This is a genomic window from Pectobacterium carotovorum, from assembly GCA_016415585.1.
Lineage (GTDB): Bacteria > Pseudomonadota > Gammaproteobacteria > Enterobacterales > Enterobacteriaceae > Pectobacterium > Pectobacterium carotovorum_K.
The window spans coordinates 1,326,441-1,441,783 of sequence record CP066552.1 but is presented as its reverse complement, the minus strand read 5'-3'; the positions used below and the strand labels follow the sequence as shown (position 1 = coordinate 1,441,783).

Here is a 115,343-nt window from a genome sequence, read left to right as displayed (position 1 = left end):
TCAACGATTAAAACCGATCGTACCATTGAACTTGAGGGTACCAGCTACCCTTACGTCACCGTTGACGTTTCTTCGGCATCGCATCCCTATTACACTGGGAAGCAAAAAGAATATTCCAAAGAAGGCAGCACAGCGCGCTTCCAGCAGCGTTTTGGGAACTTCTTCAAGTAATCAGAGAGGCTATTAAATGCAGGTGCTTAGTTCGCTACGTTCAGCAAAGAATCGTCATAAAGATTGTATTGTGGTCCGCCGCCGCGGGCGAGTTTACGTTATATGTAAATCCAATCCGCGCTTTAAGGCTGTACAAGGCGGAAAAAAGAAAAAAGGTTAATCTTTCCCGGCCACATCTCCGTACAGTCTGTGTTATGACGCTAACCAGACTGTACAGAGTGATTCATATAAAAAACTTATGAAACAATAGGATAACGAGCATCAATCTGTCTTATCAACTGAACAATCCCTTCGCATTCCTTCTGCCATTTCTCATATTTTCAGATAGAAATAATTAAATAATATGCAGTCGAGTTTATTCTATGCTCATTGTTACAACAAAAATTTTAAGGATTAATCAAAATAAATAGCGGTGAAAACCTTACCTATTATCCGCGAATTTTATGAGCGCTTTTGCTATAGTCATATATAGAATGACGTAATCCTAACCACCACAGTATAACTATACTTAAGGTTAAGTCATGATATGTTGGCATTTACGCCAATCCTATTTCGCGACATAGTAATAGCAGGAGGTACAAGAATCGCAGTTGCCTCATTCCTTGCTGAACAAATCACAATGGCTCAATGCATTGTTGGTAACAGCATGAATACGAAACAATGCTAACGCTTTTATCTTGCAGGCTTCATCAGTCTACCTGTTTACCAGGTGTTAACCGCAGTAACACTGAATAACGGCTTAACGGAGGGATTGATATGGATGAGTACACACCAAAACATTATGATATTGCCCAACTCAGATTCTTATGTGAGAATCTGTGTGACGAAAGCATAGCTACGTTAGGCGATAGCAGTCACGGCTGGGTCAATGATCCAACATCTGCGATCAATCTCCAATTAAATGAACTTATTGAGCATATCGCTACGTTTATTCTTACATTTAAAATAAAATACCCTAATGAAAGCGAGCTTTCAGAGCAGGTTGAAAAATATTTGGATGATACTTATGTCTTGTTTAGCAACTATGGAATTAATGATGCTGAACTGCGACGCTGGCAGAAGTCCAAAGCAAAATTATTCGGAATGTTCTCAGGGGAGAACACCTGTACGCCTGCTAAAACTTAAGCAATAATTTATTTATATTTTTTAACCACCAGGTACTGTTTGCATAGGCCCTTATGAAAAAAATCGATTATTTGATGCGTTTGCGTAAATGCACAACCATTGACACTCTCGAACGCGTTATTGAAAAAAACAAGTATGAACTCTCCAATGATGAACTGGAGATGTTCTTTTCCGCAGCCGATCATCGTCTGGCCGAACTGACGATGAACAAACTCTACGACAAGGTTCCTACCGCAGTATGGCGATATGTTCGTTAATTCCTAACGAAACGCATACAAAAACTAACATTAAATACACTGCGCCGATAATATTATCGGCCTTTGTTTTTATTATCTTTTTGACGCATGATTTAAACAATAAGTTGTAACAAATTGTATTTTTAATATTAAGTAAAAATGAATTCACCCTCACCTCTCACGCTTATTTCCCCAAAATTCATCGTTTATAACAATCGCATTGATAGCATCCACGAATGGTATATCCCGTGATGAAAATAGAGGATGTAATAATTACCGCAATTATTACTCGCTAAGTAAAGATGCACAGTCATCCTCTCGAAGAAGCAGTGATCGAAAAATGACACCTATCGAGCAAAGAATGGCGGCTCAGCGTTTACGTCTGTCAGGAAATGGGTTTATGGCAGAGAATTTAATTTACGTGCAGAAGATAAAGACTAGTCTGGCGATGAAGCGGCTACCGAGGGCACAAATTGGTGGAGGCCCTGCCAGCTACATCCCGGCACACACGTCTCCTGCTGCGGCTGCTTCCTTCCGGACCTGACCGAATCCACAGGTTAGTGTTGCGGGAGAACCGACAGGGCCTCCATTGAGGACTTTATAACAGCGTGCACATGATAATCGCAACGTGTCACAAAAGCGGTGAGCATTATCGGCGATGGGATAAGCAATTGCAAGCTAACACAGACTAATCGTTGTTTTCTTACCCACCCCCACTGTGCCACTATGATGTTCAATAGGTTTAAGAGCAGAAGGGATATCCGCTGATGTCAGAAGAAAACGATAATTTCCGTCAGCGCGTTTTTCAAATCGTCGCAGCGATTCCTCACGGAAAAATAGCGACCTATGGCGACATCGCACAGCTTGCCGATTCACCCAGAGCATCCCGGCAAGTTGGCGGGGTATTAAAACGCCTACCGAAAGACAGCAAACTCCCCTGGCATCGAGTAGTCAATCGTAAAGGCGAAATATCGCTGGTCGGTGGAGACTATATACGCCAGAAGTCAGCGCTACAGGCGGAGGGCATCGTTTTCAATCGTCAGGGAAAAATTGATCTTGCGAAATATCGCTGGCAATACGCGCCATAACGGCGCGTATCCAGATGAATTACCAGACTGGCTGCGGAGCCACAGATGACGAAGTAGGTTGCCCCTGAAGCATATGAGGAGTCTGATTCGTCGGATTAGACATCATTGATCCCTGATTTTTCGCCGGTAAGGGAACAGAGGCGACAGGGACCAGCACTAAATCGGCGTTATTTACCCCGTTGCTAATAACTGGCAATACGTTCTCCGTCACCATTACGATACGATTATCGATTGCAATCGCAGCACTGAGTAAGATACGCGCGTTGGGCTGGATATCAGCCGGGTTATATGGTAGCTCGAATTGGAAAGGTGCCTGCTTCCCTTCTGTACGCGTCACACGCTGGGTAATCACTTTTGAAGGCGCATCCGCCAGCGATGCATCAGACACCGTAACGGTTAATACTGCGTTGTGAGGGAGTGCAATACGCTGACGAATATTCACAGTACCGGTTACCGCCGGCATCGCAACAGCCAGGCGCGGTGAAGAAACATTGGTGACAGGCGCGCCAGTTTGAGGAGAAACGCCAGAATCACTCCTCTGTGCACATGCAGCCAGAGTCATCGATAACGTGATACCACCTAAGATATGCCATAATTTCATTCAGTCAGTCTCCTTTATTATTGTCAGGTTACCGGTATCGAAAACCGACACTCATGAATAGTATGATTCACCTAACACAATAATTATGGTACAAAATTCTGATATTTTCCCGAAAACCACATATTTATTGCAGTAAAAAGCCATAAAGAAACACTTTACACATTACAAAACAAACAGATAACCCGCTATTCGCATCCATTGAGGCCGATACCATGAGTCAATCACTACAACACCTTCTCGACCTCCTGCATTTAGAGAAGCTCGAAGAAGGGCTATTCCGCGGACAAAGCGATGATTTGGGGCTGCGTCAGGTCTTTGGCGGGCAAGTCGTCGGCCAGGCCATGTCGGCTGCCAAACAGACTGTCCCCCTCGAGCGCAACATTCACTCTTTCCACAGCTACTTTTTGCTACCCGGCGACAGTCAGAAACCCATTATTTATGACGTTGAAAACCTACGTGACGGCAACAGCTTCAGCGCCAGACGCGTTAGGGCTATCCAGAATGGTCGCCCTATTTTTTATATGACGGCCTCATTTCAAAGTCATGAAGAAGGGTTTGAGCACCAGAATGTGATGCCAAACGTCGCACCGCCTGAGGATCTGAAATCCGAGCAGGAAATCGCACAAGACATGCAGCACCTTCTGCCGCCCCGCTTTCGCGATAAATTTATTCAGGCCAGCCCGATTGAGATGCGTCCAGTTAAATTCCATAACCCACTAAAAGGCGAAGTGGATGAGCCAGTGCGACACGTCTGGTGCCGTGCCAGCAGCCCGCTACCGGACGATAAGCGTATTCACCAATATTTGCTCGGCTATACGTCTGACTGCAATTTCCTACTCACTGCTTTGCAGCCTCACGGCGTTGGCTTTTTGGAGCCGGGTATGCAGGTCGCTACCATCGATCACTCGATGTGGTTCCACCGTGATTTCCGGCTGGATGACTGGCTGTTATATACCGTAGAAAGCACGTCTGCATCCGGTGCTCGTGGTTTCGTTCGTGGGCAATTCTATACTCGGGAAGGTGTGCTGGTTGCATCCAGCGTGCAGGAAGGCGTCATACGTCGCCGCCAGCCATAAACCTTGCGGCAGCCTCGTAACGTAAAAGACCACCTCATCCGGGGTGGTTTAAGACTGATAATAAAACAGGCGTGGAGTCTCCTCCACGCCTGTCTACTTGTGTTAAACCATCTCACTGACTAATTTAAGCGTTCTTATTGGTTGTAAGCGCTCTCGCCATGGCTGTTGACGTCCAGACCTTCGCGCTCTTGATCTTCAGGTACACGCAGGCCGACAACCATATCCGCGATCTTGAAGGCGACAAATGCCACCACGCCAGACCACACCAGACAAACAATCACGCTGAACAGCTGCACCCAAATCTGGTGTGCCATCGTCACACCTTCCGCATAGCCAGTACCACCCAGTGATGCAGAGGTGAATACGCCAGTCAGGATACAGCCAACGATACCGCACACGCCGTGAACACCGAACACATCACACGGGTCATCCACACGCAGCCATCTTTTCAGTACTGTTACGCCCCACAGGCCTGCAACACCACCAGCCAGACCGATAATCAGTGCGCCACCCACGCCAACCGTACCCGCTGCTGGCGTGATTGCCACCAGACCGGCGATACAGCCAGAGCATGCGCCCAGCAGAGAAGGCTTACCGCGGACCATCCACTCACCGCCAACCCATGCCAGAATTGCAGCAGCAGTCGCAACAACGGTGTTAAGGAAAGCCAGGGCGGCGATACCGTTCGCAGCACCCGCAGAGCCCGCGTTAAAACCAAACCAGCCGATATACAGGATCGCCGTACCGATAAACACCATCGGCAGGTTATGCGGTTTGAAGGCTTCTTTGCCAAAACCAGCGCGTTTTCCCAGCAGGTAAGCACCAACCAACCCAGCAACCGCGGCGTTGATGTGAACCACTGTACCGCCAGCGAAGTCCAGCGCGCCATCCGCAGCCAGATAGCCACCGCCCCATACCATGTGCGTCATCGGCAAATAGGAGAAAGTCAGCCACAGCGCAACGAAAATCAGCACCGCAGAGAAACGAATACGTTCAGCAATCGCTCCGACGATCAGCGCGACGGTGATACAGGCAAAGGAAGCCTGATAGGCCACATGTACAAATTGATAGTAGGTGCCGCTGATGGACTCAATCCCGATGCCTTTCAGCATAAAGGTGCTGAAGCCACCGAAGAAAGCATTCCCTTCGCTGAAGGCCAGGCTATATCCGTAAACGACCCACAGGATACAAACCATCGCGAACGTTACGCTCACCTGCGTCATCATGGACAAAACGTTCTTAGAACGAATCAGGCCGCCGTAAAACAGTGCAATGCCCGGTATAGTCATAAAGAGTACCAGCGCGGTACAAATCATAATAAAAGCGTTATCCGCTTTATCAATCGTCGGTGTCGCAGCCATTGCCCAGGACGGGAGTAATACCGCCACACCGAGACCTAATGAAGAGAGTAGTTTTTTCATTTTCATCCATCCCTATTTACGTATCTACGCTAGGTGTTGTTAAAGTGCGGCTTCGTCAGTTTCACCCGTACGAATACGGATAACTCTTTGCAACTCGGCGACAAAAATTTTGCCGTCACCAATTTTTCCGGTGTACGCGGCTTTGCTGATGACATCGATCACTTCATCCAGTTGATCGTCTGCAATTGCGATATCAATTTTTACCTTGGGTAAAAAGTTAACGCTGTACTCCGCGCCGCGATATAGCTCCGCGTGCCCTTTCTGACGACCAAATCCTTTCACCTCAGTGACGGTGAGTCCCTGGATGCCGACAGAAGATAACGCTTCACGTACATCTTCCAGCTTGAATGGTTTTATCACCACAGTAACCAGTTTCATTTATCTTCCCCCTAGCCATTACGTTCAGGCTTTCGCCCGTCACTTGTTCGATTACGTGCTCTATGAAGTAGGTCTACGTCATGACTAAAGCAAAGGGTGTGCCATAAATGATTTATCTGGCATAAATCAGGAAAGAGAACGCGATTAACGATAAGAAAGGGCAAAAAGAAAACAGTATGGGAAATAAATGCAGGAAGATTTGGGCAAAAATTGCACCAATGCAGTGCATGAAGAGTGTTTTTAGTGCAACTCGGGGGGGAACCAGAATCACGATGCTTATTGATGGTGCGAAGCCATGAATAGACTGTCAGTCTGCACCACACAAGGCGGTGCAGACCGGGATACTATCTCAGGTAAGTCTCAGTGCGCAGGGCAAGGCTCAGTGCTGGTGGCTGCAAGATCCTCTCCGGCAAGTTGCAACTGATACATTTGATAATAGCGCCCCTGCTGTTGCAGCAGTTGATCATGTGTTCCCCGTTCAACGGTTTGCCCATGATGGAGTACCATAATCGTGTCGGCCTCAACGATAGTGGAAAGCCGATGGGCGATGATAATCAAGGTCGTCTGTTCCCTGATGATACGGAGCGCCTTTTGCACCGCTTGTTCCGTGCCAGAGTCAATATTCGCCGTCGCCTCATCGAGAATCAGGATCTTAGGCGTTTGCACCAGTACCCGTGCGATCGCCAACAGCTGCTTTTGTCCGGTTGACAGATTATTCCCCTGCTCACCAATGCGCGTATGCAATCCTTCAGGGAAAGCCCGAACCAGTTCGGCAAGCTGTACCACTTCCAGCACGCGCCAGACGGCCTCTTCGCTGATATCACGCCCCAGCGTTACATTCACAAACATGGATTCCGCCAGCACAACCGGATCTTGTTGCACCATTGCCACATTTTGGCGCAACACCGCATGAGAGAGCGTCGACAGCGGGCGGCCATCCAGCCGAATCTCGCCCTCATCCGGCGCGTAATACCCCATAAGCAAACTGGCTAGCGTACTTTTCCCACTGCCGGTATGCCCGACCAGCGCGACGAACCCGCGCTCGGGGATCGTCAGAGAAATATTCTGTAGCACGCGTTTTTCTGTGCCATATGAGAAAGAGACATCGTCAATATCGACGCGCCCAGTCGCCAGAGGACGCTCATCATCGCCGTAGCTCTGCTTTTTTCCATCCATCAATTCAAAAATACGTTCACCGGCGACGACTGCCTGCTGCAACATGGACTGCTGGGTTGTCAGTTCAATCAGCGGTTCATTCAGACGGCCCAAATAGTTGATAAACGCGTACAAGACCCCGACGCCAACCGATCCAATTGAGCTGAAACCAAATTGGATTAACAAGCCACACAGCACCATCGCAGCAAACAGGCTCAGCAGCGGCCGCAACAGGAAACCTTCCAGACGCAAAGCCTTCATCCGCGCTTCATAATGCTCATGGCTGGCGGCACCCAGTTTTTTGCCAAAGCGAGCCTGCTGGCGAAACTGCTGAATGACGCCCATGCCATTAATCACTTCATTAAAACCATCATTAATATCGGCCAGATAGCTCCGTACCTTGCGCACAATCGGCGTACTAAAACGATGGTACAGCACCATGACCGTCGCGACCGCAGGGAAAATCATCAGTGCAACCAGCGCCATCTCCCAGTTCAGGCTGAACATCGCCACCAGCATCGCCCCAACCAGCGCCGCACTGCGTAATACCGTTGACACCACCATGACGTACAGGTCTTTTACCACCTCAGTGTCATTGGTGACGCGTGAAATCAGTTGCCCAACAGGTTGCGTATCAAATGTACTCAGTGGCTGGCGCAACGCCGCGTCCATCACATCAATACGCAGTTGCTGAACAACACCGACCGCAACACGATTAAACAGCAGCGTCTGAAAATAGTGCAGCGAGGCCGCCAGAATTTGCAGCAGGATATAGGCCATTGCCAGGCCAGCCGCAATCGCCAGCGGGAACTGGCCTTTTGCTACCAAGTCGTCAATAAAATAGCTCACCAACACAGGGCCTGAAACTTCAGCAATTGCGGCAATCCACAGCATCAGGACGCCCTGTAACAGCGGTTTTCGCCAGGGTGAACCATAGGCCAGCAGACGTTTCAGGGTTGGCCAAAACTGTTGAGGGCTATTCATTTTTCGTTCCTTCCAACTGCGGCACATCATCCAGTGCCGCCTCTAGCTGTTGATAACGGTGCATATCCCGATACCAGCCAGGTTGTGCCGCCAGCGTCCGGTGTGTACCACGCTGCACCGCTTGTCCTTGCTGCAACACCACGATTTCATTCGCTTCGGTTAGCGCTGACAGGCGATGTGCGCTGATGATCAGCGTCCGTTTTTCGCCCCACGTTTTGAGATTCTGCAAAATCTGGTGCTCCGTTCGCCCATCAACCGCAGACAGCGCATCGTCCAGCACCAGAATTTCAGCATCCAGCAGTAATGCACGGGCAATCGCGATCCGCTGTTTTTGACCGCCTGATAACATCACGCCGCGCTCTCCGACTTCAGTCTGGTAACCCTGAGGCAAACGCAGAATGTCGTCATGAACGCTGGCAAGCCGCGCCGCCTGTTCAATTTGTTGTTGGGTAGCATCAGGCCGACCCAGTGCGATGTTTCGTCCCACCGTATCGGAAAACAAAAAGGGCATTTGCCCCACAACGGCAAAACGGCTCCGAAGTTCATCCAACCGAATGGCACTCAATGAGCGATCGTGATAACGAATCTCTCCCGATTGAGTATCGAAATGACGCAAAATCAACGCTAGCAGCGTACTTTTCCCCGATCCTGTCGGCCCACATAGCCCCAACATATTACCCGGCGCCAGCGTAAACTGAATATGTTGTAAAGCATCACGGGTATTACCCGGGTAGCGAAACGCGGAGATATTCACGTCCAGCACGCCCCGCTCGGCAGGCAAGGATTCCTCACCGTCTTTCACCACGAGATCTTCCGCAAGCAGCTGTCGAATACGGCTATATGCCGCGCTACCACGCTCAACAATATTAAACATCCAGGCCAGCGCCAGCATTGGCCAGATCATCAACCCCAGATACATGACGAAGCTGGTCAACAAGCCTAACGTCAGCGAACCGTTAATCACCATCCAACTGCCGCCGCCAATCGCCAGCAAATTCGAAAGCCCGACGGCAATATAAATGGTGGGATCGAAGCGGGCATCAACGCGAGCGACGTGCATATTTTTGGCCCCCGCATCCGCCGCAACCTGCGCAAAACGCGCGGACTGGTAGTTTTCCAGCCCGAAGGCTTTAATCATCCGAATGCTGGTCAAGCTTTCCTGCGCCTGATCGTTAAGCGAAGAGAATGCCGCCTGTGCGGATTTAAAACGGTTATGCAACTGGGTGCCGTAGCGTTTGATGAAAATCGCCATGAACGGCATCGGAAGCAACGCCAGCAGGGTGAGTTCCCAACTGATTTGAGTACACATGACAACCAGCACGGCGCAACCCATTACCATTGAATCGACCAGCGTCAGCACGCCCTCTCCAGCGGCAAAGACCACGCGATCGACATCGTTAGTCGCACGCGCCATCAGATCGCCAGTACGGTGACGTTGGTAAAACGCCGGATGCTGTCGGCTCAGTTGACGGTAAAAACCCTCCCGTAGCTCAACCGCCAACTGGTATGACGCGCCAAACAGGAACACGCGCCACACATAGCGCAGCAGATAGACCATGACGGCAGTCAGCAGCATCACGCCAATCCACTTCATCATTTCGGCCATCGACATGCCGTGCTGCGTCACACCATCGACAATCACGCCGACCAGTTTAGGGGGGAGTAATTGCAGAATGGCAATCGCAATCAATAGCGCAATAGCCCCCAGATAGCGCCGCCATTCGCGGCGAAAATACCAACTCAGTTGAGCAAACAGTCTCACGCGGTTTTCATTCCAATAGCCAGACGGGTCATGACAGACTCAGAAAGGTGATTATACAAAAGACGGATATACACTAAATAATTCAAGTTTCAGGAAGGCGGCAAGAGAAGGAATCCCGATGAGCTTACTCAAGTAAGTGATTCGGGTGACTGAATGCTGCCAACGCACATGCAACTTGAAGTATGACGAGTATGGATGATGAATCACAGGGATAAGGGCAATGCCGTGGTATGTTTGATTCGTTCCATAGCAAAGCTAGATGTTACATCGACCAGCCCAGGAATACCATTCACCAACCGCTTATAGAAATCATCATAGCTTTTCATATCAGCGACCTGTACCTGCATCAGGTAATCGTATTCGCCAGCCATGCGATAGAAAGCCAGTACCTCCGGCATGTCGGATACCACGCGGGTGAAGGTCTGATACCAGTCGCGGTTGTGCTGTTGCGTCTTCAATAAGACAAACGCCGTCAGCCCTAACCCCAGACGTTCATTATCCAACAGCGCCACCTTAGCCCGGATGATCCCTTCCTCTTCCAGACGCTTCAGTCGTTTCCAGCATGGCGTAGATGTCAGATTAACCGCCTCGGCCAGCGTCTGTAGCGAAAGCGTGCAATCCTGTTGCAACATATTCAGCAGTGTGCGATCAATTTTATCCAACATAGTTATACCTAATATGGTTTTACCTAATGTAGTTTTACCTAAGAATAGCGCCGCCGATAGAAAACTCCCCCTACTCTCCCCCATTAAGAGAGAAAAGTAATGTTCTTCCCATCCAGAATCGTGGTGATAGCATTATTGGCAACATCGACATAGCAATGACCTTACCGGCCTTCGTTACACAAACCCCGCCGTTGCCATAATTTTCGAGATAGCGACTCACCATGCACCTCAGTAGAAAAATACCCCACACAGGGAGAGTAAAAGGGTAAATAATTCCCTTAAATTACCCACAAGGAGATAAAAAGGTAATTTTTTTATCCTGAAAACTCGTTACTCTATTCGCATCACTGCCTAACCGAGTTTTCATCATGACCAATGCCTGGGTTAAAAATGCCATCAGCGCTATCGAAGCAGATTTTCAGCGTTCGGCTGATACGCATCTTATCCGACTGACCCTACCGGACTACCCCGGTATCTATTTTTATCTCAAAGATGAAAGCACCCACCCCAGCGGTAGCCTGAAGCATCGCCTGGCTCGTTCCTTATTTCTCTACGGGCTGTGCAACGGTTGGATTAAAGAAGGCACGCCAATTATCGAAGCGTCATCCGGCAGCACTGCCGTGTCAGAAGCCTATTTTGCACGTTTACTTGGCCTGCCGTTTATCGCCGTCATGCCATCCTGCACCGCAAAAAGAAAAATCGAGCAAATCGCTTTCTATGGCGGACGCTGCCATTTTGTCGAACAGGCGGGACAAATCTATGCCGCATCCGAACAGCTCGCACAAGAGATGAACGGCCATTATATGGATCAGTTCACCTACGCGGAACGTGCCACCGACTGGCGCGGCAACAACAATATTGCCGACAGCATTTACCGCCAAATGGCACGTGAACCGCATACCGTGCCGGATTACATAGTGATGAGCGCAGGAACTGGCGGTACGTCAGCCACGCTCGGACGCTACATTCGCTATCAGGGGCTAGATACACAACTGGTCGTCGTCGATCCAGAACACTCCGTCTTCTACGACTGTTACCAACAGCGGGATCGCTCCATCACTGGCCCATGCGGTAGCCGGATAGAAGGTATTGGTCGCCCGCGTGCCGAGCCTTCTTTTATTCCTGACGTCATTGATAGCATGATCAAAGTGCCGGATGCCGCCAGCATCGCAACACTGTACTGGCTGGAAAGCGTGTTAGGCCGCAAAGCGGGAGCCTCTACCGGCACCAACGTCTGGGGTATGCTGCAACTGGCCAAAGAGATGGTAAGCCGGGGTCAAAAAGGCGCGATTGTGACCCTGCTCTGCGACAGCGGCGAACGCTATCTGGACACCTACTACAACAGCAGTTGGGTAGAAAAAAATATCGGCGACATAAGCCCTTACCTTGATGCCCTGAACACCCCAGAAATGTCCCCTCTCATGCCGGAACTCAGCACGGCGTGAGGCTGGTGTATTCAGCGCACAGCCGCAGCGCTGAATACGGGCTATTTTTCAGGTAACATAGCGGCTTTACATCACACCCCGCATTAAGGTGAATGAAGAATGAAGCGTGCTGTTGTCGTTTTTAGCGGTGGACAAGATTCCACAACCTGCCTGATTCAGGCTCTGCAAGATTATGATGACGTCCACTGCATCACCTTCGATTATGGGCAACGTCACCGTGCTGAAATTGATGTCGCTCGGGAACTCAGCCAGAAACTGGGGGCAACGGCGCATAAGGTTCTGGACGTCGGTTTACTGAATGAACTCGCCACCAGCAGCCTGACGCGTGACAGTATTCCAGTCCCCGATTACGACGCCAATGCACAGGACATCCCCAACACCTTTGTTCCAGGAAGAAACATTCTCTTTCTGACGCTCGCCTCTATCTACGCCTATCAAGTTGGTGCAGAGGCAGTCATTACCGGTGTATGTGAGACCGACTTTTCTGGCTACCCAGATTGTCGCGACGAATTCGTCAAGGCACTGAATCAGGCTATTGTTTTAGGCATTGCCCGTGATATTCGTTTTGAAACCCCGCTGATGTGGCTTAATAAGGCTGAAACCTGGGCGCTGGCAGATTATTACCAGCAACTTGATACCGTTCGTTACCACACGCTAACCTGCTATAACGGCATCAAGGGTGATGGATGTGGCCAGTGTGCCGCCTGCCATTTACGAGCAAACGGGCTCGCGCAATATCAAAACGACTCCGCCGCTATTACGGCATCGCTGAAGCAGAAAACAGGGTTACGCTGATACTTCACGTCACCACACAGAAACGCCACACCAAGTAAAAAAACAGGCCACGCCGTGCAGCAATGGCCTGTTGTTTCATGTTAACAACGAATCTCGTTTAGGTGTTCCAGCAGTTCTCCCTCCAACGGCAGTGCTTTTTGCGTCAATAAATCAATGCAGACAAACGTCAGCGTGGCATCGGCCACGTCGCTTTCATCAGGCACTCGGGTTATTTTCTGACTGATCACGCCACTTTTCGTATTCATCTGTAGCAGTTCGCTATCAATACGCAGCACGTCACCAAGAACGGCAGGCTTGCGATAGTTGATATTGATGTTCACCACAACGAAAGCAATCTTGTTGCTATGCATCCAGCCAAAAGCGGGCAACGTTTCCAGCCATTGCCAACGCGCCTCTTCCAGAAACTCCAGATAGCGCGCGTTATTAACGTGCTGATAAACATCAATGTGATAACCACGAACGGTAATGAAAGTCTGCATCTCGGTGATACTCCTGTGACAAAACCAACAACTGGTATGACCTGATAATCAGCCTAGCAGAGGTTCGCAGCCCAGAGGAAGTGCTCGACTGGACTGCGACTAATATCACAGTTTTAAACGAGAGAGATTTCTCTCAACCAACGCTGCCCCAATTCCTGGGACCTCCGTTAATTGATCGATCTGGGTAAAAGGGCCATTTTGCTCACGATAGCTAACGATCGCTTCCGCCTTTTTAAGGCCGACACCATTCATTATTTCAGCCAAATCAGCCGCGCTTGCTGCATTAATGCTTACCTTATCCTCATCACCATCAGGAAGCATTGCTTTTTCCGCTTTCTGATCTGCTGGCGCAGACTTCACCGCTGTCGCCGTACTGTCGGCGGATTTAGGTGCCGCCTGACCCAGCAGTGGCAACCCAGACAAACTCATCCCAATGATTAAGCACAGTGCTTTTATTCCTGATTTTTTCATGCTGTTTCCTCCTTGTGTATGACAGCACGGCTACCTTGCCGCAGACCCATCAACACCGCAAACAGCAGAATTTAAATGTGGAAAAGGCCGCGAAAGCGGCCTTTTGTTGTTGCAACGATTTGCAAATTTTTGCGGAGCTTATTGCTGTTCTTGCGCCGCATTGCCCATCTTGATTTTCGCTTCACTACGCAAGCTGGACAGCAGAGAATCAAACAGCGCGCCCAGAGAACCTTGCTGAACCTGGCTGGCAAACTGTGTTTTCTGCTCATCGTTTAGCTGATGTGGCGTCACGCTATCCAGCGCGACCAGCACGACATTACCGGCCTGATCCTGAGTAATCGCATAAGATGGCTTATCCTTTTCTGGATGCGGCATAGCAAAGATTGCTTCGGCCGTTGCATCACCCTGAGAAATAGAAGACATCGTTTTTGCTTCACCAAAGCTCAGACCTGCCGCTTTAAGCGCATCGTCTTTACCTTGCTTCAGCTCAGCCAGCATTTTTTCAGCGTCTACACGAGTCTGCTGTTCAGCCTTCTGACGTTTCAACACCTCGACGATCTCAGTACGCACCTGATCCAGAGGGCGAGTACTTTCAGGCTTGTGCTCAGTGATACGCAGAACGAAAGCACGATCGCCGTCGACGTTAATCACATCGGAGTTATTGCCCGCAGCACCGTTTTCGCCCAACAGCGCACCGCTAAAGACAGCCTGCGTTACCGGCTGGAAGTTCAGCGCAGCGGGAACTTTCTCACGCGTAAACCAGTCGGTTTGCGTGGCTTTCACACCGGCCGCTTCTTCTGCTGAAGCCAGAGATTCGTTGTCATTGCTAGCCGCTTCGCTGACTTTTTGTTGCAGCGCATAGTAACCATCCTGCGCTTTCTCGTGCTTCACTTTCTCAGCGATCTCAGCACGCACTTCACTCAGCGGTTTAACCTGCTGCGGCTGAACATCATCCAGACGCACAACCAGATAGCCAACAGATGATTTAATCGCTTCGGAAACCTGACCTTTCTCCGTCAGTTTTGCCTGCTTCAGCTCATCAATCATGCTGTTTTCGTCCATCCATCCCAGATCGCCACCGTTGCGGCGCGAGATAACGTCCGTTGATTTTTCTTTCGCCAGCGTAGCGAAATCACCACCTTGCTTCAGCGCATCCAGAACAGACGCTGCATCGGCCCCATTCTTCACCTGAATAACGCTGAATTTTTTGCGCTCAGGTTGGGAATAGTCGCTCTTGTTCTGTTCGTAGAAATCGTTGATGGCAGCATCATCTACTTTTATGCCGTCCATGATGCTTGCTGCATCCAGCGTGATATAGCTGACTTTGAATTCTTCTGGTGCGATGAAATTCCCTTTGTTTTGATCGTAATAACTCTGGACTTCATCGTCAGCAACCGTCTGGGCTTTCGCCTTGGCAGCGATATCAATGGTTGCAACACGGACAACGCGATCTTGTGCAGCCAGTTTCACCAGGTTATCGATCTCCTGCGGCAGCAGGAACGCGGTATTGCCAAAGCCACGAATCAACTGCTGTGAAGTCAGTTGTTTACGCAGCATCTGAGCATACATATCCGGTGTAACGCCAAGACGACGAACCTGCTCCAGATACTTTTCATTATCAAAACGGTTGTTGGTCTGAAACGCGGGAACGTCAAAGATCGCCTGTTTGATTTGCTCATCACTGATGTTCAGTCCCAGCTTGTTGGCATACTGATCCAGCAAGGTTTCATCAATGAGTTGGGAGAGTGCCTGCCTACGCAATTGCTGCATGTAGCCGTCATTACTCGCCAGAAGAGAGAAATTCTCACCCAAGGCTTCCTGCTGACGACTGCGTTCGTTCTGTACCGCCTGCTCAAGCTGTGCGCGGGTAATTTCCTGCCCGTTCACCTTTGCAGCGTAATCTCCTGAACCACCAATAAGATAATCACCAACGCCAGTTAGAACGAATGATGCGATGATCAAAGCAAGAATAATTTTGAGCACGACGTTATTCGCGGCCGTACGTAAATTGTCCATCATAATGTGACAACACTCCGCTGTAGAATGGATAAAACTCCCTGCGCTGGCCGGAGCCATGCATCCTTGCGATTGCTATAGCCCAATACAAGGCTAGGGCGCACTTAAGCTTGTTGCCCGCCACGTTCTGCCATGTGTCGGGTATGTATATCCCCGTCATACTTCAAGTTGCATGTGCGTTGGCTGCGTTCAGTCACCCGAATCACTTACTTAAGTAAACTCATCGGGATTCCCTCTCTTGCCGCCTTCACGCAACTCGAATTATTTAGGGTAAAATCCTATATAAATAAAAGGCACATCATAAAATGATGCGCCTCGTATCTTACCCTACCAATATCATTGCGTCAGGTATTGTTTGGCACCCAAAGTGGTTATCAGCCAAACCTGTGACGTAATAATCAGTTAACGGCGTCTTTCAGCGTTTTACCAGCACGGAATCCTGGTACTTTCGCCGCAGGGATACTGATTTCTTTACCAGTTTGCGGGTTACGGCCGGTACGAGCAGCACGTTCACGCACTGAAAAAGTACCAAAACCAACCAAAGCAACATCATCCCCTTCTTTCAGGGATTCGGTAACGGAACCAATAATTGCATCCAACACACGCCCTGCTGCCGCTTTGGAAATATCAGCATCTGCGGCAATTTTGTCGATCAATTGTGACTTGTTCACTCTGTCATCCCCTCTGGAATTCTCTTATCGCGCTTCAATGTCCCAAGACGCGACACGTAACTTATACCCGTCATACTTCAAGCTACATGTGCGTTGGCTTTCCCCGCTCATCCCAGTCACTTACTGATGTAAGCTCCTGGGACTCTCTGCGTCGTCGCCTTCCTGCAACTCGAATTATTTAGTGTATATTATCAATACTGTCATGCTTAGCCAGTTACGGCTAAAACTAACAGTGCTCTAACTTAGCGGTACAAAAAAAAGCTGGCAAGTACGATTTCACTCACCAGCCCCGATTTTCTCAAGGGTTTTTGCGACAGGTCACTATTTTGCCTTAGCTTTGGCCTTGGTTTTAGGCTCCGTGACCACTTGCATGCCAGAAGGCGAATTCTGCAACGCGAACGCTAACACTTCCTCAATACGTTTCACCGGATGGATTTCCAGATCGGCAATCACGTTCTGTGGGATATCCTCCAGATCGCGCTTGTTGTCATCTGGAATCAATACCGTCTTGATACCACCACGGTGTGCGGCCAGAAGCTTCTCTTTCAGACCACCAATCGGCAGCACCAGACCACGCAGGGTAATTTCCCCTGTCATCGCCACATCGGCACGCACCGGGTTCCCAGTCAAACAAGAAACCAGTGCGGTACACATCGCGATACCCGCACTCGGACCGTCTTTCGGCGTCGCACCTTCTGGAACGTGAACGTGGATATCACGTTTCTCGTAAAAATCAGCATTGATGCCTAATTTTTCCGCTCTGGCACGAACCACGGTAAGCGCAGCCTGAATCGACTCCTGCATGACCTCACCCAGTGAACCGGTATAAGTCAGCTTACCTTTGCCCGGCACGCAGGCAGTTTCAATCGTCAGCAGGTCGCCGCCCACTTCCGTCCAGGCCAGTCCGGTCACCTGCCCTACGCGATTTTCATCGTCCGCACGGCCATAGTCAAAGCGTTGTACCCCAAGGAAATCCTTAAGGTTATCGCCTGAAATCTGGATATGCTTAGTAGATTTATCCATCAACAGCGTTTTTACTGCTTTACGGCACAGCTTGGAGATTTCGCGCTCCAGGCTACGCACGCCAGCTTCACGCGTGTAATAACGGATAATGCCAACAATCGCGCTGTCTTCTACCGACAGCTCGCCATTTTTCAGCGCATTACGTTCGATCTGTTTCGGCAGCAGATGCTGTTTGGCGATATTCAGTTTTTCGTCTTCGGTATAGCCGGAAAGACGAATGACTTCCATACGGTCAAGCAGCGGTGCCGGGATGTTCATGGAGTTAGATGTCGCAACAAACATCACATCGGATAGGTCGTAGTCGACTTCCAGATAGTGATCGTTAAACGCCACGTTCTGCTCAGGATCGAGCACTTCCAGTAAGGCAGAAGCCGGATCGCCACGCATGTCGGAAGACATCTTGTCGATCTCATCCAGGAGGAATAGCGGGTTTTTCACACCGACTTTCGCCATTTTCTGGATCAACTTGCCCGGCATTGAACCGATATAGGTACGGCGATGCCCGCGAATTTCCGCTTCGTCACGCACGCCACCCAACGCCATGCGAACATACTGACGTCCGGTCGCTTTGGCGATAGACTGACCGAGCGAGGTTTTACCCACGCCAGGTGGCCCCACCAGACACAGAATCGGCCCTTTGATCTTACTGACACGGCTTTGTACCGCGAGGTATTCGAGAATACGCTCTTTCACACGATCGAGACCGTAATGGTCGGTATCCAGCATTTCCTGCGCTTTCAGCAAATCTTTCTTCACTTTGCTGCGCGCATTCCACGGCACCTGCACCATCCAGTCGATATAGCTGCGCACCACTGTCGCTTCCGCTGACATCGGTGACATCATTTTCAGCTTTTGTAATTCTGCTTCGGCTTTCTCACGTGCGTCTTTCGGCATTTTTGCCGCTTCAATCTTGCGTTTTAACGCTTCGTGTTCATCCGGTGCGTCATCCATCTCACCCAGCTCTTTCTGAATAGCTTTCATTTGCTCATTCAGATAGTACTCACGCTGGCTTTTTTCCATTTGCTTCTTAACGCGGCCTCGGATCCGTTTCTCTACCTGCAACAAGTCGATTTCGGATTCCATCATCGCCATCAGATACTCCAAACGTTCAGTAATATCGAACATTTCAAGTACAGACTGCTTATCAGCCAATTTCAGCGGCATGTGCGCAGCAATGGTGTCGGCCAAACGCGCAGCATCGTCAATGCTGTTCAGAGATGTCAGCACTTCCGGCGGGATCTTCTTGTTCAGCTTGATGTATCCCTCAAACTGATTGACCGCCGTGCGCATGAGCACTTCTTGCTCGCGCTCATCAATCGCTGGGGAATCAAGATATTCTGCGTGTGCAGCGAAATGTTCACCGCTGTCAGAAAGCGTCGTAATACGCGCACGCTGTAACCCCTCGACCAGCACTTTTACCGTGCCGTCCGGCAGTTTCAGCATTTGAAGAATTGAGGCTACCGTTCCTACCGAGAAAAGATCGTTAATACTTGGCTCATCCGTTGAAGCTTCTTTCTGTGCCACCAGCATGATCTTCTTATCATGATCCATTGCGGCTTCAAGGCACCGAATCGATTTCTCCCGACCAACAAACAACGGAATGACCATGTGCGGATAAACCACCACATCGCGCAATGGCAATACGGGGATTTCTATGCGTTCGGAACGCTCAGGGTTCATAGAGCTCTCTCTTAGTTTCGTTTCCGCCAGGTTATGGGAATCTCGTGAAACGCGGTTTTCACGGGTTTCATCAAATAGGTATTTGAGTATATGGGGATAAATGTCTCACATTCAACGACCAGCATGCGTGTAAAAAACAAATGGGGGATAAAATCCCCCATTTTTATTTTTTGATACAGCCAAATTGATTAATTATTCGCCGGAAGCCTGCTGTGTCTCGGGTTTGCCATAGATCAGCAATGGTTCGGACTGGCCCGCAATAACGGATTCATCAATGACGACTTTATCCACGCTTTCCAGCGATGGCAGGTCATACATGGTATCCAGCAGAGCAGCTTCAACGATAGAACGCAGACCACGCGCACCGGTTTTACGCACCATCGCTTTCTTGGCAATCGCCGTCAGCGCTTCATCGCGGAATTCCAGCTCGACGCCTTCCAGATTGAACAACGCCTGATACTGTTTGGTCAGCGCATTCTTCGGCTCACGCAGAATCTGAATCAGCGCGTCTTCGCTCAGTTCTCTCAGCGTAGCAACGACTGGCAGACGACCAATAAACTCAGGAATCAAACCGAATTTAATCAAATCACCTGGCTCAACCTTGCCCAACAACTCGCCTTCTGTCGCTTTATCTGCGGTGCCTTTAACCGTTGCGTTAAAGCCAATGCCGCGTCCCGTGTCGGTACGCTGCTCGATCACTTTGTCCAGACCCGCGAACGCACCGCCACAGATAAAGAGGATCTTGGAGGTATCAACCTGCAAGAACTCCTGCTGCGGATGCTTACGTCCACCCTGCGGTGGAACCGCTGCGATAGTGCCTTCGATCAGCTTTAGCAGAGCCTGCTGAACGCCTTCACCAGAGACATCGCGGGTGATCGATGGGTTGTCTGACTTACGAGAAATCTTGTCGATTTCATCGATGTAGACAATGCCACGCTGCGCTTTCTGCACATCGTAATCGCACTTCTGCAATAGCTTCTGAATAATGTTCTCAACGTCTTCACCGACGTAGCCCGCTTCAGTCAGCGTAGTCGCATCCGCCATAGTGAACGGAACGTCCAGGAAGCGCGCCAGCGTTTCAGCCAGCAGCGTCTTACCGCTCCCCGTAGGACCGATCAGCAGGATGTTACTTTTACCCAGTTCGATCCCGTTGCTGCTGTCACCATTACGCAAGCGTTTATAGTGGTTATAAACCGCAACGGCCAACACCTTCTTGGCCTGCTCTTGACCGATGACGTAATCGTCAAGGTGGCGGCGAATTTCGTGTGGCGTCGGCAACGCACTGCGCTCACGGTGGGGCGCCATTTCCTTAATTTCTTCGCGAATGATGTCGTTACACAAGTCAACACATTCATCGCAGATATACACCGACGGCCCGGCAATCAGCTTACGCACTTCATGCTGGCTTTTGCCGCAAAAAGAGCAGTACAGTAACTTTCCTGAACCGTCTTTGCGCTTATCTGTCATGAGTTAAACCTCTTTTTCGTCTTTTGCCCGCAGGCCAACCACAGCGATACCGCTACAACGAACGCCGATACTTATAGCTAATACGCGTAAAATAACCTCGCACAACAGACTATCGGTCGAACACTGATTTTTAGCTACACCAGACCGCTAATATGGCGAATTATCACCCACGGTTAGTGAATACGGAGTCTACCAAACCGTAATCTACTGCCTCACTGGCAGAGAGGAAACGATCGCGCTCGGTGTCTCTCTCTATCGCTTCAAGAGGCTGACCCGTATGTTTCGCCATCAGCTCATTCATCTTGGCTTTCACTTTCAGTATTTCTTTGGCATGGATTTCAATATCCGTTGCCTGCCCTTGGAAACCACCCAATGGCTGGTGAATCATGACGCGCGAGTTAGGCAGGCAAATACGTTTGCCTTTGGCTCCCGCCGTCAACAGGAACGCGCCCATGGAACAGGCCTGTCCCATGCAGATCGTGCTAACATCTGGCTTGATAAACTGCATGGTGTCGTAAATGGACATACCAGCAGTAATGACGCCACCTGGAGAGTTAATGTACAGATAAATGTCTTTTTCTGGGTTTTCGGCTTCCAGAAACAGCATCTGTGCCACAACCAGATTCGCCATGTAATCTTCCACCTGACCAGTCAGGAAGATTATCCGTTCTTTTAGCAGACGGGAATAGATATCGTAAGAACGTTCCCCACGCGAGGTCTGTTCAACCACCATCGGCACTAATGCCATATGAGGTGCTTGTCTTTCTTGTTCGCCACTGTATGACATTCACGTCTCCTAGATAAAATGCGTCCGGCACTCTTAGCGTTGTTCAATCATTGCGCGGTTCAATCATAGTAATACTCAATTCTACTAGAGATAGAGAGGGATGACTATGGAACCCTGCCCCACTTCAGTTGAACAACCCATACGACCGAGAATCCTTACCTGCTGTGCCCACTTTTCCTCTTCAGTGAGTGGGGGCACACGCATTGTATTTCAAGCTTACACTATCAATCGTTCTCTATTAAAGAGCCAATTATTTTATTCTTAATACGTTATCGGCACGGCAACACTGCAGTTTAACTCGTTGCCTGACCTAACAAATTCGCAGCCTGAGTTAATTGCCTGACTTAATAGTAGTGCAATTTCAGGCGGTCATTCTTCGTGTATCCCCTGACAGGAAAACCAGATACGACGTAGCCCCCAAACGATCATCATCAGTATTGCACAAAGAACCAAGCAAAAAGCCCGCGCCATAAGGCACGGGCTTTTGATTGGGAAGCATTCCCGCTACGCAATAAACAATGTTGATATCAACAAGGTTTATGCCGTAGTCGTTTGGTTCATCAGTTCGTTGAAGCTTACTGATTTCTCAACAACTTTCGCTTTAGCAAGTACGGTTTCTACCGCTTGCTCTTCCAGAGCAACGTTACGCATGTTGTTCAGCAGCTCTTTGTTTTTGCTGTAGAACTCGATAACTTCCTGCGGATCTTCATAAGCAGAGGCCATCTCTTCGATCAGCGCATTAACGCGTGCTTCGTCAGCTTTCAGCTCATTGGTGCTGATCACTTCGCCCAGCAACAGACCGATAACAACACGGCGTTTAGCTTGCTCTTCGAACAGCTCACGCGGTAATTCCTGCGCTTGCTTCTCGTTGCCGCCAAAACGCTGTGCAGCCTGGCGACGCAGAACGTCGATTTCGCCATCGATCAGTGCAACTGGCACGTCGATTTCGTTTGCGTTGATCAGTCCGTCCAGAACCTGAGTTTTCACACGGTTACGCACCGCGCCTTTCAGCTCACGTTCCATATTTTTACGAACTTCAGCACGCAGACCTTCCTGAGAACCATCAGCCACGCCGAAACGTTTGATGAATTCTTCAGTCAGTTCAGGCAGCTCACGCTCTTCAACTTTCTTCAGGACGATAGCGAACTGAGCCGCTTTTCCTTTCAGGTTTTCAGCGTGGTAATCTTCTGGGAAGTTCACGTTGATAGTGAATTCTTCACCCGCTTTGTGCCCAACGATGCCATCTTCAAAGCCTGGGATCATGCGATTCTGGCCCATTGCCAGAACGAAGTCGGACGCTTTTCCGCCTTCGAAGACTTCACCGTCGATAGAACCGGTGAAATCGATCGTTGCACGATCTTCCGCTGTCGCAGCGCGGTCAGTTTCTTTCCAGGTCGCCTGTTGCTTACGCAGCGTATCCAGCATGGTATCAACGTCAGCATCAGTGACTTCAACAACCGGTTTTTCAACTTCGATTGCATCCAGACCTTTCAGCTCGACTTCTGGGTACACGTCAAATTCAACAGAGTAAGTGAAGTCGCCACCTACAGCATATTCGCCAGGGATGTAGTTAGGCGCGCCAACCGGATTAATTTTTTCTTTGATGATCGCGTCAACAAAGTTGCGCTGCATCAGGTCACCCAATACGTCCTGACGCACAGAGGCACCATAACGCTGAGCAACAACATTCATCGGCACTTTGCCTTTACGAAAACCGTCAATACGTACTTTTTTGGCCGTGTTGACCAGCTCGCTCTTCACCGCACTCTCAATGATGTCAGCAGCAACGGTAATCGTTACGCGACGTCCCAGACCTTGAGTGGTTTCAACTGAAACTTGCATCTTGTTACCTCAAAAAATCACAGTGATCGGTCAACCCCAAAACTATTCTCGCGACGAAAAACTCTCACGACAGCGACACTTATTCAGACTGCTGCCACCGAAGGCGTACAGCTCAAATCAACCTCGCAGAACCGGGAAATTGCCAACCCCGTCCTTGTAGTCAGAAGCGTCCCGAATACATTCAGGAAAAAATTAGACGCGTATTATAGCGATATAGAGAGGATGAGTCGAGAACGGCGGGCGGACTATTACAGCAACGGATTCACACTTTTGTCAGTAACCCGCCCCGATATGCCAGGAACGGGCCATATTAATGACTTAAGAAAGGATGCCAGCGCCACCGCAAGGCGGTGAAGAAGGGACGGCATTTTGCAAACTGGTCCACTCTTTTGCCGTATACGTATGCAGCGCTAACGCATGCACTGACCCTGCCAGCTCCGTAGCCAACACGGCATAGACCGCACGATGTCGCCCAATCACGCGTTCGCCCGTGAATTTATCGCTGACCAGCACAACTTTAAAATGGCTTTCTGCTCCCGCAGGTACGTTGTGACGATAACTCTCATCAGTCACTTCTAAATGAACGGGTTTAAAACCCACACGCAGCTTGTCTTCTATCGTTTCACGCATCATACGGCTACCCTTTCGGCTTGGGGAAAATTTGATATCAACGCGACATTACTGTCATTCACCGATGCCCGAATCATTATAACCTCATCGTTTTTCAACCTGTTATGCGTAAAAACAGCATCGAGAGAAGAAAGCTGTACGCCACGGGTTGATATATCATCGACGGTCTTGATGTGATAAAAACGGTTTTTCCAGGTCAAAAGCGTGAAAAAGATGAATTTCAGGACAATTTACCTGCTATCGGATCTTTTTCCTGCCTGTGGCGATGATATGATATCAACAATATTTGTCAGCTCACCACACTAATCATTACTGAGAAAATACGAATGTTAAAAAAATTATTTTTCCCTCTTCTGGCCGTAATTCTGCTTGCAGGATGTGCAGCAAAAAGCAACACCTTGAACATCACCCCAAAAATTAGCGTGCCTTCTCAGGATCCGACGCTGATGGGCGTAACGATTAGCATCAATGGTGCAGACCAGCGCGCCGATCAAGCTCTGGCGAAAGTGAATCGCGATGGCCAACTGATTACGCTGACACCTTCTCGCGATCTGCGTTTCCTGTTGCAAGAAGCGTTGGAAAAACAAATGACCGCACGCGGTTACATGATCGGAGCCAGTGGCCCAGTCGCCTTGCAGATCGTAGTAAACCACCTGTACGCTGATGTCTCCGAAGGCAACCTGCGCTACAACATCACCACCAAAGCGGATATTTCCATCATTTCTCAGGCGGCGAATGGCAACAAGCAGGTGAAGAACTACCGCTCAACCTATAATGTTCAGGGCGCGTTTACTGCCAATAACGAAAATATTACCAATGCCGTTAACACGGTGTTAGGCGATGTCATCAACGACATGGCGCAAGACACGACTGTAAGTGGCTTTATCAAAGAAAACGCCCGTTAATTTCTGTACGCCGCTTCCCTTGCTCCTGAACACTCATGGAGCAAGGGAAAGGACTCTTCATGTTTAGTCGCATCATTGCTTTATTCAGCCAACGTAATTCGCTTTTTATGCTGTTGCTTGGCTTCGCTTCCGGTTTACCACTGGCATTGACATCAGGCACATTGCAAGCTTGGATGACTGTCGAGAATGTCGATCTGAAAACCATTGGTTTTTTCTCTCTGGTTGGTCAAGCCTACGTATTCAAATTCCTGTGGTCCCCGCTGATGGACCGCTACACCCCACCGTTTCTCGGCAGACGCCGCGGCTGGCTGATTCTCAGTCAACTTCTGCTGATCGCTGCCATTATTGGTATGGGATTTATGAACCCGGCTCGCGATCTCTGGTGGCTGGCTGCGCTGGCGGTTCTGGTCGCGTTCTGCTCCGCGTCTCAGGATATTGTTTTTGATGCCTATAAGACGGATTTACTTCCTCCAGAAGAACGCGGTACGGGCGCAGCCACCTCAGTATTAGGTTATCGTCTGGCGATGCTGGTTTCTGGTGGACTGGCGTTGTGGATGGCCGATCGCTATTTCGGCTGGCAGGCCACCTATTGGTTAATGGCAGGACTCATGCTGATCGGTGTGTTCGCGACCCTGTTAGCACCGGAACCACTGAATAGCCAGCCAGCGCCACGCAGCATGGAACAAGCGATTGTTGCCCCCCTGCGCGACTTCTTTGCACGCAACAATGCTTGGCTCATTCTTCTGCTTATCGTGTTATACAAGCTCGGTGATGCCTTTGCGGTCAGCCTGACGACAACCTTCCTGATACGCGGCGTTGGTTTTAATGCTGGTGATGTCGGGCTGGTGAATAAGACGCTTGGACTCTTCGCCACCATCGTGGGAGCCATTTACGGCGGATTATTGATGCAGCGGCTCTCGTTGTTCAGAGCGCTGATGCTGTTTGGTATTCTTCAGGCCGTGTCCAACGCGGGATACTGGCTGCTGGCTATCACAGCCAAAAGTCTGTTCACCATGGCTACCGCTGTTTTTCTGGAAAACCTCTGCGGCGGTATGGGAACGGCTGCGTTTGTCGCACTATTGATGACGCTGTGTAATAAATCGTTTTCAGCCACACAGTTTGCTCTGCTTTCCGCCCTTGCCGCCGTCGGACGGGTTTACGTTGGCCCTATCGCAGGCTGGTTTGTCGAATCCTATGGCTGGGCATGGTTCTACCTGTTCTCGATTTTTGCCGCGTTACCGGGCCTGGCCATCCTGCTGATCTGCCGTGAGACGTTGGAGTTTACCCAGAAAACCGACACCTTTCAGTTACGCACAAACTTCCAGAACTATTACAAGAAAGCCTTACATATGTTGGGATTGGGTGTGATCGTGCTGGCATTGTGGCTCATGCTGCTGATCAGCAATGCGCTGGAATGGTCCTCATTGCCTCTGTTGGCAGAATACCTGCTCGCCGCAGGCGGTACGCTTGCTCTGCTGGGCATTTTCTTCGGTAGCTTGTTGGATTACCTGTCACTCAGGCGGGCGTCAAAATCGTCAGTACGCTAGCTAATATTCGTTCAGGCAGTGCTCATCTGCTGCCTGAACCTATTACACCGTTCCTTTATTTAATTATTTTTCTCATAATATCTTGCTACAGGGAATTTTATTTCCTCGTAAAATCCCCCAAAACTAATTTCATTTGTCATCAAAAACGCAGGTTGAGCAAAAATTTCACCAAACTAAAAATAGAAAATAAGCGTTACGATGAGTTGTAATTTCTTATTATCCTTCCATACTCTTATCTGGGCAGCCTCTTAATTTGCTGTTTTTCAATACCATTTTTATTTTGGCTATCTTTGTGACATTAAGGGCAAAAAACAGCAACAAACGGCTGACATAACCTTAATCATGTTTACAGTGCAGTAACCTTCCCGTAAAATGCCCGCTCGCGTAAAATGACAATAGAGCCCTTGTTATTGAGGTCGCTAGATGAGACTCAAGAAATACAATACAATTTTTGGGATGCTGTCTTTATTTGCAGCCACTGCTTTGCTGAGCGGTTGCGATATGGCGCTGATGAACCCCAAAGGAGAGATCGGGTTAGAGCAAAGATCGTTAATACTGACTGCCATCGGGCTGATGTTGATCGTTGTGATTCCCGTTATCGTTATGACGATAGCTTTTGCCTGGAAGTTTCGTGCTTCCAATGAAAAGGCAAAATATACCCCGAACTGGTCACACTCCAATAAGATAGAAGCTGTAGTTTGGACTGTACCAATTATCATTATCGTCATTCTTGGCACGATTACCTGGAAGACGACCCACTCGCTTGATCCCTATAAGCCACTGGTGTCAGACGTCAAACCTATCAATGTCGAAGTTGTTTCGCTTGATTGGAAATGGCTGTTTGTTTACCCGGATCTAGGTATCGCGACGGTTAACGAACTGGCTTTCCCTGCCAACGTGCCTGTTGCGTTCAAGATCACATCCGACTCCGTGATGAACTCCTTCTTCATCCCTCGTCTTGGTGGACAAATCTATGCCATGGCCGGAATGCAGACGAAGCTCCACCTGATCGCTAACGAACCGGGCAAATATGACGGTATCTCTGGCGGCTATAGTGGTAAAGGCTTCTCTGGTATGAAGTTCACCGCGATTGCTACGCCAACTCAACAAGAGTTCGACCAGTGGGTTGCGAACGTTCGGTCGTCCCCTAAGACACTGAATACCATGGATGAATTCAACGCTTTGGCTAAACCAAGTGAATTCCATCCTGTCGAATACTTCTCCAGTGTCCAGCCGGATTTGTTTAATAATCTTATTCGCAAATTCACAGGCAGCGGCATGAACATGCAACATCATGGTGAAGGCATGAAGCACGACGAAAACATGCAACACAGTGAGGGTATGAACATGGGCGAGCATGGCTCGCACAAAGGAGCCGAGGGATAATACGATGTTCGGAAAACTTACACTCGATGCGGTTCCATATCACGAACCCATTATTATGGTCACCGTGGCGGCGATCATCGTTGGCGGCCTTGCGCTGCTGGCGGCAATAACCTATTTCGGTAAGTGGAAATGGCTGTGGGCCGAATGGTTCACCTCTGTCGACCACAAGAAAATCGGTATCATGTACATCATCGTCGGTCTGGTGATGATGATTCGTGGTTTTGCCGATGCCATCATGATGCGCGGCCAGCAGGTGCTTGCTTCTGCCGGACAAGAAGGCTTTCTAAACGCTCACCACTACGATCAGATTTTCACCGCGCACGGTGTCATCATGATCTTCTTCGTGGCGACGCCGTTTGTTGTTGGCCTGATGAACCTTGCGGTTCCTTTGCAGATTGGTGCACGTGACGTTGCTTTCCCCTTCCTGAACTCCCTTAGCTTCTGGCTGTTTGTGGCTGGTGTTGTCTTAATCAACCTTTCTCTCGGGGTGGGTGAGTTTGCGCAAACCGGCTGGGTGGCATATCCACCGCTTTCAGGGAAGGAGTACAGTCCCGGCGTCGGGGTCGATTACTGGATATGGAGTCTACAGATATCCGGTGTCGGTACTACGCTGACAGGGGTTAACTTCTTCGCCACCATTCTGAAGATGCGCGCACCTGGTATGACGCTGATGAAAATGCCAGTATTTACCTGGACGGCACTGTGTACCAACGTGCTGATCATCGCCGCATTCCCGATATTGACCGTTACCATTGCGCTGCTGACGCTTGACCGTTACCTCGGCACCCATTTCTTTACCAATGATATGGGTGGCAACATGATGATGTACATCAACCTGATTTGGGCATGGGGTCATCCTGAGGTTTACATTCTGGTGCTACCAATATTCGGTGTTTACTCCGAAGTAGTTGCCACCTTCTGTAAAAAACGTCTGTTTGGCTACACCTCACTGGTATGGGCAACCATTGCGATTACGGTTCTGTCGTTCATTGTTTGGCTGCACCACTTCTTTACCATGGGGTCCGGCGCAAACGTCAACGCCTTCTTTGGCATAGCCACCATGATTATTTCAATCCCGACCGGGGTTAAAATCTTCAACTGGCTGTTCACCATGTATCAAGGCCGTATTCAGTCTCACTCCACGATGCTGTGGACCACGGGCTTCATCATTACCTTCACCATTGGTGGGATGACCGGGGTTCTGCTGGCCGTGCCGGGGGCGAACTTCGTCCTGCATAACAGCCTGTTCCTGATTGCTCACTTCCACAACGTGATCATCGGCGGCGTCGTGTTCGGTTGCTTCGCGGGTATTACTTACTGGTTCCCGAAAGCCTTTGGCTTCACCCTGAACGAAACCTGGGGCAAACGCGCGTTCTGGTTCTGGATTATCGGCTTCTTTGTTGCCTTCATGCCGCTGTACATTCTTGGCTTCATGGGGATGACGCGCCGTCTGAGCCAGCAAATCAACCCTGAGTTCCACGCCTTGCTGGTTGTGGCCTCCATCGGTGCGGTTTTGATCGGTATCGGTGTGCTGTGTCAGGTTATTCAGTTCTACGTCAGTATCCGTGACCGTCACCAGAACCGCGATCTGACGGGCGACCCGTGGGGTGGACGTACGCTGGAGTGGGCAACCTCTTCTCCTGCACCGTTCTATAACTTCGCTATCGTGCCACACATCAACGATCGTGACGCATTCTGGGAAGCGAAAGAGAAAGGTGAAGCTTACAAGCGCCCTGCCAGCTATGAAGATATTCACATGCCGAAGAACACCGGCGCCGGTGTGATTATCTCCGCATTCAGCCTGGTATTCGGTTTTGCCATGATCTGGCATATCTGGTGGCTTGCCATCGCTGGCTTCGCTGGCATGATTGTGACCTGGATTGTGCATAGCTTTAATCAAGACGTGGATTACTACGTGCCGGTTAAAGAAATTGAGCAAATTGAGAATCAGAATTTTGATCAACTCAGTAAGGCAGGCGTGAAACATGTCAACTGAAACTCTGACTAACCACAATACAGCCCATGCAGAGCATGGGCACCACGACACAGGCGCGACCAAGGTATTCGGCTTCTGGGTCTACCTGATGAGCGACCTGATTATTTTCGGGTCACTGTTCGCAACCTATGCGGTACTGGTTAACGGTACTGCGGGTGGCCCAACCGGGAAAGAGCTTTTCCAACTGCCTTTCGTGCTGGTGGAAACGTTCGCCCTGTTGTTCAGTAGTATTACCTACGGCATGGCGATGATCGCCATGAACAAGGGCAACAAATCCCAGGTTAATGCCTGGCTGGGCGTGACCTTCCTGTTCGGTCTCGTGTTTATCGGGATGGAAATCTATGAGTTCCATCATCTGATCGTTGAAGGCTATGGCCCGGATCGCAGCGCGTTCCTGTCTGCCTTCTTCGCACTGGTCGGTACCCACGGGATTCACGTAACAGGCGGTCTGATTTGGTTGGTCATCATGATGATTCAGGTCTCTAAACGTGGCCTGACTGCAACCAACAAAACACGTCTGATGTGCCTTAGCCTGTTCTGGCACTTCCTCGACGTGGTATGGATCTGTGTCTTCACCGTTGTTTATCTGCTGGGGGCGATGTAATGAGTCATTCAACAACCGATCATTCAGGTGCCAGCCACGGCAGCGTTAAGTCATACGTGATAGGTTTTGTTCTGTCTGTAATTTTGACAGTGATTCCTTTCAGTATGGTTATGAGCGGCACTGCCTCGCATAGCGCCATCCTTTTCACGGTGGTGGGATGTGCAGTGGTTCAGATTCTGGTACATCTGGTGTACTTCCTGCACCTGAATACGTCCTCAGAAGAGCGCTGGAACGTGGTGGCTCTTGTGTTTGCCGTCCTGATTATCGCTATTGTCGTCGTGGGCTCCATCTGGATTATGATGAGCGCACACCACAATATGATGATCCAGTAACAGAGCCGTAAAAGATGATTAAGCAATACCTGCAAGTTACTAAACCAGGAATTATTTTCGGAAATCTGATTTCCGTTATCGGTGGATTTCTCCTTGCGGCCCAAGGCCGCATTGATTATCCCCTGTTTTTCGCCACCCTCGTGGGTGTGTCGTTAGTCGTTGCATCTGGCTGCGTGTTTAACAACGTCATTGACCGCGACATCGACAAGAAAATGGAGAGAACCAAAAATCGGGTTCTGGTAAAGGGACTGATTTCGCTGAAGGTAACGCTGGTTTACGCATCACTGTTAGGTATTGCGGGCTTTGCTCTGCTCTACATCGCGGCTAACCCGCTGGCCATGTGGCTGGCGGTGATGGGCTTCGTCGTGTATGTCGGTGTGTATAGCCTGTACATGAAGCGGCATTCTGTTTATGGCACGCTGATTGGCAGCCTGTCCGGCGCAGCACCACCGGTTATCGGTTACTGTGCCGTCAGCAACCAGTTCGATGCTGGCGCGTTGATTCTGCTGCTGATCTTTAGCCTGTGGCAGATGCCGCATTCATACGCGATTGCGATTTTCCGCTTCAAGGATTATCAGGCCGCTAACATCCCGGTACTACCGGTTGTGAAAGGCATCTCCGTTGCGAAACACCACATCACGCTGTACATCGTGGCGTTTGCGGTAGCGACTCTGATGCTGTCTCTCGGCGGCTATGCCGGCTACAAATATCTGATCGTTGCCGCAGCAGTTAGCGTCTGGTGGTTGGGTATGGCGCTGTCAGGCTATAAAAATGCGATTGATGACCGCGTGTGGGCAAGAAAACTGTTTGTTTTCTCCATTGTCGCGATTACCTCGCTGAGCGTCATGATGTCTGTGGATTCAATGGCACCAGCGCATGAAATCATGCTGACCTATCTGCGTTAATCACAAGCAGCGTTACATGCATTAAGAAAAACAGGTGGCTCGTCCACCTGTTTCTTCTTCTGCCCTCCCCCGCCTCTCCTCCGCCAAATCACGTAACAAACCTATCGTTTACTGTTTGGTCAATAACGCACTAAAATAGCGCTAATTGTTTTCCGAGGTACACATGAACGATAATAAAATGACCCCTGGCGAATTACGCGCCACATGGGGCTTGGGAGCCGTTTTTTCACTACGCATGCTTGGCATGTTCATGGTGTTGCCTGTCCTGACGACTTACGGCATGGCCTTCCAGGGTGCCAGTGAAGCACTGATCGGTATTGCGATTGGTATTTATGGCCTGATGCAGGCTATTTTCCAGATTCCCTTCGGTCTGGCCTCAGACCGCATCGGCAGAAAACCCCTGATCGTCGGCGGGCTGTTGATTTTTGCTCTCGGTAGCGTTATCGCCGCACTGAGCGATTCTATCTGGGGCATTATCCTTGGCCGTGCACTGCAAGGCGCGGGGGCAATCTCCGCTGCCGTTATGGCGCTGCTTTCCGACCTGACGCGTGAGCAGAACCGAACGAAAGCCATGGCGTTTATCGGTGTGAGCTTCGGCGTCACCTTTGCTATCGCGATGGTCGTTGGGCCTATCGTTACCCATGCCTTCGGTTTACAGGCGCTCTTCTGGGGCATTGCCCTTCTGTCACTCGCAGGTATTGTCATTACTCTGACGCTGATTCCTTCCGCACCTGAGCACGTTCTGAATCGAGAATCGGCGATGGTGCGCGGCAGTTTCCGCAAAGTACTCAGCAATAGCCGCCTGCTGAAACTGAACATCGGCATTATGTGTCTGCATATTTTATTGATGTCGAGCTTCGTCGCCCTGCCGCGCGTAATGGAATCTGCGGGGCTGGCACCGCAGGAGCATTGGAAAGTCTATCTGACCACGATGCTGATCTCTTTTGCCGGCGTCGTGCCTTTTATCATTTATGCTGAAGTGAAAAGACGAATGAAGCAGGTCTTCATCGGCTGTATCGTGGTGCTGATCGCCGCAGAGGTTGTCTTATGGGCGGCGGGTAACCATCTTTGGCAAATTATCATCGGTGTACAGTTGTTCTTCCTGGCCTTCAACGTTATGGAAGCACTGCTGCCATCGCTGATTAGCAAGGAATCACCTGCGGGATATAAAGGCACCGCGATGGGCGTTTACTCCACCACGCAGTTTATCGGTGTGGCAATTGGCGGGAGCCTCGGCGGCGGGCTGTTTGAGCTTTATGGTGCTTCTGCCGTGTTTATGGCTGGTGCAGCCATTTCAGCCGTCTGGCTACTCGTCAGCTTCACCATGCAAGAACCGCCTTATCTCAGCAGCCTGAGAATTACCCTGCCTGATTTAGCGCTGCGCGATAGTGAATTAGAACAGAAAATACGTACCCAACCCGGCGTTGCAGAAGTTGTGGTCGTGCCGGATGAACAGAGTGCCTATGTGAAGATCGATAATAAGAAAACCAATCGGCAGCAGTTAGAACAGTTGGTAGGACAGAACTAAATAGAAAGGCCAGCTTACGCTGGCCTTTCTGTTCATCGGCGGCTGACTAAAAGTATCAATCGCGGAAGTTGGTAAACTGGAACGGTTGCCCCAGATTCCCGCCGCGAATCAACGCCATCACACCCTGCAAATCATCGCGTGATTTACCGGTGACGCGAACCTGTTCACCCTGAATCTGCGCCTGCACTTTCAGTTTGCTGTCTTTGATCAGCTTGACGATTTTCTTCGCCTGCGTAGTCTCAATGCCCTGCTTCAGCTTCGCTTCCACGCTGTACGTTTTACCGCTATGCTCGAACTCTTCCGGGACTTCTAACGCACCGCCTTCAATCCCGCGTTTCAGCAACTTTTCGCGCATGATATCAATCAGCTGTTGCACCTGAAAATCAGACTCGCTAGCCACTTTGATACTCTGTGATTTCTCATTCAGTTCAAAGCTGGCCGGAACATTACGAAAATCCCAACGGGTGCTCAGATCGCGCGTCGCATTTTCCACCGCGTTACGGACTTCCTGCATATCAATTTCCGAAACAATATCGAAAGATGGCATAATTCGCTCTCCTGACAAATTTGGCTGGCGAGCATAATAACCGCTCTTCTGCGATAAGCAAGATGCCAGATACAATCCCGATTTTTACGCGGCATCCGGCAAACAGGCCGAATAACACAAGATCGCGACATGAATGATAGCCTATGATGGCAGAACGACAGCGCCCGCATCAAATAAGGGAGACGCACATGAAAATCACCGTTCTTGGCTGTGGCGCGCTGGGCCAACTTTGGCTCGCTGCGTTACATCAGCAAGGGCATGATGTCCAGGGATGGCTGCGCATTCCGCAACCGTATTGTCCAGTCAATGTCACTATGCTGGACGGTCAGCACTGTAATCTCAACCTGACGGCGAACGATCCCGATCATCTTGCCCAAAGCGAACTTCTGCTGGTGACGCTAAAAGCCTGGCAGGTTTCCGATGCCGTTACCGTGCTGTTGCCGCAGCTCAACCCGCATTGCACGATTCTGCTTTTACACAATGGGATGGGTACGCGGGAAGAATTACCGTCGCTGCAGCAGCCACTGGTACTCGGTATCACCACCCACGCCGCCCGACGCGACGCAAATAACGTCGTACACGTTGCGGCAGGCACAACGCATATCGGCACGTTTAATGGCGACAGTAGCCAAAGCCATTTAGCTGAAGTGTTGCATCAGGCCTTGCCTGATGTGGCCTGGCGCACCAATATTAGCGCTACCTGCTGGCTGAAGTTGGCAGCTAACTGCGTCATCAATCCGCTCACGGTGAAATATCATTGTACCAATGGCGAGCTTTCTGCGTACCCGGAACTGATTGCATCGCTTTGTCAGGAAGTGACCAGCGTCATGGAACGGGAAGGCTTCCATACATCGCAAGATAGCCTGCTGCTCTACGTGAATCAAATTATTCAGAACACCGCGGCAAACACCTCATCGATGTTGCAGGACATCCTCGCTCAGCGACATACCGAAATTGACTACATTACCGGGTATTTACTGCACCGTGCGCGTCTCCACGGTCTGACACTCCCCGAAAATGCCCGTCTGTTTGACTACATTAAGCAAAAGGAAAATGATTATGACCGCATCGGCACTGGTGTGTCTGGCACCTGGTAGTGAAGAAACTGAAGCCGTCACGACCATAGATTTGCTTGTCCGAGCGGGTATTCAGGTCACACTTGCCAGTGTAGCCAGCGATGGCAATCTGGAAATCGTCTGCTCACGCGGGGTAAGGCTGCTGGCAGATGCCCCACTGGCTACCGTCGCCGATCGGCCTTTCGATGTGCTGGTGTTACCGGGTGGCCTGCAAGGTGCGGAGTGCTTCCGTGATAGCCCAATACTGGTGGAATGCATTCGACAAGCGCATCTGGAAGGGAAAATTGTCGCCGCGATGTGTGCAACGCCTGCGCTGGTGCTGGAATATCATCAGCTGTTCCCCGTCGGAAACATGACGGGCTATCCTGCGTTTAAGGATAAGATTGCGCCAGAAAAATGGATGGAAAAGCGCGTCGTGTACGATCCGCGCGTGAATTTGTTAACCACGCAGGGGCCGGGCACCAGCATGGATTTCGCGCTGAAGATCATTGATTTGCTGCTGGGAAAAGAAAAAGCCGCCGAAGTCGCCGCGCAGCTCATCCTGCCGCCGGGAATTCATAACTATCGCGATTAGCGATTAAGACTGAGGAAAAAGGCGCTTGCGCGCCTTTCTCATTACGGACGGTATATCTTCACATTGGTAAAACCTTGCTCACGCAGATACAGCGCCTGCAAGCGGCTCATCACGCCACGCTCGCAGTAAAGCAGATAGGTTTTGCTCTGATCCAAATCGCCAAACTGCGTACCCAGCTTGTAGAACGGTAACGATTTGATTTCGACCTGATCTAGCTCAAGCGGCTTATCGTCCTGTTCATCCGGCGCACGGATATCCAGCAGCACGTCCGTTGGCGCAAACGACGCGACCGTTTCGACTTCAACCACGTCTTGTTTGGTCTGCTCGGCGATCTCGCGGATATCAATATTCCGGGCTTCACTCACCACGCGATCAAGGATAGCGAAATCAAAGTGGCCTTCTTCGGCCTCGATCTTCGCTTTTACCGCCTTCACCGTCGGGCTTTTGGAGATCACACCACAGTATTCCGGCATCGTTTTGGCGAAATCTTCCGTCCCCAGTTCACGAGCCTGTTTGATAATGTGTTCTTTATCGTGAGAAATCAGCGGACGCAGAATCAGGGTGTCGGAGGCGTTATCGATCAAACGCAGGTTGGTCAGCGTCTGGCTGGACACCTGCCCTAACGCTTCACCAGTCACCAACGCCTGAACACCGTAACGCTCAGCAACTTTGGAGGCCGCTCGCACCATCATGCGCTTCAGCACGACACCCATCTGACCGTCGTCAACCTTCTCCAGAATTTCACCCACGACAGGATCGAAGTCGATAGCAATAAAACGCACCCGATGCGAGCTACCAAAACGGTTCCACAGATAGTGTGCTACCTGTTTCACACCGATCTCATGTGCTGCACCGCCAAGGTTGAAGAAGCAGTAATGCACGCGGCATCCACGACGCATCAACATATAGCTGGATACGCCAGAGTCGAAACCACCGGAAATCAGTGACAGCACATCTTCCTGCGTACCGATCGGGAAGCCGCCGATACCTTCATAGCGCCCTTTAATCAGCAGCAGACGGTCCTGCTCGATTTCCAGATGCACGGTGACCTGCGGTGCAGTGAGATTGACTCGTGCCGTTTCAATGTGCTGGTTCAAACCGCCGCCGACGTAGCGCTCCACGTCCTGAGAGCTAAACTCATGCTTACCGCGGCGTTTCACTCGCACACAAAACGTCTTGCCTTCCAACCGCTCACGATACAACGCCAGCGCCTGTTCAAAGATGTTATGTACATCTGTATAAGAATGATCTTCAACTTCCAGAATATGGTGAATACCCGGAATTCTTGTTAGCGCATCACGAATCGTTCCACGCTGATTTTCATCTTTGGCACGAACTTCGATATGATCCCAGTGACGGACAACCGCCAGCGTTTCATCATAGTGTTTTAATACGTTGCGAATGTTTCCGGTTAGAATCTTGATAAAGCGCAACCGCACAGATTGGCTCTTGATGGTGATTTCCGGGAACAATTTAATGATAAACTTCATGGTGGCTGTCGTTACTTGGTCAGAAAGGCGCAAATAAATTTACCCTGAGCACTAAAATCACGTTATCGGTAAAATCAGCCAGAACAGAGATGATTTTACCAATAGCATCCAAGGCGCGGAGTATATCATTATATGAAGATATACTGTGCGCTTTAACCGTATAATTGTTGCGTATCCACAGATGACCACACGCAACACCACGCTCTGCCGCCACAAGCCAACGGCGTATAACACCAGGATTCTGAAACCACTATGCCTAAGAAGACCGAGCAGCCAGTCAGCTTTGAAAGCTCGCTGAACGAACTGGAAAAAATCGTTACCCGCCTCGAATCAGGCGAACTGCCGCTGGACTATGCACTAAATGAGTTTGAGCATGGCATCCAGCTCGCTCGCCAGGGTCAGCAAAAACTGCAACAGGCGGAACAGCGCGTACAAATCCTGCTGAGCGACGATCCCGATGCGCCGCTGTCACCGTTTACGCCGGATAACGACTCGCTATGACCGATTTCAGCACGCAACTGAATGCACATTACCAACGCACTAACCGGATGTTGGGGCATTTCATCGCCAGCCTCCCCTTTCAGAGTAGTCCACTGGTCAATGCGATGGAGTATGGCTCACTCTTAGGAGGCAAACGCCTGCGTCCGTTTCTGGTTTATACTACTGGTGAACTGTTTGGCATGTCGTTAGAGAGTCTGGATGCCCCTGCTGCGGCAGTCGAATGTATCCATGCTTATTCATTGATTCATGACGATCTGCCAGCAATGGACGACGACGATTTACGCCGTGGACAGCCAACCTGCCACATCAAGTTTGGTGAGGCTAATGCCATTCTTGCGGGGGATGCACTGCAAACGCTGGCATTCTCCATTCTGGCCGACGCGCCAATGCCGCAGGTCTCTGACCGCGATCGACTGGCGATGATTTCAGAATTGGCTCACGCCAGTGGCGTAGCAGGCATGTGCGGTGGTCAGGCTTTCGATCTGGAAGCCGAGGGCCATCAGGTCGATCTGGCCGCGTTAGAGCGGGTTCATCGCCACAAAACCGGTGCATTGATTCGCGCCGCTGTCCGACTAGGCGCACTGGCAGCTGGTGAAACAGGTCGCGCCGCTTTGCCCCATCTGGATCGCTACGCTAACGCGATTGGGCTCGCTTTTCAGGTTCAAGACGATATTCTCGATGTTGTTGGCGACAGCGCGACAACAGGCAAACGTCAGGGTGCAGACCAGCAGTTAGGTAAAAGCACCTATCCCAGCTTACTGGGGTTAGATAACGCACGAAAAAAAGCACAGGAGCTCTATCAGGAATCACTGGCATCGCTGGACGATCTCGTCGCATCCAGCCCGATTCCCCTGAATATTGCCCCACTACAAGCGCTGGCGAATTTCATCGTTGAACGCGATAAGTAATTACCTAATGAGTCTCTAATGAGTTTTGATACCGCGAAATACCCTACATTGGCGTTAGTGGAAACACCGGATGAACTTCGGTTATTACCGAAAGAGAGCCTGCCAAAACTGTGCGATGAGCTGCGCCAATATCTGCTGGACAGCGTCAGCCGTTCAAGCGGCCATTTTGCTTCTGGGTTAGGGACGGTTGAATTAACGGTTGCACTGCATTACGTCTATAACACCCCTTTCGATCATCTGGTGTGGGATGTTGGCCATCAGGCTTATCCGCACAAGATCCTCACAGGCCGTCGCGAACGTATTTCAACGATCCGCCAGAAAGGCGGCTTGCACCCTTTTCCATGGCGTGATGAAAGCGAATATGACGTATTAAGCGTCGGCCATTCATCCACCTCAATCAGTGCCGGACTGGGCATGGCCGTTGCGGCCGAGCGTGAAGGAAAAGGCCGTCGTACCGTTTGTGTGATCGGCGACGGCGCGATTACCGCAGGCATGGCCTTTGAGGCGATGAACCACGCGGGCGACATCAAATCCGATCTGCTGGTGGTGCTGAACGACAATGAAATGTCGATTTCAGAAAACGTCGGCGCATTGAACAACCATCTGGCGCAGCTGCTATCCGGCAAGCTCTACGCCAGCCTGCGCGAAGGCGGTAAAAAGGTCTTATCCGGCCTGCCGCCCATCAAAGAGCTGGTGAAACGCACCGAAGAACACCTTAAAGGCATGGTCGTGCCGGGTACGCTATTTGAGGAACTGGGTTTTAACTATATCGGCCCGGTTGACGGTCATGACGTTCAGGCGCTGGCGCATACGCTAAAGAACATGCGTAATCTGAAAGGCCCGCAGCTTCTGCACATCATGACGAAGAAAGGTAAAGGTTACGCCCCTGCCGAGCAGGATCCGATCAGTTGGCACGCGGTACCGAAATTCGATCCGGCCAGCGGCACGCTACCGAAAAGCAAAGAAGGCGCGCAACCTACCTATTCAAAAATCTTCGGTCAATGGCTACAGGAAACGGCCGCCAAAGACAGCAAGCTCATGGCAATCACGCCTGCCATGCGCGAAGGCTCTGGCATGGTGCAATTCTCCCGCGACTACCCACAGCAATATTTTGACGTAGCGATTGCCGAGCAGCATGCCGTGACGTTTGCTGCCGGTCTGGCTGTCGGTGGTTATCATCCGGTTGTCGCCATTTACTCGACTTTCCTGCAACGTGCCTACGATCAGGTCATCCACGATGTAGCAATCCAGAATCTACCGGTTCTGTTTGCTATCGATCGCGGCGGTATTGTCGGGGCGGATGGGCAGACTCATCAGGGGGCGTTCGATCTCTCTTTCTTACGCTGTATCCCGAACATGATCATCATGACGCCCAGTGATGAAAACGAGTGTCGCCAGATGCTGCACACGGGCTATCACTACCAGAAAGGCCCGACGGCGGTGCGCTATCCGCGGGGAAACGGTACGGGTACGGAACTGACGCCGCTCTCAGAGCTGCCAATCGGCAAAGGCGTGGTGCGTCGTCAGGGCGAAACGATCGCGATTCTGAACTTCGGTACGCTATTGCCGGAAGCCCAGATTGCGGCAGAGAAGTTAAACGCCACCCTCGTCGACATGCGCTTTGTGAAACCGCTGGATGAAGCGTTACTTGAAGAGCTGGCGCAGTCCCACAGCACGTTTGTGACGCTGGAAGAGAATGCGGTCATGGGCGGCGCAGGGAGCGGCGTGAATGAATTCCTGATGGCGAAACGCCTTGCCGTCTCGGTGCTGAACATTGGACTACCGGACGTCTTTATCCCACAAGGCTCGCAGGAAGAAATCCGAGCCGATCTGGGTTTGGATGCCACAGGCATCGAGCGCAGAATCACGCTGTGGATGGAATAAACTACTAACGATAACCGGGGCACAAGGCCCCGGTTCAATAATGTCAGTGGTTCAATAACAGAATGACGTCAAAATATCGGCCAGTGATAGCCGATAAAATAGATAATCCCCGCAGAGATCACTCCCGCGACGATATCGTCGATCATAATGCCCATGCCGCCATGCACGTTGCGATCGAACCAACGAATCGGCCAGGGTTTCCAGATATCCAGACAGCGGAAGACGACAAACCCTGCCGCCACCCATTGCCATTTATCCACCGGAATCGCCATCAGGGTAATCCACATACCGACAAACTCGTCCCAGACGATGCTGCCGTGATCGTGAACGCCCATATCTTTCGCTGTCTGGTGACACAGGTAAACACCGATACAAATGCTCAGCATGACCAACAGCGAATACAATTCAAGCGGCAGGAACGACATGAGGTACCACAGTGGGATCGCCGCCAATGACCCTACCGTACCCGGCATCCAGGGCGACAGACCGCTGCCAAACCCGGTTGCTAGTAGGTGCCACGGGTTGCTCAGCCGTAAGCGGCGTTTTGCCACTTCAGCGCCTTTCGCCTTATTCGCGGAATCAGTTTTGCTCGCTAAAATGGTCATACCCCTTCCAGTTCAGCTCGGTCGCTTTATTATCCCTGAAAAAGCGTAGCCCTTCAGAGGAAGGTCCGATTTGCCCGATACAGGTGTAGTCAGCGCCGAGATGCCCCAAGGCCAGTTCCAGCGCACCACGGTTAATTTCCGGCACGGTAAAGCACAGTTCATAGTCTTCGCCGCCAGATAGTGCCCAACGCAGCGCCTGCTCTTCATCGACGCAACCCCGCAGCCAATCAGATTGTGGGATCGCGTCCAGATTAATACGCGCGCCGCACTCGCTGGCTTTAAGTATATGCTGTAGATCGGAGATGAGGCCGTCGGAAAGATCGATGGCCGAGCTGGCCAGATCGCGCAACGCCTGCCCTTGCAGGATTCTCGGCTGAGGACGGAGGTGACGTTGGATCAATCTCTGACGCGTCTCTTCATCATCAACGTGCAGTGTATTCTGGAGGATAGCCAGACCCGCCGCGCTGTCGCCTAATGAACCGGTAACATAAATCCAGTCACCAATTCTGGCCCCGCGACGCGTCAACGCCCGACCTGCTGGCACCAAACCGTGGATAGTCAGCGTCAGGCTCAGTGGGCCGCGTGTCGTATCGCCACCCACCAACTGCATGCCATAATAATCAAGCAGCTCAAACAAGCTGTCGCTGTACGCCGATAGCCATTGGCTATTGCTTTTAGGTAGGGTAATGGCCAGAGAAAGCCAGGCAGGATCGGCGCCCATCGCAGCCAGATCGCTTAAATTGACCGCCAGAGATTTGTAACCCAGATCGGCGGGATCGATATCAGGTAGGAAATGAACGCCAGATACCAGCGTGTCGGTACTCACCGCCAACATCTGCTTATCTGCTACCGTCAGTAACGCACAGTCATCACCGATGCCTAACTCGACATCGCGACGTGAACTTCGGACCCGATTAAAATAGCGGGCAATAAGGTCAAACTCGCCTTCAACCATAACCTTTCCAGCCAGCCTATCATTCAAAAGCGATCAGGGCCGGATATCCGGCCCTGATTCGATTCATTTTACTTCTTGCCTTTCCGTACACTCGGAGCAGCTTTGTCCAGCACGCCATTCACAAACTTATGGCTATCTTCAGCACCGAAGATTTTAGCCAGTTCAATGGCCTCGTTAATCGCCACCTTGTAAGGAACGTCTTCGCGCTTGCTCAGCTCAAACATCGCCAAACGCAGAATCGCTTTTTCAACCTGTCCCAATTCCTCAATTTGACGAGACAGGAAAGGTGCCATCAGTTGATCAAGCTTCTCAGCCTGAGTGGCAACACCCGCCAGCAATTCGCGGAAATAGGTAATGTCGACATCTTTGACATCCTGCTCGCTCAGGAATTGGTGTTCAACATCGGCAATATCATTTTTAGATAACTGCCAAGAGTAAAGCGCTTGAACCGCACATTCACGAGCGCGGCGACGAGCAGCAGGTTTCACGGAATTCCCCTTACTTAATCAGGCTTACTTAATCGCTTTCAATACATTAATCATTTCTAGCGCGGTCAAGGCAGCTTCAGCACCTTTGTTCCCCGCTTTCGTACCAGCACGCTCAATCGCCTGCTCAATGCTTTCCGTCGTCAGAACGCCGAAAGCAACAGGGATTTCACTGTCCATTGCAACAGAGGACAGGCCTGAGCTACATTCGCCAGCAACAAATTCAAAATGCGCTGTTCCACCACGGATGACCGTTCCCAGAGCAATCACGGCATCATATCCGCCATTTTTCGCGCTTTTGATCAGCGCACGAACCGTCAATGGCAGTTCGTAAGCACCCGGCACCCAGACAACGGTGATGTTTTCGTCTTTAACCTGACCGATGCGTTTCAATGCATCAATCGCACCGTCCAGCAGGCTGTCGTTAATAAAATGGTTAAAACGTGCAATCGCAATAGCCACACGGGCATCAGGAGTAGCAACAACACCTTCAATAACGTTCATAGCATTCCTTGTATCTGGTCTTTATGGCCCGCTAGGGGGGCGGATTCTATCATAATTTTTGTTGGCACGTATCCGGTTTTGTCGGACCTGCACCACGTATTTACATACACATCAGAATTTAGGTTTCAGGCACAATCGCAAATCTGGGCCAATCTGGCGAACGTCTGCGATATCAAATTCCGGTGCCTGAGACAGCTGATCAAGCCCAGGCAAGAAGCACAGCGAACGAGCATTTTCACCCAACAGTTTGGGGGCAAGATAAACGATAAGTTCATCAACAACGCCAGCATTAAGTAGCGCACCAGCCAGACTGGCCCCAGCTTCGACCCAAACGGAGTTAATCTGCCGTCTCCCCAACACCATCATCAGCGCCACCAGATCAACACCGCCATTGTGCTGCGGTAGCATGACTTGTTCAACGCTCTGCGGCCACGCTTGTTCATCCGCCTGCACCCGCGCCAGCCAGGTCTCACCCGGTTGGCTAACAATCCGATGCTGTGGCGTGACGCGCTGCTGGCTGTCCACAATCACCCGCACGGGCTGCCTGAGATCCACTTCTGAATAGCGTTTCTGCACATCAGTACCCAGCTCTGACCAGCGTACCGTAAGCGAGGGATCGTCAGCTAACACCGTCGCACTGCTGCTCAGAATCGCTGCGCTCTCCGCCCGAAAACGCTGCACATCCTGACGCGCCTGCGGTGAAGTGATCCACTGGCTTTCTCCCGACGCCATCGCAGTTCGCCCATCCAAAGACGCCGCCATTTTGAGCTGCACGTAAGGAAAGCCCGTCCGCATGCGTTTCAGGAAACCTACATTCACTTTCTCTGCTTCAGCCATCATCAAACCATGACTTACAACAATCCCCGCTTGTTGTAGGCGATGCAAACCACGACCCGCCACTTGTGGATTCGGATCCTGCATCGCAGCAACCACGCGGGAAACACCAGCAGTAATCAATGCATCAGCGCAAGGCGGCGTTCGGCCATGATGGCTACAGGGTTCCAACGTAACATAGGCCGTCGCACCACGTGCACGTTCCCCCGCCATTCTCAGCGCATGCACCTCTGCATGGGGTTCACCAGCACGAAAATGATAGCCTTCACCCACAATTTCGCCATCACGCACGATCACGCAGCCAACATTGGGGTTGGGTGCTGTCGTGAAACAGCCACGGCGCGCCAGCTCTAACGCGCGCGCCATGTATAATTCATCCTGCGGCAAGTGGCCGTTTTCCTGAAAAGCGCTCATTCCCAAACCTCTTATCCCCGTCGCGTTGACGCGACTTAATCCTGCAAACGCGCAATCTCTTCGCCAAATTCGCGGATATCTTCAAAGCTGCGATATACCGATGCAAAGCGGATATAAGCCACTTTATCCAGCTTTCTCAACGCTTCCATCACCAGATTCCCCACCATCTTGGTGGTAACCTCACGTTCTCCGGTAGCACGAAGATGAGATTTAATGTGATTAATCGCCATTTCGACGTCATCAGAACTGACCGGCCTTTTTTCCAGCGCTTTCAGCATGCCGCTACGCAATTTATCTTCATTAAACGGCTCGCGCACTTCATTGCTTTTGATGACTCGCGGCATCACCAGTTCAGCCACTTCAAACGTGGTGAAGCGTTCATGACAAACCAGACACTGCCGACGACGACGGACTTGCGAACCTTCGCCGACCAGACGGGAATCAATGACTTTGGTATCAACAGCGGAACAAAACGGGCAATGCATGATGTGTCCTGACCAGTAATCCTTAACGTAGCGACAGTTTACCCTGAATTAACGGACTAACCAAAACTCCTGATCCACGTTGCGAAGGGTTTCGCATCTCTCTCGGTAATAGGATGAAAAAAGCTGTCTCACCTATGACTTAGGCTTAATCGCAGCTAAACTCAGCAACAGGGATCAACGGATCAATAAATAAAACATCGAAAGGGGAACCACAGATATGAGAACCCGATATCGCGTACTGACCTTCCTGCCAGCGCTACTTTTGCTCGCAGGGTGCGCTGAACAGCGCCAGATGCCCAAATTGCAGAACCAGGTAGGTCAACTCAATCAGCAATTACAAACGCTGACCGATCAGGCCACGGCATTAGAGCGACAAAATGCGTTGAATTCCCAGTCCACCTCCGGCGTTTATTTACTGCCTGCCGCGCAAACCAGTACCGTATTGGAAAGCAGTATTGGCAGACTCAACGTATCGTTGCGCAATATCGAGACTGAAGCGAACGGAACAAGCGCGTTGCTACACATTCGTACGCTTGATGCGAAGGGACTACCGGCCTTTGGCGCACAGCTTGACTGGGGGCGGCTCGATCCCGTGAGTGGGAAACCTTTAGCTGGCGATACGCAAACACAGTCCTTTGTCGTCTCCCCGACTCTGTTACCAAAAGCCGAAGCGATTATTGAATTGCGCCTGAGCGGCCTGTCGCCGGAAGAACTCGGCTTTGTTCGTTTGCATCAGGTTCAGGAAATACAGAGTCCGCCGCCTGTTGCCGCAACCGAGTCCCCTTGATATATCCGTCATACTTCAAGCTGCATGTACGTTGGCTTTCCTCGCTCACCCCAGTCACTTACTGATGTAAGCTCCTGGGGATTCACTGTGTCGCCGCCTGCATGCAACTCGAATTATTTAGGATATACGCGCATTTCCCAGCACTAAGATGCAAAAACCCCCGCAGCAACACGGGGGTTTTCATTTTCCAGTCAGCAGATTAAGGCAGGATAGACGGTTGGTCCGCCCCTTCTTTTTCCACTTTCTGAACGATCAGGTGTTCACGCTTCATACCCAGTTTCAGTGCCAGAGCGGAAGAAACATAGATAGAAGAGATCGTACCAATGATCACACCGATAAACATCGTCAACGAGAAGCCATGCAGCAACGCACCACCGAAGACCATGAGGATCACAATCATCGCCAGCGTAGTCGCAGATGTGATGATGGTACGATGCAGCGTCTGCGTCAGAGAAATGTTGGTAATCTCGTAAGGTGTGCCACGACGAACCTTGCGGAAATTCTCACGAATACGGTCAGATACCACGATCTTATCGTTAAGTGAATAACCAATTACCGACATCAGTGACGCAATGATCGTGAGGTCAACCTCAATAGAGAACAGAGACAGCAGCCCCATCGTTATGATCGTATCGTGCGCCAAAGCCAGTACGGCCCCCATCGCCAAACGCCATTCAAAACGAAAACCGATGTAAATAAGGATAGCAATCAGCGCAGACATCAGCGCTAATGCGCCCGCCTGTGCCAAATCGCTCCCCACGCTCGGCCCGACAAACTCAATACGTTTCACCGTTGCATGCTGCTGGAAGGTATCATTCACAACCTTCAGCACTTTGTTGCCGAGCGCTTCGTTCTCGCTGCCAGAAACCGGTGGCATACGCACCATCACGTCACGGCTGCTACCGAAATTCTGCACCTGCGGCTCTGAAAACCCAGAGGTCTCCAATGAACTACGCAGGACATCGAGATCGATCGGTTTCTCAAGGCTAATCTCAATAACCGTACCGCCGGTAAAATCGAGCCCCCAGTTGAAACCACGCACCCCCATAACCACGATAGAAGCGATGATCAGCAGACCGGAAATGGCAAATGCCAATGTGTCCCAGCGCATGAAATCATAGACTTTACGCCCATGATTGAGTTGTTCAATGTTGTATTCCTGTTCCTGTGCCACAACGCACTCCTAGATAGACAGCTTGTTGATACGTTTACCGCCGTAAAGCAGGTTAACGATGGCACGAGTACCGACGATCGCCGTAAACATTGAGGTCGCAATCCCAATCGCAGTCGTGATAGCAAACCCTTTGATAGAACCGGTACCAACCGCATACAGGATGATGACTTTAATCAACGTCGTGACGTTCGCATCAACAATCGAACTGAACGCACCTTTATAGCCCTCATGAATGGCCTGTTGCACAGAGCGACCATTACTGAGTTCTTCTTTGATACGTTCGTTAATGAGTACGTTAGCATCGACTGCAACCGCCAGCGTAAGCACGATACCCGCGATACCCGGCATGGTCAGCGTTGCCCCTGGCAGCAGCGACATCACGCCGACAATCAATATCAGGTTAGCAACCAATGCACTGGTCGCGATGACACCAAACTTCTTGTAGAAGAAGACCATAAAGAGGATCGATGCGATCAAGCCCCACAAACAGGCTTCCAGCCCCTGAGTGATGTTTTGCATCCCCAGCGTTGGTCCAATCGTACGTTCTTCAACAATCTGGATCGGTGCAATCAGCGCACCCGCACGCAGCAGCAGAGAAAGCTGACGCGCTTCGTTCGGGTTATCAATGCCGGTAATACGGAAGCTGTTACCTAGTCGCGACTGAATCGTCGCTACGTTGATCACTTCTTCGTGTTTTTCCAATATCGAACGGCCAGTCGCATCTTTCTTGCCGCTGTCTTTGTATTCCACAAAGAGCGTCGCCATCAGCTTACCGATACTGTCTTTGGTGAAGTTGGACATCGTGTTGCCACCCGCGCTGTCCAGAGAAATATTCACCTGAGGCTGGTTATATTCATCCGTACTCGATGTCGAATCGGTAATATGGTCGCCCGTCAGAATCACGCGTTTGAACAACACCACCGGTGAGCCGTCACGCATGTTCTTCACTTCAGAGTCGCCCGGCACGCGGCCGTTCGCCGCTGCGGTCGCATCAGCATTACTGTTGACCAGACGGAATTCCAGCGTAGCGGTTGCACCAAGAATTTCTTTCGCGCGCGCCGTGTCCTGAATACCCGGTAACTCAACGACGATACGGTCAGCACCCTGACGTTGTACCAGTGGTTCAGCAACACCCAGTTGGTTCACACGGTTACGCAGGATATTGATGTTCTGCTGTACAGCGTATTCACGTGCTTCACGCAGACGTTCGTCAGACATCACTGCGCGTAGCAGGTTGCTTCCGCTGCCGCTGAGAACCAGGTTGCGGTGACGAGTCGTCAGATAATTGAGGCCGTCATCACGCGTTTGAGCATCACGGAAACGAATTTCGACGCCGTAATTATCAATCTTGCGCACGGAGGCATAAGGAATGTTCTTCTCACGCAGATCGCTGCGCAAAGAGTCCATGGTTTGTTCTTGCAGTTTACCCAGCGCCGTATCCATATCCACTTCCATCAGGAAGTGAACGCCGCCGCGCAGGTCAAGCCCCAATTTCATCGGTTCAGCGCCCAACAACCGCAGCCAGGTTGGCGTAGCAGGTGCCAGGTTAAGTGCGACGACGAACTTTTCACCCAGCTCATTAACGAGCGCTTCACGCGCACGGAGCTGAATATCAGGGTTAGAGAAGCGAGCCAGAATTGCACCGTTTTCCAATGCAATCGACTTACTGGTAATGTTCTGTTCTTTTAAAACATTCTGGACTTGGATCAGCGTCGTTTCGCTGGCGGCGGTTCCCCGCGCGCCAGTAACTTGTACCGCCGGATCCTCACCATATAGGTTAGGAAGTGCGTAGAGCAGGCCGACGAACAACACCACGACCAGCATCAGGTACTTCCACAAAGGATAACGATTTAACACGGCAGTTCCCTTCGGGAAAATCGGAAATTACAGGGCCTTAATCGTGCCCTTCGGCAGCACGGCAGCCACGAAATCACGTTTGATAACCACTTCATTGGTCTCGTTCAACGCAATCGCAATATAGCCAGTTTCGGACACTTTGGTTACGCGACCAACCAGACCACCGGTCGTTAAGACTTCATCGCCCTTGCCGATAGAATCCATTAACTTTTTGTGTTCCTTGGCGCGTTTTTGCTGAGGACGCAGGATCATAAAGTAGAAAATCAGACCAAAAACGGCCAGCATAATAACCAGAGAGTACGGGCTTCCCTGAGCCGGAGCGCCAGTTGCAGCTACAGCATCGGAGATGAAAAGACTCATGTAAATATCCTCTTTTTTGTCAAACGATAAGCTATCAAAAAGATAAGTTATCAACCTTATAATCGTAAAAACGCTTCAAAACAAAATACAATTCATAACAAAATACAATGCATAACAAACAGGCTATCAGCTGCTTGCGGCAACGTCTTTTTCAGCAAGCGGCGGAATCGGTTTGCCTATGCGTTGGTAAAAATCCACCACAAAGTGCTCTAATTTACCCTCTTCAATGGCCTGACGTAAACCTGCCATTAAACGCTGATAATAACGCAAGTTATGGATGGTATTGAGTCGTGCTCCGAGTATTTCGTTGCAACGGTCAAGATGATGCAAGTAGGCGCGGCTATAATTGCGACACGTGTAGCAATCACAGTGTTCATCCAGCGAGCTGACGTCATCTTTATGCTTCGCATTACGGATTTTCACTACGCCATCCGTCACGAAGAGATGCCCGTTACGTGCGTTGCGCGTTGGCATCACGCAGTCAAACATATCGACACCGCGGCGGACACCTTCAACCAAGTCTTCTGGTTTGCCAACGCCCATCAAATAGCGCGGTTTATCTTCTGGAATCTGCGGGCAAACGTGCTCCAGAATACGGTGCATATCTTCTTTCGGCTCACCGACAGCCAAACCGCCCACAGCGTACCCATCAAAGCCAATGTCTACCAGCCCTTTTACGGATACATCACGTAAATCTTCGTAAACACTTCCCTGAATAATACCGAACAGCGCATTTTTATTCTCCAGCTCATCAAAACGCTGACGGCTGCGTTTCGCCCAGCGCAGTGACATCTCCATCGAGCGCTTGGCGTAATCCCAATCAGCAGGGTACGGCGTACACTCATCAAAGATCATGACAATGTCGGAACCGAGATCGTGCTGAATCTCCATCGATTTTTCCGGGCTCAGGAAAATCGAATCCCCGTTGATCGGGTTACGGAAATGCACGCCCTGTTCGGTAATCTTGCGAATATCGCCGAGGCTGAACACCTGAAAACCGCCGGAGTCCGTCAGAATCGGGCCGTGCCAGTTCATGAAATCGTGCAGATCGCCGTGCAGCTTCATGATTTCCTGACCGGGACGCAGCCACAGATGGAACGTATTGCCGAGCAAAATCTGTGCGCCGGTTTCCTTCACTTCTTCCGGCGTCATGCCTTTCACCGTGCCGTACGTCCCCACAGGCATAAAAGCAGGGGTTTCCACTACGCCACGTTCAAAAACCAATCTACCGCGTCGCGCACGGCCGTCCGTTGTTTGTAATTCGTACTTCACTTAGCCTCCGGCATCAGAAAAACAGTCTGATGGTAATGATGTATTAACGCCTGACAGAGCGTGGTCTGTGACGTTCCTATTATGTGGAAAGCGGGTTTATCCCACTCTTTCCTGTTCGGCCATCGGATTGTGCGTAATGAACATCGCATCACCGTAGCTGAAAAAACGATATTGCTCTGCCACCGCCTGGCGGTAGGCAGACATCGTGTTCTGGTAACCGGCAAAGGCAGACACCAGCATGATTAACGTCGATTCGGGTAAATGGAAATTGGTGACCAGCGCATCAATAATGCGGTAGTGATAGCCCGGATAGATGAAAATTTTGGTATCGCCGAAGAACGGTTCGATCGCCGCATTCTGACTAGCCTGCGCGGCACTTTCCAGTGAGCGTACCGAAGTGGTGCCAACGGCGATCACGCGGTTTCCCCGCGCTTTGCACGCCAGCACAGCATCAACGACGTCCTGCGGCACTTCGGCATATTCGGCGTGCATGATGTGATCTTCAATCGTATCGACGCGTACAGGCTGGAAAGTCCCCGCACCAACGTGCAGCGTCACGAACGCCATGTCGATGCCCTTCTCACGCAGCGCAGCCAACATCGGCTCATCAAAATGCAAGCCCGCTGTCGGGGCCGCTACGGCACCCGGACGCTGGCTATACACCGTCTGATAAAGCTCGCGGTCGGCGTCTTCATCAGGCCTGTCGATATAAGGCGGCAACGGCATGTGGCCGATATCATTCAGAATCGACAGGACATCGCGAGAATCATCGAAATGCAGCTCAAATAGCGCATCGTGGCGAGCGGCCATCGTAGCCTTGACGCTTTCGTCATCGCCCAGCAGCAGTTCCGTACCCGGTTTTGGCGCTTTTGACGCCCGAACGTGCGCCAATACACGATGGTCATCCAGCACGCGCTCGACCAGCACTTCCAGCTTGCCGCCGCTGGCTTTACGGCCAAACAAACGAGCGGGAATCACGCGCGTATTGTTGAACACCAGCAGATCGCCAGGATTCAGTTTATCCAGCAAATCGGTAAACACGCCGTGCGTCAGATTTCCCGTCGGCCCGTCCAGCGATAGCAGGCGGCACCCACTGCGTTCCGCTTGTGGATAATGGGCAATCAATGATTCAGGAAGTTCAAACGAAAAATCGGTAACACGCATGGCAATTCACTTAGCTGTAATACATAAAAATGGGCGGCCTAGTCTAGAGCCGCAAGCGCATGGCTGCAAGAAATAAGCACACGGCAGGCGTAATGCATCACAGTCAAAGTCGGCGGCTTCCCACTTTGCCATGTAAGAGAGCGTGCACAATAAAAGAAGAAACGGATATACTATTCCAATGAATTTTCTCGCTCATCTCCATCTGGCCACGCTGGCCGACAGCTCCCTATTAGGTAATCTGATGGCGGATTTTGTGCGTGGCAACCCGCAGGACAGCTACGCTGACGAGATTGTCGCGGGCATTCGTCTGCATCGTCGCGTTGATTCACTGACCGACAGCCTGCCGGAAGTCAAACAGGCGCGTCAGTATTTCAGCGATGAATTCCGCCGCGTTTCACCCATTACGTTGGATGTGCTGTGGGATCACTATCTTGCGCGTCACTGGCTACAGTTGGTGCCGGATACGCCCCTTCAAGCCTTTATCGACGATGCGCAATCACAAATCGAGCCGCATCTGGCGCACACGCCAGAACGCTTTCAGAACCTGAATCGCTATCTGTGGCCGGAACGCTGGATGACGCGTTACGCAGAGCTGCCGTTTATCGCCGATGTGCTGCACAGAATGTCGGTACGCCGCCCGAAACTGGCTGCGCTGTCCGGCTCTTTTCAGGATATCGAGCAGCACTATCACCAATTTGAAACACTCTTCTGGCAGTTTTATCCACGGATGATGCAATTAGCGAAAGCGCAGCAGCTATAAGATCGCGATTTTTCCGTTTTTCTACGCGACGTATACCCTAAATAATTCGAGTTACGTGACAAAACGTGAGCGTTTTGAACAACGCTCTGCGTTGGTCCTTTAGGACAAGGCCGCATGGCCTTGTAACGCGGCAAGCGTACGAATCCCCAGGAGCTTACTCAAGTAAGTGACTGGGGTGAGTAAGAGTAGCCAACGCACAAGCAGCTTGAAGTATGACGGGTATTGTCCTTTCCATCAAAAGGGTTAATCTAGCCTCTTGAAAGGAAATAGCGATGAGTTCAATAGACAGAAGCTATCTCATTGATTGGTCTCTTTGCCTGTATTCACTCAGGCAGAATCCCTATACTGATCGCTGTTTTTTATATCATCCGATCATTAACCGCTATCTACAGGAGTAATTATGGTCCTGGTAACTCGTCAAGCCCCAGACTTCACCGCAGCTGCCGTTTTAGGCAGTGGCGAAATCGTCGAAAATTTCAACCTGAAGAAGCACATCAACGGTAAAGCTGCCGTGATCTTCTTCTGGCCGATGGACTTCACCTTCGTTTGTCCGTCAGAGCTGATTGCTTTCGATCACCGCTATGCCGAGTTCAAGAAACGCGGCGTAGAAGTGGTTGGCGTGTCCTTCGACTCCGAGTTTGTTCACAACGCATGGCGTAAAACCCCTGTGGACAAAGGCGGCATCGGCGAAGTGCAATACGCGATGGTTGCTGACATTAAGCGCGAAATCCAGAAGGCCTACGGCATTGAGCACCCAGAAGCCGGTGTTGCACTGCGTGGTTCTTTCCTGATCGACAAAAACGGCGTAGTTCGTCACCAGGTGGTGAACGATCTGCCGCTGGGTCGTAACATCGATGAAATGCTGCGTACCGTTGACGCCCTGCAATTCCACGAAGAGCACGGCGAAGTATGCCCGGCGCAGTGGGAAAAAGGTAAATCCGGTATGGGCGCGTCACCAGACGGCGTAGCGAAATACCTGTCTGAGAACGCAGACAAGCTGTAATTCCTCATCCTGCCGACATGGCAATATGATGACCAAGCCAGTTGCTATGCAGCTGGCTTTTTCTTTGCCCGCAATTTATCCCTCTGTTCTTCTTCACCTCTCACCGCCTCTTCCCGGCGATATCTTAAATAATACAAAAGGTTGACTAGGGGCGCTAAATCCTTAGCCTTAAAGCCATATCGTGTTCATGCACGACAGACTCATTGGAATAAAAGGAGAACGCATGCAACAAAATCTCGCGCTGTGGCTGAGAGAAGCTGGAATAGAACACGCTAGCATCATTGCGTTACTGATTGTTCTTGGGCTGATATTGCTCATTTCTGCCGTCATCCACCTGATTTTTCATCAGGTTGTGCTGAAAAGAATGGTACTGCGCTCACTCAATAAACCCGGAAAAACCGAGGGGCACGGGTGGAAACAGGCGCTGACGCAACACAACTTGTTTAACCGGCTGGCCTTCTTGCTCCAAGGGGTGATCCTGAATATTCAGGTTTTTGTGTGGCTTCCCTCGCAGAGTGAAACCCGTGAAGCGCTCATCATCTGTTCCCAAGTGTGGATCATGGTTTTTGCGCTGCTGTCCCTGTTCTCGCTCCTCGATGTTCTGCTCAACGTTTCCGCCCGAACCAAAGTCGCCGCCCAATTGCCGCTGCGCGGTATCTTCCAGAGTCTGAAACTGATCGCCACCATTGTTATCAGTATTATGGTGGTGTCACTGCTCATCGGGAAATCGCCGCTGATTCTGATTAGTGGGTTAGGCGCAATGGCCGCCGTCCTGATGTTGGTGTTCAAAGATCCGATTATGGGATTGGTCGCGGGCATCCAACTCTCCGCCAACGACATGTTAACGCTGGGAGACTGGCTCGAAATGCCGAAATACGGCGCTGACGGGGCCGTTATCGATATCGGGCTGACAACGGTAAAAGTGAGAAATTGGGACAATACCGTCACCACCATTCCCACCTACGCGTTAGTATCGGATTCTTTTAAGAACTGGCGTTCGATGTCGGAATCAGGGGGGCGGCGCATCAAGCGTAGTATCAATATCGATACCACCAGCGTGCATTTTATGACGGAAGATGAGCAGGCTCGGTTGCTGCGTAGTAAATTACTGTCGCCTTATATTCAGAACAAGAAGAGCGAACTGGAGCAGCACAATGCACAGTCCGATTCCGACCTGACATCACCGCTGAACGGCCGTCGTCTGACGAATTTAGGCACGTTCCGCGCCTACCTTCAGGTATATCTGCGCACCCATCCGGGTATTCATAAAGGGATGACGCTGATGGTGCGGCAGCTTGCGCCAACGTCAGAAGGGGTACCGCTGGAAATTTATGCGTTTACCAACACGACCGCCTGGGTCGATTATGAAAGCATTCAGTCTGACATTTTCGACCATATCTTTGCGATCTTACCGGAGTTCGATCTCCGTATTCACCAAACGCCAACCGGCCATGATATGCGGATCATGGCTCAGCAAATGACGGCTCCGAAAGCGTAATATCTCATGCAAAGGAACGAAAGCGGCTGACACCGAATGAAAACGGGAGTAACGGAATAGAAGAGTAAAGCGTTTGCGCCAGGGATGGCGCAAGCCGAGCGTACATGGACGTATTCACAGCGTCTTTACGATCTATCCGTTACTCCCGCTCTGCGGACTTTGTCAGCAACCTCGCTTCTTCTGATAGCAATCGACTAGCTTAATTCTGTGCCGCTACCGCGTTCTGACGCTTCTTCTTCCAGACATAGCCCACCAAAAGCAGCAATATCCAGATGATGCCGACATACAGCGACACGCGCGTGTCCGGGAAGTAGCCAATCAAACCGATGATGAAGAACAGGAAGACGATACCGAACACGGAGGTCACGATACCACCGCGCAGTGGGAACGCCAGCGCCTTCACTTCATCCGGGCTCAGACGACGACGGAATGCGATCTGAGAAAACAGAATCATGATCCACACCCACACCGTTGCAAACGTTGCCAGTGAAGCAATCACCAGGAAAACTTTGCCGGGCATAATGTAATTCAGATACACCGCCACCAGCAGCGCCATCATCATCACAACCACCGTGACCCACGGAATACCGCGTTTGGAAATGCGGCTAAACACCTTCGGTGCATGCCCCTGTTCCGCCATCCCGTGCAGCATACGGCCGACGCCGAAGACATCGCTGTTAATCGCCGACAGCGACGCGGTAATCACGACAAAGTTCAGGATTCCTGCCGCCGCGGTAATCCCCATATGCTGGAACGTCAGCACGAACGGGCTCCCGTTGGTACCGACCTGATTCCACGGATAAATCGACATAATGACGAACAGCGTGCCGACATAGAACACCAGAATACGCCACGGCACAGAGTTAATCGCACGAGGGATAGACTTCTGCGGGTCTTTCGCCTCACCAGCCGTAATCCCGATAATCTCCACGCCACCATACGCAAACATCACCAGTTGCAGCGAGAGAATCATCCCCACCACACCGTTACTGAAGAACCCGCCATTACTCCAGAGGTTGTGGATACCGGTGGGTTCGCCCCCGTTGCCAATCCCCCAGATAATGATGCCGATCCCGGCCGCGATCATGATGATAATCGTGGCCACTTTGAAGAAAGAGAGCCAAAACTCCAGTTCACCAAAGGCTTTCACATTCATCAGGTTAATGGCACCAATGATGAGTACCACACTCAGAACCCACACCCAGTGCGGCACGGCAGGGAACCAGACGCCCATGTAGATGCCAAATGCAGTCACATCGGCAATGGCGACAATCAGCATCTCAAAGCAGTAAGTCCAGCCGGTGATATACCCCGCCAATGGCCCGAGATAATCCTGCGCATAGCGGGAAAACGAGCTGGACTGCGGGTTATGCACCGACATTTCACCCAGTGCACGCATGATGATATATGCGACAACCCCACCGATCAGATAAGCCAGTAATACACTGGGGCCAGCCATTTGGATCGCACTCGCGGAACCATAAAACAGACCGGTTCCGATCGCCGATCCAAGGGCGATAAAGCGGATATGCCGCGTGCTTAACCCACGCTTGAGCTTAGAGGATGGTTGTTCCATTGATAAGCAACCCTGTCTTATATAAGGAGAACATTACAAAAAGAAAAACCACAGGCAAAGACCTGTGGTGCAGAAACCCAACGTTGTGCTGGAGCAGTACGCTATCCCTACCGCCCCAGTGCAATCAGGCATGAACGATATTATTGATGTACCGTAACTTCCTGACGACCACAAAGTCTGTCGTAAATCACCGCAACCAATAAAATCAGCAGTGACGGTGGCAGCCAGGCCAACCCTTGCTCGCTCAGCGGCAGGTTGAGGCTCCACTCTGGCAACAGCGTTTTGAAGGCCGACGATTTTATACCATCAATCATGCCAAATAACAGACTGACTAACATGACGGGGGCCACAATACGTGAAGCGCTATTCCACCAACGCAGCGTAAAGCTCAATAAAACCAGAATGATACACGGTGGATAAATCGCCGTCAGTACAGGAATGGAAAGTTGAATCAGATGGCTCAGGCCCAGATTAGACACCACCATCGAGAACGTTCCCAGCACAAACACCAGCGTGCGATAAGACAACGGCAGGTATTGTGCAAAGAACTCAGCACAGGCACAGGTTAGCCCCACCGCCGTCACCAGACACGCGATGAAGATTAACAACGCCAGGAAGCTGCTTCCCATGTTGCCGAACGTGTGTTGCACATAGGCATGGAGAATTTCAGCACCGTTTTGCGCCTGCGGCACCAGTTCACCACTGACAGAACCGAGCTGGAACAGGCTCAGATAGACCAGTGTAAGACCGATGCCCGCAATTAACCCAGCCCATACGGTATAACGCGTCAGCAGCACGGAGCTGGTCACCCCACGCGAGCGCGCTGCATTAACGATCACGATACCAAAGACCATTGCGCCCAGCGTATCCATCGTCAGATAGCCGTTGACGAAACCATTAGAGAACGGCAGTTGCTCATACGTTTCTGTCGCCGGGATAGGTGAACCGGCAGGCCACAGCACAGCAGCAATACCCAGTACCGCCAGAGCAATAATCTTTAACGGTGCCAGCACATGGCCGACCGTATCCAGCAGTTTGCCGGGATACAGGGAAATCGCGATCACAATGGCAAAATAAATCAGGCTATAAATCAGCAGCGGAGAGGCTCCGTTGCCGACTAAAGGCGCCAGACCGACTTCAAACGATACGGTTGCCGTGCGCGGCGTTGCGAACAGTGGCCCAACAGCCAGATAGCACACGGTCGCCAGAACCACACCGGCCTTTTTACCAATCGGCGAGCTCAGCGCGTCAACGCCACCGCCAACCCGGGCAAGGGCGATCACAGTCAACACCGGTAGGCCCACCGCCGTCAGCAGAAAGCCGAGTGCTGCGGTCCAAACGTGCTCTCCCGCCTGCAATCCCACCATTGGCGGGAAAATAATATTTCCTGCCCCCACGAACAAAGCAAAGGTCATAAAACCTAATGCCACGATATCTTTGGAAGTTAAACGATGACTCATAGTTATGTCGTGTTGCCTGTATCAAATCGATAAAAAGAAAACGGTGCCGTTTATCGCCGCCAGAAACCATTCGCAAACGGGTAACCCGAAGAATGAGCCAACGCTCTGACGACGCGAAAGATGGCGGTCATATACTCTAAATAATTCGAGTTTCAGGAAGGCGGCAAGCGAAGCAATCCCGATGAGCTTACTCAGGTAAGTGATTCGGGTGGCTGAACGCGGCCAACGCACATGCAACTTGAAATATGACGAGTATAGAGGAGTTATTTTTTTCACAGCCATATTGGGTGCTAAGTAAAACGTTTATAGCGTAAAAAGACAAGTGGAGATCCAAAAACCAGAGTATCAAGCCTAACTATGCCAAAAAATAAGAATATAAATTGGTTTATCCTGATTTGCATAACACATGATTTGCGCATTTATCGATATTTCATTGCAATAAAACTGACAAAAACCGGCATAAAATGCGCTGTTCGATCATAAAAAAAACATATTTCACAAAATCGTCGCGAACGGAAAGCTGGATAATGGCCACAAAAAAGGCCGGATCGTATGATCCAGCCTCTGTATATCTGTTGCAGAGATAGCGCTATCTCATCGGTATCACCACACGTGATTGGCGATATCCACGACAAGTTTCAGCTTATTCCACTGCTGCTCTTCCGTCAGGCTGTTGCCCTCTTCCGTTGAAGCAAAGCCACACTGCGGGCTCAGGCAAATTTGGTTGAGATTGACATATTTTGCCGCTTCCGCGATACGCACCTGCACAACTTCAGCCTCTTCCAGTTCACCGTTCTTCGTGGTGATCAGCCCCAGCACTACCTGCTGATGGCCTGGCTTCACAAAACGCAGCGGCTCAAACCCACCCGCTCTCTCGGTATCATATTCCAGGAAGAACGCATCAACATTCACTTCACCGAACAGAATTTCTGCCACAGGCTCGTACCCGCCTTCAGAAATCCAGGTCGAACGGAAATTACCGCGACAAACGTGTAAACCGATCACCAGATCCGCAGGCTTATCAGCCAGCGCTTTGTTCAGCACGTCAGCATAGGTCCGCGCCAGTTGTGCTGGATCTTCACCACGTTCACGAATCTGGCGTTTTTGATCGTCAGAGCACAGGTAGGCCCATACGGTGTCATCCAGTTGCAGGAAGCGGCAACCCGCATCATAAAATGCGTGGATCGCATCGCGCCAGGTTTGTGCCAAATCATCGAAGTAGTCAGCCAGATCGGGGTAAACCGTCGCATCAATCGCTTTTCGTCCACCACGGAAATGCATCACGCTAGGACTTGGAATCGTCATTTTCGCGACGGCATCGCCAGAAATGCTGTTCAGGTAGCGGAAATGATCGAGCATCGGGTGCTGAGGATTAAAACCGACTTTATCCACAACGCGAATCGCATGGGATTTGGTCTGAATACCGTTGAATTGAATACCGTGATCGGCTTCGTAGCGCTCCACGCCGTGCAAATCGGCAAAGAAGTCGAAGTGCCACCAGGCGCGACGCAGTTCACCATCCGTCACAACCTGCAGACCCGCTTCACGCTGCTTTTCTACCACGCGCAGAATCTCGCGATCTTCAATGCTACGCAGCGCAGCATCATCAATCTCGCCTGCCTGATGCTGAAGACGTGCTTCCTTAATCGCTGCCGGACGCAAGAAACTGCCGACGGTATCGGCACGGAAAGGGGATAAGGTGTTCGCCATATGTCGCTCCTGACATGTTGCCAGTACTGCTCTTCAGGAAAGAAGCGTACTGACAGATAGTTTCAATATGAAATATTTGCCCAGAGGGATAATTACATTTAATTTTATTTAGCCATCTGGACGTCTAAATTTAAAACTATCCTGTCACGTGGCGAATCACAGGGCAATGGAAGAATTTTCACGTAACATGAAGAAAGTTCACGTGACGTGAAAATGTCGCCAACTCTTGATGGAAAGAGGAATTATTCCGGCAGGCCAATCAGCTGGCGCGCCTGACGACGCGTTTCTTCCGGCAGTGGCAAATAGCCATCCTGATTCACCAGCGCTTGCCCCGTTTCAGACAACACACGCGCTAAAAATGCCGCCGTCAGCGCTTCCAGTGGTTGGCTGGGCGCTTTGTTCACGTAGATATAGAGGTAACGGGTGTAGGGATACAAACCGCTGCGGATATTCTCAGTAGAGGGGTAAATGTAGTCGGTGCCTTGTGCGGCTAACGGCAGCATTCTCACGCCGCTGGTACGAAAGCCCACGCTGGCATAGCCGATGGCATCGGTCGACGCAGCAACGGCCTGTACAACGGACGCCGACCCCGGCAATTCATTAACCTGAGGAAGGAAATCGCCACGGCATAGCGCCTTTTGCTTAAAGAACCCATAGGTTCCCGACGCAGAGTTTCGCCCATAGCGCAGTAGCGTGCGTTTTTCCCAACTGCCGTGCAGGCCGAGATCGCCCCACTGTTTGATCGGCTGGTGGTTACCGCAGCGCTGCGTAATCGAAAAGATGGCGTCCAACTGCGACAAGTTCAGCCCAGGCAGCGGGTTATCCTGATTGACCAGCACGACCAGCGCATCCATTGCCACCGGCACCGCCAGCGGCGGATAGCCATAGTGCTGGACGAACGCCTCAATTTCGCTGGCCTTCATCGCCCTGCTCATCGGCCCAAGCTGCGCGGCTCCCGATGCCAGAGACGTCGGTGCAGAGGACGAACCAGCGGCCTGAATCTGTAAATTCACGTTTGGGTAATGCTGGCTGAAATCCGCCGCCCAAAAGGCCATCAGGTTAGCCAGCGTATCCGAGCCCGCGCTGGAGAGGTTACCTGCCAGCATCTGACGAGGCTGCGCGGAGCACAACGCGCTGAGCAGCAGTAAAAAAGCGCCCGCAATACGAGTGGCGGATGTCATAGATAGCGTTTTCCGTCAGGCTGAAGGTTTCACCGTATTTTCAGCCAGAGAGGCAGGGACAATCAACCGATTCGGCAACGTAAAGACAAAACGTGAGCCCAGCCCATCCTCACTCATGATCTCCAGACGCGAATCATGATGGCTAAGCGCATGCTTAACAATCGCCAGCCCCAGTCCGCTACCGCCTGTTTGTCGTGAACGCGCCTTATCCACCCGATAAAAGCGTTCCGTCAGGCGCGGCAAGTGCTCGGCCGCAATCCCCGGCCCGTTATCGCTGACCTGAAATTGTGCGCCCTGTGGGATCTTCTGCCAGCAGACTTCGATACGCGTTCCCGCTGGCGTATGGTTGACCGCGTTATACACCAGATTGGATACCGCACTGCGCAGCTGTTCTTCATTACCAAACACGCGGAGGCTTTCATTCACACGAAAGACGATCTCATGACGCCCCTGACTCAGGGTCTGCGCTTCACGCTGCAATACGCGCAACATCAATGGAATATCGACTTTTTCATTCAGATCGATTGCCGTCGCCGCCTCAATACGGGACAAGGTCAGCAGCTGTTTGACCAGCCCGTCCATGCGTCGGGTCTGCTCCTGCATGGTATTCAGCGCCTTCCCTCGCAAGGCCGCATCCAGCGTTTCTTCCTGCATCATTTCCAGATAACCCTGCAACACCGTCAGCGGCGTACGCAGCTCATGGCTCACGTTGGCAAAAAAGTTACGTCTGGCGCCTTCAAGCTGGTGCATTTGCGTAATATCACGCACCACCATCAGTAGCTGCCCTTCGGAATAGGGCATCACGCGGAATTCAACATGGTGGGAATTATTCAACTGTAGCGTGAGAGGACGGCTAAAGTCCTGTCCTTTCATGTAATTCGTGAATTCGGGATAGCGTAATAAGTTGAGGATATTCTGACCGTTATCTTCCGGCCAGCGAAAACTCAGCAGGTGCTGCGCCAGATGATTACACCAGAAGATCGTTCCTTCTTCGGTAGTGATCACCACAGCATCGGGCAAAGACTCGGCACCGCTGCGGAACCGTTTGATCAGGAGCGCCAGCTCACGGCGTCGACGTCGGTTACGCAACTGCATCTGATAGAGCCCGTAGAACAGCGGCTCCCAGCTCCAGCGGCCGGGCGGTGGCGTCATGCTGCGGTCAACCCACAGCCAATAAGAGAGTTTTAGCTGGTTATAAAAATTCCAGCACAGTAGGCCTAATACGGCGACCAGCAGAAACCAGGGCAGATAGCCAAAAATCAGCCCCAGCAATAAAGCGGGCAAACAAAAAAAAGCTAGCTCCAATGCCAGCCTTTTCCAGGATAAACGTTCTAGCACGTTAATATTTCTCCGGTTACGATCACCTCAGTAACGCGTTGAAAAACGGTAGCCCGTTCCCCGAACGGTTTGCACCATTTTGTCATGTCCGCTGGTTTCCAGCGCTTTACGCAGGCGACGAATATGGACGTCGACAGTACGATCTTCAACATAAACGTTAGTGCCCCAAACGTGATTCAGCAACTGTTCCCGGCTATAAACACGTTCAGGATGCGTCATAAAGAAATGCAGCAGTTTAAATTCCGTCGGTCCCATGTCCAACGCGTGCTCTTCGGTCGTCACGCGATGAGAGGAAGGATCGAGGCTCAGGCCACGCATTTCAATCACTTCTTCCACCGCCATCGGTGAAATGCGGCGCATCACGGCTTTGATACGCGCCACCAGTTCTTTGGGTGAGAACGGTTTGGTAATGTAATCATCCGCCCCCACTTCAAGCCCGCGCACGCGGTCTTCTTCTTCGCCACGCGCGGTCAACATCATCACCGGAATATCACGCGTCAGCGCCTCGCGCTTCATATGCTTGATGAATTGCAGGCCCGACCCGCCAGGCAGCATCCAGTCCAATAACACCAGTTCCGGGAATGGCTCCGACAGTTGCGTTACCGCGCTGTCATAGTCTTCAGCTTCAACAGGTTGATAACCATTTTGTTCCAGTACAAAGCAGACCATTTCACGAATTGGTGCTTCATCTTCCACGACTAATATGCGTTTTGCCATTGTTAATCCTGTCGTTAATCATCGTCGCTGTTAGCAGGCGGAGGCATTATGCGTCAGTTTTATGACAGATTTATGAAAAACACACAGACCTCTCTGCACGATTGTTACAGCGCGTACATCCGATTTTTCGAGCCGCTTTCCAAACGTCTGATTCCACCGCGACAGCCGCCATGCCTGCTATATATAATCATGGCATTACGATGACAAAGTACGATGGCGACGACACACCCTTTCACATAATAAATAATGACAACGTCGTCCATCGCCACGCGGCATGAATATCGAGAGAACACGATGCGCATTATCCACACCGCCGATTGGCATTTAGGGCAATATTTTTATACCAAAAGCCGCGCTGCTGAGCATCAGGCTTTTCTGCACTGGCTTATCGCTCAGGTGGAACAACATCAGGTCGATGCCATTATAGTCGCAGGCGATATTTTTGATAACGGCTCGCCCCCCAGCTACGCACGGGAAATGTATTATAGCTTCGTGGTAGAACTACAGCGCACGGGCTGCCAGCTCGTTATTCTCGGCGGCAACCACGATTCCGTCGCGATGCTGAATGAATCCCGCGAGTTACTGGCCTGTCTGAACACACGGGTGATTGCCTGCGCCAGCGACGATCCTGCCCAACAGGTGATCCTGCTGGAAAACCGTCAGCGGCAGCCCGGCGCCCTGCTCTGCGCGATTCCTTTTTTACGTCCGCGTGATGTGTTGACCAGCAAAGCCGGGCAATCCGGGGATGAGAAACAGCTGGCGCTACAGGAAGCGATTACCGCGCACTACCAGCAGTGTTATCAACTGGCTTGCCAAAAACGCGACGAACTAGGCCTGCCGCTGCCGATTATTGCAACCGGACACCTGACGACGATTGGTGCAACCGCCTCGGAATCCGTGCGCGATATCTATATTGGTACGCTCGATGCCTTCCCGGCTCAGGCTTTTCCTCCTGCGGATTATATCGCGCTCGGCCATATTCACCGCCCGCAGCGCGTGACCCAAAGTGAGCACATTCGCTACAGCGGTTCACCCATTCCGCTGAGTTTTGATGAACTCAACAGCGAGAAGTCCGTTTGTCTGGTGAGTTTTGCACCAGACACGCCAGCACAAGTAGAAACACTGCCGATTCCCATGACTCAGCCGATGCAGCTGATTAAAGGCAGCCTGAGCGATATTGAAAAACAGCTGGCCACCTTCCAGAACTATCAGGGCGACAAGCCCGTGTGGTTGGATATTGAGCTCAACACGCAGGATTATCTGAGCGACATGCAAAAACGCATTCAGGCGATGACCGAGAACTTGCCCGTGGAAGTGTTACTGCTGCGCCGCACGCGTGAACAGCGCATGCAGGCGATTACCCGACAGGACAAGGAAACGCTGAACGAACTGAGCGTACATGACGTTTTTGAACGTCGTCTGGCAACGGAGACAGACATGGAAGACGGTCGCCAACTGCGTGTTCGCACGCTGTTTAATCAGGTTATTGATGAACTGGAAAATAGCGAGCCTGCCCAATGAAAATCCTCAGTCTGCGCTTAAAGAACCTCAACGCGCTGAAAGGCGAATGGAAAATCGACTTCACGCAGGAGCCGTTTTCCAGCAACGGCTTATTTGCCATTACCGGCCCGACCGGCGCGGGGAAAACCACGCTGCTGGATGCGATATGTCTGGCGCTGTATCACGAAACGCCACGACTTGGCCTGCTTTCCGCCAGCCAGAATGACCTGATGACGCGTAATACCGCTGAGTGTCTCGCCGAGGTCGAGTTTGAAGTTAAAGGCGTCGGATATCGCGCCTTCTGGAGCCAGCGTCGGGCAAGAAATGCGCCAGACGGCAACCTACAGTCCCCCAAGGCCGAACTCGCGCTCATTGAAGACGGCAAAATTCTGTGTGAAAAACTCAATGATAAGAAAGAGATGATCACACAGCTCACCGGACTGGATTTCGGCCGCTTCACGCGATCCATGATGCTGTCGCAGGGACAATTTGCCGCCTTCCTCAACGCCAAAGCAGACGACCGAGCAGAACTGCTGGAAGAGCTGACCGGCACGGACATCTACGGCCTGATTTCCGAACGCGTCTATGACAAGCACAAACAGGCAAACGTCGCATTGAACACGCTACAGGCGCGCGCATCAGGCATTCAACTGCTAACTGATGAGCAACGTCAGCAGGTGGAAGAACAGCTTGCCGAGTTGCTCCAGCAAGAGCAACGGGGCAACGTTGAACGTGAGCAAGCGCTGACTACGCTGCGCTGGTTTGAGCAACTGACACAGCAGCACACGCAGTTAACCAGCACGCAGGCGCAACATGAAAGTGCCGAATCCGCCATTCAGCAGGCTAAACCGCAGCTTGACAGGTTAACTCACAGCGAACCAGCAGAAAAACTGAGGCCGCTACATCAGGAACGAGAGCGCTATCGACAGGAATCTCTTACGCTGGCACAGCGTATTGAACAACTGACCGAGAAACAGGCCGCCGAGCAGGTGACGCTAACCGCGCTACGCCAGCAGGAAGAAAAAGCAGAGCTGGAGGTTAGTGAGCACAAACGGGTACGGCAGCAACAAGAGCAGGTGATCAACGAACAGGTTGTGCCACTTGACCATCGCATTACCACGCTGGTGCAGCAAAAAACGCAGCAACAGGACGAACTGGCAAAAACGCAGGCTCGTCTGCACGCGGATGAAAGTAAACAAACCCAGACAGCGGCAGAGCAGCAGCAGGCTACACAGCAGCTTGAACAGATCCAGTCTTACCGCCAGCAACACACGCATCACCAGCAGTGGGGAGAACAACTCCCTCTGTGGCGCACTCAGTTTCGGCAGTTGCGCCAGCTTCAGGACGAGCAAGAGAAGCTGAAGCAAAAACAGACGCAGCACACCGCACAGTCAGCAACATCACAGCAAGAGGCTGTGACGCTGGCGGCACAGCAGCGTGAACAACAAGCGGCCGTTGATGCAGCCCGTCAGCAGTTCATGCAACACGATGAGACACGGCAACAGCAGGAAGCGCACCAGCCGCTTTCCGCCCTGCAACAGCAGTTTAATCAACGCGTTGACCAGCGCGCTGAACGCCAACAGCTCGCGACAATCAGCGACCAGTTCCAGCGTCTTCATGTGCGCAAGCAGCAGTACCTCACCAAACAGGGTGAAGTACAAGGGCATATCAGCCAGTCAGAAATCTTAAAGAAACAGCAGCAGTCTGAACATGAGCAGCGAAGCCAGCATCTGGTCGATCTGGAAACGATGCTCCAGCAGGAAGAGCGTATCGTTAAGCTGGAAGCCGAACGCCAACGGCTCCAAGCTGGAGATGCGTGTCCGCTATGTGGTTCAACCGAGCATCCAGCCATCGAACGCTATCAGGCACTGCAACCGTCTGAAACCCAAAGCCGCCTGACAGCGCTACAGCAGGAAGTGAATCGGTTAACGACGGCGCTGGCGAATACGACTGCACAGTTGGCCTCGCTAGAGCAACAACGGGAACAGCTGCAACAGGAGATCGCTCAGCTCGATAGCGAACATCACGCCTTGCTGCAACAATGGCAAGATATCAGTGAGCGCTTACAAGTTAACTACACGCTGGAACAACCGGATGAGATCGCAGCCTGGCTTACGCAAAATGAAGCCGAAGAACAGGATATTCGACAGCAGATTACCGCACGCGAGCAATTGCAAAAACAGTGGCAGGAAAGTAAGGATTTACTGACTGCCGCAGAGGGATTGCAGCGGGAACTCGACCAAAAAATCGCGCTCAACACCCAGCAACAAACTTCGCTAAACGTTACGCAGCAAGAGACCGAGCAGTCGCTGCAAAACGTGCACCAGCAGATCACGCAGCACATTCAGGAAATCACGCAGGCGCTGGCAAATGTGGGGCTTCTGCTGCCGGAAGCTGACGCACAGGATGACTGGCTGGCTCAGCGCGAAAGCGAATGGCAAGGCTGGAAAACCAAAGAACAGGAGCAGTCTCGTTTAATTCCTCTGTTAGCCACGCTGGACAGCGATCTTCAGCATCTGAATCGCAGCGTGGCTGAGACAAAGCAGCAACTACAGGCGCAACAACAGCAGTTGGAACAACACCTCGCGCTCCTCAACACAAGCCAACAGGAACGACTGGCACTTTTCGGCGACAGGCAAATCGCGGCTGTGCGCGAACAGTTACAGCAAACCAGCCAGCAGTATGACGATGCGCTCCGCCTAGCCCAGTCAGCTCGGCAGCAAACCGAAACGACGCTGAGCCGCCTGACAGGAGAGCTAGCGAGCACGCAACAGCAGTATGAGCAGAGCACGCACCAGCGTGAGAATGCGACAGAGCGCTTTAGTCAGGCTTTACAGCAAAGCACGTTCGCCGATGAAACGACGTTCCTCAATGCACTGCTTGATGAGCAGGAACGTCAGACGTTGCAGGCATGGAAGGAAAAGCTGTACCAAATCTTGCAGCAGGCAGCGGCACTTCACCAGCAGGCTGAGCGGGATCTGCTTGCCCATCAACAAAAGCGCCCCGCCTCCCTGACAGAAGATGCTACACAAGAAGCGGTACAGCAGCAGTTAGCAGCGCTGGATGAAACGCTGAAAACCAACCTGCGGCAGCAAGGCGAGTTCCAGCACCAGTTAGCTGACGATCGACAGCATCGCCAGAACCAGCAGGATTTGCTCAATGAGATCGCCCAAAGTCAGCAAATGTATGACGACTGGAGCTGTCTTAATACGCTCATCGGCTCACAAAGCGGACATAAGTTCCGTAAGTTTGCTCAGGGGCTAACGTTGGATCATCTGGTTTATCTCGCCAATCTCCAGCTTTCCCGCCTGCACGGGCGCTATATGCTGAAACGGAAACCCGGCGACGAGCTGGAGCTACTGGTGATGGATACCTGGCAAGCGGACGCCGAGCGTGATACGCGTACGCTGTCCGGCGGCGAGAGCTTCTTAGTGAGTTTATCGCTGGCGCTGGCGCTATCCGATCTCGTCAGCCATAAAGCCAGTATCGATTCGCTGTTTCTGGATGAGGGCTTCGGTACGCTGGATGCCGAGACGCTGGATATCGCGCTGGATGCCCTCGATAACCTGAACGCCTCCGGTAAAACCATCGGCGTCATTAGCCATGTCGAAGCGATGAAAGAGCGTATCCCAGTACAGATCAAAGTGCAGAAGGTTAACGGATTAGGCGTCAGCCGGCTGGCACCGCAGTACGCCGTTTAGCCATTATTCCGTCTTCGGCCAGAGCCAGGCGGCTCCGCGTACCCCGCTGGAGTCGCCGTGTATGGCTTGAAGCACGGGCGTTTCGCACTCACCGCCGAAGATCCACGGTTTAATCTTTTCCGGCACGGTCTGATAAAGACGAGAGACGTTGCTCATTCCTCCCCCCAGCACCACGACATCAGGGTCGAGCAGGTTAATCACATGCGCCAGCGATTTTGCCAGGCGATGTTCATAGCGCTGTAACGCCAGTTCTGCAATGGGATCGCCCTGCTCCGCTAAGGCAATAACTGCCTCGCCCTTGTGCGGCTGGCCGCTCAGGCGCTGGTAATCCACGGCAAATCCGGTGCCAGAGATAAACGTTTCAATGCAGCCAAATTTACCGCAATAGCAGGGAACCGTCTGCCGATAGCGCAGCTCATCGTCATCCATCCAAGGCAGCGGGTTATGTCCCCACTCGCCTGCAATACCGTTGCCGCCGACGTGAACCTGACCGTTCAGCGCAATGCCCGACCCGCAGCCGGTTCCGATGATGACCGCAAAGACGGTCTGCTTCCCTGCCCCTGCACCGTCAACCGCCTCTGAAACTGCGAAACAGTTCGCGTCATTGGCGACCCGCACGGGCCGATTCAGCAGCGTGGCGAGATCGCGATCCAGCGCCTGACCGTTGAGCCAGGTGGAGTTGGCATTTTTTACCTTGCCGGTAAATGGAGACAGCGTACCGGGGATCCCCACGCCAACGCTGCCACGGCTGCCTGTCGCTTTTTCAGCCATCTCCACCAGCGTGGCAATAGTCCGCAGCGTTTCCGGGTAGTCATTTCTTGGCGTCGGCATACGCTGCCGAAAACATTCCTGCCCCTCATCATCCAGCGCAATGACTTCCGTTTTCGTCCCGCCTAGATCGATACCGATTCTCATGATGTCTCCCCGCGTGTTGTAAATAGGTCGAGTAAATTTTTCACCGACCTGAAAACGTTCTTATATGGATAAGTACCCTAAACAATTCGAGTCGTGCAGCCAACGCACATGCAGCTTGAAGTATGACGGGTATAACCAGAGAAACCAATCCGCTACCATTCAAAGCGTGATAGGTATTCCTCTGAATCCCGGTATTTTATTCCACATAACCGCCTCGAATTCGTTATCATGCGCGCAACATTACAAACCCGCGTGCAAACCTGCGCGCCCAGTCAGGGATAACACCATGTCGTGGTTTAAGAACTTAATGATTTACCGCCTAAGCCGGGACAGCGTGCTGTCCAAAGATAACGTTTTATCTGCGGATGAACTGGAAAAACGGCTCAGCGCTTTCGCGTTCACCCCGTGCGGCAGTCAGGATATGATGAAAACGGGCTGGATATCGCCGATGGGATCCCATAGCGATGCCTTAACGCACGTCGTTAATGGGCAAATCGTTATTTGCGTCCGCAAAGAAGAAAAAATCCTGCCTTCTCCGGTCATCAAGCAAACCCTTCAGGCCAAGATTGAACGTCTGGAAGCGGAACAGCACCGCAAGCTGAAAAAAACCGAAAAAGACTCGCTGAAAGATGAAGTGCTGCATAGCCTGCTACCGCGTGCATTCAGCCGTTTCAGTCAGGTTTGGCTATGGATCGATACGGTTAACGGCCTGATTATGGTCGATGCCGCCAGCGCCAAAAAAGCGGAAGATACGCTGGCACTGCTGCGCAAAACGTTAGGTTCGCTACCCGTTGTGCCGCTGACGATGGAAAACCCCATCGAGCTGACGCTGACCGAGTGGGTTCGCTCCGGTGAGCCGGCGGCAGGTTTCGCGCTACAGGATGAAGCAGAACTGAAAGCCATTCTGGAAGACGGCGGCGTTATCCGCTGTAAAAAACAGGATTTGGTCTGCGATGAAATCGCCGTACACATTGAAGCAGGCAAACTCGTCACCAAGCTGGCGCTGGACTGGCAGGAACGGATTCAGTTGGTCTTGTCTGAGGACGGTTCAGTAAAACGCTTGAAGTTCTCCGATACGCTGCGGGAACAAAACGACGATATCGATCGGGAAGATTTTGCTCAGCGGTTTGATGCTGATTTTATTTTGATGACCAGCGAGCTGGCGGCATTGATTGCGAATCTGATTGAAGCGCTGGGCGGAGAAGCCCAACGTTAATGCTGTTGATTGTTAATACTATCGATTGTTAATACTATCGATTGTTAATACTATCGATCGTTAATACCATCGATTATTAATACTGCCGATTACTAATACAGTCGGTGATTGCCCGCCAATATTCGGCGGGCAATACTTCTTCACTGCCGGAACCCGTTAGACCCGGAATGCCCCGACAACGGCGTTCAGTTCTTCAGCCTGTGACTGCAACGCACCCGACGCAGCAGCAGATTCCTGTACCAGCGCGGCGTTTTGCTGCACCATCGAATCCAACTGTGCGACCGCTTTGTTGATCTCGTTGATCCCACGCATTTGCTCATCTGCCGCATGCGTGATTTCAGACATCACCGAGCTCACCGTAGAGACGCCGCCGACAATTTCATTCATCGTGTCGCTGGCCTGACGAACCTGCACGGAGCCAGAAGTCACGCTGGAGACCGTCGATTCAATCAGCTCTTTAATTTCTTTTGCGGCCTGCGCACTACGCTGTGCAAGGCTGCGAACTTCACCGGCAACCACGGCGAAACCACGGCCCTGTTCACCCGCACGCGCCGCTTCTACTGCAGCGTTAAGCGCCAGAATGTTAGTCTGGAATGCAATGCCATCGATCACGCCGATGATATCGCCGATTTTCCCAGACGCGACCACGATCTCTTCCATCGTGACAATCACATCGGACACCACTTTTCCGCCTGTGCCGGCATCTTTCGACAGCAGCAGCGCTTTCGCGTTAACCTGCTGTGCAGAACCTGCCGACTGCGTAACCGCCGCAGAAATTTCTTCCAGCGAGGCTGCGGTTTGCTGAATGCTCGATGCCGCAGATTCAGTACGCGCAGAGAGATCGTTGTTCCCCGCCGAGATTTCATCCGCCGCGACCTGAAGCGATGCGCTGATATCGCGAATCTGCATCATGACCTGACTGATTTTGTCGACAAAGATATTAAACGAGCGGGCAATTTGCGCCACTTCATCATGCCCTTCATCCGGCAGACGCTGCGTCAGATCGTTATTACCGTTGCTGATATCATCCATTGCGTCGCGGATTTGCAGCAGACGCTTGAGCGCTGACGCGATGATGAAACCAATCACCAGCGTGCCCAACAGTGCGATAACAACTAGCGTGATCACAGAGGTAGACAGCAGAGAATTCATGCCCGCTGTCGCTTCAGCTTTGTCCAACGCCACCAGCATGAACCAGTTCGTGCCAGCAATCGGTTTTGCCACCACAAGCTTTGTCACGCCAGAAAAGTCCACATCGCGGGCGCTATCGGCTGAAAGAATGTCGTTCAGATCAATCCCAGGGGCAATGTCGCTGATATTTTTCAGCGTCAGTTTTTCATCCGGGTGAGCAATGATCAGACCGCTACGCTCGATGAGAACGCCGAAGCTATCTTTGGCTGGGTTAATCGCTTTGACGTTTTCAATCACGCTGTTCATCGTGACGTCGCTACCGACGACGCCTCTGACCGTTCCGCCTTCCACCACGGAAGCAACGAAAGACACCACCAGGGTATTCGTCACCGCATCAACGTAAGGGGCAGTGACCAGCGGTTTGCCCTCTTTCACCGCCTGCTGATACCAGGGCCGGACAGTCGGGTTGTAATCGGGAGGAATACCGCCAGAATCGGCAAACTTGGCCGTGCCATTGGCATAGCCCATGTACACATTCAGGAGTCCGCCGGATGCCGCAATCTGTTTAAACAGCGGAATCGGATCCTCATCGGTTATGACTCGGTCGTGCAACGCAGAGATCATCAGCGTTTTAGAAGCAACCCAGTCGCTAATCGCGATACTATGGCTAGTGGCTACCGCATTCAGCGTATTCTGGATCGATTCCTTATTCGCGTTATTGGCGATGGTGTAGTTAAGAAAGGTATTGATAACAAGTGAAAGCACAACAATGGTAGAACAGGCCGCAAGGATGCGGGATCGAGTCGTTTTCAGCATAAAATACTCTTTGCGTAGAATAGTTATACTATCCATAACGGCAGAGAAAAATAAAACTTGAATATGATCACATTATACAATCGCCATTTATCTTAAAACGCTGAAAAATAGTTACTACGTTCAACCACACTCTTATAAAAAAAAAGGCATCAAATGGATTTCCAATCGGAAATTCAACATAAACAGCTAAATTAAAGAAAATAAATAAAATAAAAAACTTACTTAATCGCATAATGTAAAATTATTAGCAAACACCGTAATCTGTTGCACTTTAACAATTCAGGGATTATTCCTAATAATCGTGACATTCTTTTACTCTGTTAATTAATAAAAATCATTAAATAAAATAACTCATATATGGAATTAATGATTAGCGTTACAAAGGATAGATGACATTTTCATGACAGAGCAACATGCTAAAAATCACATAAAATATTTTATTTTATGTGGTAATCCACGATTGCCATTTTCAGTATAGAGGTAATAAGACCAGTGGTATTATGGCGTTTACGCAGGCCGATCAGGATCAGAGAAGAATGGAACACGCGCATACTCGATTAATAGAACAGCTTACGCAGCGCTTTGCGGCAACAGACAATACCCCACTCTACCTAAAGTTTGCCGAAACGGTAAAAAATGCCGTGCGCAGCGGCACATTGGAACATGGCAATATTCTGCCGGGAGAACGTGACCTGAGCCAGTTGGCTGGCATATCCCGCATTACCGTGCGCAAAGCGATGCAGACGTTGGAAGAAGAAGGCGTGGTGACCCGCGTGCGCGGCTACGGGACGCAAATCAATAATATTTTCGAATATTCGTTGAAAGAGGCGCGCGGCTTTTCACAGCAGGTCGTGCTGCGGGGCAAAAAGCCCAATACGCTGTGGGTAAACAAACAAATCGTAAAAAGCAGCAAGGAAGTGGCCGAGCAGTTGGCTATTGCGCCAGACACCCCCGTTTTTCTGTTGAAACGTATTCGCTATGTGGATGAGGACGCCGTTTCGATTGAAGAGTCGTATGTTCCGGTTGATCTGATCGCTGACGCTGACGATATTGGCGTCTCGCTTTATGACTATTTTCGTAGCCAGAACATCAATCCGCAGCGTACACGCAGTCGCGTCAGCGCGCGTATGCCCGATGCCGAGTTTCAGTCACATATTCAGCTTGATAATAAAGTACCGGTTCTGGTCATCAAGCAGATTGCGCTCGACCCACAGAACCGGCCCATTGAGTACAGCACCAGCTATTGCCGCAGCGATCTATACGTTTTCGTCTGCGAGGAGTAACCGAGCACGAAGTTCAGCCAGCGTAGGCGCACAGTCTCCGCCACGGTGGCTCACGACATACGCCGCAACGGCGTTCCCTAGCGTGACGGCCTCAGCCAACGACCACCCAGCGGCCAAACCAGCCAGTGTCCCGCCCGCGTGGCTGTCCCCTGCCCCGATGGTATCCACCACTGTTGCCGGAAACGGGGTGACGAGGCCCTCAGAAGCGGCATCGAAATACCACGCTCCCGCTTTGTCCTGACGAATAATCACCGGTGCACGGTACATCTCCCGCCAGGCGCGCCCCAGCGTTTGCACATCAGCCGACACACCGAGCAGATCCGCCGCCACGTCCGCTTCCTGACGATTAAGGGAAACCACCGGGTGAAGCGCCATAATGCGTGCCATCAGGCTTGCGGGTATATCGGCAATGCGCGGGCCAAAATCGATGAATGGCGTGACGTTATGCAAGTTTTCCAGCCAGCTCACCAGACGCTCACCGCACGGCGCCGCCAGTTGATAGCCAGACAGGTAGACCAAACTCCCTGCTGCGACGGATAACGACACCAGCCAACTGTCGCTCCACTGGTTCTCAACCCCGCTGAAGGACATAAAAGTCCGTTCGCCGTCCGGTTCAACCAGCGCCAGACACCAGCCGTTGTCTCCCTCATCGGTTTGTACCACCGTGGTGATATCCTGCTTTTCCAGACTCTGACGAATGATATCCGCCCACACGCCCTGCCCGACGGGCAAGGCGTTTTGCGCGGCTATCCCAAGGCGTTTAAGCGCGATGGCAATGTTCAAAGCGCAGCCGCCAATATTCACGCTTTGCTGCTTCAGTTCAATATCACACCCGCGATATGGCAGAGCGTAAGCATCGGCAATCACGTCAATCACCGCCGCTCCGATGATGGTCAGCGGCTGACGCGTCGTTAGCTCATCCAGTTTTGCAGCAAGTTCGCTGGCCTTCATCACGCCTCCCGTGCTGAGCGGTATTGCTGGAGCAGGCTGGCATAGCGGGTAAAATCAAGCAGGTTAGTGTCATCCAGTTCCTGCTTCAACGCGGCATCAATCGCTGTGACCCCGTGCAGCGCACCGCATATTGCGGTCGCCATCGCCCCGATAGTGTCGGTATCCCCTCCGAGGTTGGCACACAGAATCGCACAGCGATTTGGGTCAGTCTGCGCCAGTTCCACCATCGCGATTGCCGTAGCGACGGATTCAATGGTGCTCGTTCCTGCGCCAATCAGCTGATAAAGCTGCTCGCTGGCGCTTTCCGTACCGTTTGCACGGCGCACGATACTTAGCGCCAGTTCCAGACGCGCGGCAAGGGAGGCACTAAACGTCGTGATACGCTTTTCCTGCGCGTGGCGTGCGACAGACGGCAGTGCGTCGACGATCTCCTGCCAGCTGGCACCGTCAATCGCCCGGGAAATAGCCCAGGCAACGACGACCGCTCCCGCAATCGCCAAATCGGATTTATGCGTCGGGCTAGAGGCCAGCGCTACCTGATCGATAAATTCATCAAGATCGTGCGCAGGCAGCAGACAGCCTAGCGGGGACGCCCGCATTGCAGCGCCGTTCGTGACGCCATTGTTTTCCAGCTCGCTGACGGATGTGCCCTGTCGAATAGCCTTCAACGCAATTTTAGAGGTGGGGCCGAGCACATTCTTATTAAATGCATCGAACGATTCCGCCCATTTCAGGATGTGACGGCCAATCGCATCGGCATTGATTTCGCCATCACATTCAATGATGGCATCGGCCAGACTCAGCGCCATCGAGGTATCATCCGTAAATTCGCCACGGCCAAAATAGCACGCCGCATTGTTTTCCGCCGGGCCGGGTAAAAAGCGATCAATCCAGCCAAAATGCGCTTTCACTCGCGTTCGGGGCCACAGTTCCGATGGCATGCCCATCGCATCCCCTAAAGCCTGGCCGTATAAGGCACCGAGAATACGTTCTTGTTTCATTTGCTTTCCTCTGTACTGAAATGCTTGTTCTTTGCACCGTCTACATCAATGGTCGAGATCGTCTTATCCGATTCACGGAAAAACAGGATAAAGATCAGCGCAATAATCGCGATCATCACCGCACCAAACAGCCACATACCGGTCCAGTTAAAGGTCAAACCATTCACCGGCTCACCGTGGGCGAAAAGTTTCTCCATCATCACGCCACCCAAACGGTATCCCAACAGGCTACCGAAGCCCTGACAGCAGAGCGTAATCAGCCCTTGTGCTGCCGTGCGCATATGTACCGGCGCTTTTTTATCAACGTAGATGTAGGCGGTCACATAGTAGAAGTCGTAACTCACGCCGTGTAGCAGGATGCCGAGGAACAGCAGTGCGTACGTGAAGTAATGATAAGCATCGCCGTAGACGAAGAAGACATAGCGGATAGCCGCCGTCACCAGCCCCAGTAATAATACCTTTTTAATACCAAAGCGTTTGGTGAAAAACGGCAGCGCCAGCATAAAGAAAATTTCAGAGAACTGGCCCAGCGTCATCCAGCCTGTCGCATTCTTCATGCCGACTTCGGTGAGGAAGCCCGTGGCAAAAATGTAATAAAACGCCAGCGGCATCGCGAATAAGAAGGAGCAGACAAAAAACACCAGAAAATTTTTGTCTTTCAGCAACACAATCGCGTCCAGCCCCAGCATGACTTTAACATCCATCTTGCCGGTGCTTTTCGGTGGCGTATTGGGCAGGAAAAATGCAAAGAAACCGAGCAACACGGAGCTGGCAGCGGTAATCAGCAGCGGAACATTGGTGGGGGAAATATCGCTAAACCCAAGCCACGTCGGCAGAAAACCGCAGACAATCCCAGAGGCGATCCAGCCAATCGTTCCCAATACCCGGATGCGTGGAAAATCCCGTTCGACATCGGCAACATGCGAGAAGGCGATACTGTTAGTCAGTGCAATCGTCGGCATGTAAGTTAACGAATAGGCCAACAACAGTGGGAAGAAATACATAAATTCCGTTTGCTGCGCCGCGAAGTACATCAGTATCGCCCCGGCGAACATCAGGACTGCCAGCACCTTTTGCGCGGCAAAGAAGCGATCGGTGAGCGATCCCACCAGAATCGGCGACAGAATCGCGGCAATCGCGGTACAGGCATACGACCAGCCGATTTCACCCGCCGTAAATCCGCTTTTGCTCAGATACAGCCAGAGTGGAACGAACCAGGCTCCCCAGATAAACCATTCAACGAACATCATGAACGACAGCTTTGCTGTAGTTTTCATATTTACATCCTTCATGACAGAGTAAGGTACACCTTTAAAATACCAATTAATAATACCTTTTAAATACCTTTGCGTTCATTACTTGAGCTACTTAGCATTTTTGCAGCATTATTTACTCCCATCAGGGGAAGAATGGCAGAGAAAGGCACTAACCGCGTTGGGGGAACAAGAGGAATGAATCAGGATGAGCATAAAAAACACCGCATTATGTAGCACACAATGCGGCGAGAATGATCTAATCTACAGAGATAGAATAGAAATTACAGGTATTTACACAGATAAGAGGTCGGTTCGACCACCTGTAAGTTGAACTCACTTTTTCCCGAAACGAAAAACGTTTCTCCCGGTGTGAAAACCTGCCAATCCGGTGCGTCAGGCAGCAGGACTTTCAATGTTCCGGTGATCACCGTCATTTCTTCCGGTTGCCCAGTTCTAAAGGTGTATTCACCCGCATCCATGACGCCGACACTGGCGCGGTCAATGCTGTCGCCTTCAAAACCGATTGATTTGACCTTCCCTGCAAAATACTCATTTACATTCAGCATAGCGCGGCACCTATCATCGAAAAAATTCAGGAAATTCATCTTAAAAGGAGAGTCGAGCCACTGTCACGATCTATTCATTGAAAGTTGGTGTTCGGTAACACTGACTGGTGATTATTTTGCCAGTGTCCGGTCCACTTTCCTATGCAGCCGACGAGCGCAGCGCTTTCAACACGCTTGCCACAATCGCTTCCGGCGTTTGTGATGCATCGATGACGTGGTGCGCGACGCCGCGATAAAGCGCCTCGCGCGCGGCCAGTACATCAGCCATTTCCTCTGCGATAGGACGACCCGTCAACGTCGGACGCTGGTTATCCTGCGGATTTTCTTCCAGCCGCTGAGCCAGTAGCTCCGCATCCGCATGGAGGTAAATAACTGTGCCTTTGTCATGCATAAAACGCCGATTGGCTTCCGCCAACACCATACCGCCACCCGTCGCGACGATGCAGCGATTAGACGTCACCTGCTGAAGCGCCAGACTTTCACGCTGGCGGAACCCATGCCATCCTTCCTGCGCAACCACATCAGCCACCGTCATATTGGTGGTCTGCTGCATAAACAGGTCAGTATCGACAAAGTCATATCCTAACGCCTGCGCCAGTTGATGCCCAACGGTGGTCTTCCCACAGCCTCTGGCACCAACCATAAAAATGGGGTGTGTCATGTAATGACGTATCCTTCTTCTTTATTCACCCACTCCGTCATACTTCAAGCTGGACGCGCGTAGGCAGTCCCGCCACTCGAATTATTTCGGGTATCAAAGATAAATAAGGGTGATTACCTGCTTTGTCGTGAGCTGAATCATACCGATAAAATCAACAGAGAGGGAAGTGACTTCTCAGTGGAAACGAAAAGTTGAATAACCAAAAGTAAAAATGGGATGACAGGAAGTAAAAAGCCCCGCGTTTAAAGGCGGGGCTACCACACTAAAAATCGATCAGGCGATTAATACGCGTGGAAATAATCCTGAATCACCGCTGGGTTCGTCGTTTTCGTCAGCGCCAGCATTAGCAGAATGCGTGATTTAGCCGGGCTCAGAGAATCGGCAACCAGACCCGGTTGGCCCGCGTCCGGTGGCACGATGCCGCTGCCGGTACGGCTGGAACGCACAACAACGATACCTTTGCTTTCCGCTTTACGGATGCCTGCATCGCCGCGCTTGGATACTGAGCCTGCACCCATCCCCGCATACACGATGCCTTTTACACCGTGTTTGATAGAAGCGTCATACATGTATTCAGGGTCGTCCTGATAGCCATAAATAATGTCGACAGCTGGCAGTTTATCTACGTTGGTCACGTCAAATACGGAACGTGTGGTGTGAACTTTATCCAGACGCGTCTGGTAATAAATTTTGTCACCGATAATCACGCCCAGATAACCTTCTTCTGGCGCTTTAAAGGTGTCCAGCGTAGAAGCGTTGGTTTTGCTGATGAAACGAGCAGAACCAATACGGTCGTTCAGCACAACTAAAACGCCGCGACCGCGAGAGTTTTTATCCGCTGCCACTTTTACTGCGCCGTACAGGTTCATTGGGCCGTCGGCACTGATTGCCGTTGCCGGACGCATCGCGGCGGCAAAGACCACCGGTTTGTCACTCTTCACCGTCAGGTTCAGGAAGTAAGGCGATTCGTCGAGCGTATCCGTACCGTGCGTAATGACCACGCCATCAACATCGCTGCGTGCCAGCAGCTCGTTCACGCGCTTGCTCAGCTTCAGCAGCACGTCGCTGGTCATATTTTCACTACCGATGCTGGCAACCTGCTCGCCTGAAATATTGGCAAGCGTTTTCAGCTCTGGCACCGCTTGAATCAGCGTCTCTACGCCCAGCGCACCGGCTTTATAACCTGTGGTTTGCGTGTTGGCCGCAGCGGAGCCTGCAATCGTACCGCCCGTTGCCAAAATGACAATGTTAGGCAGATTTTCTGCCGCATTTGCCAGAGACGAAAAACAAACAAAAACAACAACGAATAATGCGTTAAATATCCTTTTCATAACCTATACCAACTTATTGAGTTAAGTGGCAGACCAGATACGTCAGATGCCTGATCTGTAAGTAAAAAACGCCCATTCTGTTAGCAACCTGCCAACATTGGCGCTTATAATGCCCCAGAATTCAACGAATTAATATATGCCTGTGAGACTTCACGCTAACGGTGTGTGATGTCTCACAGCACGGTGTTCCACCGCGCCGATTTGCGTTACCGGCTAATCTGCGCCACGGCATCCTGCGAGGCCTGTTCACGCGCGTCCCCCGTCAGTTCTGACAGCGTTCCCTGATGCATTTCAAGCAGGCGATCGGCGTGTTCAAAGTAGTGATCGTCATGACTGATCGCCACAATCGTTTTCCCCAATGCGCGCAGCTGCGGTAACAGCTCAAGATAGAACACGCGGCGGAATTGTGGATCCTGATCGGCCGCCCATTCATCCAGTAGCAGGATGTCCCGCTGTTCGGCGACAGCAAGCAGCAGCGCCACACGCTTACGCTGCCCTTGAGAAAGCTGTAAGTTCATCACCTGATGATTCTCCAGCGTCAGCTTATGCCGCATGTTCAGGCGATCCAGCCAGCTATCGACCAGCGCCATATCCGGCTCCGTTCCGTTCGGCCCCATCATCTGCCCGAACAGGTGGAAATCGGTAAAGATGGCAGAAAGTAGCTTTTGGTAATCCTCTCGCGTTTCCGCCGTAACGGGGCGGTTATCCAGCAGCAACGAGCCGGAAACCGGGGTATAAAGCCCCGTCAGCAACATCGCCAGCGTAGATTTCCCACTCCCGTTGCCACCGATCAGAAACACCAGTTCACCACGCGTTATCACCAGATTGATCGGTCCGACTTCAAAGCCGGAGTCGTCATAGCGAAACACCACGTCACGCAGTTCCAGCGTGTGCCAGTCAGCAGGAGCAGCCGCTGCGGAAAACGCTTCCTGATAATCCGCCAAATCGAAACGTTTCAACTTATTAAACGCGACTTGCGCGCTCAACAGCGTCGGCAGTGCGCCAACGGCCTGAAGCATCGGCGTGCGTAAAAACAGCAGCGTCAGTGAGTACGTCGCCGCCACGTTGGTATCCGCCCAGCCGAGGTTGTTTGCCATGAAAAAGACCGCGCCAATCACGCCCAGCATCATAATATTCGACCAGTTCACTGCACTGAGGTGAAAGGTGTCGGCACGAATTACATTCTGTCGGTAATCCTGCGCATTAGCCTGATAAACCTCTTCATACAGCTTCTGCGCCCGTTCACGGTTGAGCGTCAGCTCTTTACGCCCGTTAATCACGGTTTCGTAATCTTTCTGGAGACGATCTTCCGCTTCCCGCACCTGAGTCAGGTGGCGATACACGCGGGAAACCAGCATAAAGCCGCCCCAGAGCGTTATCGAAATCCAAACGGACGTCACCACCAGCATTTTAGGGGAGAGCCAAGCCAGATAAGCGGCCGAACCAATGGTGAGCACAATGCCCTGAATCAGCTCCGGCAGACGCACAAATGCAATCGTGATATTGCGGATATCGCTGGACAGGCTGGCAAGCAGCTGCGCACTGCCGATCTGTTCGATACGGGCAATGTTAGTGTCCAGAATACGCTTAATAAATTGCCCACGCAGGCGGTAAACGAAATGGTGCCCCAGCGTCGTCAGCGCCAGTTGCGACACCAGCGTCACGCCCATCAGGAGCAGCAGCAAACCCAGAAATTGCGGCAATACGCTCAGTGACTGATTGACCGTTTCAATCAATTGCAGGTTGATAAAGGCAATAAGCCCAATGCCCAGTGCGGCACTCAACAAACTTAGCAGGATAACGGCAAGAAAGGGCCAACGGTACTGCTGGTAAACAATGCGGAGCAACTCCATAACAACCTGGTCTCTCAGATGAAAACAATCGCCCGCAGTGTAATGGGGATGACCGTGATATCAAGAATAATTCTCATATCCAGTACTACGCCAGACGCCATCTATTCAAAAACCACGCCTGGTATCGTCAATACAACGCATAAGAAAATATGATTAATCATCACACTTCGTTATCATTTTGCTGGTAACACACTCCGCTTAACACTCGCGTATTACCGCCAACGAAAATAAACACAAATTGATACAACAAATCCAGATAAAGCCTCCTTCTTAACGTTGAGTAGCTCGCATCGCCCCACTCAAATGTGGAAAAAAGCATATTGTCACGCCATCAGGTGCGCTAAGTAATGGTAATTCAACATGATAATTAGTGTGATAGTAATTAACTAATAATAGCAACACCGCTAAGCCATTTAACACGTAAAAATATTGTCATATTTTTATTTTCAAAACATTTCAAAAAAATTGGATTTTTAGTTAAGCCACTCCTATAAATATCAATAATTGGGTTGAAGATCATCCCAATAACCTAATCCCTACGAAAAGAGATGCACAGCAATTTATTTAATCATATTTGACTATTTCTGTTTCTTGTTTCTGAACCAGGTCAGCTTTAGCGACCCCTCTGTTTGTTGGTGGTGCATATCCCATATTGTTGGTGGTGCATATCCCATACGTCCCCCACCGCGGCCCCAATCCGCTGGGAGAGGTATTAAGACCATGGTTTCAGATAAGTAAGAGGCTATCTCATGTCAGATATGAACATTATTGCGGGAAATGCAAACATCCTGTCACGTCATGGTGGCCAGCTCATCAGTACCGTGCCTCAGGGAACGACTGACATCAAACTACTAGAAAGCAGCACCGTCAGAATCTTTGGCACACCCGACGTGGTGTCTCGCTATGAGCGTGTTGGCAACGATCTTATCTTGCACATGAAAGACGGTACCACCGTCCGCTATGAAAGCTTCTTTACTTTGGATGCCGCCGGTTATCACAGCGAACTGGTTTTTGACGATGGCACCCGACTCATCCATGCACAGTTCTCCGGCGCGGCAGCGGCAGAAGGCGCAGCCCTCGCGGGGGAAACCATAGCCCTTACGCCAGAATACACCGCTCTGGGCGATATGACGTCACTACTGATTGGCAGCAGCACGACCACTACACTCTCTACGGCAACGTTGGGCGGCATTCTGGGTGCAATCGCCATCGGAGGAGCAGCTATCGCAGTGGGTTCATCAAGTGACGACAAGAAGCCCACAACGCCAGAGTCCTTAACCGTTAATGCCTTCGCTGAAGATAATATCTTGAATCGTGCGGAGATCGGCCAATCCCACATCCTTAGCGGTAATACAAACGGCATCGGTGCGGGCCAAATCGTCACCATCACGTTAAACGGCGTGGTTTACACCACCACCACAGCCGTCGACGGCTCATGGCGTTTTATGCTGCCAGCAAGCGCATTTTCCGGGCTACAAGACGGCATTTATGCATTAAAAGTAAGCGTTCCAGGTGTGAACGGTGTGATCCATGAGAAAACTCTCGGCCTCACCATTGATACCCTGCCTCCGAACCTAACCGTTGATAAATTTACGGGCGACAATTACCTCACCGTAGGAGAACTGGCAAACGGCCAGATTCTCAACGGAACCGGTGAAGCAGGCCAGCGCGTCACCATCACACTCAATGGGAAAACCTATACCACGACCATTAATGCAGACGGTAACTGGACCCTGACTGTGTCGGTCGCAGACCTTCGCGCACTGAGCGAAGGCGAGCACGCCATGTCGTTCACGATTAGCGATAGCGCCGGCAATACCACCGTGGTCAACCGCACCATTATTGTCGATACCACGCCGCCGGAGCTGTCCCTGTCGTCATTGACCGGAGACAACAAACTCACCGCAGACGAACTCCAGTCCTCGCAGGTTGTCTCCGGTACAGCTTCCCTGTCGGATATCGGCCAGACTGTAACGGTGACATTTAACGGTATAACCTACACGACGACGGTAGAGAGCGGCGGTACATGGCGTGTTCTCATTCCCTCCAGCGATATCCAGGCGCTGACTAACGGCACCTACAATCTGGTGGCATCATTAACGGACAAAGCGGGTAACACCACCACCCTGCCGCCCCAAACCATCACAGTGGACACCAACGCCGAAGCGGTCAACATCAGCATCGTCTCGACAGATAACCGTCTGAATGCTGTGGAAGCTGGGCTACCACTGACTATCAGCGGCACGACGGCCAATGTTGCTGCAGGCCAAACCGTCACGGTCACATTGAACGGAAAGTCCTATACCACCACCACAGGCGCAGACGGCAAATGGTCTTTGAACATCCCCAGCGCCGACCTGCTTTTGCTGTCAGACGGCAGTAGCACCATCACTGCTAGCGTACAGGGGAACGGTGGTAATACCGTCACCGTCGACCGCGCGCTGGATGTACACATCAATACCCTACCTTCCATCACGCTGCCCCCCCTTTTCACTGACGGGGTATTAAACGGGGCTGAAGCGGCGCAGGATCAGATCATCAGTGGAGAAACAGGGATCAGTGGTAGAGGCCAAACGGTTAGCCTGACGATCGGCGGATATACCTTTACCGGAGCTGTTGATGCCAATGGACATTGGAGTGTCACGATCCCCAAAAGCGTTCTGCAGAGCCTGCCATCGAACAACACCAGTTCACTAGAAGTCATTGTCCACGATATTGCAGGCAACAAAGCGACCATAACGCAAAATATCAATGTGGATACGACGCCCCCGACGCTCACCGTCTCCACTGTCGCTCAGGACAATATCCTCAATGGCGCAGAACTGGCCGCCAATCAGGTGGTCAGCGGGACAGCATCGCTTAGTGAAGCTGGTCGCACGGTCACCGTTACGCTGAATGCCAAACCCTACACCACCACCGTCGGCAGCGACGGAAACTGGAGCATCACGCTGCCAACGGCCGATCTGGTCGCTATAGCAGACGGTAACCAGAACCTGACCGTTACGCTGACCGATGCCGCAGGCAACACCACAACGATTACCCGCCCGCTGACCATTAACAGCGGCGCAACCACCGCACCGACCATTACCATCAATAATTTCGCGGACGATAACGTCATTGATGGCTCGGAAGCAAAAGTCAGCCAGCAATTGAGCGGGACGACGACCAACGTTGAGGCAGGACAGATTGTCACTATTAGCCTGAATGGAAAAACCTATCTTGCCACCGTGCAATCCGGCGGTGTATGGAGCATCAACGTTTCAACCGCAGATATCGCGCTATTAGCAGACGGCGCATACAGCATTAACGTTAACGTGAGTAACAAAGCGGGCAACGCCGCGAGCGAAAGCCGTAACATCAACGTAGATAAGTCTGGTGACAGCATCGCCATCAACATTATCGCCAGCGATGATCTGTTAAGTCGGGCAGAATCTCTGCAACCGCTGGCGATCAGCGGGAATACTGCTAATGTTCCCGCAGGGCAGACAGTGACCGTTACGCTGAACGGGAAAAATTACACCACGACCGTTGCCGCGGACGGCAGTTGGACATTACAAGTCCCCAGTGCCGATCTCCAACTTCTGTCAGACGGCAATGCCACCATCACCGCCAGCGTAAATGTGACAGGAAGCGCTGCCGTAACGGACACTCACCCGCTAGGCGTACACATTCATACTCTGCCTCAACCCACTATTGATACCCCCTTTGGTAACGGCTCACTGAATGGCACAGAGGCGCTGGTCAACCAGACAATTACCGGCCAAACAGGCATTACTGGGGCTGGACAGAGCGTTATTTTGTCCCTCGCCGGGAAATCTTACACGGGTACCGTTGATACTACGGGCAAATGGACCGTTACCGTTCCTGCTGCCGATCTCCAGCAATTGCCGGAAGGAAATAATACGCTTCTGGTCACCGCACAGGATGCCGCAGGCAATCAGACAAGCCAGTCGTTCGTGAGCCGTACCGATTTTACAGCCCCAACCCTGACCATCGGCACCCTTGCAGGTGATGACACCATCAACCTGGCCGAAGCGCAAAGCAACCAGACCGTCAACGGCACCGCCTCAGTCAGCGAAGCAGGCCGCACCGTCGTTATCTCTTTTGATGGACAGTTCTATACCGGCGTTGTCGGCAACAACGGAAACTGGAGCATCAGTTTACCCACCGCCGCCCTACGCAGCATGGCCGATGGCAGCTACACGCTGTCCGCGTCGCTGAGCGATGCCGTCGGGAATACCACCAGCATCGAGAAATCCATCACGCTCAGTGCAGACCCCGCATTCCAACCAACCATCTTCGTTGATCCTTTTATCGGTGAAGATAACACCATCACCGCAGCCGACCTAAAAGTCAGCCAGTGGTTAACGGGCAGCAGTTCGAATGTGGAAACTGGCCAAATAGTGACCATTCTTCTTAACAAAAAATTCTATTTCGCCACCATCCAGAGCGGAGGGAAATGGGGGGTAGAAATTCCAGTTGAAGATATGGCACAGCTATCTGAAGGAATGGTTTCTATCAGCGCACAAGTCTCCGACCTGGCCGGAAATAAAGGAAATTATGAAGCCTGGTCCGACGTCGATATCAGTAATGACAGTATCTCCATCAGCATTGTTGCGCTGGATAACCAGATCAACCGCCTTGAAGCGTCACAGCCGCTGACCATTTCGGGTTCAACGGTCAACGTCATGCCAGGAGAAAACATTACCGTTACGCTCAATGGCAAAACCTATATCGGTATGATTGCCGCGAACGGGAGCTGGAGCGTCACGATAGACAGCAGCGATATGCTCGCGTTGCCAGATGGAACAACAACCATTATCGCCAGCGTCGCTGGCCCCAGCGATATCCCAGTGACCACCAGCCGCAATATTGATATCCATATTAATAACCTGCCGCAGCCAACGATCAATCAGCCTTTCGGTGACGGGGTACTCAACATCATCGAATCGACCAGCGGGCAGAACCTGACAGGGAAAACAGGGATCAGCGGAGGGGGCCAAAGCGTCATCGTCACGCTGAACGGCAAGACCTATACAGCAACCGTGGATAATCAGGGTAATTGGAGTGCAGCACTTCCTGCCACCGACCTACAATCCCTGTTAACCGGCGTACAAACAATCCGCGTAGAAGCAACCGACACCGCAGGAAACAGCATACAGAGCGCTCGCGACATCACCGTCGACATGGTTCGTCCCGTGCTGACGCTGAAACCGCTGACCAGCGATGGCATCATCAACGCCGCCGAAAGTTTGAACGATCAGGTGATCTCCGGTAATGCGCTACAATCCGATGCTGGCCGCGCCGTCATTGTCACGATCAACAATAAAAATTATCAGACCCAGATTCAGGCTGACGGTAGCTGGAGTGCCACGGTTCCCGCCACCGATCTCCAGGCTTTGGCTGACGGTAGTTACACCGTGACGGCAACATTGACCAGTGCCTCAGGCAACAGCACCACCAGCACTGGGTCATTAACGCTGGATGCCAATCCGACCAACCTGCCGCTGCTCACCGTGAACGCCATCGCGCTCAATAACATCATCGACGGCGGTGAAATCAACGTCGCGCAAATCATCAGCGGCGGTAGCCTGAATGTCGAGGCGGGGCAGCGCGTTACCATGACACTCGGCGACAACACCTACACCGCGACGGTTGACAGCAACGGCCAATGGCGCGTCAGCATACCGTCTGTCGATCTCCTTCATCTGGCACAAGGCACGCATACCATCACGATTGGCGTCAACGACGTCAGCGGTAACCCCGCAACGCTTAGCCAGACAATTACGGTGAACACCTCCCTGAGCGGTATCGCCATCGATACCGTCGCGGGCGATGACAAGCTGAATCAAGCCGAAGCGGCGCAAGATCTCACCGTCAACGGCAGCAGCCAGAACGTGGCAGCAGGCACCGCCGTCACGATTACGCTGAACGGGAAAAGCTACGCTGGCATCATACAGCCGAACGGCACCTGGAGCATCACCGTATCAGCAGCGGATATCAGCACGCTGGCCGACGGCACCTCAACCCTGACCGTCACGACGGTAGACAGTACAGGGAATGTGTTAAGCGGCAGCCGTACGATCGAGGTCTTCACCCACAGTAGCCCGACGCTGACGCTGAACACACCGTTCAGCGACGGCATACTCAATGCCGCAGAAGCGGGCATGACTCAGACGCTCAGCGGCACAACCGGTATCGCCTCACCAGGGCAAACCGTCACCGCCACACTCGGCGGCGTGACGTACACCGGGATCGTGGATGCGGCAGGTAACTGGACGATTTCTCTGCCTGCAAATGGCCTGCAAAATCTGCCGAATGGCACCACCGCATTGCAGGTGAGCGTCAGTGACGCAGCCGGAAACAGCAGCACCCTAACCAGCAACATAACCGTGGCACGTACGCCGCCTGCGTTGACAGCCACCAGCATTACGGCTGACAACATCCTGAATAGCACCGAGGTTCTGAGCAATCAGTTGCTAACCGGTACCGCCTCACCGTCCAGCGCGGGTCAAACCGTGACCGCCACGCTGAATGGGAAAACCTACAGCGGCACCGTCGGCAGTGACGGCACCTGGAACATCACCATTCCGTCAGCCGATCTGAGTAACCTGTCCGATGGCAATTACAGCATCGTGACACGTCTGACCGACGCCGCAGGTAATACCGCCACCACCACGCAGACTATTAGCGTCGATGCCAGCCCGCTCAATGCACCGGTCGTTACAATTGGTACTTTCGCTGGCAACAACATTATCGACGGAGCAGAAGCGCGCGTCAGCCAGATGCTCAGCGGCACCAGTAAAAATGTTGAGCAAGGCCAGACGGTAACGATTAGCTTCAATGGCAAAGCGTACACCGCACAGGTTCTGTCGAACGGGAGCTGGAGCACCACGATTTCGGATACCGACATGGCACTGCTGGTTAACGGCAGCCAGACGATTACCGTCAGCGTGAGTGATGTCTCTGGCAATACCGCGACATCCAGCAGCACTGTTACGGTTAACACTAACGCGAGCGGGCTGTCTATTGCGCCAATCACCGGGGATAACCTGCTAAACGCGCAGGAAGCGACAAGCGGCATTACGATTAACGGCGGCGCCGTCAACGTCGCGGCGGGCACGGATGTCAACGTCATACTCAACGGGAAAACCTACACCGTGCAGGTGCAGCCAGACGGGACCTGGAGCGCCGCCATTCAGCCAGGCGATCTGCGAGTGCTGGGGGATGGCATCATCACGGTTAACGTCACGGCGGTCGATCAGGCGGGTAATGCCCTGTCGGGTACGCAACAACTGGGCGTCAGCATCAATAATCCACCGGTGGCATCACTGCATATGCCATTCAGCAACGGTTACCTGAATCTCAGCGACGCACAGGCCGGACAAACACTCTACGGCACGACGGGCCTGCGCGGAGCCGGGCAAACCGTCAGCGTCACCATTGGCACCACGGTCTATTCCGGCACGGTTGACAGCAACGGTAATTGGAGCCTTCAACTGTCACCGAGCGTTCTGACTCCGCTGGCAGACGGACTACTCAACATTTCCGTTACCGTCAGCGATGCGGCAGGCAATACCTCCACCGTTCAGGGCAGCGCCTTCGTTGACTTGACCCCACCGGTGCTGACCATCAATCCGATTGGCATTGACGATATCATCAACATTGCGGAAAGCCTGCTGCCACTGGAGATCACCGGTACGTCGCCCATCCACGACAGCGGCCGTCCTATCATTGTTAACGTCACCATCAACGGGCAGATCTATCAGGGGCTGGCGCAGACAGATGGCACCTGGAGCGTCACCGTGCCTGCTGGCGACCTGCAAAATATGCCAAACGGCATCACGGCAATCACCGCCAGCTTGACCGATGCTGCCGGCAACACTGGTACGGTAAGCCATTCGATTACGCTGGATACCGACCCGGCCAAAGCACCGACTCTGACGATAGCCACGCTGTCGACCGATGATTACCTCAATCTGGCCGAATCGGGCCAGCCGTTGACCATCAGCGGTAGCAGTCAGAATGTGGAACAGGGCCAGCAGGTCACTATCACTCTCAACGGTGGAATTTATTTCGCCACCGTGGGTGCGGATGGCAGTTGGAGCGTACAGGTCCCTGCAACAGATGTCGGCAACCTCCCTGACGGCAAGCAAACCGTGAATGCCAGCGTAACGGACGTGAGTGGTAACCCCGGTTCAGCGACGCATAGCATCACTGTCATCACCGATGCGACTAACCTGCCAGCCATCACCATCGCCACCCTGTCTGGCGACGATGTCGTCAGCGCGCAGGATGCGCAATCCGACCTGCTCATTTCCGGTTCAACGACAAATGTTCAAGTGGGACAGCGCGTCACGGTGACGCTGAATAGCAAAACGTATCTGGCGACCGTTGGCGCTGACGGTAACTGGAGTACGACCGTTCCCGCTAGCGATGTGCAAAATCTGCCGCAGGGCAATCAGAATGTGACCGCAACGGTCAACGACATCGCACAGAACCCGGCTACGGCCACCCATCCGTTCACAGTCGATACCGTTCCACCGCTGCTGTCTATCGACATGTTGGTTGACACCAGCGACATCGGTTTGGCGGACGCACTAGCCGGACTACCGCTGAGCGGCAAGGCCGAAGCGAACCTTCTAGTCACGATAAAAGTCGGTACGGCCGTCTATAGCGCTGTCGCCGATAGCAACGGCGTCTGGCAAATCACCGTTGCGGCAAACGACCTGCTGGCGTTGGGCGACGGAGTGAAAACGCTGCAAGCCAGCGTGACCGACGGCGCAGGTAATGCCAGCGCCGCCAGCATTGATATCACGCTAAAAACGCAATCACTCCCGACACTAACGCTGGATTCGCTCTATGACAACAACGTCCTGACTATCGCGGAGCTGGCGACGGCAACAACCATTGGCGGCAGTTACACCAACCTGCCCGTCGGGACAGTGATTCAGGTTACGATCGGGGCTTACACCACGACGGGTGTGACGCTCGCGGGCGGCCTGTGGAGCGCCACCATTCCGGCCAATGCGCTTAGCATTCTGGCAGATGGCAACGTACAGGTCAGCGCGACGGTCACAGACAGCGCGGGTAATACCGGCAGCGCGGGCGGTACGTTGGATGTCGTCATCCACACCAATTTCACCATCAGTATCGCCACACCGTTTGTTGACGGCGTACTCAATCAGGTAGAAAGCACGGAAGATCAGCTGCTGACGGGGACAACGGGGCTCATCGATCCGGGCCAGAGCGTGTCTATCTCGATCACCAACGGCACGTTAACACACACCTACAGCGCCACCGTTGCCGCTAATGGTCAGTGGAATGTGACACTGCCATCTGCCGATTTGACTTCACTCGGTGACGGTACACACACCATTAACGTCACCGTCACTGACCGCGCGGGCAACACAGGAACAGGAAACGGATCCTTCACCAGCGTGATTGTGGGGGTTCCCGTCGCCTCGCTGGATACGCCGTTCGGCGATGGCAAACTGAGTCTGGCTGATGCACAGCCGGGCGCGACACTATCCGGGCAAACGGGGCTAACCAGCAACGTGGGGCAAACCGTGTCGGTCAGCATTAACGGCACAAGCCTCCCAGCCACCGTGAATGCCAACGGTAGTTGGTCGCTATCGCTGGATCGCCAGACGCTTATCGACCTGCCGGATGGCTCAGTGAATTTCACTGTCACCGTGACCGATTCTGCGGGCAACACCAGTACCGCAGCGGCCACGGCAAATGTGCTGACTACCACCATGCCAGTGGCAACGCTAGACCTGCCGTTTGGCGATGGCATCCTTAACACCACTGAAATTCTGGCCATCCAGACCTTAACGGGTAAAACCGGTATTACCAGCGCAGGCCAGGAAGTCACGATTACCGTGACCAACAAAGCCACGCTGGCAGTCACCACCTTTACCGCCACCGCAGACGGCTTAGGCGGCTGGTCCAGAAATCTGAGTCCTGCCGATTTGGCGCTCTTTACCGAAGGCAATTACAGCATTAGCGTCAAGGTCACCGACTGGGTGGGCAATAGCAATACCAGCACGGCGCTCGATGTCAGTTCGGCGCAAACACGGCCCGCCCCGATTGTCGATGTACAACCGTTTGGCATCGATGGCATCCTGAGCAGCGCCGAAGCCGCATCCGCGCTGACCTTCTCTGGCCGCACGCAGATTGGCGGCAACGGGCAAAGCGTTAAACTGGAGATCGACCTCAACGGCATTCGCTACACCGCGACGGTAGATAGCAACGGCAACTGGTCCGTTACGCTTCCTCCTAATGCGTTGAATTCGCTGGTCGACGGTCAACATACCATCACGGTGACCGCCGTCGATGCCGCAGGCAACACCGGCACGACGCCCATCATCTTTACCAGCGATCTCACGCCACCGGCGATCACCTTAAATACCCCGTTTGACGACGGCTACCTGAGTATCGTGGAAGCGGGCACTCTGCTGGGCAGAACGCTGAGTGGTAACGCGGGGGATGCCGTGAACGTAACGGTCACATTTGGCGGACAGGCGCTTGTCACACAGCTGAGCGGAGGCGTATGGACAGCAACACTGACCCCAACACAGCTCAGCCAGCTTGCTGACGGAACACATAACATCGTCATCACGGCAACGGATAGCCTGGGCAACAGCGCTACGTTGAATTCTCAGGCGATCCTTGCCGTACAAGCCACGCCGACGCTGGCGATTACCGCATTCGCCGGACTGGATGGCCTTAACTACGCGGAAAGCCGCACCACGCAGACCATCAGCGGTACCTCCACCGATTTGGCGGTGGGGCAAACCGTGACCGTCACGCTGAATAACATCGAGTACACGGGAAAAATTCTCGCAGGCGGCACCTGGAGCGTAACCATCCCATCAGCCGATTTGCAGGATCTGGCAAATACGGCGTACACGATCACCGCTGATGCAACAGATAAAGCGGGTAATCCGGCGACACAAGCCAGCGTGGGATTCAACGTCAACCTGACACAACCACCCATGGTGATGGTGATCGACCCGATAGCGGGCGACAACATCATTAACGCCAGCGAGATAAACGGTAATGTCACCATTTCCGGGCGCTCTATCGGCCCGTCATCGGCGATGACCGCGGTATCGCTTAACATTGGAAGTACGCCACTTGTCGTCATCACCGACAACAATGGCTTCTGGAGCACCACCATTCCCGCCAGCCTCTATTTCACCACGCAAGGCAACATCAATATCACCGCGACGTCGCTCGATGCGACCCTCACGAGACCCGTGCTGGTCGATACGGTCGCGCCCACGCTGGATATCGTTGCTTTTGCCGGTGATAACGTGCTGGGCGGTACAGAAGCCAGCACCGCACAGACGATTACGGGTACGGCATCCACCACAGAGGCCGGACAGCTCGTCAGCGTGGTGCTGAATGGAAAAACCTACAGCGCTCAGGTTTCCGTCACCGGCACCTGGAGTGTGAGTGTCCCTGCCGCCGATCTGGCACAGTTAACCGATGGCTCCCACACCATTACGGCAACGCTCGCGGACACAGCAGGAAATACCACCACGGATACACAGGTCGTTAGCGTTGATACGGGTATTCCACTGCTCAGCGTGACATTGTTCGATGACAATATCCTGACGCTGGCTGAAGCGTTAGCGGGCGCGGCGATTACCGGTACAGGCGAAGTGGGTGCCACGGTTACGTTAACCGCCGGGCCGCTGACAGGCACGACAACCGTCGGGTCCGACGGCAACTGGACGATTCCGGTACTGTCCGCCAATTTACAAAACCTGATCGACGGGCCGCAGGTCATCGGCGTGACGCTGACCGATACCTCAGGTAATAGCACACACCTTGATGTCACGCTTGACGTTGCGTTGAACAAAACGCTCGGCGCAGGCATTACCGATATCTTCGGTAACGATGGCATCCTGAATCTGGCCGAATCACTGTTGACGCAGGTCATCAGCGGTAACGCGACCGGCAACTATCTGGGTGCGAAAGTACAGGTCACCGTGTTGGGCACCACAGTGGAAGGCACCGTCGGCGCCAACGGGGCCTGGAGCGTTGCCCTGCCCTCGAACGTGTTCACTGGCTTAAGCAATGGCGTGCTGGCGGTTAATGTCGACATCGTCGATTCACACGGCAACGTGAAGAATCAGTTGGTCAACATTGACGTGTTGAAAACCCTGCCAGTCATTGACTCTGTTGTGGCCTTCACGGATGGCGCACTGAATGCCGCGGATGCTACGACCAGCCAGATTATCAGCGGTGTCGTCAGCAATGTGAATATCGGCGCTGGCGCAACGGTTGCCGTGACGTTGGGCACCAAGATTTACACTGGGATTACCGTCGGTGCAGGCGGTGCCTGGAGCCTGTCCGTTCCTGCGCTTGATTTACAAGCCTTGCAAGATGGAACGCTGGCGCTGGGCGTCGCGGTCACCGATCACGCAGGCAATACCGCCAGCCAGATCGTGAACGTCCCAACCGTCATCAAGAATCTGCCGAGTATTACGCTCAACCCGGTCTTTGGCGATAGCCTGCTGAATCTGGGCGACCTGCTGGTCAACCAAACGCTTAGCGGCACGGCCACCGGTCTGGCAGGCAGAACCATTACGCTCAGCATTTCAGGCTCACAAATCGCCACAGCCACCGTCGGCTCAGATGGCAAGTGGAGTGCTGCCGTCACCCCGAGCGTACTGGGTATTCTCCAAGGGCTCGGCAGCGGTGATTTCACTGTGAGCGCCACCGCGACAGACAGCGTAGGCAATAGCAGCAGCGGCAGTGCGGGCATCAAGTTCGATTTCGCCCAGCCAGTGATTACTCTCAACCCGGTATTTGGCAACGATGGTTTCCTCAACGCCGCAGAAGCACTGGTGGCGCAAACGATCGGTGGCGTGGTCACCAATGCCAGCGCCGGATCGCAGGTTGCCGTTACCCTTGGTGGTAAAACCTTCCTGTCTACGGTTGGAGCGGGAGGCGCGTTCAGCCTGACGCTACAACCGTCCGATCTCGGCACGCTGCTCGATGGCAGTACCACGCTGAATGTGTCGGTTACGAATACTTCCGGCAATATTGGCACGGTCAATAACGCTATCAATATTATTGCCAAAAACCTGCCAACGATTAGCCTTGGCTCACTGTTTGGCGGTGACGGTTTCCTCAATGCCGCAGAAGCCGCATTGACGCAGACGATTAGCGGCACCACCACTAACGCCGTCGCGGGATCGTCTGTCGTGATACGCATCGGCACCCTGACGCTAAATGCGACCGTCGGCAATGACGGCACCTGGAGCACCAGCGTCACGCCGCTGCAACTGTCCGGCTTGGCGAACGGTAACCTCACCGTCAGTGCCACGGTAACCGATCCGGCAGGCAACAGTACGGGTATCAGCACAGGCCTCAACATTGCCATATTACCGCCAACGATTACCCTTAACCCATTGTTCAACAACGGAGTCCTGGATCTCCCCAGCCTGTTAAGTACGCAACTCATTGGCGGGACCACGGCCAATGTACCAGCGGGCACCGCGATCAACGTCACGCTGGGCAGTAAAACCTACACCACAACGGTCGGTGCCAACGGCAGTTGGAGCCTGCCGGTCCCTAACCTCGATCTGAAAGCCCTTGCGGATGGCGTCACTAACGTCGGTGTTCGTCTGGTCGATGCAGCGGGTAACGTGGGTACGCAAACCAGTACCGTCAGCGTAGCGATTAACGGTCAGCCAACACTGACCATCAATCCGCTCTTTGGCGGTGATGGCCTACTCAATGCGGTCGAAGCGGCGGCGGGTCAGGTCATCAGCGGAACCAGTACCAATGCGATAGGTTCTACGATCCAGATTTCGCTGGGTACCAAGACCTACTCTGCCGTGGTGCAAAGCAACGGTAGTTGGTCCGTCAGCTTGCCTTCGCTCGATCTCAACAGCCTGACCGACGGCACGCTTTCCCTCAACGCCTCTCTGACCAACGCCGCAGGAAACAGTACCAGCGCGGGCGCCTCAATCGGTGTGGGCGTTCATGCACTGCCAACGGTCAACCTCGGTTCCCTGTTTGGCGGAGACGGCTACCTGAATCTGGCCGAAGCGGGCATAAACCAGATCATCAGCGGAACCACAACCAACGCGGCAGGCGGTAGCGTCACGCTGACCGTGGGCGGACTCGTGCTCAACGCCGCTGTCGCCAGCAACGGTACCTGGAGCATCAGCGTCCCGAGCGCTAACCTGCTCAACATCGCCGATGGCAATTTGTCCGTCGGTGTCAAAGTCACTGACCGCTATGGCAACACTAACAACACCAGCAGCAATGTAGTCGTGAAAACGCACCAGTTGCCGCAGTTGGGTATTGATGCGGTGGGATCGCTGATTGGTAACACGGTTGGCCTGCTGGCGAATGGCGTCACCGTCAGCGGAACATCGCGCTACGTGCAGCAAGGGGCCAAGGTAACCGTCACACTGCTCGGCCAGACGCTACAGGGCACCGTCGGTGCCGATGGCAAGTGGAGCACACAGTTCACCAGCTCACTGCTGGGGATCAACGTCCTGAACGTTGGTGCAATTTTGACCGCGCTGCTGGGAACGGCGGTTGAAGCCTCCGTCACCGATCAGGCGGGTAACTTCACCGGCGTATCCGCCGGATTAACTTCCGGTATCTCCCTCGGGTTACCGCTGATGAGCATGATGGCGCTGGATGTTGACGATAGCAGCGTCGCTCAGGTGTCTTCGCTGTCCATCGAACAGAGCGACACTGGGGAAAACACCGATGTGCAACCCCTTCATGTCAGCTCGAAAATGGCGGCAGTCGCACTCAGCGAGACCAACCCCCTCGACAACAGCGCCAGTACCGACGTGGAAGACAGCGTTTATGCCATCGGCGGCGTTGTTATCAATCTGGCCGACGGCACCGTGCAAACGGGCGAAGATGTCGAAGGCGGTGAAGGCGACGATCTCATTACGCTCTCAACGCTTGATTTCACTCAGATCGATGGTGGTAACGGCATTGATACGCTGGTTCTGGATGGCACCGAGCTCAATCTGGATCTCACCGCGCTGGGGCTGAAAATCGACAACGTGGAAATCTTCGATTTAGGCCAAAGCGGCACCAACAGCATCACGCTGGATCTCGACCGCGCCCTGAATGTCACCGACCGACCAGAGGATGATTTGCTGATCGTCGGGGGCGAAGGCAATCAGGTGAACCTCATCCCAGGAGAAGGGGCGTGGAGCACGGTAGGACAGCGCGATATTGATGGTCAGCGTTTCGACGTCTACCACCATTCATCGTTAGATAGCGCCAACAACCTGGGAGATGTACTGGTGCAGCAAGGCCTGCTCGTCAATATGGTGTAACGGTGTTAACGCCTTCCCCCTGCCAAGGGGGAAGGTTTTGAAAGGAGGTCAGTTAGGGAAAATCACTGTTACCAACAGGCTGACCCCTTTGAAAGGAACTAAAACAAAGAGTGATGAAAACAGGGGTCATTGATGCACAAACCATTTTTTATCAGGGGCATGTTTTTTCCGCGCAATCGCGCTTTTTTAACACGTACATTACGCCATCACACGCCGCGTTGCGTGCTGACGACCGGACTGGCGCTCGGGCTGACCTGCGGCCTTCCTCTCCTCTATAGCCCGCCGACGTTTGCTCAGGCCGTTGCGTTTGACTGGTCCGCCGCACCAACGGAACAGCAGGTCGACAGTCTGGATCTCAAGCAGGCTATTCTCCGCGCATTCGCACGCAACCCACAAATCGCACAGGCCTCGGCGCAAATTCGCGTCGGCGAAGCCGATCTGCGCGTGGCACAAAGTGCCTGGTTCCCGCAAATCGGCCTGAGCGGCAACGTCGGCCGTTCAGATCAAAGTGATACCGGCGGCACGATGAGCAACAATTCCACAGCGGGTCTTACGCTGAAACAGCTCCTGTACGATTTCGGTAAGACCGGCGGCAGCATTGATGAGCAGCACAGCCTGTCAGACGCCTACCGCTATCAGCTCTACGGCACCATGACCACGGTCGGTCAACAAACCTTGCTCACCTACCTGAAAGTCAAACGCTATCAGGAACTGAGTCAGGCAGCCGAGCGCAATATCACGTCGCTCAGTCTGGTAAAAGACACCGCGACGCTCCGCGCCGAAGCTGGCCTCAGTACGCAATCCGACATCCTGCAAGCGGAAACCCGTATCGCGGGTATGCGAGCAACACTGGAGCAATACCGTGCGCTGGAACGTTCCTCACTGGCACAGCTCAGCGTGTTGACCGGCGTTCTCCCCACCGCCCTGCCCGATCTGCCCCGCGCGCTGCTGCAACAAAAAATTACGCTCAAGGCGCTCCCGTACCAGCAGAGTAATGCAGTGCTGAGCGCACAGTCCAAGCAAGAGGCCTCGCGCCACCGGATTCGTCAGGCGGAAGCCCAGCACTTCCCCACCATTGCCGTGCAGGCAGGTCGCACCCGTTATGAAACCGACAGACGTAATTACTGGGATGACCAGCTACAGCTGGTGGTAGAAGCCCCGCTATATCAGGGCGGGGCCGTCAGCGCACGCGTTGATGCGGCGTCAGGCACGCGCGAAGCGGCGCAGGCCGAAGTCGAAGCGGCGAAGCTGGATATGAACCAGAAAGCCTCCACGGCCTATGCCGATCTCATCGGTGCGCAGCAGCGTGAAAAAGCCAGCCAGCAGCAAATTACCAGCGCGACCTACACCCGTAACGTCTATCAGGATGAGTACAAGCTCAGCAAGCGCAGCCTGAACGATCTGCTCAGCGTTGAGCAAGACGTGTTGCAGGCTGAAACCTCACGCATCGGCGCGTTATACGACGGCTGGGAGGCGGCGGTTAACTATGCCGCTGCCGTCGATAATCTGCTGGATATGCTGGGTATTGAACGTCATCAAGCTAGTGGCGAGACGCTACCGTCGCTGTAAGCCGGCTTGCCTGCCGGATAAGAACATGCAGGAATATCAATGACACAAGTCACCCAAACTGAAGTCTGGATTGCCGCGATGGCTCGCGCCGCCGCCCACTATGGACAGGTGGTGGATACCCAGTCGGTACGCCAGCAAATGCGCTGGTACGAACAGCAGCCGATTGCCCGCCAGTTAGAACAAATCAGTCACCTGATGGGGTTGAGCATCAGCCTGCGACACACGGAGAAACTCCGCTGGCGCAACCAGATCTTACCGGTATTGGCGGAAACCGATGACGGCGGCGTCATCGTCATCGAATCATTGAATGACGAAGGCATGGCAACCTACTGGCTGAATGACGGCGGCGACCTTCAACGCGAAGCCGAACTGGCTGAACTCATCAAACACAGTCAGGGGATTATCGTGCTGGTCGGCATCGCGGAACGCGGCCGCGATACCCGCATCGATGATTTCGTCAAACCATACCGTAAGCACTGGTTCTGGCAACACTTTCGCGGCGCAAAACGACAGATCGGGGAAATTTCCCTGGCCTCTATCGTGGGTAACGTTCTGGCGCTGGCGGGAATTCTGTTCTCCATGCAGGTGTATGACCGCGTGATTCCGGCGCAGTCGATTCCCACGCTGTGGGTGCTGTTTTTCGGTGTGCTGCTGGCCGCCGCATTAGAGTATGCCATCCGTTTATCACGTACCATCGTCTCCGACCTGATGGGAAAAAGCATCGATCTGAACGTGTCGGGTATGCTGTTCGCCCGCGCACTGGCGATAAAAAATGAGGCTCGTCCGAAATCCACCGGCTCGTTTATTTCGCAGCTGCGGGAAATCGATCAGGTGCGTGAACTGCTGACGTCGACAACCGTGGGGGCAGCAGCCGACATGCCGTTCGTCTTGCTATTTCTCGGCATCATGGCGATGATCGGCGGCCCGCTGGTGTTTATTCCCATGCTGGCGATCCCGCTGATTGTGATCCCCGGCCTGCTGCTGCAATGGCCGATGGCGAAGCTCGCCAAAGAAGGGATGCGTGAAAGCGCATTGCGCAATGCGGTGCTGGTCGAATCCATCGAAGGGATCGAAGATATTAAAGCGTTGCAGGCCGAACCCTACTTCCAGCGCCAGTGGGAGCAAACTCATGAAGTCAGCGCCGCCATCGGGATGAAGCAGCGCGTGTGGGGGGCACGGCTCAGCGGCTGGGCATCGACCGTTCAACAGCTCACCTATGCTGGCATGCTGGTTTTCGGCTGCTATCTGGTGATGGCAGGTGATATCACTACCGGTACGCTTGTGGCCTGTAGCCTGCTTTCCTCCCGCACCATCGCCCCGCTCATGCAGCTTACGATGGTGTTTTCCCGCTGGCAGCATGCGAAAACCGCGATGACCGGGTTGGATGACCTCCTGCAAAAACCGCTGGATCGGCCGGAAGACGGCAAAATGGCGCACTGTCCGATCCTTCAAGGGCACTTCCAACTGCACAACGTGCAATACAGCTACGATCCTGAAAAAGGCGATACCGCCTTGCAGGTCGGCAAACTGGAGATCAAACCGGGCGAAAAAGTGGCGCTGCTGGGTAAGGTCGGCGCGGGTAAATCCACCCTGCTCAAGCTGCTTGCCAATCAAGCGACCGCGACGCGCGGCAAGGTCATTATTGATGGCGTCGATATCAGCCAGATCGATCCGGCGGATGTCCGCCGCCAGTTGGGTTTTCTGTCACAGGAATCGCGCCTGTTCTTCGGCAGCCTGCGGCAAAACCTAATGCTTGGCAACCCGCACGCTACCGAGCAGGAACTGTTGCAGGCGCTGCGCATTAGCGGTGCGCTCAGCCTGATCCAACAGGATGCCTCCAGCCTGGATCGCATCATTCATGAAGGCGGGCGCGGTTTATCCGGCGGGCAGCGGCAGATGATTCTGCTCAGCAGGATGCTGTTGCGAAATCCCCAGATTGTGCTGCTGGATGAACCCACCGCCTCGATGGATGAACAGTTGGAAAGCCACGTTATCCACCAGTTAAGCAGTTGGCTCACGGGCCGTACGCTGGTACTGGTGACACACCGTCCAGCACTGCTCAAGCTGGTTGACCGCGTGGTTGTCATGGATGGCGGGCGCATCGTGGCAGATGGCCCGCGTGACCAGATTTTGAAGGCGGTCAGCAAACCGGCAGATACCGCACAGAGCGTGGCGTAAGGGGAAAGACAATGAGTAGCATCACGATCCATGATGACCTGAAACGCCAGGGTCGACGCGTCTCCGTTATTATCTGGCTCAGCCTGCTGGGGCTGATCGTGTTTTTTATCTGGGCCACCTTCGCCGTGCTGGATGAGGTTTCCGTCGGGAGCGGTAAGGTGACGCCATCGACCCGCGCACAGGTGATTGAAAGTCTGGACGGCGGGATTATCGGCCAGATCTATGTGCAACAAGGTAACGTCGTCGAGAAGGGTCAGGTGCTGGCGCAGTTGGACATCAACCGCTTCCAGTCCGTCTACGGCGAAGCCTTCTCCCGCGTGCAGACGCTGCGGGCGTCCGCCGAACGTCTGCACGCCGAGCTCAGCGGCGCACCGCTAAAATTCAGCGCAGAAACCATGAAGGAACCCGCGCTGGCCGCACGCGAACGCCAACTTTATGAATCACGCTTGCGCAATCGCGATGAAACTGTCGCCAACCTGCAACAGTCTATGCGGCTGGTGGAACAAGAGCTGCGAATGACGGAGCCGCTGGTGCAGCGCGGTGCCGCCAGCGCCGTCGAGGTGATCCGGTTACGCCGTCAGATTAGCGAAATCCGTGGCAAAATCGACGAAGCCAACAACCAATACGCCGTCCGGGCGCGGGAAGAACAGGTCAAAAACAACGCCGATCTGGAAGCGCAGATGGAAGTGGTCAGCGGGAAAGCCGATCAGCTCAAGCGCGCCACCATCACGTCACCGGTGCGAGGGATTGTGAAAGATATTCAGGTCACGACCGTGGGCGGCGTGCTGCAACCGGGCGGCAAGCTGATGGAAATCGTACCGCTGGAAGACCAATTGCTGATCGAAACACGCATCAACCCACGCGATATTGCCTATATCCGACCGGGTTTGCCCGCCACGGTAAAAATCACCGCCTATGATTCCTCCATCTACGGCAATTTAACGGGTGAAGTCGAAAGCGTGTCACCCGATACCCTTCAGGACGAAGTCAGGCGCGATCAGTTTTATTATCGGATCTATGTGCGCACCACGCAGGCAGAGCTGGCCAACAAAGCCGGTGAAAAATTCCCCATTGTGCCCGGCATGGTCGCCAGCGTGGAGATAAAAACCGGTCAAAAAAGCGTGCTGGATTATCTGATTAAACCGCTGAACAAGGTCAATGAAGCACTGCGTGAGCGTTAAGTCAGTACACTCAATGCACGCTGTCATTTTATAAATAACGGTGCTGTGATTGCTGAAAAAATGAGTCGAGCGGTGATAATGGGTAGATCGTAAAGACGCTGCGAGTACCTCCCTGTAAGCTCGAGCCGCGCCATCCCTGGCGCGGACGCTTTACTCTTCTATCCCATTACCACCGTTCTCGTTCTGCAAGTAGATTTGTCAACGCTCTGGACGTTGTCATGACAAAACAACTTATTAATCGAACTACTTCTTAACGGTGACGTTCTTGATTTGCCATGTGCTGTCACTCGTCAGTTTGACGTTCTTCATCGTCACTTCTATCGGCTTTTTCGCATTCTCGCCGTTCAGCACCACCACACCTTTGGTTTGAGACGTAATATCCTTAAACGTAATGTCGCTCCAGTCAGGAACATTACTTCCCTCTTTTTTCTCATATACCGTGTCAATCACGATCGGTTTCGCCACGTTCTTCATGACTACGTTGCTATACCGAACACCATTGACAACGCCGGCTGCCGATTTGTCGCTTTTAATACGTAAGCCATTCGTGGTGCCAGTCATAACCAGATCATCGACCGTCACGTTATAAACTCCCATCGTTTCGCTACCGATCGACATGCCATGTCCCGTTCCAAATTCATTATGCAAAATGGAAATATTGCGTGTCTCAGAACGCCCTTTATAGGCTTTGATCGCCACATTATCGTCGCCCGTCGAAATATTACTGTGGGCAATGGTGATGTTCTTTGACGACATCGGATCGATACCGTCGGTGTTTCTGGCGGTAGATGGCGTTTTGATCGTGGTTTTCCACGCGGTGAAGCCGTCACCATCGCTGAACACGACGTGGAAATTCGGGGAATTAATGAGAGAAACGTTATACAGCGTGAAGTTCTTGCTCTTATTAATCTGAATCAGCCGGGGGGTATTCTGTTTTAACTTTTTCACTTTGGCATCGGCAGCCAGATCCCACCAGCTCACCTTTTTATCCTGAAGCTTCACGCCCCCCTGTCCATCAATGGTGCCCGGCCCATAGATTCCGCTATTCGTCGTGCTTGTAGCGGTAATAAATGCATCGCAGCCTTTACCGTTTGTATCCACCACGCCACAGGATGACGGCGCATTCTCAAAAGACTTGGCATTATTCACAGCACGTAGGGTTACCCCTTTGTCGATTAATAAGCTCACGCCAGAAGGTAGAGAAAGCGGGCCACTCAGAAAAACGGATGAACTCCCTGCGCTCAGCTTTACCGCTTTTCCTTGCCCGCAATTATTCAGCGCTTTTTGAATTGTACTCGTGGCAGTACTACTGTCCGCTTTAAGCACCGTACAGGAAGACGGTGCTTTCGGTTCACTCACCGTTCGGGAATCAGAAGCAAATGCCGATGCGCTAAACAAACCGATAAGCCCCAGTGATAATGATAAAACTCGCTTGCCTGATTGATATTCCATGTCAAACCTTACCTTATAAGCATCCACAACTTTTCCATCCCCAAAAGGCATTACGCTTTCATTTTGCTTAATAAGAAAAATAAAACGCCTTTATAGAAACTAAAAATTGTCACACATACCTATGTAGATTAATGAAAAGTCCATTTACATAAAATTATTCCAATGCTTATTCGGAAAGCATTCAACTTTACGCATGATTAAAATATCACCAAAAAATTAAATGAAGTATCAACGAAACGTGGAAACAAAACGAATCCAGTCATGCGCAGAAGCCAGCGGGTGGTAAGCTTTTCTTCTCTTCACAGCATTCATTCATTTTTCTTATTAAAAATAAGAAACCTCATAATATTTATCAATTTGATAAAAAATTATTAAATAAAAAATAATAAATAAATAATAAAATTAAATATAAAATAATCACAGGATAAATTAAATAATCTGATTAACCTCAATAAAATCCACGAATTATTATTCATTTCATATCCCCTGCTATATAATCCTTCCCGATGCGCAAGGACTCCCTCTTTATTTGGAATAAATAAAGAGAAAAATATCCGTTTAATTTACAAGGAAAAACACATGTTTAAGTATTTAACACCGATATTTTTATGCACCGCTGCTATTTCTTTTCAGGCTCAGGCTGATGACACCATGCTGATGCTGCTGAAAAAAGATAATGCTACCTATTTAAGCTGGTCTACCGATGCAGGCAACGTTGTTCGCCAGGATGTGTATCGCAGCACCAGTAGTGCTCCGGCTGGCAGCGAAAAAATCGCAGAGCTCAATTCCAGCGACAGAACCTTTACCGATTTAACCGCCAATCCACAGTCAGATTATTGGTATTGGGTAGATACCGTTAGCGGCAATAAGAGTGTCCTGAAATCTAATGCCGCCTCAACAGCACCAGCACCATTGCGCGCAGCGCCGCTTAAGGCAGCAAGCCCTGAATGTAAAGCCGGCGCGGTAATCAAAAACAAATCTGTCGACTGCGGTGGGATTACTCTCGGTCTGAGCTGTAGCGGTGACAGTGATAAGCAACCTCCTGTTATCACGCTGGAAAACGCGAGTATCAAGAACCTGCGCATCTCGGCAAAAGGCGGTTCTGACGGCATCCACTGCGCAAGCGGCGACTGCCGTATTGAAAACGTGATCTGGGAAGACATCTGTGAAGATGCAGCAACCAACAACGGCAAAACCATGACCATCATCGGCGGTGTGGCACATAACACCACCAATGGCCCTGGCGGTAAGCCGGACAAAGTGCTGCAACAGAATGCCAAAAACAGCCACACGATCGTTCAAGGTAACTTCACCCTGACTGGGCAACACGGCAAACTGTGGCGTTCTTGTGGTGACTGCACCAACAACGGCGGCCCACGTAACCTCACCATCATCAGCGCAACTGTTGACGGCACCATTGGTAGCATTGCTGGCGTAAACCGCAACTTTGGTGATATCGCTGACATCCGCGATCTGCGTATTAAAAACTACAAAGAAGGTAAACCGCCGGTATGTGAAGAGTTTACTGGTGTAGAGAAAGGCAAGGGTGAGTCCCCTAAACACGGTGAGAAATGGGATACCAAGAACTGCAAAGTAAGCCGTTCAAACGTTAAAGCCCTGTAATTCTGCCAGCAGAATTCACACCTAAGTTCATATATCCTCTGGGGTCCTGACGCATCCATCTTCAACAGACCGTGCTATCAAGCACGGTCTGTTTCATTTCATCATCCTTGCTGCAATTCGGTAAACAGCGTGCGCTTCAGCGCCAGCTCGACACCACGCAGTTCCGCCAGCCCTTTCAAGCGCCCGATTGCCGAGTAGCCGGGATTAGTTTTCTTTTTCAGATCGTCCAGCATCTGATGTCCGTGATCTGGGCGCATGGGGATTGGACGGCGATCGCCCGCCTTCTGACGCCGTAGTTCTTCCGCCAGAATGGCCTTGATAATCGCCACCATATCCACATCCCCCTGCAAATGCGCCCCTTCATGGAACGAGTTGGGATTGTCTTCCCGACAGGTGGCACGCAGATGGGTGAAATGCACGCGATCGCCGAACGTTTCCAGCATCGTCAACAGATCGTTATCGGCCCTTACGCCATAGGATCCTGTGCAGAAGGTAAAGCCGTTATGAAGGCTATCGACCGTCTGTTTCAGCCAGCGCATGTCTTCAATCGTGGACATCACGCGTGGCAGCCCAAGGATCGGACGCGGTGGATCGTCTGGGTGAATGGCAAGACGAAGGCCGGCAGCTTCCGCAACGGGCACAATCTCACGGAGGAAATGCCCAAGGTGCTCACGGAGTTTCGCATGGTCGATACCATCATATTCCGCCAGACGGCCACGGAATTGCTCCAGCGTATAGCCCTCTTCAGAGCCCGGCAGTCCGGCGATAATGTTGCCCGTCAGGCGCGCGATATCCTCTTCGCTCATCGCACGGAAGTAGTCGGCAGCCTGTGCCTGTTCATCCGCCGTGTAATCTTTTTCAGCACCGTGACGCTGTAAAATATGCAGTTCAAAAGCCGCAAAGGCGATATGATCGAAACGCAGCGCTTTTGCACCATCCGGCAGAACGTATTCCAGATCGGTTCGCGTCCAGTCCAGTACAGGCATGAAGTTATAACACACCGTATCGATCCCGCACTGCGCCAGGTTACGTAGCGATTGCTGATAATTGGCAATATGCTGCTGATAATTCCCCGTCTGCGTTTTGATCTCTTCATGAACCGGCACGCTTTCTACTACCGACCACACCAGCCCTTTCGCCTTCAATTCGGCTTTGCGCTTTTCAATCTCTTCAATCGACCAGATTTCGCCATTCGGGATGTGGTGCAACGCCGTCACCACGCCGGTCGCACCTGCTTGCCGCACATCATCCAGTGAGACAGGATCGTTCGGGCCGTACCAACGCCAGGTTTGTTCCATATTGAGTTACCTTTTTTCGCCAAGTGAGAGAGTTGTTTTCGTCACTTTCTTTCATCAATAAATAAGGAAAAGCCTACCTCACCGACACAGGCTGTCAAACTAAACTCACGAATTGATTGACCAATTACACAAAAAATTCGCATTTTGGACTAACATCATGCGTAATAAAGCTGAAATCGTGAGGAGCAAAGTCAGAAATGGATTATTTGGTCTGATATCTTTTCTCTCCGTACACCAATGCGATGCCGGAGAGAAAAGTTACACAGGAAGGGAAACGCAGGGGGGAATCAGGATTCCAGACGTGAGGGAACGGACTCGAACAGGTAGCCGTCGAAGGCCGGATCGTCCACATTTGAGATTTCAAGCAGTTTAATTTTTACGTTTTCCAGATGCTGCCACATTGCCTGACGCGCCATGTTCACATCACGACGAGACACGGCACGCAGGATTTGTTCATGATCGTCCAGCCACTGGCGCTGATAGCTGAAATCATCGGTATGGGAGTGAATGCCTTGCCACATGGGGCTGCATTTACGCGCCTGCCACACCTCATACACCATATTGGCTAAGACGCTGTTTTGGGTAGACTGCGCCAGCAGGCAATGGAATTGTTCATCGGCGCTTTCATCCACGCTGCCGTTCTCAAGCGACGCCCGTTCTTGTTCAATGGCCTGCCGCATTTTCACGATGTCGCTCTTGGTCGCCTGCATCGCGGCAAACGCAGCGACTTCACCTTCCAGCAGCTGACGCGCCTGCATCAGCTCGAAGGGGCCATAGCCGCTGTCCACCACGCTGTCTTTTCCCTGCGCGCTCGGCAGTTGCATGACATAAACGCCAGAGCCTTTGCGCACCTCAATCAGCTTTTCCAGCTCCAGCATGATCAGGGCTTCACGCACTACGCTGCGGCTGACGTTGTAGGTTTCAGCAATATCACGCTCGGGAGGCAAGCGGTCGCCAATCTGATAGTTTCCCTTCAGAATTTCCGCGCGAAGATTGTCGCCAATCTGCTGATATAAACGCATACCGCCATCCCTTTATTCAACATCGGCCATCATAATATTGGCCTGACCAAAAGACAGGAAAAACGCCCAATTTGTCTGAAGTATAACATGAAGCCTTATAGCGCAGCACGTTGAGCAATCTGCATGATAAATAATTTCAGATATAGTGTTGTCGAAACGCCATATCCAGTTAGCGATCAGGTTGATGTTGCCAGCAGGCAAGGAGCACAAATGACAATAGACGTATTCCGGTTCGTTTCGTGGACAGGCTGGCAACGGGGAGTGGCAGGTTTGTTCGCCCTCATCGGCGTACTTTTCATGGTGGGATGCAATAGCAGCCCGCGCGACATCACGCCATTAGGACAAACGTCATTCGAGCGTTACCAGCAAGACACCACGCGCTGGGTAGAACAGCATCGCGCCTTCCAGACCACGGATAAACAGCTGGAATTACGTTGGAATACGCCCAGTGAAACCCGCCCCACCAGCCAACCGCATAAAGCCATTTTGCTGGTGCACGGGCTGGGTGACTCACCCGGTTCATTCACTGACATCACTCCGCAATTGGTCGAACAAGGCTTTCTGGTCAGAACCGTGTTGCTACCGGGTCATGGCACCCACCCCTCCGACCTGCTGCACGTCACCGTCGATGACTGGCGCAACGTGGTTGCCGAGCAGGCTGCCATCCTCAGTAAAGAGGTTGATGAGGTTTATCTGGGCGGCTTTTCCACCGGCGGTAATCTGGTTCTGGAATACGCCTTACAGCACCCTGAAATCAAAGGGCTGGTGCTGTTCTCCCCCGCAATTAAATCCAACGAAAAATACGACTTCATGGCCCCGGTGCTCTCCGTGTTTACCGACTGGCTGATGCCGCCGCGCCCCGGCTACCCCCAGCAGTTGGCAACCCGCTATATGCGAGTGCCGACCAACGGCTTCGCCCAATATTATTATTCCAGCAGCAGTGTGCGCTCACAGCTCGCCAAAAGGCCTTATGACAAGCCGGTGTTAATCGTGCTGGCAGAGCATGATTCCGTCGTTGATACGGCTTATGTTGTCAACGAATTCGATAAGCAGTTTACCAACCCGCACAGCCGCCTGATCTGGTATGGCGATCGCCCTGCCGGTATCCATTCTTCGCGCGTGTTGGTGCGGACAGGCTCACTGCCCGACTGGCGAATCAGCCAGTTCTCGCACATGTCGCTCCTGTTTTCGCCAGACAATAAGGAATACGGCAAAACAGGGGCAATCGTCATCTGCGCCAACGGACAACCCCTGAACGACCTGAAAACCTGTCAGGATCGCAGCACGCTGTGGTATTCCGACTGGGGATACGTGGAAAATGGCAAAACTCATGTGCGCCTGACCTTTAACCCCTATTTCGACTGGCAAAATCAGATCATGGCCAACGTGTTGAGCACGCAATAACCTTACTAAAAACGGGCTGTCATCATTTGGTCATCAAGGGCGGGTATTTTGACTTAAAGATAAATACGCCCAAAGATTAACCATGACCGCCATGCCCGTTCCTTGCGCCCGACCACTCCTGCGGGGTACACCCGTGGCGCGAGATCTTTGCATTCCTCTGCCGGACGTTTCTCCTAACACCGACAACGCCACCGTATTGCAGTTATTCAGTAAGAATAAAGAGTGGGTCAGTCTGCCTGTGGTGGAGGATGGACGCCCTTTCGGCTTAATCAACCGCCATATTTTTCTCTCGCAGATGTCCCGGCCTTTTTATCGCGAACTGTACGACAAAAAGAGCTGCATCGCGTTTATGGATAAAAATCCGCTGATTGTCGATGCGCTGGCGTCATTGAACGACGTCGCGGATCAAACGGTGATTACCGGTGATAAATCGCTGACGGATGGCTTTATGATCACCGAGAACGGGCGTTATATCGGTATCGGATTAGGCATCGATCTGATCAAGGCCGTCTCCGATATGCACCTACGCCAGCATCAGCAGATTATGCAGAGCATCGAATATGCCAGCGTGATTCAGACAGCGATGCTGGCGACATCAACACAGGCGATGTCCCGCACGCTGGCCGACTGGTGTTTAGCCTGGGAACCGCGAGACTGTGTGGGCGGCGACTGTTATGCCTTTAAAACCTATCAGAACGGCTGGCTTGCCGCCGTCGCGGACTGTACCGGACACGGCGTACCCGGCGCATTCATGACCCTGATTTTCTCTTCTGCACTGGAACAGGCGCTGACACAGCACGGTCCGATGCTGCCGGCGCAGTTATTACAGGCAATCAACCGTCATATCAAAGATACGCTGGGGCAGCGTGACGAAATGCGTCAGCTTGCTACCTCTAACGACGGCTGCGACGCGATGCTGGTGTTCTGCGATATGACGCGAAACACGCTGACGTTTTCCAGTGCGCGAATGCCCGCGTTCATGTTGCAACGCCAGACAGGACAGTTGACACCACTCCAATGCGATCGTATGGGCGTCGGCTATACCGAAACGCCTTATGACTACCAGTGGTCAAGCTATGAATTACCGCTTCATGATAACGATATGTTTTTCACCACCACGGATGGATTGACGGATCAAATTGGCGGAGAACGCCGGATTATGTTTGGTAAACGTCGCCTACAGGAGTACCTCCGACACCATCAACACCAGCCGATGCGCGAACTGGCTAACCAGCTCCTGTCGACACACAAGATCTACCAGGGCGATCAGACCCGACGAGACGATTTAACATTTTGGGGCTTCCGACATTGTTCGACTTTTGTTTAATCAGGCAGACAGAATGATGCCAAACATCAAATACACCGAATTTTTTTCACCCTCACACCAGCATGACATTACGCTGTATTACGTGGGCTATTTTTCACAAAACATCATCAGTTCACTGGCCGAAACCATGCGGCTACAGTTGGAGAAAAAACAGCTTCCTGCCGGCATCCGTCGCCGACTGTTTTCTACGTTCGTCGAAATGGTGCAGAACATTACTCGCTATTCCGCTGCACCGTTAACGGCTCTCGATCAGCCCGTCGAAGTCCGTCATGGCTCCGTGTGTTTGGGTTACGAAAATGGGAAATACTTCCTGTTGTGTGCCAACCCGATACACCCCGACGATGTCGAGACGCTGCGAGGGCGTCTTGAGCCACTGCGCGGTATGACGCTTGATGAAATCCGACTCGCCTACAAAGTCTCTCTGCGTGATGAAACCCCGTCATCAAGCAAAGGCGCGGATATGGGGCTATTGACCGTCGCGCGTGATGCCAGTGAGCCACTCCAGTTTACGTTTCGGGCCGATGCATCAACGGGGCTATCTACGTTTTATCTGAAGGCAATCATTTAACATGAAAAATATAACAACCCTAAGCAACCTCCATATTTCGGGGACATCCTGTACCCCGACGGTTGATTTTCACTTTGACACACACCGTCTTTATCTTTCCGGCGAATCTTACCCTGAGAATGCCGCGGCGTTTTATCGCCCGCTGCTCACCGAGATTCAGGCGTATCTGCACGCGTTAACAACCTACGCGGAAACGATGCCGCCGGATGAAGCGCTGCCGAGCATCGACATTCACGTCTCCCTGATTTATTTCAATAGCTCCAGCACCAAGATGCTGTTCAGTTTATTCAACCTGCTTAATCAGGCTGCTGAACAGACGCTCTCGATTGCACTGTATTGGTATTACGACAAAGACGACGACATTGCGGAAGAATTTGGTGAAGAGCTTCACATCGATTTCCCTGCCCTGACCTTTCACAGCACAATTTTGAGTGATAATCATGAGCACAATTGAATTGTTTACACCGGAATACGACATTCTGCTCGCCGCGCGCAACATCGCTAACCAGCAGGAAAGGCCAGCCGAAGTCTATCGCGACACGCTGCTGGCGTTAACCGACCACTATCAGCGGCTGGTACGCGAGTCGCACCGCCTGATTTCACGCAGCGACCGGGCGGAGAAAGAGCTGAACCGTCTGAACGCACAGCTCAATCAGTTGGCAGTCGAGCTGGAGTACAAAGCCAGCCACGATCCGCTAACCAGCGTGTATAACCGTGGCGCGATTATTGAACACATTAACCACGCGCTGGAGCGTAATCAGGCCGCGCTCATCGTGCTGGATATCGATCATTTCAAGCAGGTGAATGATACCTATGGTCACCCTACCGGAGATGCCGTGATCTGCGATCTGGTTTCACGCGTGCAACAGATTCTGAATACCACGAGCAGCATTGGCCGCGTCGGCGGTGAAGAGTTCACCATCCTGCTGGAAGGGCATACGCTCATGCAGGCCGTCTCGCTCGCCAGCCGTCTTCATCAGGATCTCAACAGAATGCCGCTCAGCGTGCTGCCACAACAGCGCGTTACTGCCAGCTTCGGCGTCAGTTGGGCACCGCAGAAAACCCGCTTTGATGCGCTCTACGGTGCCGCGGATGCCGCGCTCTATCAGGCCAAGGAAAAAGGCAGAAATCGAGTGGAATTTCAGTAAGCCGCAGGCTGGGCGATTGCCGTCGCCCAGACTCACAACCATAATAGTGGGTATCAGCTCCTCCGAGACAGATCCCCTATGCGATTCGATTTAACCGATCTCCGGCTGTTTCTCAATATTCAGAAAGCAGGCAGCATTACCGGTGGCGCAGCGGCGTCCAGCCTGACCGTGCAGGCTGCCAGCGAACGAATCCGGGGAATGGAAGATGAACTTGGCGTACCACTGCTGCTGCGCTCAAAGGCAGGTGTCTCGCTCACCGACGCGGGCTTTTCGCTGGCGCACCATGCCCACATTATCCTGCGTCAGGTCGAACATATGCGCAGCGAGCTACACCAGTACAGCAAAGGGCTGCGCGGCCATATTCCGCTGCTGTGCAACTCGGCGGCGCTGAATGAATATTTGCCTGCCCTACTGGGTCGCTATCTAGTGATTTTCCCGCAGATATCCGTCGCGGTGAATGAAAAACTCAGCCGTGATATCGTCAGCGCTATCCGTAATCAAACCGCCGATATTGGTATTGTCGCCGATTCCGTGCCGCTCGACGGGCTGGAAACGCGTCCGTTCCGTCAGGACGAGCTGGTCGTTGTGGTTCCCCGTGACAGCATGTGGTCTGATGCACAGCAGCTCACCTTTTCCGCCATTGCCGACGCCGAATTTATCGGGCTTAGCGAAGGCGCGGCCTTGCAGGAACACATCGACGAGCACGCCAAAAGGCTGGGAAAACGCCTGAATTACCGCGTGCGTCTTGCCAGCTTCGATGCCGTCACGCAGGTGATTCACAGCGGTATCGGCATTGGCATTCTTCCGCGACATGCCGCACAGCGCATGATGGAACGGCTGGCGATTCGCACGATCCCGCTGTCAGACGACTGGGCGACACGCAATCTGGTGGTCTGCGCCCGCCAGTTTTCCGCACTGCCCGGCTATGTTCAGGATTTCGTGGCTTTTATTACAGAAGAGAATGCGGCTTAAAGCAGCCCGCGTGCAGCCATGTATCCGCCCAGCGCCACCAGCCCGATGAAGAAGCAGCGCCGGAAAACCGGTTCGCTAATCGCGTGGCGCAGGCGTTGCCCCATCATCATGCCCAGCAGCGCGGGAATCAGCGCCAGCATCGACTGCCAGAGATCGATGCCCTGTAGTCCAATCCCCTGCATCAGCTGTAGCGCCAACCCCAACGTAGAAACGGTAAACGCCAGCCCCAGCGCCTGCACCAGATCGTTTTTATTGAGCCGCAGGCATTGCAGGTAAGGCACTGCGGGAATCACGAAGACGCCCGTTGCCGCCGTGATAGCTCCGGTGATGTAACCCACCAGCGGCGACAGCCAGATTTCATGACGGCCCGGCTGCGGCAACGTCGTCGCCATGATTCCCCACAGGCCGTAAACCACCAAAATGCCGCCAAGTGCCGCGCTCGTCCATGACGATGACGAGGTGAGCGCTGGCAAACCATTCCAGAACGTCCCGATAATGATCCCGGCAAACAGCGTCCAAAACCGTTTAATCAGGCTGAGAAAAGCGGGGCCGCAGGCGAGCTGCCAGATGTTCGTCACTAGCGACGGAACAATCAGGAGCCCGGCCGCGCTGGCTGCGGGCATCGCCAGCGTTAACAATCCCATCGCGATCGTCGGTAATCCCAGGCCAATCACGCCTTTCACCACGCCAGCCAGCAGGAACACCACCATCATCGTCGTCATTTATCGCCTCGGTTTGCTGCACCATAGAAAACCCCTATGCAGGAATAGTCCAATGAGGTCGCTGCTGGTGTCTATGCGGATTGTATTGAGGGTGATTCAGGAAAAATTGGAGGCAAAGGGAGGGTTAGTCGAAGTGAGATTTCGCATCGCATGCGATGCGGCGACTGCTCATGGGGTTGTCGCTATCTGGCGTAAAAAATTATGCAGCGGTGGGCGTGACCGCCGAGTGAGCGACAGGACGTCGCGAAAGCCAGTGCCGCGTAGGGAACGCGTCACTGGCGGCTCGGTTAGCGGTCACGAATGCCGATGGCACCGCGCAGCGGCATAATTTATGCCAGAAGCCTGGGTTCGCAGGGCGGCGGCGACTGAGCGCCCTGCGTCGGGCGCGTATACGGTATAGCATATGAATAGCAGCGTTATGGCGCACGAAACTGTCTCTGCGTCTACATTGAAAATATGACGAAGAGACAGCCTGTAAAGGGAAAAGCTTAATAGCTCTGATTCTGTCGAGCGCGGCCTACAGCCTCACCCAGTTGCCACACGGCCATCGCGTAGTGCGTGCTGTGGTTGTAGCGCGTGATGGTGTAGAAGTTCGGCAAGCCGTACCAGTATTGATATCCCGTACCGATATCCAGTCGCAGCAGGCTGGCTTCACTGTATCCCGCCAGAGAATGCTGTGGCGTCAGACCCGCAGCCTGTAGTTCCGTGAGCGAGTAGCGGGTATTAAAACCGTTCGGGAGCAGCGGAGCCTGACCGTTTGCCTGCACCGCGACAGGTGCGCCTTTCACCCATCCGTGTGCTTTGAAATAATTGGCTACGCTGCCAATCGCATCCACCGGATCCCACAGGTTGGTATGTCCGTTGCCGTCGAAATCCACCGCATAGTTCTTGAAGGATGACGGCATAAACTGCCCATAGCCCATCGCGCCCGCGTAAGAGCCGCGCAGGCTAAGCGGATCGTTGCCTTCTTTACGCGCCATCAACAGGAAGGTTTCTAGCTCGCCCGCAAAGTAATCGGCACGTCGCGGGTAATCAAACGCCAGCGTTGCCAGGGCATCAATGATGCGCGTTTTCCCCATCACTCTACCCCAGCGGGTTTCCACGCCAATAATGCCAACGATGATCTCAGGTGGGACGCCGTAAATGTTCTGGGCGCGCTGTAACGCATCCTGATATTGATTCCAGAACGCCACACCGTTCTGCACGTTGTCTGGCGTAATAAACTGATTGCGGTAGCGGTTCCAGGCGCCGTTCGGCCCTGACGGCGGGCGCGATGTCGGGGCTTGTTTATCCATCAGACGGATTACCCAATCCAGACTTTTCGCCTGAACCAGCACATCATGTAGTTGCTGGCGGTTAAAGCCGTGCTCCAGCACCATTTTATCGACAAACCGCGCGGTAGCCGGGTTAGTCGCAAAATCACCGCCTAGCGGATGAACATTGTGTGCGGGTTCAAGCAGGAAGCCACCTTTAAAAGGATTACCTGAAGGCGCTTCTGCGGGAGGAGGGGCCGGCTGACTGCTACAGGCCGAGAGCAAAACGAGCAGAGGGAGAAAACGAACCAAATGACGCATCAGATATCCGTATAGCCAGGTAAGAAATCAATACAGGCTATGGTAAAGGATTGTCTGATGTGAAAAAACCAGCCAGAGGTGAAAAAATGCAGCGCGCCAACCAAATAGAAGACCGGCGCGCGCGTTATCACATCCGAATCAGTTTTTCTTCACAAACTCGGACTTCAGCTTCATCGGGCCGAAACCGTCGATTTTACAATCAATATTGTGATCGCCTTCGACCAGACGAATGCCTTTCACGCGGGTACCGATTTTCAGCGGCGTCGAACTGCCTTTTACTTTCAGGTCTTTAATGACCGTTACTGTATCGCCATCCGCCAGCAGGTTGCCGTTGGCATCTTTCACCACTAAACCGTCATCCTGCGCTGGCGCATCGCCTGCCGCCGACCACTCATTTCCGCATTCAGGGCAGTTAAGCATTTCGCCCTCTTGCCAGGTATATTCAGAACTGCACTTTGGACAATGAGGTAACTGTTGCATGATAAACTCCTGAAAAATTCACAATAAAAAAGTAATAAATATCATTAGGTAACTCCCCTATTTTCGATATTTTACCCTTTTATGTGCATTTTTAATAGTGAAGCCGTGTTTATCGTGACTTTACGACTCATCCGACGCGGTTTCACCTTTTTCCGCCAGAAACGTAATCAGTGCTTCTTGCGTTAGCGCTTTGGAATACAGTCAACCCTGCGCATAAGCGACGCCAAGGCTTTTCAGATAGGCTTCCTGGGCAGGAGTCTCAATCCCTTCGGCAACGATATGCAGATTAAGGCAGTGCGCCATGCTGACAATATGAGACAGCACAATATCAGTCGGTGAATGGTCACTAACATTCCCAACAAAGGACTTGTCGATTTTAAGCTTATTGGCTTTTACCCGCTCAAGATATGACAGCCCTGCGTACCCAGTGCCAAAATCATCAATGGCAACATTGTAGTGGCACACTGAATTTGGCCACCTGAATAGAGGTGATATCATCACCTCACAGTCAAAACAGGTGACATTATGACCGGACGTAACAGACGTAATTTTAGCCCCGAGTTTCGCCTCGAAGCTGCCCAGCTTGTACTCGATCAGCACTACACCGTTGCCGCCGCTGCTACGGCAATGAATGTCGGCAAATCCACGATGGACAAATGGGTTCGACAACTGAAAGAAGAGCGAGCGGGAAAATCACCCACTGCTTCACCCATGACACCTGAGCAGATTGAAATACGTGAGCTAAAGAAAAGACTTCAACGCGTTGAAATGGAAAGGGATATATTAAAAAAGGCTACCGCGCTCTTGATGTCAGACTCCCTGAACAATTCTCATTAGTTGAGAAACTCAGGGCGCGGTTTCCTGTTGCCGTTGTGTGCAACGTGTTTGGGGTTCATCGCAGCAGTTATAAATACTGGCGGCAGCCCAGGAAGCCTGACGCCACGAGAGTGGCATTACTGAGCCTTGTGCGTGAAGTTTATCGCGAAAGTAACGGCTCAGCAGGAGCGCGAAGCATTGCC

At 52.3% G+C, this 115,343-nt stretch carries 90 protein-coding genes, 1 other RNA gene and 1 pseudogene (1 of these 92 only partly in view); 41 read left to right on the top strand and 51 right to left on the bottom strand.

What is annotated here, in order from left to right; translation table 11 throughout:
* The 4 genes from JFY74_06400 to hha form a co-directional block, all read left to right on the top strand.
* On the top strand, nucleotides 1-171 hold the 3' portion of the coding sequence (locus tag JFY74_06400; GenBank protein QQG29670.1) for a type B 50S ribosomal protein L31. It extends 78 nt beyond the left edge of the window; 171 of the gene's 249 nt are visible here — the last part of the coding sequence; its start codon lies off the left edge, out of view; its stop codon occupies nucleotides 169-171.
* A gap of 16 nt (nucleotides 172-187) precedes the next feature.
* Nucleotides 188-331: a 50S ribosomal protein L36 gene (gene rpmJ / locus JFY74_06395; protein QQG29669.1), complete on the top strand. Its 144-nt coding sequence runs from the start codon at nucleotides 188-190 to the stop codon at nucleotides 329-331.
* Nucleotides 332-927: 596 nt separating this feature from the next.
* Nucleotides 928-1,296: an Hha toxicity modulator TomB gene (tomB, locus tag JFY74_06390; protein QQG29668.1), complete on the top strand. Its 369-nt coding sequence runs from the start codon at nucleotides 928-930 to the stop codon at nucleotides 1,294-1,296.
* Nucleotides 1,297-1,349: 53 nt separating this feature from the next.
* A complete protein-coding gene (gene hha, locus JFY74_06385; GenBank protein ID QQG29667.1) occupies nucleotides 1,350-1,553 on the top strand; it encodes a hemolysin expression modulator Hha in 204 nt (67 codons plus the stop codon).
* Nucleotides 1,554-2,015: 462 nt separating this feature from the next.
* On the opposite strand, the gene ffs is transcribed toward hha, so the two are convergent.
* Nucleotides 2,016-2,112: signal recognition particle sRNA small type (gene ffs, locus JFY74_06380), an RNA gene on the bottom strand.
* Between the two features lie 187 nt (nucleotides 2,113-2,299).
* Between ffs and JFY74_06375 the strand changes: the two genes are divergently transcribed.
* On the top strand, nucleotides 2,300-2,620 hold the full coding sequence (locus tag JFY74_06375; GenBank protein QQG29666.1) for an MGMT family protein: 321 nt from the start codon (nucleotides 2,300-2,302) through the stop codon (nucleotides 2,618-2,620).
* A gap of 19 nt (nucleotides 2,621-2,639) precedes the next feature.
* Here the strand turns inward: JFY74_06375 and JFY74_06370 are convergent, their stop codons facing one another.
* The gene (locus tag JFY74_06370; protein ID QQG29665.1) at nucleotides 2,640-3,221 is read right to left on the bottom strand and encodes a YbaY family lipoprotein; all 582 of its coding nucleotides are present in this window, start codon (nucleotides 3,219-3,221) and stop codon (nucleotides 2,640-2,642) included.
* A 212-nt stretch (nucleotides 3,222-3,433) separates the two neighbouring features.
* Between JFY74_06370 and tesB the strand changes: the two genes are divergently transcribed.
* Nucleotides 3,434-4,297 (top strand): acyl-CoA thioesterase II, encoded by an 864-nt coding sequence (tesB, locus tag JFY74_06365; protein ID QQG29664.1) that lies wholly within the window; start codon nucleotides 3,434-3,436, stop codon nucleotides 4,295-4,297.
* A 134-nt stretch (nucleotides 4,298-4,431) separates the two neighbouring features.
* On the opposite strand, the gene amtB is transcribed toward tesB, so the two are convergent.
* The 5 genes from amtB to JFY74_06340 form a co-directional block, all read right to left on the bottom strand.
* A complete protein-coding gene (gene amtB, locus JFY74_06360; GenBank protein QQG29663.1) occupies nucleotides 4,432-5,718 on the bottom strand; it encodes an ammonium transporter AmtB in 1,287 nt (428 codons plus the stop codon).
* 39 nt (nucleotides 5,719-5,757) lie between these two features.
* Entirely contained in the window at nucleotides 5,758-6,096 is a 339-nt protein-coding gene (glnK, locus tag JFY74_06355) for a P-II family nitrogen regulator (protein QQG29662.1), read from the bottom strand.
* Between the two features lie 360 nt (nucleotides 6,097-6,456).
* Nucleotides 6,457-8,235, bottom strand: a complete 1,779-nt coding sequence (locus JFY74_06350) for a SmdB family multidrug efflux ABC transporter permease/ATP-binding protein (protein QQG29661.1) — start codon at nucleotides 8,233-8,235, stop codon at nucleotides 6,457-6,459.
* Nucleotides 8,228-9,997, bottom strand: coding sequence for a SmdA family multidrug ABC transporter permease/ATP-binding protein (locus tag JFY74_06345; protein QQG29660.1), 1,770 nt, complete (start codon nucleotides 9,995-9,997; stop codon nucleotides 8,228-8,230). The genes JFY74_06350 and JFY74_06345 overlap by 8 nt, the downstream gene beginning before the upstream one ends.
* Before the next feature lie 203 nt (nucleotides 9,998-10,200).
* On the bottom strand, nucleotides 10,201-10,662 hold the full coding sequence (locus JFY74_06340) for an Lrp/AsnC family transcriptional regulator (GenBank protein QQG29659.1): 462 nt from the start codon (nucleotides 10,660-10,662) through the stop codon (nucleotides 10,201-10,203).
* A 368-nt stretch (nucleotides 10,663-11,030) separates the two neighbouring features.
* Between JFY74_06340 and JFY74_06335 the strand changes: the two genes are divergently transcribed.
* Together JFY74_06335 and queC are read left to right on the top strand one after the other, a co-directional pair.
* Entirely contained in the window at nucleotides 11,031-12,107 is a 1,077-nt protein-coding gene (locus tag JFY74_06335; GenBank protein ID QQG29658.1) for a PLP-dependent cysteine synthase family protein, read from the top strand.
* 99 nt (nucleotides 12,108-12,206) lie between these two features.
* Nucleotides 12,207-12,902, top strand: coding sequence for a 7-cyano-7-deazaguanine synthase QueC (gene queC / locus JFY74_06330; GenBank protein QQG29657.1), 696 nt, complete (start codon nucleotides 12,207-12,209; stop codon nucleotides 12,900-12,902).
* A gap of 80 nt (nucleotides 12,903-12,982) precedes the next feature.
* Here queC and JFY74_06325 read toward each other — a convergent pair whose 3' ends face one another.
* The 9 genes from JFY74_06325 to bolA form a co-directional block, all read right to left on the bottom strand.
* Nucleotides 12,983-13,381 carry a YbgC/FadM family acyl-CoA thioesterase gene (locus JFY74_06325; GenBank protein QQG29656.1) on the bottom strand — a complete coding sequence of 133 codons (399 nt, stop codon included), beginning with the start codon at nucleotides 13,379-13,381 and terminating at the stop codon, nucleotides 12,983-12,985.
* Nucleotides 13,382-13,486: 105 nt separating this feature from the next.
* Entirely contained in the window at nucleotides 13,487-13,852 is a 366-nt protein-coding gene (locus JFY74_06320; GenBank protein QQG29655.1) for a helix-hairpin-helix domain-containing protein, read from the bottom strand.
* Between the two features lie 138 nt (nucleotides 13,853-13,990).
* On the bottom strand, nucleotides 13,991-15,871 hold the full coding sequence (ppiD, locus tag JFY74_06315; GenBank protein ID QQG29654.1) for a peptidylprolyl isomerase: 1,881 nt from the start codon (nucleotides 15,869-15,871) through the stop codon (nucleotides 13,991-13,993).
* Between the two features lie 395 nt (nucleotides 15,872-16,266).
* Nucleotides 16,267-16,539: a DNA-binding protein HU-beta gene (hupB, locus tag JFY74_06310; GenBank protein ID QQG29653.1), complete on the bottom strand. Its 273-nt coding sequence runs from the start codon at nucleotides 16,537-16,539 to the stop codon at nucleotides 16,267-16,269.
* A gap of 321 nt (nucleotides 16,540-16,860) precedes the next feature.
* Complete coding sequence (gene lon / locus JFY74_06305) at nucleotides 16,861-19,242, bottom strand: endopeptidase La (GenBank protein ID QQG29652.1); 2,382 nt, start codon at nucleotides 19,240-19,242, stop codon at nucleotides 16,861-16,863.
* Between the two features lie 192 nt (nucleotides 19,243-19,434).
* Nucleotides 19,435-20,709 carry an ATP-dependent protease ATP-binding subunit ClpX gene (clpX, locus tag JFY74_06300; protein ID QQG29651.1) on the bottom strand — a complete coding sequence of 425 codons (1,275 nt, stop codon included), beginning with the start codon at nucleotides 20,707-20,709 and terminating at the stop codon, nucleotides 19,435-19,437.
* A gap of 163 nt (nucleotides 20,710-20,872) precedes the next feature.
* Nucleotides 20,873-21,496, bottom strand: coding sequence for an ATP-dependent Clp endopeptidase proteolytic subunit ClpP (gene clpP / locus JFY74_06295; GenBank protein QQG29650.1), 624 nt, complete (start codon nucleotides 21,494-21,496; stop codon nucleotides 20,873-20,875).
* 537 nt (nucleotides 21,497-22,033) lie between these two features.
* Nucleotides 22,034-23,338 (bottom strand): trigger factor, encoded by a 1,305-nt coding sequence (gene tig, locus JFY74_06290; GenBank protein ID QQG29649.1) that lies wholly within the window; start codon nucleotides 23,336-23,338, stop codon nucleotides 22,034-22,036.
* Nucleotides 23,339-23,656: 318 nt separating this feature from the next.
* Nucleotides 23,657-23,971: a transcriptional regulator BolA gene (gene bolA / locus JFY74_06285; GenBank protein ID QQG29648.1), complete on the bottom strand. Its 315-nt coding sequence runs from the start codon at nucleotides 23,969-23,971 to the stop codon at nucleotides 23,657-23,659.
* 323 nt (nucleotides 23,972-24,294) lie between these two features.
* Between bolA and JFY74_06280 the strand changes: the two genes are divergently transcribed.
* From JFY74_06280 to JFY74_06245, 8 genes are all read left to right on the top strand, one after another.
* On the top strand, nucleotides 24,295-24,873 hold the full coding sequence (locus JFY74_06280) for a lipoprotein (protein QQG29647.1): 579 nt from the start codon (nucleotides 24,295-24,297) through the stop codon (nucleotides 24,871-24,873).
* Between the two features lie 59 nt (nucleotides 24,874-24,932).
* Complete coding sequence (gene ampG / locus JFY74_06275; GenBank protein QQG29646.1) at nucleotides 24,933-26,420, top strand: muropeptide MFS transporter AmpG; 1,488 nt, start codon at nucleotides 24,933-24,935, stop codon at nucleotides 26,418-26,420.
* A gap of 423 nt (nucleotides 26,421-26,843) precedes the next feature.
* Complete coding sequence (gene cyoA, locus JFY74_06270) at nucleotides 26,844-27,806, top strand: cytochrome o ubiquinol oxidase subunit II (protein QQG29645.1); 963 nt, start codon at nucleotides 26,844-26,846, stop codon at nucleotides 27,804-27,806.
* 4 nt (nucleotides 27,807-27,810) lie between these two features.
* Nucleotides 27,811-29,802, top strand: coding sequence for a cytochrome o ubiquinol oxidase subunit I (gene cyoB / locus JFY74_06265; protein ID QQG29644.1), 1,992 nt, complete (start codon nucleotides 27,811-27,813; stop codon nucleotides 29,800-29,802).
* Nucleotides 29,792-30,406 (top strand): cytochrome o ubiquinol oxidase subunit III, encoded by a 615-nt coding sequence (locus JFY74_06260; protein QQG29643.1) that lies wholly within the window; start codon nucleotides 29,792-29,794, stop codon nucleotides 30,404-30,406. The genes cyoB and JFY74_06260 overlap by 11 nt, the downstream gene beginning before the upstream one ends.
* Entirely contained in the window at nucleotides 30,406-30,738 is a 333-nt protein-coding gene (locus JFY74_06255) for a cytochrome o ubiquinol oxidase subunit IV (protein ID QQG29642.1), read from the top strand. Before JFY74_06260 ends, JFY74_06255 begins: the two co-directional genes overlap by 1 nt.
* Nucleotides 30,739-30,752: 14 nt before the next feature.
* The gene (cyoE, locus tag JFY74_06250) at nucleotides 30,753-31,643 is read left to right on the top strand and encodes a protoheme IX farnesyltransferase (GenBank protein QQG29641.1); all 891 of its coding nucleotides are present in this window, start codon (nucleotides 30,753-30,755) and stop codon (nucleotides 31,641-31,643) included.
* Between the two features lie 163 nt (nucleotides 31,644-31,806).
* Complete coding sequence (locus JFY74_06245; protein ID QQG29640.1) at nucleotides 31,807-33,171, top strand: MFS transporter; 1,365 nt, start codon at nucleotides 31,807-31,809, stop codon at nucleotides 33,169-33,171.
* A gap of 55 nt (nucleotides 33,172-33,226) precedes the next feature.
* Here the strand turns inward: JFY74_06245 and JFY74_06240 are convergent, their stop codons facing one another.
* Nucleotides 33,227-33,718, bottom strand: coding sequence for a YajQ family cyclic di-GMP-binding protein (locus JFY74_06240; protein QQG29639.1), 492 nt, complete (start codon nucleotides 33,716-33,718; stop codon nucleotides 33,227-33,229).
* A 188-nt stretch (nucleotides 33,719-33,906) separates the two neighbouring features.
* On the opposite strand from JFY74_06240, the gene panE reads away from it, so the two are divergent.
* Both panE and yajL read left to right on the top strand, forming a co-directional pair.
* Nucleotides 33,907-34,815, top strand: coding sequence for a 2-dehydropantoate 2-reductase (gene panE, locus JFY74_06235; protein QQG29638.1), 909 nt, complete (start codon nucleotides 33,907-33,909; stop codon nucleotides 34,813-34,815).
* Complete coding sequence (gene yajL / locus JFY74_06230; protein ID QQG29637.1) at nucleotides 34,778-35,368, top strand: protein deglycase YajL; 591 nt, start codon at nucleotides 34,778-34,780, stop codon at nucleotides 35,366-35,368. Before panE ends, yajL begins: the two co-directional genes overlap by 38 nt.
* Before the next feature lie 41 nt (nucleotides 35,369-35,409).
* Here the strand turns inward: yajL and thiI are convergent, their stop codons facing one another.
* Entirely contained in the window at nucleotides 35,410-36,858 is a 1,449-nt protein-coding gene (thiI, locus tag JFY74_06225; protein QQG29636.1) for a tRNA 4-thiouridine(8) synthase ThiI, read from the bottom strand.
* A 252-nt stretch (nucleotides 36,859-37,110) separates the two neighbouring features.
* Here thiI and xseB point away from each other — a divergent pair, with 252 nt between their 5' ends.
* From xseB to dxs, 3 genes are read left to right on the top strand one after another with little or no spacing between them, the layout of a single operon-like run.
* Nucleotides 37,111-37,359, top strand: coding sequence for an exodeoxyribonuclease VII small subunit (gene xseB / locus JFY74_06220; GenBank protein ID QQG29635.1), 249 nt, complete (start codon nucleotides 37,111-37,113; stop codon nucleotides 37,357-37,359).
* Nucleotides 37,356-38,267 (top strand): (2E,6E)-farnesyl diphosphate synthase, encoded by a 912-nt coding sequence (ispA, locus tag JFY74_06215; protein ID QQG29634.1) that lies wholly within the window; start codon nucleotides 37,356-37,358, stop codon nucleotides 38,265-38,267. Before xseB ends, ispA begins: the two co-directional genes overlap by 4 nt.
* An 18-nt stretch (nucleotides 38,268-38,285) precedes the next feature.
* Entirely contained in the window at nucleotides 38,286-40,151 is a 1,866-nt protein-coding gene (dxs, locus tag JFY74_06210; protein ID QQG29633.1) for a 1-deoxy-D-xylulose-5-phosphate synthase, read from the top strand.
* A gap of 68 nt (nucleotides 40,152-40,219) precedes the next feature.
* Here the strand turns inward: dxs and pgpA are convergent, their stop codons facing one another.
* The 6 genes from pgpA to nrdR all read right to left on the bottom strand — a co-directional run bounded on the left by pgpA (nucleotide 40,220) and on the right by nrdR (nucleotide 44,433).
* On the bottom strand, nucleotides 40,220-40,756 hold the full coding sequence (pgpA, locus tag JFY74_06205; protein QQG29632.1) for a phosphatidylglycerophosphatase A: 537 nt from the start codon (nucleotides 40,754-40,756) through the stop codon (nucleotides 40,220-40,222).
* Entirely contained in the window at nucleotides 40,731-41,711 is a 981-nt protein-coding gene (gene thiL / locus JFY74_06200; GenBank protein ID QQG29631.1) for a thiamine-phosphate kinase, read from the bottom strand. Before thiL ends, pgpA begins: the two co-directional genes overlap by 26 nt.
* Nucleotides 41,712-41,779: 68 nt before the next feature.
* Entirely contained in the window at nucleotides 41,780-42,199 is a 420-nt protein-coding gene (nusB, locus tag JFY74_06195; protein ID QQG29630.1) for a transcription antitermination factor NusB, read from the bottom strand.
* Between the two features lie 24 nt (nucleotides 42,200-42,223).
* Nucleotides 42,224-42,700 (bottom strand): 6,7-dimethyl-8-ribityllumazine synthase, encoded by a 477-nt coding sequence (gene ribE, locus JFY74_06190; GenBank protein QQG29629.1) that lies wholly within the window; start codon nucleotides 42,698-42,700, stop codon nucleotides 42,224-42,226.
* A 111-nt stretch (nucleotides 42,701-42,811) separates the two neighbouring features.
* Nucleotides 42,812-43,948 carry a bifunctional diaminohydroxyphosphoribosylaminopyrimidine deaminase/5-amino-6-(5-phosphoribosylamino)uracil reductase RibD gene (gene ribD / locus JFY74_06185; protein QQG29628.1) on the bottom strand — a complete coding sequence of 379 codons (1,137 nt, stop codon included), beginning with the start codon at nucleotides 43,946-43,948 and terminating at the stop codon, nucleotides 42,812-42,814.
* 35 nt (nucleotides 43,949-43,983) lie between these two features.
* Nucleotides 43,984-44,433 (bottom strand): transcriptional regulator NrdR, encoded by a 450-nt coding sequence (gene nrdR, locus JFY74_06180; GenBank protein QQG29627.1) that lies wholly within the window; start codon nucleotides 44,431-44,433, stop codon nucleotides 43,984-43,986.
* Nucleotides 44,434-44,650: 217 nt separating this feature from the next.
* Between nrdR and JFY74_06175 the strand changes: the two genes are divergently transcribed.
* The gene (locus JFY74_06175; protein QQG29626.1) at nucleotides 44,651-45,220 is read left to right on the top strand and encodes a DUF3251 domain-containing protein; all 570 of its coding nucleotides are present in this window, start codon (nucleotides 44,651-44,653) and stop codon (nucleotides 45,218-45,220) included.
* Nucleotides 45,221-45,419: 199 nt separating this feature from the next.
* Here the strand turns inward: JFY74_06175 and secF are convergent, their stop codons facing one another.
* The 5 genes from secF to queA form a co-directional block, all read right to left on the bottom strand.
* Complete coding sequence (gene secF, locus JFY74_06170) at nucleotides 45,420-46,394, bottom strand: protein translocase subunit SecF (GenBank protein ID QQG29625.1); 975 nt, start codon at nucleotides 46,392-46,394, stop codon at nucleotides 45,420-45,422.
* Between the two features lie 9 nt (nucleotides 46,395-46,403).
* Nucleotides 46,404-48,251 carry a protein translocase subunit SecD gene (gene secD, locus JFY74_06165; protein QQG29624.1) on the bottom strand — a complete coding sequence of 616 codons (1,848 nt, stop codon included), beginning with the start codon at nucleotides 48,249-48,251 and terminating at the stop codon, nucleotides 46,404-46,406.
* 27 nt (nucleotides 48,252-48,278) lie between these two features.
* Nucleotides 48,279-48,611: a preprotein translocase subunit YajC gene (yajC, locus tag JFY74_06160; GenBank protein ID QQG29623.1), complete on the bottom strand. Its 333-nt coding sequence runs from the start codon at nucleotides 48,609-48,611 to the stop codon at nucleotides 48,279-48,281.
* A 126-nt stretch (nucleotides 48,612-48,737) separates the two neighbouring features.
* Nucleotides 48,738-49,883: a tRNA guanosine(34) transglycosylase Tgt gene (tgt, locus tag JFY74_06155; protein QQG29622.1), complete on the bottom strand. Its 1,146-nt coding sequence runs from the start codon at nucleotides 49,881-49,883 to the stop codon at nucleotides 48,738-48,740.
* Nucleotides 49,884-49,979: 96 nt separating this feature from the next.
* Nucleotides 49,980-51,047: a tRNA preQ1(34) S-adenosylmethionine ribosyltransferase-isomerase QueA gene (gene queA, locus JFY74_06150; protein QQG29621.1), complete on the bottom strand. Its 1,068-nt coding sequence runs from the start codon at nucleotides 51,045-51,047 to the stop codon at nucleotides 49,980-49,982.
* Nucleotides 51,048-51,225: 178 nt separating this feature from the next.
* On the opposite strand from queA, the gene JFY74_06145 reads away from it, so the two are divergent.
* From JFY74_06145 to JFY74_06135, 3 genes are all read left to right on the top strand, one after another.
* Nucleotides 51,226-51,807 carry a DUF479 domain-containing protein gene (locus tag JFY74_06145; protein QQG29620.1) on the top strand — a complete coding sequence of 194 codons (582 nt, stop codon included), beginning with the start codon at nucleotides 51,226-51,228 and terminating at the stop codon, nucleotides 51,805-51,807.
* A 400-nt stretch (nucleotides 51,808-52,207) separates the two neighbouring features.
* On the top strand, nucleotides 52,208-52,810 hold the full coding sequence (locus JFY74_06140; GenBank protein QQG29619.1) for a peroxiredoxin C: 603 nt from the start codon (nucleotides 52,208-52,210) through the stop codon (nucleotides 52,808-52,810).
* Between the two features lie 223 nt (nucleotides 52,811-53,033).
* Complete coding sequence (locus tag JFY74_06135) at nucleotides 53,034-54,308, top strand: mechanosensitive ion channel (GenBank protein QQG29618.1); 1,275 nt, start codon at nucleotides 53,034-53,036, stop codon at nucleotides 54,306-54,308.
* Nucleotides 54,309-54,507: 199 nt separating this feature from the next.
* Here the strand turns inward: JFY74_06135 and proY are convergent, their stop codons facing one another.
* From proY to phoB, 6 genes are all read right to left on the bottom strand, one after another.
* On the bottom strand, nucleotides 54,508-55,884 hold the full coding sequence (gene proY / locus JFY74_06130; GenBank protein ID QQG29617.1) for a proline-specific permease ProY: 1,377 nt from the start codon (nucleotides 55,882-55,884) through the stop codon (nucleotides 54,508-54,510).
* A gap of 140 nt (nucleotides 55,885-56,024) precedes the next feature.
* Entirely contained in the window at nucleotides 56,025-57,344 is a 1,320-nt protein-coding gene (brnQ, locus tag JFY74_06125; protein QQG29616.1) for a branched-chain amino acid transport system II carrier protein, read from the bottom strand.
* A gap of 603 nt (nucleotides 57,345-57,947) precedes the next feature.
* Nucleotides 57,948-59,054, bottom strand: a complete 1,107-nt coding sequence (locus JFY74_06120; protein ID QQG29615.1) for a cobalamin-independent methionine synthase II family protein — start codon at nucleotides 59,052-59,054, stop codon at nucleotides 57,948-57,950.
* Between the two features lie 242 nt (nucleotides 59,055-59,296).
* On the bottom strand, nucleotides 59,297-60,235 hold the full coding sequence (locus JFY74_06115; protein ID QQG29614.1) for a phosphate ABC transporter substrate-binding protein: 939 nt from the start codon (nucleotides 60,233-60,235) through the stop codon (nucleotides 59,297-59,299).
* A 15-nt stretch (nucleotides 60,236-60,250) separates the two neighbouring features.
* The gene (gene phoR, locus JFY74_06110; GenBank protein ID QQG29613.1) at nucleotides 60,251-61,573 is read right to left on the bottom strand and encodes a phosphate regulon sensor histidine kinase PhoR; all 1,323 of its coding nucleotides are present in this window, start codon (nucleotides 61,571-61,573) and stop codon (nucleotides 60,251-60,253) included.
* 27 nt (nucleotides 61,574-61,600) lie between these two features.
* Nucleotides 61,601-62,290: a phosphate response regulator transcription factor PhoB gene (gene phoB / locus JFY74_06105; protein QQG29612.1), complete on the bottom strand. Its 690-nt coding sequence runs from the start codon at nucleotides 62,288-62,290 to the stop codon at nucleotides 61,601-61,603.
* A gap of 294 nt (nucleotides 62,291-62,584) precedes the next feature.
* On the opposite strand from phoB, the gene sbcD reads away from it, so the two are divergent.
* Nucleotides 62,585-63,811 (top strand): exonuclease subunit SbcD, encoded by a 1,227-nt coding sequence (gene sbcD, locus JFY74_06100; GenBank protein QQG29611.1) that lies wholly within the window; start codon nucleotides 62,585-62,587, stop codon nucleotides 63,809-63,811.
* Nucleotides 63,808-67,491 carry an AAA family ATPase gene (locus JFY74_06095; GenBank protein ID QQG29610.1) on the top strand — a complete coding sequence of 1,228 codons (3,684 nt, stop codon included), beginning with the start codon at nucleotides 63,808-63,810 and terminating at the stop codon, nucleotides 67,489-67,491. Before sbcD ends, JFY74_06095 begins: the two co-directional genes overlap by 4 nt.
* 3 nt (nucleotides 67,492-67,494) lie before the next feature.
* Here the strand turns inward: JFY74_06095 and mak are convergent, their stop codons facing one another.
* A complete protein-coding gene (gene mak, locus JFY74_06090) occupies nucleotides 67,495-68,406 on the bottom strand; it encodes a fructokinase (protein ID QQG29609.1) in 912 nt (303 codons plus the stop codon).
* Nucleotides 68,407-68,692: 286 nt separating this feature from the next.
* On the opposite strand from mak, the gene rdgC reads away from it, so the two are divergent.
* Nucleotides 68,693-69,622 (top strand): recombination-associated protein RdgC, encoded by a 930-nt coding sequence (gene rdgC, locus JFY74_06085; protein QQG29608.1) that lies wholly within the window; start codon nucleotides 68,693-68,695, stop codon nucleotides 69,620-69,622.
* Nucleotides 69,623-69,778: 156 nt separating this feature from the next.
* On the opposite strand, the gene JFY74_06080 is transcribed toward rdgC, so the two are convergent.
* On the bottom strand, nucleotides 69,779-71,569 hold the full coding sequence (locus JFY74_06080; GenBank protein QQG29607.1) for a HAMP domain-containing protein: 1,791 nt from the start codon (nucleotides 71,567-71,569) through the stop codon (nucleotides 69,779-69,781).
* A 536-nt stretch (nucleotides 71,570-72,105) separates the two neighbouring features.
* On the opposite strand from JFY74_06080, the gene JFY74_06075 reads away from it, so the two are divergent.
* A complete protein-coding gene (locus JFY74_06075) occupies nucleotides 72,106-72,852 on the top strand; it encodes a GntR family transcriptional regulator (GenBank protein ID QQG29606.1) in 747 nt (248 codons plus the stop codon).
* Here JFY74_06075 and JFY74_06070 read toward each other — a convergent pair.
* The 7 genes from JFY74_06070 to JFY74_06040 all read right to left on the bottom strand — a co-directional run bounded on the left by JFY74_06070 (nucleotide 72,826) and on the right by JFY74_06040 (nucleotide 80,471).
* Nucleotides 72,826-73,803: a sugar kinase gene (locus JFY74_06070; protein QQG29605.1), complete on the bottom strand. Its 978-nt coding sequence runs from the start codon at nucleotides 73,801-73,803 to the stop codon at nucleotides 72,826-72,828. The two genes, JFY74_06075 and JFY74_06070, sit on opposite strands and share 27 nt — an antisense overlap.
* Nucleotides 73,803-74,804, bottom strand: coding sequence for an ADP-ribosylglycohydrolase family protein (locus JFY74_06065; GenBank protein QQG29604.1), 1,002 nt, complete (start codon nucleotides 74,802-74,804; stop codon nucleotides 73,803-73,805). The genes JFY74_06070 and JFY74_06065 overlap by 1 nt, the downstream gene beginning before the upstream one ends.
* Nucleotides 74,801-76,081, bottom strand: a complete 1,281-nt coding sequence (locus JFY74_06060) for an MFS transporter (GenBank protein QQG29603.1) — start codon at nucleotides 76,079-76,081, stop codon at nucleotides 74,801-74,803. Before JFY74_06060 ends, JFY74_06065 begins: the two co-directional genes overlap by 4 nt.
* A gap of 260 nt (nucleotides 76,082-76,341) precedes the next feature.
* Nucleotides 76,342-76,626, bottom strand: coding sequence for a pyrimidine/purine nucleoside phosphorylase (ppnP, locus tag JFY74_06055; protein QQG29602.1), 285 nt, complete (start codon nucleotides 76,624-76,626; stop codon nucleotides 76,342-76,344).
* Nucleotides 76,627-76,765: 139 nt separating this feature from the next.
* Nucleotides 76,766-77,287, bottom strand: a complete 522-nt coding sequence (gene aroL / locus JFY74_06050) for a shikimate kinase AroL (GenBank protein QQG29601.1) — start codon at nucleotides 77,285-77,287, stop codon at nucleotides 76,766-76,768.
* A gap of 281 nt (nucleotides 77,288-77,568) precedes the next feature.
* Entirely contained in the window at nucleotides 77,569-78,618 is a 1,050-nt protein-coding gene (locus tag JFY74_06045) for a type II asparaginase (protein QQG29600.1), read from the bottom strand.
* 206 nt (nucleotides 78,619-78,824) lie between these two features.
* Nucleotides 78,825-80,471, bottom strand: a complete 1,647-nt coding sequence (locus JFY74_06040) for a multidrug ABC transporter permease/ATP-binding protein (protein QQG29599.1) — start codon at nucleotides 80,469-80,471, stop codon at nucleotides 78,825-78,827.
* Between the two features lie 749 nt (nucleotides 80,472-81,220).
* Here JFY74_06040 and JFY74_06035 point away from each other — a divergent pair.
* The 4 genes from JFY74_06035 to JFY74_06020 all read left to right on the top strand — a co-directional run bounded on the left by JFY74_06035 (nucleotide 81,221) and on the right by JFY74_06020 (nucleotide 100,734).
* A complete protein-coding gene (locus JFY74_06035; GenBank protein ID QQG29598.1) occupies nucleotides 81,221-95,806 on the top strand; it encodes an Ig-like domain-containing protein in 14,586 nt (4,861 codons plus the stop codon).
* A 132-nt stretch (nucleotides 95,807-95,938) separates the two neighbouring features.
* Nucleotides 95,939-97,375 (top strand): TolC family outer membrane protein, encoded by a 1,437-nt coding sequence (locus JFY74_06030; protein ID QQG29597.1) that lies wholly within the window; start codon nucleotides 95,939-95,941, stop codon nucleotides 97,373-97,375.
* A gap of 39 nt (nucleotides 97,376-97,414) precedes the next feature.
* Complete coding sequence (locus JFY74_06025) at nucleotides 97,415-99,553, top strand: type I secretion system permease/ATPase (GenBank protein QQG29596.1); 2,139 nt, start codon at nucleotides 97,415-97,417, stop codon at nucleotides 99,551-99,553.
* Between the two features lie 11 nt (nucleotides 99,554-99,564).
* Nucleotides 99,565-100,734 carry an HlyD family type I secretion periplasmic adaptor subunit gene (locus JFY74_06020; protein QQG29595.1) on the top strand — a complete coding sequence of 390 codons (1,170 nt, stop codon included), beginning with the start codon at nucleotides 99,565-99,567 and terminating at the stop codon, nucleotides 100,732-100,734.
* Nucleotides 100,735-100,977: 243 nt separating this feature from the next.
* Here JFY74_06020 and JFY74_06015 read toward each other — a convergent pair whose 3' ends face one another.
* The gene (locus JFY74_06015; protein ID QQG29594.1) at nucleotides 100,978-102,186 is read right to left on the bottom strand and encodes an endopolygalacturonase; all 1,209 of its coding nucleotides are present in this window, start codon (nucleotides 102,184-102,186) and stop codon (nucleotides 100,978-100,980) included.
* Between the two features lie 579 nt (nucleotides 102,187-102,765).
* Between JFY74_06015 and JFY74_06010 the strand changes: the two genes are divergently transcribed.
* A complete protein-coding gene (locus JFY74_06010) occupies nucleotides 102,766-103,809 on the top strand; it encodes a pectate lyase (protein QQG29593.1) in 1,044 nt (347 codons plus the stop codon).
* A 101-nt stretch (nucleotides 103,810-103,910) separates the two neighbouring features.
* Here JFY74_06010 and uxuA read toward each other — a convergent pair whose 3' ends face one another.
* Nucleotides 103,911-105,107 (bottom strand): mannonate dehydratase, encoded by a 1,197-nt coding sequence (gene uxuA, locus JFY74_06005; protein ID QQG29592.1) that lies wholly within the window; start codon nucleotides 105,105-105,107, stop codon nucleotides 103,911-103,913.
* Between the two features lie 287 nt (nucleotides 105,108-105,394).
* Nucleotides 105,395-106,129, bottom strand: coding sequence for an FCD domain-containing protein (locus tag JFY74_06000; protein ID QQG29591.1), 735 nt, complete (start codon nucleotides 106,127-106,129; stop codon nucleotides 105,395-105,397).
* A gap of 210 nt (nucleotides 106,130-106,339) precedes the next feature.
* Between JFY74_06000 and JFY74_05995 the strand changes: the two genes are divergently transcribed.
* The 6 genes from JFY74_05995 to JFY74_05970 all read left to right on the top strand — a co-directional run bounded on the left by JFY74_05995 (nucleotide 106,340) and on the right by JFY74_05970 (nucleotide 111,548).
* Nucleotides 106,340-107,533, top strand: coding sequence for an alpha/beta fold hydrolase (locus JFY74_05995; protein QQG29590.1), 1,194 nt, complete (start codon nucleotides 106,340-106,342; stop codon nucleotides 107,531-107,533).
* Between the two features lie 82 nt (nucleotides 107,534-107,615).
* Nucleotides 107,616-108,860: a SpoIIE family protein phosphatase gene (locus JFY74_05990; GenBank protein QQG29589.1), complete on the top strand. Its 1,245-nt coding sequence runs from the start codon at nucleotides 107,616-107,618 to the stop codon at nucleotides 108,858-108,860.
* A 13-nt stretch (nucleotides 108,861-108,873) separates the two neighbouring features.
* Nucleotides 108,874-109,428 carry a hypothetical protein gene (locus tag JFY74_05985; protein ID QQG29588.1) on the top strand — a complete coding sequence of 185 codons (555 nt, stop codon included), beginning with the start codon at nucleotides 108,874-108,876 and terminating at the stop codon, nucleotides 109,426-109,428.
* Between the two features lies 1 nt (nucleotide 109,429).
* Nucleotides 109,430-109,882 carry a DUF1987 domain-containing protein gene (locus JFY74_05980; GenBank protein QQG29587.1) on the top strand — a complete coding sequence of 151 codons (453 nt, stop codon included), beginning with the start codon at nucleotides 109,430-109,432 and terminating at the stop codon, nucleotides 109,880-109,882.
* Nucleotides 109,869-110,576: a GGDEF domain-containing protein gene (locus JFY74_05975; protein QQG29586.1), complete on the top strand. Its 708-nt coding sequence runs from the start codon at nucleotides 109,869-109,871 to the stop codon at nucleotides 110,574-110,576. The genes JFY74_05980 and JFY74_05975 overlap by 14 nt, the downstream gene beginning before the upstream one ends.
* 78 nt (nucleotides 110,577-110,654) lie before the next feature.
* Nucleotides 110,655-111,548 (top strand): LysR family transcriptional regulator, encoded by an 894-nt coding sequence (locus JFY74_05970; GenBank protein ID QQG29585.1) that lies wholly within the window; start codon nucleotides 110,655-110,657, stop codon nucleotides 111,546-111,548.
* On the opposite strand, the gene JFY74_05965 is transcribed toward JFY74_05970, so the two are convergent.
* The 4 genes and pseudogenes from JFY74_05965 to JFY74_05950 form a co-directional block, all read right to left on the bottom strand.
* Nucleotides 111,545-112,270, bottom strand: coding sequence for a sulfite exporter TauE/SafE family protein (locus JFY74_05965; GenBank protein ID QQG29584.1), 726 nt, complete (start codon nucleotides 112,268-112,270; stop codon nucleotides 111,545-111,547). The genes JFY74_05970 and JFY74_05965 overlap by 4 nt on opposite strands.
* A 488-nt stretch (nucleotides 112,271-112,758) precedes the next feature.
* On the bottom strand, nucleotides 112,759-113,844 hold the full coding sequence (gene mltB / locus JFY74_05960; GenBank protein QQG29583.1) for a lytic murein transglycosylase B: 1,086 nt from the start codon (nucleotides 113,842-113,844) through the stop codon (nucleotides 112,759-112,761).
* Between the two features lie 138 nt (nucleotides 113,845-113,982).
* Entirely contained in the window at nucleotides 113,983-114,324 is a 342-nt protein-coding gene (locus JFY74_05955; GenBank protein ID QQG29582.1) for an alkylphosphonate utilization protein, read from the bottom strand.
* Between the two features lie 120 nt (nucleotides 114,325-114,444).
* Nucleotides 114,445-114,777, bottom strand: a pseudogene (locus JFY74_05950) (EAL domain-containing protein).
* Nucleotides 114,778-114,849: 72 nt separating this feature from the next.
* Here JFY74_05950 and JFY74_05945 point away from each other — a divergent pair.
* Nucleotides 114,850-115,161, top strand: a complete 312-nt coding sequence (locus JFY74_05945) for an IS3 family transposase (protein QQG29581.1) — start codon at nucleotides 114,850-114,852, stop codon at nucleotides 115,159-115,161.
* Nucleotides 115,162-115,343: the final 182 nt, after the last annotated feature.

Excerpts from the sequence above, each read along its gene's own strand:
- rpmJ (QQG29669.1), top strand. The coding sequence starts at position 188 with ATGCAGGTGCTTAGTTCGCTACGTTCAGCAAAGAATCGTCATAAAGAT.
- tomB (QQG29668.1), top strand. The coding sequence starts at position 928 with ATGGATGAGTACACACCAAAACATTATGATATTGCCCAACTCAGATTC.
- hha (QQG29667.1), top strand. The coding sequence starts at position 1,350 with ATGAAAAAAATCGATTATTTGATGCGTTTGCGTAAATGCACAACCATT.
- JFY74_06375 (QQG29666.1), top strand. The coding sequence starts at position 2,300 with ATGTCAGAAGAAAACGATAATTTCCGTCAGCGCGTTTTTCAAATCGTC.
- JFY74_06370 (QQG29665.1), bottom strand. The coding sequence starts at position 3,221 with ATGAAATTATGGCATATCTTAGGTGGTATCACGTTATCGATGACTCTG.
- tesB (QQG29664.1), top strand. The coding sequence starts at position 3,434 with ATGAGTCAATCACTACAACACCTTCTCGACCTCCTGCATTTAGAGAAG.
- amtB (QQG29663.1), bottom strand. The coding sequence starts at position 5,718 with ATGAAAAAACTACTCTCTTCATTAGGTCTCGGTGTGGCGGTATTACTC.
- glnK (QQG29662.1), bottom strand. The coding sequence starts at position 6,096 with ATGAAACTGGTTACTGTGGTGATAAAACCATTCAAGCTGGAAGATGTA.
- JFY74_06350 (QQG29661.1), bottom strand. The coding sequence starts at position 8,235 with ATGAATAGCCCTCAACAGTTTTGGCCAACCCTGAAACGTCTGCTGGCC.
- JFY74_06340 (QQG29659.1), bottom strand. The coding sequence starts at position 10,662 with ATGTTGGATAAAATTGATCGCACACTGCTGAATATGTTGCAACAGGAT.
- JFY74_06335 (QQG29658.1), top strand. The coding sequence starts at position 11,031 with ATGACCAATGCCTGGGTTAAAAATGCCATCAGCGCTATCGAAGCAGAT.
- queC (QQG29657.1), top strand. The coding sequence starts at position 12,207 with ATGAAGCGTGCTGTTGTCGTTTTTAGCGGTGGACAAGATTCCACAACC.
- JFY74_06325 (QQG29656.1), bottom strand. The coding sequence starts at position 13,381 with ATGCAGACTTTCATTACCGTTCGTGGTTATCACATTGATGTTTATCAG.
- JFY74_06320 (QQG29655.1), bottom strand. The coding sequence starts at position 13,852 with ATGAAAAAATCAGGAATAAAAGCACTGTGCTTAATCATTGGGATGAGT.
- ppiD (QQG29654.1), bottom strand. The coding sequence starts at position 15,871 with ATGATGGACAATTTACGTACGGCCGCGAATAACGTCGTGCTCAAAATT.
- lon (QQG29652.1), bottom strand. The coding sequence starts at position 19,242 with ATGAACCCTGAGCGTTCCGAACGCATAGAAATCCCCGTATTGCCATTG.
- clpX (QQG29651.1), bottom strand. The coding sequence starts at position 20,709 with ATGACAGATAAGCGCAAAGACGGTTCAGGAAAGTTACTGTACTGCTCT.
- clpP (QQG29650.1), bottom strand. The coding sequence starts at position 21,496 with ATGTCATACAGTGGCGAACAAGAAAGACAAGCACCTCATATGGCATTA.
- tig (QQG29649.1), bottom strand. The coding sequence starts at position 23,338 with ATGCAAGTTTCAGTTGAAACCACTCAAGGTCTGGGACGTCGCGTAACG.
- bolA (QQG29648.1), bottom strand. The coding sequence starts at position 23,971 with ATGATGCGTGAAACGATAGAAGACAAGCTGCGTGTGGGTTTTAAACCC.
- JFY74_06280 (QQG29647.1), top strand. The coding sequence starts at position 24,295 with ATGTTAAAAAAATTATTTTTCCCTCTTCTGGCCGTAATTCTGCTTGCA.
- ampG (QQG29646.1), top strand. The coding sequence starts at position 24,933 with ATGTTTAGTCGCATCATTGCTTTATTCAGCCAACGTAATTCGCTTTTT.
- cyoA (QQG29645.1), top strand. The coding sequence starts at position 26,844 with ATGAGACTCAAGAAATACAATACAATTTTTGGGATGCTGTCTTTATTT.
- cyoB (QQG29644.1), top strand. The coding sequence starts at position 27,811 with ATGTTCGGAAAACTTACACTCGATGCGGTTCCATATCACGAACCCATT.
- JFY74_06260 (QQG29643.1), top strand. The coding sequence starts at position 29,792 with ATGTCAACTGAAACTCTGACTAACCACAATACAGCCCATGCAGAGCAT.
- JFY74_06255 (QQG29642.1), top strand. The coding sequence starts at position 30,406 with ATGAGTCATTCAACAACCGATCATTCAGGTGCCAGCCACGGCAGCGTT.
- cyoE (QQG29641.1), top strand. The coding sequence starts at position 30,753 with ATGATTAAGCAATACCTGCAAGTTACTAAACCAGGAATTATTTTCGGA.
- JFY74_06245 (QQG29640.1), top strand. The coding sequence starts at position 31,807 with ATGAACGATAATAAAATGACCCCTGGCGAATTACGCGCCACATGGGGC.
- JFY74_06240 (QQG29639.1), bottom strand. The coding sequence starts at position 33,718 with ATGCCATCTTTCGATATTGTTTCGGAAATTGATATGCAGGAAGTCCGT.
- panE (QQG29638.1), top strand. The coding sequence starts at position 33,907 with ATGAAAATCACCGTTCTTGGCTGTGGCGCGCTGGGCCAACTTTGGCTC.
- yajL (QQG29637.1), top strand. The coding sequence starts at position 34,778 with ATGACCGCATCGGCACTGGTGTGTCTGGCACCTGGTAGTGAAGAAACT.
- thiI (QQG29636.1), bottom strand. The coding sequence starts at position 36,858 with ATGAAGTTTATCATTAAATTGTTCCCGGAAATCACCATCAAGAGCCAA.
- xseB (QQG29635.1), top strand. The coding sequence starts at position 37,111 with ATGCCTAAGAAGACCGAGCAGCCAGTCAGCTTTGAAAGCTCGCTGAAC.
- ispA (QQG29634.1), top strand. The coding sequence starts at position 37,356 with ATGACCGATTTCAGCACGCAACTGAATGCACATTACCAACGCACTAAC.
- dxs (QQG29633.1), top strand. The coding sequence starts at position 38,286 with ATGAGTTTTGATACCGCGAAATACCCTACATTGGCGTTAGTGGAAACA.
- pgpA (QQG29632.1), bottom strand. The coding sequence starts at position 40,756 with ATGACCATTTTAGCGAGCAAAACTGATTCCGCGAATAAGGCGAAAGGC.
- thiL (QQG29631.1), bottom strand. The coding sequence starts at position 41,711 with ATGGTTGAAGGCGAGTTTGACCTTATTGCCCGCTATTTTAATCGGGTC.
- ribE (QQG29629.1), bottom strand. The coding sequence starts at position 42,700 with ATGAACGTTATTGAAGGTGTTGTTGCTACTCCTGATGCCCGTGTGGCT.
- ribD (QQG29628.1), bottom strand. The coding sequence starts at position 43,948 with ATGAGCGCTTTTCAGGAAAACGGCCACTTGCCGCAGGATGAATTATAC.
- nrdR (QQG29627.1), bottom strand. The coding sequence starts at position 44,433 with ATGCATTGCCCGTTTTGTTCCGCTGTTGATACCAAAGTCATTGATTCC.
- JFY74_06175 (QQG29626.1), top strand. The coding sequence starts at position 44,651 with ATGAGAACCCGATATCGCGTACTGACCTTCCTGCCAGCGCTACTTTTG.
- yajC (QQG29623.1), bottom strand. The coding sequence starts at position 48,611 with ATGAGTCTTTTCATCTCCGATGCTGTAGCTGCAACTGGCGCTCCGGCT.
- queA (QQG29621.1), bottom strand. The coding sequence starts at position 51,047 with ATGCGTGTTACCGATTTTTCGTTTGAACTTCCTGAATCATTGATTGCC.
- JFY74_06145 (QQG29620.1), top strand. The coding sequence starts at position 51,226 with ATGAATTTTCTCGCTCATCTCCATCTGGCCACGCTGGCCGACAGCTCC.
- JFY74_06140 (QQG29619.1), top strand. The coding sequence starts at position 52,208 with ATGGTCCTGGTAACTCGTCAAGCCCCAGACTTCACCGCAGCTGCCGTT.
- JFY74_06135 (QQG29618.1), top strand. The coding sequence starts at position 53,034 with ATGCAACAAAATCTCGCGCTGTGGCTGAGAGAAGCTGGAATAGAACAC.
- proY (QQG29617.1), bottom strand. The coding sequence starts at position 55,884 with ATGGAACAACCATCCTCTAAGCTCAAGCGTGGGTTAAGCACGCGGCAT.
- brnQ (QQG29616.1), bottom strand. The coding sequence starts at position 57,344 with ATGAGTCATCGTTTAACTTCCAAAGATATCGTGGCATTAGGTTTTATG.
- JFY74_06120 (QQG29615.1), bottom strand. The coding sequence starts at position 59,054 with ATGGCGAACACCTTATCCCCTTTCCGTGCCGATACCGTCGGCAGTTTC.
- JFY74_06115 (QQG29614.1), bottom strand. The coding sequence starts at position 60,235 with ATGACATCCGCCACTCGTATTGCGGGCGCTTTTTTACTGCTGCTCAGC.
- phoB (QQG29612.1), bottom strand. The coding sequence starts at position 62,290 with ATGGCAAAACGCATATTAGTCGTGGAAGATGAAGCACCAATTCGTGAA.
- sbcD (QQG29611.1), top strand. The coding sequence starts at position 62,585 with ATGCGCATTATCCACACCGCCGATTGGCATTTAGGGCAATATTTTTAT.
- JFY74_06095 (QQG29610.1), top strand. The coding sequence starts at position 63,808 with ATGAAAATCCTCAGTCTGCGCTTAAAGAACCTCAACGCGCTGAAAGGC.
- mak (QQG29609.1), bottom strand. The coding sequence starts at position 68,406 with ATGAGAATCGGTATCGATCTAGGCGGGACGAAAACGGAAGTCATTGCG.
- rdgC (QQG29608.1), top strand. The coding sequence starts at position 68,693 with ATGTCGTGGTTTAAGAACTTAATGATTTACCGCCTAAGCCGGGACAGC.
- JFY74_06080 (QQG29607.1), bottom strand. The coding sequence starts at position 71,569 with ATGCTGAAAACGACTCGATCCCGCATCCTTGCGGCCTGTTCTACCATT.
- JFY74_06075 (QQG29606.1), top strand. The coding sequence starts at position 72,106 with ATGGAACACGCGCATACTCGATTAATAGAACAGCTTACGCAGCGCTTT.
- JFY74_06070 (QQG29605.1), bottom strand. The coding sequence starts at position 73,803 with ATGAAGGCCAGCGAACTTGCTGCAAAACTGGATGAGCTAACGACGCGT.
- JFY74_06065 (QQG29604.1), bottom strand. The coding sequence starts at position 74,804 with ATGAAACAAGAACGTATTCTCGGTGCCTTATACGGCCAGGCTTTAGGG.
- JFY74_06060 (QQG29603.1), bottom strand. The coding sequence starts at position 76,081 with ATGAAAACTACAGCAAAGCTGTCGTTCATGATGTTCGTTGAATGGTTT.
- ppnP (QQG29602.1), bottom strand. The coding sequence starts at position 76,626 with ATGCTGAATGTAAATGAGTATTTTGCAGGGAAGGTCAAATCAATCGGT.
- aroL (QQG29601.1), bottom strand. The coding sequence starts at position 77,287 with ATGACACACCCCATTTTTATGGTTGGTGCCAGAGGCTGTGGGAAGACC.
- JFY74_06045 (QQG29600.1), bottom strand. The coding sequence starts at position 78,618 with ATGAAAAGGATATTTAACGCATTATTCGTTGTTGTTTTTGTTTGTTTT.
- JFY74_06040 (QQG29599.1), bottom strand. The coding sequence starts at position 80,471 with ATGGAGTTGCTCCGCATTGTTTACCAGCAGTACCGTTGGCCCTTTCTT.
- JFY74_06035 (QQG29598.1), top strand. The coding sequence starts at position 81,221 with ATGTCAGATATGAACATTATTGCGGGAAATGCAAACATCCTGTCACGT.
- JFY74_06030 (QQG29597.1), top strand. The coding sequence starts at position 95,939 with ATGCACAAACCATTTTTTATCAGGGGCATGTTTTTTCCGCGCAATCGC.
- JFY74_06025 (QQG29596.1), top strand. The coding sequence starts at position 97,415 with ATGACACAAGTCACCCAAACTGAAGTCTGGATTGCCGCGATGGCTCGC.
- JFY74_06020 (QQG29595.1), top strand. The coding sequence starts at position 99,565 with ATGAGTAGCATCACGATCCATGATGACCTGAAACGCCAGGGTCGACGC.
- JFY74_06015 (QQG29594.1), bottom strand. The coding sequence starts at position 102,186 with ATGGAATATCAATCAGGCAAGCGAGTTTTATCATTATCACTGGGGCTT.
- JFY74_06010 (QQG29593.1), top strand. The coding sequence starts at position 102,766 with ATGTTTAAGTATTTAACACCGATATTTTTATGCACCGCTGCTATTTCT.
- uxuA (QQG29592.1), bottom strand. The coding sequence starts at position 105,107 with ATGGAACAAACCTGGCGTTGGTACGGCCCGAACGATCCTGTCTCACTG.
- JFY74_06000 (QQG29591.1), bottom strand. The coding sequence starts at position 106,129 with ATGCGTTTATATCAGCAGATTGGCGACAATCTTCGCGCGGAAATTCTG.
- JFY74_05995 (QQG29590.1), top strand. The coding sequence starts at position 106,340 with ATGACAATAGACGTATTCCGGTTCGTTTCGTGGACAGGCTGGCAACGG.
- JFY74_05990 (QQG29589.1), top strand. The coding sequence starts at position 107,616 with ATGACCGCCATGCCCGTTCCTTGCGCCCGACCACTCCTGCGGGGTACA.
- JFY74_05985 (QQG29588.1), top strand. The coding sequence starts at position 108,874 with ATGATGCCAAACATCAAATACACCGAATTTTTTTCACCCTCACACCAG.
- JFY74_05980 (QQG29587.1), top strand. The coding sequence starts at position 109,430 with ATGAAAAATATAACAACCCTAAGCAACCTCCATATTTCGGGGACATCC.
- JFY74_05975 (QQG29586.1), top strand. The coding sequence starts at position 109,869 with ATGAGCACAATTGAATTGTTTACACCGGAATACGACATTCTGCTCGCC.
- JFY74_05970 (QQG29585.1), top strand. The coding sequence starts at position 110,655 with ATGCGATTCGATTTAACCGATCTCCGGCTGTTTCTCAATATTCAGAAA.
- JFY74_05965 (QQG29584.1), bottom strand. The coding sequence starts at position 112,270 with ATGACGACGATGATGGTGGTGTTCCTGCTGGCTGGCGTGGTGAAAGGC.
- mltB (QQG29583.1), bottom strand. The coding sequence starts at position 113,844 with ATGCGTCATTTGGTTCGTTTTCTCCCTCTGCTCGTTTTGCTCTCGGCC.
- JFY74_05955 (QQG29582.1), bottom strand. The coding sequence starts at position 114,324 with ATGCAACAGTTACCTCATTGTCCAAAGTGCAGTTCTGAATATACCTGG.
- JFY74_05945 (QQG29581.1), top strand. The coding sequence starts at position 114,850 with ATGACCGGACGTAACAGACGTAATTTTAGCCCCGAGTTTCGCCTCGAA.